Below are 114606 nucleotides of genomic sequence, written 5' to 3'. Positions count from 1 at the left end.
GGCCTTGGTGACGCCCTCAATCTCCAGTACCGGAGAATCAGCGCCAACGCTTGCCTGAGCCATGCGCTGCCAAGACTACGACAAAAAACAATTGCCGACCGCGAAAGGCGGCGGCTGATGCCAGACCAGCCGCCGCCCCTCGTCGAGCTATCCCGAGATCGGTCAGTCGCAGGCGGAGCCCTCGCCCAAGAACAGGCCGTCGATGCCGCACACCCCGGTGGTGATGCTGCCTTCGGCCAGTCCGGCCCGCACCTGCTCCACGGCGGCCGCGGCCTCAGCACTCACCATGGCGTCGTGGAACGGGGCGTAGGTGATGCCCAGGTTCTCGGCGGTCAGTACGAACACCCCACCGGCGAACGTGCCTTCGATCGCTGCTCCGATGTTGCGCAACACCGACAAGTCCACCCGCTTGATGGCCGAACTGGCCAGGTACTCCGAGCCGGGGGCGGTGCCGCCGTTGAAGGTGGTGTAGTACTCGTCTTGGTCCACGCCGATGCCCCAGGCCCCGGCCTCGGCGGCGGCCTTCACCCCGCCGGAGCCGGTGGGACCGCCCGCGCCGAAGATCACGTCGGCGCCATCGCCGATGAACTGCTGGGCGTCGGATGCGCCCTTGGCCGGATCGGTGAAGCTCTCGTTGTACACCGACAGCACCTGGATGTCGGGGTTGATGTACTTGGCGCCGGCCTCATAGCCGTTGGCGAACTTAACCACGGGAGGAACGTCCTCTCGTCCGGCCACCACGCCGACCACGCCCGACTCGCTGAGCGAGGCAGCCAGCGCGCCGGCGATGAAGCCGCCCTCGTGCTCGTTGAACAGCACACCCACATAATTGGCGGGGTAATCCATCTGGAACTGGTCGATGCCGATGTAGTTGATATCCGGGTTTTCCTCGGCTGCGGCCAGTGTGTCGGTGCCGAGCAAAAAGCCCACAGTGATGAGCACGTCGGGGTTCTCGCTGGCCGAGGTGTTCAGGTTGGCGTCGTAGTCGGCTTCCGAGGCGGTCTCGATGACGCTGGTGCCCTCGATGCCGAAGCACTCGGCGGCGGCAACCATGCCCTCATAGGCGAACTGGTTGAAGGTGCCATCGTCCACCTTGCCGATATCGGTGACCATGTTCACCTGGAAGCCATCGGGGGCCTGGATCCCGCCCCACGCCTCGCATTCCTCTTCCAATGTGATCAGAGCCCCTGAGGGCGCCTCTGTCGCTGGGGCCTCGGTGGGCTCGGGGGCCGGTGCCTCGGTGGGCGCTGGGGCCTCGGTGGGCTCGGGGGCCGGTGCCTCGGTGGGCGCTGGGGCCTCAGTGGCCGCTGGGGCTGAATCCGAATCGTCGTCGTTGCCACAGCCTGCGGCCACTAGAGCCACCGAAAGCAGCGCCGCCAGCAATAGCCAGAATTTCTTGTGCATCTGAACCCCTCCGTCTGATGCCGGTTGGTAGGACCACTGAGGCTAGCCCAGCGCGCTGACATCCGCTGTATCAGCTAGTGAGATTGAGATGCCGAGGAGTGTCTAGGGTGGGGCCATGTCAAGACTTGCAGGAAAGACGGCCATCGTTACCGGAGCGGCGCGGGGCACCGGAGCGGTCATCGCCCAGATGTTCCGGGATGAAGGAGCAGTGGTGGTGGCCACCGACATTGCCGACGGGGAGGGAATCGTCAAGCTAGACGTGACCAGCGAGGCCCACTGGGACGAGGTGGTGAGCGGCATGGACCAATTGGACGTGCTGGTCAACAATGCCGCCATCTTGCACTTGGGGGCCATCGAACGCACCCCGGCCGATGTCTACCGCCAGGTGCTGGAGGTGAACCTGGTCGGGCCGTTCCTGGGCCTGCGGTCGGTGGTCGGGCCGATGCGGGCTGCCGGGGGCGGCTCGATCGTCAATATCAGCTCTATTGACGGACTCATCGGCATGAACGGGATTTCCGCCTACGGCGCCAGCAAGTTCGGCCTAGGGGGGCTGATGCGCTGCGCCGCCCTGGAGTTGGGCCGGTCCGGCATTCGGGTCAACAACGTGTGTCCTGCCGGCGGCAACCCGGCCATGTACGCCCAGTGGTTCGACCAGATGATGTCGTTTATGGATCAGACCGCGGCCTACTCGGACAATCGGGGCATCCCCGGCGAGGTCCCCCTAGAGTGCATTGCCGCCGCCGCCCTGTTTCTGGCTTCCGACGAAGCGTCCCACATCACCGGTGTCGATTTGCCGGTGGACGGGGGAGCGGCCGCCGGTGTGGTCATCGAGGGCATCAACAGTCTGGAGTGACCATGAACTTGCGAGTGGTGGGGAGTATCCTTCCCGGCAGCCGCGCTACCGCCGGTCCCCGAGGAGGAACGCATGGCTCTTGCCACTCGCACCGATGAGGAAATTCTCGGTCGCTCAGACGTCAACGACATCGACACCATCATCGACATATCCCGTACCAACAGCGATGTGACCTCGGTGATCCACGCTGTTCAGGACAACAGCGATGCCCTGTTCACCTGGGACTACGCCAAGGGAGCGCGGCCCCAACTGGAGCGCCTCTACGAGAAGGCCAAGACGTCGCAGTGGAATGCCCAGACCGATTTGGACTGGTCGATCGAGGTTGATCCCTACGAGGTGTTCAGCGTGTTCACCGAATCTGACTTCAGCCCCGAGTTCGAGAACGACCGCAGCCTGCCCACCGACAGCTGGGGCGATGCGGAGTGGCGGGAGTTCTCTTTTGAGTCGCTCAAGTGGAGGATGAGCCAGTTCCTCCACGGCGAGCAGGGTGCTCTGTTGTGTACGGCCAAGATCGTCGAGACCGTGCCTTGGATCGACGCCAAGTACTACGCCGCCACCCAGGTGGTGGACGAGGCCCGCCATGTGGAGGTGTTCGGCAAGTACATCGACACCAAGCTGGGCGACTCCTATCCCATCAACGTACACCTCAAGATGCTGCTCGACGACATCATCAACGACAGCCGCTGGGACATGACCTACCTGGGCATGCAGATCATGGTGGAGGGTTTGGCCCTGGCCGCGTTCGGCTTCATGCGCCAGCTCACTCCTGAGCCCCTGCTCAAAGAGCTCCTCCGCTATGTGATGGCCGACGAGGCCCGCCATGTGGCCTTCGGGGTGCTCAGCCTCCAGGAGTTCTACCGCGAGCTGACCGCGGCCGAACTGCGAGAGCGCCAGGAATTCGCCTTCGAGGCTGCGGTGCGGATGCGCGATCGGTTCGTGTCCCAAGAGGTGTGGGAGCGCATGGGCGTGCCGGTTAGGCCCATGGTGGAGAACTTCCTGTCGCTTCCCGCCGAACAGAAGCCGTTCCAGAACATCCTGTTCTCCAAGATCGTGCCCAACTGCAAGAAGCTGGGCCTGCTGGATGCAGGCGACGGCTGGCTCCGCCGTCGATTCGAGGATATCCACGTCATCGAGTACGAAGACTGGGCCGACACCGGCGAGGAATATGAGGACTTCCAAATCGAAGAGGAGGTCGCCGCGGTCTGAGTTGTCGCGGCGATGGCTACCTATCGCATCTTCTGGGGTTGCCGAATCGGGGCAGGCGGTAGCGGTTCGCCGCGATCATTCGGTATGTCCAGCCGGCCAATGGGTTTATCGGCCCCAGGGTGAGCAGCCGGCCCACCGCGGGCCACGGCCTGCTCATAGCCCGCAAGGCGCCTGCAATGCTGCGGTGCTCGTCGGAGCGGGTGCCATCGGGGTCAATCCACCATGCTGAACGGGCCACGTCCTCGTCGGTGAGGCCGATGGTGCCTAAGTCGACCTGCTGAGAGGGGACCACCAGGTAGTCGTCGCTGATGCGGCGCTCGACCCAGCGGGCGATCGAGGTGCAGAACCCGCAGTCGCCGTCGTAGATCAGCGTGCCCGCGGGCAGGGGGCGAGAAAGAGGGTGGGGTTCCGCTGTTGCGTCCGTTGGTGGCGACGAGGACGGGTGGGGCTCAGCTGTTGCGTCCGGCATTGGGCTTTCGCCCATGGTTGGCCTTCTTGCGCCGCGCTCGGGCTTTGCGTTTTTGGGTGCGCTTCGACATTGGAACCTCCGCGTCTGCTGAAAGACTACCGGCTGCCGCTAGCCTCAACGACCCGTGGAGCGCTTCGGATTCGTCGGGCTGCCCAACTCCGGCAAGTCCTCTCTCTACAACGCCTTGATCGGTTCGGACGTGCTGGCCGCGCCGTATGCGTTCGCCACCACCTCCTCCAACGTCGGCGTGGCCAAGGTTGTTGATCCCCGACTGGCCGCCATTGCCGAGCTCAGCGGTTCTCGCACGGTGACGCCGGCCAGCGTGCAGTTCACCGATATAGGGGGTCTGGTGGAGGGGGCCAGCCGGGGCGAGGGGCTGGGCAATCGCTTCTTGGCCGGCATCCGCGAGGTGGACGCGGTGGTGTTCGTCCTCCGGTCATTCGTCGATCCCGATGTGCCCGGCCCCACCGATCCGCTGGAACACCTGCGGGTGCTGGAGATCGAGCTGACCCTGGCCGACTTGGAGTCGGTGGAGAACCGGTTGGCCAAACGGCGCAAGTCCGCGGTCCAAGACCGTTCGCTGGCCGGGGAGGTGGCCGCTCTGGAAGCCGCCAACCACGTTTTGGGCGAGGGCATTCCGCTCTACCGCGGCGACTTGGCGGCCGAGCATCGGGCTGACCTCCGGGAGAGCTCCCTTTTGACCAACCGCCCGGTGCTGGCGGTGGTCAACATCGGCGAAGACCAGCTCGAGGACGCCGACGCGGTGATCCAACCGGTGGCTGATGAACTGGACGGCCGGGCCGGGGTTATGGCGGTGTGTGTGCAGCTCGAGGCCGAGGCGGCCCAACTCTCCGCTGAAGAGCGGGGCGAGATGCTCGATGGGCTGGGGTTGGGGGAGGGGGCGCTGGGCCGGTTCACCCATGCCGCCTACGACCTTTTGGGTCTGCGGACCTTTTTCACCACCGGCGACAAGGAGACCCGGGCCTGGACCTTCCGCGTGGGTGCCACCGCCCCCGAGGCCGCGGGGCGGATCCACACCGACTTCCAACGGGGCTTCATCCGAGCCGAGGTGATCGGCTGGCAGGAGCTGCTTGATGCTGGCGGCTGGACCAAGGCCAAAGAACAGGGCCTCATGCGCACCGAGGGCCGCGACTACCCGGTGGCCGACGGCGATGTGATGGAGATTCGCTTCAACGTCTGAGAATTGCGCGATTCCCCCTTGAACATGGCCCGCCGGAGTTGGAAAATCAACATATGGCGTGGCTCGTCTGCGACGACCGGGTGCTGGCCACTGTGGAGATCGCCACTGGTTGGCGCGAGCGGGCCCTAGGGCTGTTGGGCCGCGACGAGTTCGACAACGCGCTGCTGCTGCGGCCGGCATTCTCGGTCCACACCTTGGGAATGCGCTTTCCCATCGACGTGGCCCACCTCGACCGCGATCTAGTCGTGTTGAAGATGGCCACGATGGGTCGCCATCGGATCGGCATTCCGGTTTGGCGGGCTCGAGCGGTACTGGAGGCCGAAGCCGGATCGTTCACCCGGTGGGGCCTAATGCCGGGAGACCGCCTGGAAGTGAGGCAGACTGCTGGGGAGAGGGGATAGACGAGCTCCTGCGTCTGGGGAGGAAGCATGGCTGGAAGGCTGGTTTTGGTCGCCACCCCGATTGGGAATCTGGGCGACCTGTCTCCGCGAGCTGTCGAGGCGCTGGCTGGCGCCGATGTGGTGGCCTGCGAAGACACTCGCCGCACCGGGAAATTGCTGGCCTATGCCGGGGTGAGCGCTCCTCGCCTTCTGGTGGTGAACGAGCGCACCGAGGCCGCCGGCGCGGTTGAGATCGCCAGATTGGCGGTCGACGGCAAAACCGTGGTGTTGGTCAGCGATGCCGGCACCCCGTCGGTGTCCGATCCGGGGGCCAGAGTGGTCAAAGCGGTGCTTGACGAAGGCGGCGAGGTGGAGGCCGTGCCCGGGCCTTCGGCGGCGCTGGCCGCGTTGGTGGTGAGCGGTCTTCCCACTGGGCGCTTCTGCTTCGAGGGATTCCTGCCTCGCAAGGGCCGCCACCGGGCCGACCGCATCGCCGTGCTCGCCCGGGAATCCCGCACCATGGTGCTGTTCGAAGCCCCCCACCGTCTCGCTCGCACACTGGAAGACCTGGCCGCGGCGCTGGGCGGCGACCGGGCGGTGGCCATTGTGCGGGAGCAGACCAAGCTGCACGAGGAGGTCTGGCGGGGCACTCTGGACGATGCCGCAGTCCGGGCCAATAGTGCTGAACCCAGAGGCGAGCATGTGTTGGTGCTGGCCGGTTGCGGTGACCAGACGCCGCCCTCTGAGTCGCAGATCAGAGCGGCCCTAGACGAGAGGCTGGCCGACGGCCTGTCCCGCCGGGATGCGGCCGCCGCGGTGGCCGCCGACCTCGGCGTGTCCCGACGGGTGGTGTACCAGATCAGCCTGGCAGACTGACCCCGCTGGCGTTTCCCAACCCCAAGAGGAGTCCCATGAGCGATGTCAAACCCATTCCCGACGGCTACCCCCGCGTCATCCCCTATCTGTGCGTGGACGGCGCGGCAGCGGCCATCGACTTCATGGTCGAGGTGTTCGACGCCACCGAGCGCATGAGGATGGCAATGCCCGACGGGAAGGTCGGCCACGCCGAGGTGGCCATCGGCGACGGGCTCATCATGGTGTCGGACGAATATCCCGAGATGGATGTGGTGGGCCCCCAGGCTTTCGGCGGCACCGCGGTCACCATCAGCGTGTACGTGGAAGACGTGGATGCCACTTACGCCAAGGCAGTGGCTGCCGGCGCCATTGCGGAGCGCCCGGTGGAGACTCATTTCTACGGCGACCGCAGCGGGATGTTCGTCGATCCGTTCGGCCACCGCTGGAACGTGTCCTCCCATGTTGAAGAAGTGCCCCCCGACGAGATGGCCCGGCGCTCGGCCGAGATGTTCGGGGAGGGCGCCCAGCGCGAGGAGGCAGCCCAATCGGGGTGAGTCGGCCTTGGGCAGTAGTGTGACCCGGTGTCGCGCTATTACCTGACGACCCCGATCTTCTACGTCAACGACGCTCCCCACATCGGCCACGCCTATACCGTGCTCAACGGCGACGCCGTCACCCGCTGGCACCGGCTGTTGGGCGATGACGTCTTCTATCTGACCGGCACCGACGAGCACGGCCTCAAAGTGCAGCGGGCCGCAGAGGCCAACGGCCTGTCTGCCTTGGAGCAGGCCGACCGCACCAGCCGCCGCTTCCGGGAGGCGTGGGCGCAGCTCGGGGTGGCCAACGACGAGTTCATCCGCACCACCGAGCCCCGCCACCATCGCTCGGTTCAGACCCTCATGCAGCGGGCCTACGACAACGGCCACATCTACTCATCGGTCTACGACGGCTGGTACTCGGTGTCCGATGAGGCCTATGTGTCTGTGGACGAGGTGTCCGAGGAGGACATCGAGTCGGGCCGGGTGGAGCGGATGACCGAGGAGAACTACTTCTTCCGGCTATCCGCATTCGAAGACCGGCTGCTGGAATGGTTCGAGGCGACCCCCGACAACATCACCCCCGAGGGCTACCGCAACGAGGCCCTGGGCATCATCCGGGGCGGCCTGCGGGACATCTCCATCACCCGCACCTCCATCGACTGGGGCATCCCGGTGCCCTGGGCCGAGGGCCACGTGTTCTACGTGTGGTATGACGCCCTCACCAACTACGCCACTGCGGCGGGCTACGGGCACGACGAGGAGCGGTTCGCCACATGGTGGCCGTCGGTTCGCCACCTCATCGGCAAGGACATAATCCGCTTTCACTGCGTCTATTGGCCGGCCATGCTACTAGCCGCCGGAGTTGAGGATCTGCCCCGCTACCACGTTCACGGCTGGCTGCTGGTGGGTGGGGCGAAGATGTCGAAGTCGGCGTTCAACCAGATCGCCCCGGCTGATCTGATCGAAGACTTCGGGGTGGACGGCTTCCGCTACTCCCTGTTGCGCGACACGCCGTTCGGCCCCGACAGCGAGGTTAGCCACGAGGCCCTCCAGCACCGCTACAACACCGATCTGGCCAACAACTTCGGCAACCTGTTGCAGCGGGCCTCCACGCTGGTCCACCGCAAATGCGGCGGGACCGGCCCCGCACCCGACCCCGACCACCCCTTGGCCGACGTTGCTGCTGAGGTTTACGCCGATGCCGCCGCGGCCTGGGACCGATTCCAACCCTCGGTGGCGCTGGAGGCCACCTGGCGGCTCATCCGCGAAACCAACGAATACCTCCAGGCCACCGAGCCGTGGAAGATGGAAGCCGGCCCCCTGGTCGACACGGTGCTGGGCAACGCCCTCGAGGCCCTCCGCATCGTGTGCCTATTGGCCAGTCCGGCCATTCCCTCCTCGTGTGAGGCAGCCTGGGCCCGTTTGGGCCTAAGCGGCACCCCCCTCGAACAACGACTGCCCGCCGCGGCTGTTTGGGGGCAGTATCCCGGCGGGCTGCCAGTGGCTGAGGGCGATCCCTTGTTTCCTCGCCTCAAAGGCTGAAGGTGCGCTGGATCGACAACCACTGCCACCTGGAGTTGGAAACCCTCGAGGCCACGGTCGCCCAGGCATCCAATGCCGGGGTGGAGCGCATGATCGACGTGGGTACCGATGCGGCCACATCGGTCGCCGCGGTGTCCAAGGCCGCGGCCTGCGACCAGGTGTGGGCCACGGTTGGAGTTCACCCCCACGAAGCCCGTCACGGGATCGACGGGATTGAGGATCTGCTGGGATCCGACCGGGTGGTGGCGGTGGGGGAGTGCGGGCTCGACTACCACTACAACCACTCGCCGCCCGAAGACCAGCAGGTGGTGTTCGCCGCCCAGATCGAGATGGCCCACCGGCACCGGATGCCGATGGTGATCCACACCCGGGAGGCATGGGACGACACCTTCGCCATCCTCGACGAGTGCGGGGTGCCCGAGCGCACCGTGTTCCACTGCTTCACCGGAGGTGGGGTCGAAGCTCGGGCCGCGTTGGACCGGGGGGCGTACTTGTCGTTCAGCGGCATCGTGAGCTTCCCCTCAGCCGGCGACGTGCGGACCGCAGCCGAGCTGTGCCCGCTCAACCGACTGCTGGTGGAAACCGACTCTCCTTACCTGGCACCGGTGCCCCGGCGGGGCAAGCCCAACGCTCCGGCCAACCTCCCCCTGGTGGGCGAAGCCCTGGCGCGGGCCCGCAGCGCAGCCATAGGACAGGTCGCCGAGCACACCTGGGACAACGCATCGATGTTCTACCGGCTCGGCTAATGACCTGGCCGCTATCCCCAGCCTGAACCGCCGACCATCCACGATTAGGATGCAGGCCCACTCACATGGACGACGAGCATCAGAAGATCCAGCAGTCGAAGCCGCAGCCAGATCCTGATCTGGCATCGGATGAACGTGGCCTGGAATCTAGTGGCCTCGATCTAGAGTCGAATGCGCCGGATGTGCTTTACCGCCAACGGGCCTATGAGCAACGCGGTCGTGTCGCTCCCATCGACGGCGTGCTGCGTATCAGCTTGCCGCATGAGTGGCTGCTGCTGGTGGTGCTCGCGGCCGCGGTGATCGCGGTGCTGGTCTGGAGCGTCGTTGGCCGTTTGGAGTCGGGCGTCAGCGGGCCGTGTGCCTTGCAGGCGAGCGGTGCCCGGCACCTCGTCGCGGCCCCGGTGGCGGGCGTTGTCGTCGAGGTGCTGGCCGAGCCGGCCGACGAGGTGGCCGCTGGCGATCCGTTGGCTCGGCTCGCGGCCCCCGAGTTGAGTTTGGCGGCCGAGTTGGCCGCGGCTCGGGCGGCTGCATTGGAGGCGCAGCATCCCGGCGCTCCCGAGACCGTCGCTGCCGCCGCCGAAGCCGAAGCCCTCGCCGACATGGATACGGCGGGCACCTTGGTCCTCAGTCCCGCCTCCGGCCTGCTGTCGACATCCCGACTGCTCGCCGGCGTGTCCGTGGAGGCCGGAGAAGTGGTGGCCGAGGTGCAGCAGGCCGATGCAGGACCGCCGACGGTCGTGGTGAACTTGGGCCGCGAATCGTCACGCGTCCGCGCCGGCATGAAGACCAGTGTCGCCTTGACAATCGCCGGCGCCCCCGACGCGGTGATCGCCGATGCCTTAGTGGTCGCCGTGGGCGCCTCGCAGCAGGCGTTCGCCCCGCTTAATGGTTCTGCCGCCGCCGATGGCACCGTGTCGGCTGTGGCCCCTTACGAGGCCTCTGGGGCGGCGACCCTTAGCGTGGCCACCGCGGCGGCAGAATTCGCCTCCGCCCCTCCCCCTGAGTTCGCTGCCGCCACTGCACTGTCCCGTTCAGCCTACGAATGCTCGGCCCGCATCGTTACCGGCTCGTACCGGCCGATCGACCGGCTCGTCGGGCGCAGTTGAAGTAGGACCGATGGCGCGCACCGTCTTCGTACCTCGACGCGTTCGTTCCACGCCGGTCATGCCCCAGATGCATGCGACCGAGTGCGGCGCGGCCTGCTTGGGAATCGTTCTCGCCCATTATGGGCGCAGCGTCCCCATAGAGCATCTGCGGACGACGTGCCGGGTCACCCGCGACGGATCGAGCGCAGCCGACATCGTGGCCGCCGGTCGCGCCTACGGGTTGAAACTCACGGGATGGAGCATGGACACAGACGGCTTGGCGAACCTCGACGCTCCGGCCATCCTGTTCTGGGAGTTCAATCACTTCGTCGTGCTCGAGGGCGTTCGCCGTGGCCGGTACTACCTGAACGATCCCGCTAACGGCCGTCACAGCGTGAGCCCCGAGACCGTCGACCGGGCGTTCACGGGCATCGTCCTCAAGGCCGAGCCGGAAGGCGACTTCCCGGCCAGCGGACGGCCCCCGGGGCTGGTGCGCAAGCTGTGGCCATGGCTCGCCCCCGCCAGAGGCGCGCTGGTGTTCTCGGTGCTCGTCGGGCTGCTGGCCACTGTCCCGGTTGCCGCGCTGCCGATCCTGCTGGGCCTATTCGTGGACAGCGTGCTGGGTGGTGCCGCGCCCGGCTGGGGCACACCTCTGAGCTGGGCTCTGGTTGCGGCCGGCGCGCTGATGTATCTGCTGGTGTGGCTCCAGCAGTACATGTTTCGCAAGATGGCCGTTCGGCTGGCGGTGAGCGGGGCGGAGGGCTTCTTGGGCCGACTGTTCCGCTTGCCTCCGCAGTACTTCGATCATCGCTTCGCCGGGGATCTCACCTCGCGGGTGCATCTGGTGGACGCCGTCGCCGTCGGTGCCGCCACCGGGGCGGCGTGGATCGCCATCGAACTGGTCTCAAGCCTCGTGCTCGTCGCGGTGATGTTCGCATTCGATCCGGTGCTCGCCGCGCTCGTCAGCGCGGTCGCGCTGACGAACGTGGCGCTCACCTGGGCGCTCAGCCGGCTGCGAACCGACACCGAGAGGCAGCTCCGCCACGAGCAGGCGACCATGGCGGGCATCGAGGCGGCTGGGCTGCGCGACATGGAGATGATCCGGGCGACGGCATCGGAGGACGACTTCTTCGTGCGCTGGAGCGGTCAGCAGGCGCGCGAGCTGGCGGCTCGCCAGCGGTTCGCCGAGCTGGGCTACGTCATCGGCGCGATGCCGAGGCTGTTCTCGATGGCCGGCGCGATCGTAGTGCTGGGCATCGGCGGATGGCAGGTGGCGACCGGCGAGCTCAGCGCCGGGTCGCTCATCGCCTTCTACACCTTGGCCGCGGCGTTCATGGCGCCGATCGCGCGCTTTGTGCTGTTCGCCGACGCCTTCATGATGCTCGACGCCGACCTCCAGCGCGTGCAAGACGTGCTCGACGCGCCCGAGGATCCCCTGGCGCCCGGCGCCGAGTCCGAGCCCTCGAACGGCCGCAGCCGCCCGGTAGCCACGTTTGCCGGCCGGCTGCGCCTCGCCGGCGGGGTCGAGCTGCGAGAGGTCACCTTCGGCTTCGACCCGCAACGCTCCCCGCTGATCGAGAAGCTGAGCCTCACCATCGAACCCGGCCAGCGGGTGGCTCTCGTCGGTCCCACCGGCTCGGGCAAGTCCACGCTGCTGCGCCTGATCGGCGGGCAGTTCGAGCCCGACAGTGGCGAGATTCTCTTCGACGGAGCGCCCCGCCGCGCCATCCCCCGCGAGGTGCTTGCCGCCTCGGTGGCGTCGGTAGATCAGCAGATTCACCTCTTTGCCGCGTCGGTGCGCGACAACCTCTCGATGTGGAACACGGCCGTCGCCGACGACCAGCTCATTGCGGCCGCCCGCGACGCGCGCATCTACGACGTGATCATGGAACGTGTCGGAGGCTTCGACGCGATGGTGGCCGAGGGGGGGAAGAACTTCAGCGGCGGGCAGCGCCAACGGCTTGAGATCGCCCGGGCGCTGGCGCTCAACCCCTCGGTGCTGCTGGCTGACGAGGCCACCAGCACGCTCGACGTGGTTGTCGAACACCAGATCGATGATGCGCTGCGGCGACGGGGAATGACCTGCATCATCGCCGCCCACCGGCTCGCCACGATCCGCGACTGCGATGAGATCGTGGTTCTCGACCGGGGTCGCCCCATCCAGCGGGGAACCCATGGCGAACTGGTCGCCGACCGCGAGGGCCTCTATTTCTCATTGGTTGCCGGGCAATGACACGCGGCTGCGCGACGATCGCCGACGGCTTGGCCTCTCGCACAACAAGCAGCGCACCGGGTGCAGCACCATGAGCAACCCACCGTCACAGGGGCTCGCCGCCTTTGCCGCCCGCGTGGGAGCGCCGACCGCCTCGGCGGCCAATACCCCGATCCGGCTCGACGGCGAGGCAGCGGCCTGGTTCGTGGAACAGGGAGCGCTCGACGTCTTCTGCTACGAGCAAGAAGGCGGAGACATCGCGGCGGCTGCCAAGCATCTGCTGCGCGCCGAGGAGGGTCGGCTGGTGTTCGGCGCTCCGCCGCTCGACGGCCCGGTCATGCTCGTGGCCAAAGGGCTGGCCGACACCCGGTTGTTGCGGATCGAAGCGGCCCGTCTGCATGAACTGGCCAATGGCGCTGGTGCCGCGGAGTCCGGGATCAGCACGGGCGGCACAGTACGCGGGGAACTATCCGAGCTGGCCCGCCAAGCCGACCAGTGGATCACTGATTTTGCCGACGCCATCACCGCCGACTTCGAGTACCGCCCGCTCTCTACCGCGCTGATCGATACTCAAGACGCGGTCACCGTGACGCTGGACAGCGTGATCTCGGCGCGGCGACCCGATGTTATGTGGGCTTGCAGTCCTACCGCCGAAACGGGGTTCGATCTCGCCTATCTCGGCACCGAGACCCTTCCTGTTGACGACGAACACCGTCTGCGCGCGATGGCGCTCACCGCCGACAGCTGGGCCACCGTCATTGCGGGCGCGCACTCAGAGCGCTTCGCTAGCTCCGCACCCGAAGACGTCATCAGGCTGCACATCGCCACTTCGGTGCATCTGGCGGACGAAGGACGACTGCTCGGGTCGCTCGACGACTTTGCTCGGCTAGCGATGCGCGCCGAAGTGCTCAACCGGCGCCTGCGGTTGGCCGATGAGGTGAACGCGCAAACCGCCCGGGCTGCTCACCGGCGCATGGCTCGCGAGCGCGCCCGAACCATGCTGGATTCTGTCTCAGCGCCTCGGCGGCGGAGCGCTGTGACTCCCACGCCCGGGTCGGCTCTGATGGCGGCACTCGAACGGATCGGCCACCACAGCGGCATCGAATTCACTGAGCCCCGTCGCCCGGCGACGGCACCGCCGCTGACGCTGGAGGAGGTGGTCGAGGCATCAGGCCTGCGGGCCCGGCGCGTGCGCCTGGCCCCCGAAGACCGGTGGTGGAGCTCCGACAGCGGCGCGCTTTTGGGGTATCGACAAGACACCGGCGAATCCGTCGCCTTGCTGCCCGGCTTGCGTGGCTACCGGGCCGTCGGCGCCGATGGCCGAGCCCAGCGGGTGAGCGCCGATTCTGCGGGGCAATGGTCCGACACCGCCTGGGCCATCTACCCGAAGCTGCGCGACGACCGGCCTATCGCTGCGCGCGACCTGCTGCGTGTTGCACGCCGAGGCGCGGGCGTCGACCTGACCAGGTTCGCCGTGGCCGGACTGCTCACGGCCTTGTTGGCCCAAGCCCCCGCCATCGCGTTGGCCTCGCTGACCGATTGGGCGCTGCCGTTCGCTCGCGCCGATGCCGTCGCCGCGATTCTATTGACGTTGGGTGTGCTCGGCGTCGCCGGGACGGTGCTGGCGGTGTTCGGGGGCGCTATGACAATGCGCGTCGAGGCCCGCGTCGGCGCTCGCCTCAGCGCGGCGGCGTGGGATCGACTGCTGGCGCTTCCTCTGCCGTTCTTCCGCGACACGATCGCGGGCGAGCTGGCCGTGCGCATGGCGACCTTCCAGCATTTGCGCGACCTGGTGTCTGGTGCCGTCGCCAGCGTGGTGGCGTCGACAGTGTTCCTTCTGCCCACGTTGGGCGTGCTGTACCTCTACGACACCGTGCTCGCCACCACCGCAGTGGCGATGACGGCGCTAGCCTTGGCGGTAACGGTCGGGTTGGGGCTGGCGCAGATCCCTCATCAGCGCCGCTGGCATGCCGAGGTGCGCACGCTGTCGGGACGCCTGTTCCAGTTCATCGGAGGGATCGCCAAGATCCGTGCTTGCGGTGCGGAATCGGCGGTTTTTGCCTCGTGGGCCGAGGCGTACCGCAACAAGCAGCTTGCCGAAGTCCGCGGTTCGCGCATCAACGAGCATCTCGCGGCGTTCGGCGCCGCATTCCCCTTCGGGTTCGCGGCCTTGCTGTGCGCCGTGGCCATCAGCCGGGGTGACGGCATCTCCGCAGGCGACTTCGTGGTGGTGCTGACCGCGTCGTTCACCCTGTACGCCGCAGTGGCCGGTCTGGGCCGGGCGATCGACTCGCTAGCCGAGGCCTTCACCTCTTATGAGCAGATAGCCCCGGTGCTCGCCGCGGTGCCCGAGCGGGGCGACGCGACCCTTCTCCCTGTTCGCATCGAGGGCGACGTGGTCGTGGATCAAGTGAGCTTCCGCTACGCCCCCGATGCGCCGCTTGTGCTCGACAAGGTGACCGTGTCTGCTCGTCGCGGCGAGTTTGTGGCCATCGTGGGTGCGTCGGGTTCGGGCAAGAGCACGCTGGTGCGACTGTTACTGGGCCTCGAAATGCCTGAGCTGGGCGCGGTGTACTTCGACGACCGCGACTTGCGCCATCTGGACGTGGGTTCGGTGCGCCGTCAGATCGGCGTCGTGCCCCAGGAGTGCGCGCTCCAACCGGGAAGCTTGGCGGAGAACATCATCGGCATGGCCGAGGATCTAACCCTCGACGACGCGTGGACGGCCGCCCGGTTGGCCGCGCTGGAAACCGACATAGCCGAGATGCCGATGCAGATGATGACCCAGGTGGGCGACCGGGCCAGCATCTTCTCGGGTGGCCAGGTCCAGCGCATCCGCATTGCGGCCGCACTGGTGCGCAATCCGCGCATCCTGATCTTCGACGAGGCAACAAGCTGGCTCGATGCCCCTAGCCAAGCAAAGGTGATGGGCGGCATCGAGAGGCTGGACATCACCCGCATTGTGATCGCGCACCGCCTGTCGACGATCCGGCAAGCGGGGCGGATATATGTGCTTGACTCAGGTCAGGTGGCTCAAGTCGGCGGCTTCGACGAGCTGCTGGCCGCTCCTGGACCGTTCCGAGAGCTGGTGCAGCGCCAACTGCTGTAAGACTCTCCGGTGTGGCCCAACCACGGCGTTTGCTGCCGCGGCTAAACTCGCTCTAACATTTTCATAGCGACATGGAGGTACGACATGAGCAAGACGAAGAAGCCTGAATCTGGACCTGTCAACGACGCGGGGGCTCCCGAGCGCGAGCTGAGCGACGACGAACTAGAAGCGGTCCGGGGAGGCAAGGGAGGGGGAAGTGGGTCCACGGTGGGTCCTACCCATGACTCCAGCTTTGTTGAAAGCGGTAGCCCTGCTATCACCGGAAACTATGTAACCCCTTCCGGTCCAAGTGGTGGCTCATCGTCTTCTTCCCCGCGAGGCTGAAGAAGTACAAGCAGCAGAACATAGATTCCGCAAGGCTTCCTATCCCCAATAACCGGCGATTCTGAGGTCGCCCGGTTTGCTTGCAGCACGACTTCGGATGTGTGTCCCATCTGCGGGCGATGCCGATAGGGATGCCGGCTATTCCTGACCGGGTGTGGATTGGCGGGGCGGGCGGAGCAATAGCCGATCAGTCGGTGCTGTGACCCCTAGCCGAAGCGATCTGCGGAATCTGCTGGCCCGCCACGACATTGTTCCCAGTCGGGCTCTGGGGCAGAACTTTGTCTTCGACCAGAACACCATCGGGGCCATGGTCCGGGCCGCGGAGCTGTTTCGGGGATGCTCGGTGGTGGAGATCGGACCGGGTTTGGGGTCGCTCACTGTGGCGTTGGCCGCCGAGGCAGAACGGGTGCTGGCTGTTGAGGCCGACCGCCACCTGCTAGCGCCGTTGCGGGAGGTTGTGAGTGCACCGAACGTGGAGATAGTCCACGCCGATGCCACAACCCGAGAGTGGCGAGCCAAACTCGGCGCCGCCGACCAGCGGTGGGCGCTGGTGGCCAACCTGCCCTACAACATCGCCATCCCGCTGCTGTTGGACCTGCTCGATACTGAGCCCCGCATCGAGACCTTCACCTTCATGGTCCAACAGGAGGTGGCCGAGCGGCTGACCGCCTCGGTGGGCACCAAGGCCTACGGGATTCCCACCCTCAAGGTGGCCTACTGGTGCGAGGCCCGGATCGTCCGCCCGGTTCCCCCCACCGTGTTCCACCCCCGGCCCCGAGTGTCATCGGCGGTGGTGCGGATGGAACGCCGGCCTGAACCAGCCGTCGAAGTCGACCCCGACCGCCTGTTCTTCCTCATCCGCACCGCCTTCGGCCAGCGCCGCAAGATGCTGCGCCGCTCCCTCGCCGCCCACCTCACCCCCGACTGCTTCGACAAGGCCAACATTCCCGCCACCGCCCGCCCCGAACAGCTCACCCTGGCCGACTGGTCCAAGCTGGCCGCCGTAGCCTCGCGGTGATGGTTGCCCTCACAGCGCCGGCCAAGCTCACGCTGTCTTTGCGAATTGCCGGGGTGCGCGACGACGGATACCACCTGATTGATGCGGAGATGGTGTCGCTGGATCTGGCCGACGCCCTGGAGGTAGAGCCGGGGCGCGGAGTGGTTGTGATCGGCAGAAACGACATCGATCCGGGCGACAACCTCATCACTGGGGCGCTGGCCCTGGCTGGGGTGAATGCCCGTGTAACGGTGACCAAGCGGATTCCGCCGGGAGCTGGATTGGGAGGAGGGTCGGCCGACGCTGCTGCCATTCTCCGCTGGGCGGGCTACGCCGATGTCCGAGGAGCAGCTCAACTGGGCGCCGATGTCCCCTTCTGCCTGGTGGGCGGGCGGGCCCGGGTGCAGGGGATAGGCGAATTGGTGCAGCCCCTGGAGCACATTCCCCGAACCCTTACCCTGCTCATTCCCCCATTCGGCTGCTCCACCCCGGCGGTGTACCGCCGCTGGGATGAGATGGGCGGACCAAAGGGAGCGAACGGCAACGACTTGGAACCGGCCGCTCTAGAGGTCGAACCCCGCCTTGGCGACTATCGCCGGGCTCTGGAGCAGGCCACCGGGCAGGTGGCGCGGCTGGCGGGCAGCGGCTCGACCTGGTTTGTGGAGGGTGCCTACCCCGGCGAAGGCCGCATCGTGGTTGGCACCGTTCCGGCTCAGCCCCAACCGAGCTGAAATGAGGGGAGCTACTTCCCGCGGGCTCGCCGCTGAAAGCGAGTGCGCTTCAGCATCTTCTTGTGCTTCTTCTTGCGCATCCGCTTGCGGCGCTTTTTGATCAACGATCCCATGGTGCGAACACGCTAGCCCGACGAGCGCCCCCAGCAATAACCCGAAGGCTCACTCAGTGGCAATGGAGTAGCCTGAAAATGGTGCCTGACAGCTACGCAGCAGGGGCCCAGTGGCGAGTAGTTCAAGTGGCAGAACGCCTGGCTTTGGACCAGGAGGTTGCAGGTTCGAGTCCTGCCTCGCCAGCCGATGGCTTGAACCACCACACAGCCCCGTCAGCCGCGCTAGAAAGAGTGGGTGTTGTCGATGGGCGTTCGCACTGCGGGTTTGTCCGCTGATCCGACAAGGGCGTGATGTCTGATTCACTGCCCTTGTCCGCGGTGGTCTTGGCTGCGGGCCGGGGCGCTCGCATGCGGTCGGGGCGGCCCAAGCCCCTCCACGACCTGTGCGGCCGGGCCATGCTCCTGCATGTGCTCGACGCCCTGGCCGAGTTGAATCCCCGCCAGGTCGCCGTGGTGGTGGGCTTCGGCGCCGAGGAAGTGGCCAAGCACGTCACTCAGGAGGCTTTCGACTTGCCCATCGACTTCGTGGAGCAGCCCGTGCAGCGGGGCACCGCTGATGCTGCCTCCTTGGGCCTGTCCGCTTTGGACAGCGATGTCGACGACGAAGACGTGCTGGTGGTCTCAGCCGACATGCCCCTCATCCAGGGCCAGACACTGCGGGGGCTGATTGCCCGGCATCGAGCCTCTGGGGCGGCCGCCACCGCGGCCACCGCGGCGGAGGAGGCCGCGGAAATCTGCTGCTTTCGCCGCAGCCTGCTGTCTCCGGCGTTGCGCCGGTTGGCGGCCAGCGACTCCGGCCTTGAGTACAGCCTGTCCGACGCGGTGTCCGTGCTCACCTCGGCTGGCCACGAAGCGGGGTCGTTTGCCATCGACGGGGTGGAGGCCAAGGGGGTGGACGACCGGGAGCAGCTGGCCTTCGCCGAGGCGGAGATGCGCCAGCGGATCAACCGGAACTGGATGGTCGCCGGCGTGCGCATCATGGCGCCGCACAGCGCCTACATCGACGTGAGCGTGAAGCTGGCCCCCGATGTGGTTATCCACCCCGGTGTGGTGCTGAGAGGTCAGACTGTGATCGGCGAAGGTGCGATCATCGGCCCCCACACCCACTTGATCGATTGCGTGGTCGGTCCCCGAGCGGTGGTGGAGGCGGTCTCGGCCACCGATGCCGAGATCGGCGCCGATGCCAATGTCGGGGCCTACATCACACTCGAGCCCGGCGCCCAGATTCCGTCCGATTCGACAGAAGGAAACTGAGACCATGGAACTGGTTACCAAAAAGAAGCTGGCCATAATCTCGGGTCGGGCCAACCACGAGTTGGCCGCTGAGATCGCCGAGGCGCTCGGCGAGGAGTTGGTGGAGCCCAACATCGCCGACTTCGCCAACGGGGAGATTCACTGCCGGTTCGAGGAGTCGGTGAGGGGCACCGACGTCTTCATCGTCCAAAGCCACACCGCCCACGGCGACGCCTCCATCAACGACGCGGTAATGGAGCATCTCATCATGGTGGACGCTGCCCGGCGAGCCTCGGCCAAGCGGATCACCGCGGTGTGCCCCTTTTATGGATATGGCCGCCAGGATCGCAAAGCCGCGGGCCGCGAGCCCATCACCGCCAAGCTGATGGCCAACTCCTTCCGCACCGCCGGGGCCAATCGGATGCTGAGCGTCGATCTCCACTCCGGGCAGATCCAGGGATTCTTCGACGGCCCCTGGGACCACTTGACCGCCATGCCGGTGCTGGTCGACTATCTCAAGGACATCGACGGCGACCTGGTGATCGTGTCGCCCGACGCCGGTCGGGTGAAGGTGGCCGAGCGCTACACCAACGAACTGGACGCCGACCTGGCCATCGTCCACAAGCGCCGGGCCATGGACGTCAAGCACGCGGTGGAGGTCATAGAGGTGGTGGGCGACGTGGAAGGCCGCACCTGCGTGCTCATCGACGACATGATCGACACCGGCGGCACCATCGTGGCCGCGGCCGACGCGCTGGCGGCCCGGGGCGCGGCCACCATCTATGCCGCCACTACCCACGGTGTGTTCTCCGGCCCGGCCATCGACCGGCTCAAGAACTCGGTGATCTCCACGGTGGTCATCACCAACACCCTGCCTCTGTCGCCCAGCAAGCAGATCGACAAGATCGAGGTGCTGTCGGTGGCCAGAATCATCGCCGACGCCATCGACGCCGTGTTCGAGGACACCTCCGTCTCCGAGATCTTCGGCGGCAAGAACCTCTCGTAGCTCTTAGCCCTAGTCGTTTCCACCCGGCGGCGGGTAAGATTCCAGACTGCGCTATGGCTGAGCTGATCTTGAATACCGACACCCAGCGCGAGCTGGGCACCCGTCCGTCCCGCCGCCTGCGGCGCGAGGGGCGGATACCCGGCGTGGTGTACGGGATGGGCGGGGATTCGGTTCCCGTCGCGGTGGACGCACGCGAGCTGCGGTCGGCCCTGACCTCCGACGCCGGCCTCAACGCCCTGCTCACCTTGGATGTGGACGGCGACCGCCAACTGGGCCTGGTCAAGGACTTGCAACACCACCCGGTGCGCAACGAGGTCATCCATGTGGACTTCATCCGGGTGGACGCCGATGTGGCCGTGGAGGTTGAGGTGCGGCTGGCGCTGGTGGGCGAGGCCACCTTGGTCAACAATGAAGACGGTGTAGTAGACCAAGCGGCGTTCAGCGTCAGGGTGCTGGCCAAGCCCGAGGCCATTCCCAACGAGCTGTCGATCGACATCAGCGAGATGACGATGGGCGACACGCTGAGAACCGGCGACATCGAGCTCCCCGACGGGGTCCAACTGGCCGGCGATCCCGAAGAACTGGTGGCCAGCACCTCGATGGCGGTTATCGAAGAGGCTGTGGTCGAGGAAGAGGTCGAAGTCGAGCTGGATGAAGACGGTCAGCCGATTGTCTCCGAAGAGGGCGAAGCTGCCGGCGAAGACGCCGACTCCGAAGACTCCGCAGACTGAGTCTGCGGCGCCTGCCGCCGTGCATCCCCGCTGGCGAACCCGCAAGAACCACACCAACACCCCCGCCGACCTTGTGGTGGTGGGGATGGGCAACCCCGGCGATCAGTACGCCGGAAGTCGTCACAACGTGGGCGCCGAGGTGGTGCAGTTCTTGGCCGATGGCCAGGGCGAGCAGTTGCGCAAGAGCCGGGAGGCCGCATTGGTTGCCGAGATTCGGGTGGGCGGCCGTCGGGTGGTGCTGGCCTTCCCCCAGACCTACATGAACAGATCCGGTGAGGCCGCTCGGTCGCTCGTGCGCCGCTGGAGTATGGCCGATCGCCTGGACCGCTTCGTGGTGGTCCACGACGAGTTGGACCTGCCCCCCGGGCGGATCAAAGTGAAGCACGGCGGAGGGCTGGCCGGGCACAACGGTCTGTCGTCCATCAAAGCCCACCTGCGCACCGCCGATTTCACCCGCATCCGCATCGGCGTGGGCAAGCCCCCGAGCGCTCAAGCAGGCGCCGACTATGTGCTCAAGCGGCCAGGGCGGGCTGATCGCCAAGTGCTGGACGATGCGGTGGAGAGGGCAGCCGAAGCCGCGCTGGCCCTGCTCGACCATCCTGTCGATGTGGTAATGAACAGATTCAACTGATGGTGTGCGAGCCCGCCGATGATGAGCAGATGCCACTGATTGCCCGCAGGCTCGGCTGATGGTCGCGACCGCGGTATCTGCTGCTGCCTCGGGGCTGGCCGGTCTCGGTCGCGCGCTGGCGTCGGAGCCTGCGGTGGTGGGTGTGCTCGGTCGCCGCGACGCCTCGCTGGCGGTGGCTGAATCGGGCCAGGCTGCGGTGCTGGCCGCCATCGCCGAGCTGAACGGGCGCCGCCCGGTAGTGGTGGCCACCCCAACCACCGCGGACGCCGAGCGCTTGGCCGGCGATCTGTCGGCGATGCTCGACGGTGCCGCTGCGCTGTTCCCGGCGTGGGAGACCCTGCCATTCGAGCGGGTCAGCCCCGGTGTGGAGACGATGGGGCGCCGCTGCCAAGCCGTCTGGCAGCTCGGCGACCCGCGGGGTTGCCCTCCGGTGGTGGTGGCCCCGGTGCGGGCTTTGCTCCAGCGCTTGGTTCCAGATTCCGGCGACACCGCCCCGGTGACGGTGGCACAGGGTGACCGCATCGACCTGGGTGAGCTGGCCGCCGAGCTGGCTGCTCGGGGCTATCGCCGCGACGTGCAGGTGGAGCATCGGGGCGTGTTCGCGGTGCGGGGCTCCATCGTGGACGTATTCCCGTCCACGGCCGACAGCCCGGTTCGCATCGACCTGTGGGGCGACGAAGTGGACCGGCTCACCGAGTTCTCAGTGGCCGACCAGCGTTCCACCGGCCCGGTGGGCGAGGTTGTCGTCTTTCCCGCCCGGGAGGTACGGCCCACCCCCGCCGTTCGGGCGGCCGCGGAGCGGCTGATCGCCTCTCGCCCCTGGGGTCGGGAGCAGTGGGAGCGGCTGGTAGAGGGCCAGTTCTTCGATGGGATGGAGTCGTGGCTGCCGTGGCTGGCCGGCGACGACCAGATCGTCACCGACCGTCTCGGCGCCGACGCCTTGGTGGTGCTCCTGGAGCCGGGCCGGCTGCGGGACCGGGCGGCCGACATCGCCGCTGAAGAGGCCGACCTAGCCGGTGTGCTGGCCCAGACCTGGGGGGCGGCCGGCGAGGAGTTCCCCCGTCTGCACGTCGAATACGACCGGCTGTTGGCGGCCTGCCCGTCGCCGGTGTGGACCATGACCGCGGTGCCCGCCGGGCCATCGATGCCGTCGGTAGCCGTTGGGGGATGGGCCTCGGCCATCGGCGATCCGGCCGCCCCGGTACGCCAGGCATCCCGGCTGCTGGCCGAGGGGTACCAGTTGCGGGTGGCGGCCGACGGGGTCGGATCGGCTAGCCGAGCCGCCGCGCTGCTGCGCGAGCACGGGGTGGACCTTCCGGTAATGGTTGGGGCCGCTGGGGAGGGATCGCCAGGCTTCGGAGGCGCAGCCCGCGGCGCGAGCGGCGTGGTGGTGGCCCCCATTCAGCGGGGTTTCGTGCTGCCCGAGTGCCGCCTCGCCGTGTTGGGCGAGGCCGATCTGACCGGCCGCCGCCGGGCCCACCGGCGCAGCCGCCCCCGCCAGTCGGCGGCCCGGGAGCTGGACGACCTGGCCGCGGGCGACCACGTCGTCCACCGCCACCACGGCGTGGGCCGCTACTGCGGCATGGTCACCCGGGCCATCGGCGGGGTCAGCCGCGACTACCTGCTGGTGGAGTACCGGGGCGGCGACAAGCTGTATGTGCCCACCGACCAAGTGGACGCCGTGCGCCGCTACTCCGGGGGCGAGACCCCCAACCTGAGCAAGATGGGGGGCGCCGACTGGCAGCGGACCAAGAGCGGGGTGCGCTCCGCGGTCAGCGAGGTCGCCAAGGAGCTGGTGGTGCTCTATCAGCGCCGGATAACCACGCCTGGACGGGCCTTCTCCGGTGACACCCCGTGGCAGGCGGAGATGGAGTCGGCTTTCGGCTATCAGCTCACCCCCGATCAGCACAAGGCCATAGTCGAGGTCAAAGCCGACATGGAGCAGCCCGTGCCCATGGATCGCCTGATCTGCGGCGATGTGGGTTTCGGCAAAACGGAGGTGGCCATTCGGGCGGTGTTCAAGGCCGCCCAGGACGGTGCCCAGGCCGCGGTGCTGGTGCCCACCACCCTTTTGGCCCAGCAGCACTACCAGACGTTCAGCGAGCGGTTCGCCGGCTACCCCATTCGAGTGGAGGTGCTGAGCCGGTTTCTGTCTCCTCGCCAGGCCCGCCAGGTGGTGGCCGGGTTGGCCGACGGCTCGGTGGATGTGGTTATCGGCACCCACCGCCTGTTGTCGGGCGACATCTCCTTTAGAAATCTGGGACTGTTGGTGGTGGACGAGGAACAGCGCTTCGGCGTCACCCACAAGGAGGCCATCAAGTCGATCCGGGCGGATGTGGATGTGATCACCCTTACCGCGACGCCCATCCCCAGGACTCTGGAGATGAGCCTGACCGGCGTCCGCGACCTCACCCTGCTGCACACCCCCCCCGCCGACCGCCAGCCCATCTTGACCTACGTGGGCGCCTACGACGAGCGCCCGGTGGCCGAGGCCATCCGCCGGGAGCTCCTGCGGGAGGGCCAGGTGTTCTTCGTTCACAATCGGGTGGCCGACATCGACCATGTGGCCGCTGATCTGCGGGGGCTGGTGCCCGAGGCCCGCATTGCGGTGGCCCACGGGCAGATGGACGAAGGCACTCTGGAGCAGGTGGTGATCGATTTCTGGGAGCATGCCTACGACGTGCTGGTTTGCACCACCATTATCGAGTCGGGAATCGACATGCCCACCGTGAACACGCTGGTGGTGGACCGGGCCGATCTTCTGGGGCTGGGCCAGCTCCACCAGCTTCGGGGCCGGGTGGGCCGGGCTGGGGCCCGGGCCTATGCCTACTTGTTCGCCCCCGAGGGACGGGTGCTCACCGAGGAGGCCTATGAGCGGCTCAAGACCATCGGTGAGGCCACCGAGTTGGGCGCGGGGTTCAAGATCGCCATGCGCGACCTGGAGATTCGGGGCGCGGGCAACATGCTGGGCACCGGCCAGTCGGGCCACATCGCCGCGGTGGGCTACGACCTCTACTGCCAGCTGGTTACCGAGGCAGTGGCCGAGTTGAAGGGCGAGATCCCGCCCGAACCGGTGGAGATCAGCATCGACCTGCCGGTGGCGGCGGCCATTCCCGCCGACTACATGCCCAAAGAGGAGTTGCGGCTGGAGGCCTACCGGCGGCTGGCCGCGGCCCAGAGTCCCGACGAGGTAGAAGACGTGGCAGCCGAGTGGGTCGACCGCTACGGCCCTGTACCCGACATCGCCCAGACGCTGTTGGACGCGGCCCGACTGCGGTGTGAGTGCCTTCGCACCGGGGTCAGCGAGGTGACGGTGGCCAAGGGTCCCGGTTTCGGGGGTCCCAAGTGGGTGGCCCGGCTCAGCCCGGTGGAGCTTCGGGCCAGCCGACGGGTCCGCTTGGAGCGCCTCTACCCCAAAGCCACCTTTCAGGAGACCGCTGGGTTGCTGGTATTGCCCATAGAATCGGCTGCTGCCGCCGCGGGGGCCATCATCGCGGCCCTGCGCGACTTGGCGCCCGAGGAACAGCCCGCAAAAGCGGCGGCATCGTGACCGGGGAGGCGATATGGCCAAGGTGATCGTCGTTGGGCTGGGACCGGCTGGCTCTGAGCTGATCACTGGGGAGGTGCGCGACGCTGTCGAGCGGGCCAGTCGCCGCTTCGTCCGCACCCGCCGCCACCCCGCAACGAAGGCGGTAGAGCCTGCGGAGTCGTTCGACGGCCTCTATGACCGGGCTTCGTCGTTCGAAGAGGTGTACCAGGCCATCGTGGACCGGTTGGCGGCCGAGGCCCGGGCCGGCGCCGGGGATGTGCTCTATGCCGTGCCCGGCTCACCCCTGGTGGCCGAGCGCACCGTGGAGTTGCTGCGGGCGGTGCCCAGCTTGGATCTGGAGGTGTTGGTCGGTATGTCGTTTGCCGATCTGGCCTGGGACCGTGTCGGCATCGATCCCCTGGCTGCCGGGGTGCGGTTGGTGGACGGGCGCCGTTTTGCAGTGGACGCCGCCGGAGAGCGGGGACCGCTGCTGGTGGCCCAGTGCGACGCCGTCCATGTGCTGAGCGACATCAAGCTGGCCGCGCTGGACGCTTTCGACCGCTCGCCCGCTGGTGGGGCCGATGAGAAGGTGATCGTCTTGCAGCGCTTGGGCCTGCCCGACGAAGCGGTGTTCGAAGTGGCATGGGCCGATCTGGACCAAACGGTGGTACCCGACCACCTCACGTCGCTTTACGTGGCCGAGATGGGTGCGCCCATCGCCCGGGAGGTGGTCCGGTTCGCCGATCTAGCCGGCGAACTGCGCCGCCGCTGCCCCTGGGACCGAGAGCAGACCCACCAGTCGCTGCGGGGACATCTGCTGGAGGAGACCTACGAGGTGCTGGAAGCGCTCGACGCGGTGGATCCCGACGGTATGTCGGGCTACGAGGAGTTGGAGGAGGAGTTGGGCGATCTGCTCTATCAGATCGTGTTCCACTCGGTGCTGGCCGCCGAGGCCGGCCAGTTCACCTTGGCCGACGTGGCCCGGGGCATCCACGACAAGCTCAAGTCCCGACACCCCCATGTGTTCGGTTCCTCGGATTCGGATCAAGGCGATCCCGGCGATGCCAGCCAACTGCTGGTCAACTGGGAGGCCATCAAGCGGGAGCAGAAGGGGCGGGCCTCGGTGATGGACGGCATTCCGCCGGGTTTGCCTGCGCTGTTGTTCGCCGACAAGGTGATCCACAAGGCCCGTTCGGTGGGGGTGGTTCCCGATGTGGACACCGCTACGGTGGCCGGTCGCCTCTACGCGGCTGTGCAGGCGGCCCAAGCAGCCGGTTTGGATGCTGAATCAGAGCTCCGGGTGTTGGCCGGCACCATCGGCGGGCAAATTCGAGCCCGTGAAATTTCTTCGATGTAATTTGCTGCCAATCCTGGTCAACACAGATTTCATCGTCTACTTTTGTAACTCCAACCACACAAGCAACACAAGACAGGCTTGGAAGTTTCCGAAAGTCCCGGGTTTTGAGCGCGATTACACGCATAGTCGGACGAGAGGTGCTCGACTCCAGAGGCAACCCCACGGTTGAGGTTGTGGTTGCGGTTGGCTCTGGCGTATCGGGCCGGGCCATGGTGCCCTCGGGGGCGTCCACCGGCCGCCATGAGGCAGTGGAACGGCGCGACGGCGGCGAACGGTACCTTGGCCGGGGCGTGGCCGGAGCGGTGGCCTCGGTCAATGGGGAGATCGCCGACGCGGTCGTCGGGATCGACGCGGCCGACCAGCGGAGCCTCGACCAGGCGATGATCGACTTGGACGGCACCGACGGGCTCGGCCGTCTAGGGGCCAATGCGGTGCTGGGGGTCTCTTTGGCCGCAGCTCATGCCGCGGCCTCCTACAGCGGCCTGTCGCTGTACCGCTACATCGGCGGGGCCAACGCCCATGTATTGCCCACGCCCATGATGAACGTGCTCAACGGCGGGGCCCATGCCGCCAACAACATCGACCTCCAAGAGTTCATGGTGATACCGGTGGGGGCAGCCTCGTTCCGCGAGGCCCTGCGCTGGGGCGCCGAGACTTACCACTGTCTGCACCGCCTCTTGGTGGAGCGGGGGCTGTCGGCGGGGATCGGCGACGAGGGGGGATTTGCTCCCGATCTGGACTCCAACGAGGCCGCGGCGGCGGTGCTGGTGGATGCTGTTGAAGCCGCCGGGCTGATACCGGGCGACGACATGGCTCTGGCGCTGGATGCAGCCTCCACCGAGTTCTACCAGGGGGGGGAGTATTGCCTGGCCGGGGAGGGCCGGTTGCTGAACTCTGCTGAGATGGCCGCATATCTGACGGAGCTTTGCGATGCCTACCCCATCGTTTCCATTGAGGACGGGATGGCCGAAGACGACTGGGACGGTTGGGCGCTGCTCACCGAGGCCCTGGGGGAGCGGGTCCAGTTGGTGGGCGACGACCTGTTCGCCACCAACACCGAGCGGCTGAGCCGGGGCATTGAGTTGGGCGTGGCCAACTCCATTCTGGTCAAGGCCAACCAGGTGGGCACGCTCACCCAGACCTTGGAAGCGGTGGAGTTGGCCAGTGCCTCGGGCTATACCTCGGTGATATCGCACCGCTCGGGCGAGACCGAGGATGCCACCATCGCCGATTTGGCCGTGGCCACCAACTGCGGCCAGATAAAGACTGGCGCCCCGGCCCGCAGCGACCGGGTGGCCAAGTACAACCAGCTCCTGCGCATTGAAGAGGAGCTGGGAGAGGTCGCCGCCTACCGGGGTGGTGCGATTCTGGCTTCGTCCTCGGGGGCAGAGCTGTGATCGCGCTGCGCCGCTCCGTCATCCCGCTGGTGCTGGTGCTGATCGTTTTGGTGGTGCTGTTCTACGCCGTGCTGCCCACCCGGACCTACCTAGACCAGAGGTCGGAGACCGCTGACGCCCGGGCCGAGTTGGCTGCCCTCTTGGAGGAGAACGATGCCTTCCGCTTCCGGCTCACGGCGCTGTCGCAGCCGGAGGAGGTTGAGCGCTTGGCCCGCTCGGAATACAACCTGGTTTATCCCGGGGAGGAGGCCTACGCCATTTTGCCCCCAGCCCCTCAGCCGGTGGAGATTCCCGACCTCTGGCCGCTCAACGCCCTGGTGACTTCCCTGGCCGAGTAGCCGGATAGCGTCGGGACATGACCATCTCCGACAACTCGCCGCTCCCGCACTGTCCCGATCTGCTCCGCCTCGACGACTGACCGGCGCACCATGCCAGAGCGATCGCACTACGACGTTCTGGGCGTCTCCCCGACTGCCGAAATCGCCACCGTCCGCCGGGCCTACCTTCGCCAGGCCCGCCGCTGGCATCCCGACCGGCCGTCGGGCGATCCCGAGCAGATGCGAGCGGTCAACCAGGCTTGGCAGACCCTGGGTGATCCCCGATCACGAGCGGCCTACGACCGGAGGCTGGCCGGGATGGTTCCTCGCCCGACTGGCGGTGCCCGCTCCTCCGGCGGCTCCTCTTCGGATGGCAGCCACCGTCCGGCTGAGACCCCGTCCAAACCGTCGGCTGCATCTCCGGCGCCCATCGAGATGGTCGGTTTCCGGTGGCGGTGGATCAGCCTGGCAGCCACCGTGGTGGTGGCGGTGGCGGTTGTGCTGATCTTTATGGCTGCTTCGGCCGTTGATGATTCCAGCCCAGACAGCCCGGTCACCGCGTCGGCCCCGGTGTCGCAGTCGCGCCCCGAACCCGGCGACTGCTTTCTCATCGGCACCACCTCCCTTGTCTCGGCGGACTGTGAGCAGCCCCACGACGGCCTGCTGGTTTCCTGGGTGCCGCTGGGCGCCCCCTGTCCTGTCGACACCGAACTCCGCTGGGTGAGGTCGGCCCAGCAGGCCGTCTGCTACCACCCTCCCTCCGGTTGACGTACTCTTTTCGGGGCTCCGGAATGGGCGCCAGCAACAAGAGGAGAACCAGCAATGCGGCACGGGTACAAAGTCTTCGACGCCGACGGGCACGTGGTGGAGCCCAGGAATCTGTGGGAACGATTCTTGGATCAGAAGTTCCAGCACAGGGTGGGCTGGAAAGAGGTCCCCGGCCGGGAGACGTTCCGCCCCGCCACTGTCGACGGCCGCTACACCCAGAGCCGGGTCACCATCTATGGCGACTTCATGGAGGCGGTGAACTGGACCTACGACCACATGCGGGCCAAGTACGGCCAGGCGGTGGTGGACAACGGCTTTCCCGGCGACGCGGTGGCCCAGGCCATGCCGCTCGACGGCATGGACTTCATGGTGATCTACGGCCCCGGTTACGACCTGTGGTCCGACGGCATGGACCCCGAGCTCCAGGCCGCCATGTGCCGGGCCTACAACCGCTGGGGCCAGGAGATGCGGGAGATGTCCGGCGGGCGAGTAATCGCCTCGGGGCCGGTGGTGATGAACGATGTGTACCGGGCGGTGGAGGAGATCCAGTACGCCTACGACAACCTGGGCACCAGGTGCTTCTTCGCCCGGCCCAACATGTTCAACCGGCGGATGCTGGGCGACCCCTACTACGACCCCATGTACGAGCTGCTCCAAGACCTGGACTGTGCGTTCGCCACCCACGATTTCATGGGCCACAACGGGGCGTCGGCCGGCGCCGACCGGTTCGAGACCTTCACCGAGTGGCACACCGTCTGCCATCCCCACGAGGCCCAGATGGCCATGCTGTCGATGATCTGCAACGGCGTCTTCGAGCGGTTCCCCCGGCTGCGGGTGGCCTACATGGAGGCCAACTGCGCCTGGCTGCCGTGGTGGCTGTGGCGCATGGAGGAGCACATCGAGCTGTCGGGCGACTACGAGAAGCCGGGGCTCACCAAGTCGCCCCAGGAGTACTACCGGGACAACTGCTTCATCTCGGTGGAGCCCGACGAGTACCTGGTGTACCACGTGATCGAGGAACTGGGCAACGACAAGATCGTGTGGGAGAGCGACTACCCCCACCCCGACTCCAAGTATCCGCTGGCGGTGCAGTCGTTCTTGGACCTGCCCAAGGTCTCAGACGAGTCCAAGCGCAAGATCCTGTGGGACAACTCGCTCGATCTGTACCGGTTCCCCGAGGGCTACCTGCCCAGCGAGTTCATCGAGGCCACCACCTATACCTACGACCCCTCGGACTACGTGCCCAAAGTTCCCGCCGGGGTGAGCTGAGCGATGGCGTCGCCCCATGAGGTTCCCGGCCTGGCGCCCATCTTCCGCCACCTAAACGACGAGGACCTGAAGACCCAGCAGGTACGCACCCAGATGCACCCCGACGGGCAGAAGTCGGTGTGGGAGAAGTGGTTCACGTTCGGCAGCGCTGGCCAGCAGTACCTGTCGATGTGGGCCCGCTGGGACCCGGGCATGATCGTCCACCGCCACGGCCACCATTCCCCCCAGGTGATGTACGTGCTGAGCGGCGACCTGATGTGCGGCGACGTCCACTGCCCAACCGGCACCCACATTGAGCTGCCCCACGGCGCCGCCTTAGGCCCGCTCGTCGCTGGCCCCGAAGGCGTAGAGCTGTTTGAGGTAATGATGGGCGACGCCGCCTCCTGGGCCGCCGATCCCGAAGGCTTCGAATCCCTCCTCGCTAGCCGCAACATCACCAAACTCCCCGACCCCCCCATAGACCTCCCCGAAGACTTCGAAGACCGCCGCCACCAATAAGCTGGGTGGCAGGCAAGAGCAGCCCTAGCGAGGGCCGCGGGTGGTTAGTTGTACTTGTAGACGCGGGCGGCGTTGGCGTAGAGGACTTTTTGGGTGTCGGACTCGGTCATGCCGTCGACGAGTTCTGCGATGATTTTGCGGCTGTCGGGCCAGAGCGTCACCGAGTGGGGGTAGTCGGACGACCACATGGACATGTCCACCAGGGTCTGGTTGCCGCTTCGCATCTGCATGTGGCCGTTGTGGTCGTCGAGGCCGGTGACGAACACGTTGGTGCCCAGGTAGCTGCTGGGGGCCCGCTCCATGGGGGAGTCCGACCAGGCGGCCTGGGTGTGGAATTCGTCGTCCATGGTCTGGTACCAGAACGGCACCCAGCCGTAGTTCACCTCGGCGGCCACCACCTTGAGGTTGGGGTGCCGGTCGAAGATGCCGGCGAAGATCATGTAGGTGAGGGGGCGCACCGCGCTGAAGAAACGGTTCACGATGCCCGGTACCGACACGTTCTGTTCCACCAGCTCGTCCCAGTCGGAGTCGGGCGGCTTGCCGCCGAAGGTGCGGTGGAAGGTGACCGGCACGTCCAGCTCTGAACACGCCTTCCACAGCGGCTCGTAGTAGGGGTCGTTGTAGGGCCGGGTGGGCATGCCGGGGACGAACAACCCCTTGGCCCCCTTCTCCACTACCCGGTCGACCTCGGCCAAGGTGATGTCCATGCCGTCCTCGGTGGGCAGCATGGGCAGACCCCGCAGCCGGTCGGGCGCTGCACCCTGAAACTCATCGAGCACCCAGTCGTTGTACGAGCGCATACAGGCCACGGCCAGGCCCCGGTCGGGCTCCAGATAGGTGAAGATGGAGTTGGCCGGGTACACCACCGACCCCCACACGCCGTCGAGGTCCATGTCGGCGCAGTGGGCGGTGCCGTCGTAGTTGCCCGGCATTATCTCCTCGAACTTCATGCCCGAGAGCTTGTAGTCCTCCTTGGCCACCCCGGCCATGGCCTCGATGCCGAAGCTGCGCTTGGGCGGCCCGCCGTCGAACGACCAGCCGTCGCCCCCGTCGGGAGCGGGCATCATGCGGGGAATGCGGTCTTTGTACTCCTCGGGCACCCGCTCGAACACGTGGGGCGGCTCGTTGATGTGGCAATCGGCCGAGATGACTTTCACGCTCGAAACGCTAGTGGCCGACTGTGGGGTGGTGCAGCGGCGGTGCGGCCGGTCTGTCACCGCCATCGCCGTCGCGGGTACCGTGGCAGTTCTATGAGCACGGGGGATGGGTTCGTCGGCGCGGGGATGCGTCTATGAGCACTGGGATGCGCCGCCCGCACGAGCTGGACTACGGGGCCATCTGCCGCCTGTTCCCGCCCCCGCCGGAGTACTTCGAGACCGCATTCTTCGAAGATCCCGACACCATCGCCCGCAAGCAGCTCCTGCGCCTCCAAGACCGGGCGCAGCGGGCCTGGCAGGTGCCGTTCTTCCGCAAGCGGTGGGAGGCGGCCGGGTTCCACCCCGACCAGCTCCGCACCCTCGATGACCTGTGGCGGGCGCCGGCCTACACCGTGGACGACATCCGGGCGTCGATCAACGAGAACCCCCCGCTGGGCGACTACCAGAGCATCGGGCTGGAAGACGCCCGCAACGAGCCCATGCGGCTGTATGTGTCGGGCGGGACCACCGGACGCTCTCGGCCCACCCTCTACACCGCCTGGGACCGGGAAGTGGGAGCCATCACCATGGCCCGGGCACTGTATGCCGAGGGGATTCGCCCCGGCGACGTGGTGGTCAACGCCTGGGCCTACTCCACCCATAACGGGGCCCACGCCTTCGACGAGGCGCTGTACCGCTGGCTCAACTGCGTGGTCCTCACCACCGGCACCGGCAACGTGACCTCCACCCGCAAGCAGGTGGAGCTGGCCCATGAGTACGGGGCGGCGGCCATCTTGACCACCGGCGACTACATGCTGAAGATGGCCGAGACCGCGGTCGAGATGGGACTCGACCCCAAAGCCGACTTCAACATCCGGGCCCTGCCCGGCGGCCACATCGGCGACGCCGAGCGGGTCAAGGAGGTGTGGGGGGTGACCCCGGCCCAGCCCTATGGGTTCCACGAGGTGCAGAACGTGTCCATCGAGTGCCCGCTGCGCAACGGCCAACTCCACATATTCGAGGACTGCTTCGCGGTGCAGATCGTGGACCCCGAGACCGGCGAGCCGGTGCCCGACGGCACCCAGGGGGCGCTGGTTATCACCGAGATCTGCAAGACCGGCTCGCCCCAATTCCGCTACAACATCATGGACCTGTCGTTCTTGTACCCGCCGGGCCAGTGCGAGTGCGGCTCGTGGCTGAGGCGCATGGGGCCGTTCGCCGGGCGGGGCGACAACATGGTCAAGCTGCGGGGGGTGAACGTGTGGCCCGAGGCCATCGGCGAGGTGATCAGCGACGTGGCCGGGGTGACCGAGGATTTCTTCTGCCGGGCGGTTCGGGCCGGCAACCGCGACGAGATGATCGTGATGGTGGCCAGCGACGCCCCCGCCGACGAGTTCGGTGCGGTGGCCGAGCGGGTGGAAGACCGGATCAAAGAGATCATGAGTGTGCGGATGACCGCCGAGGTTGTGCGCCCCGGCGAGTTGGACGGGCTCACCGGCATGGGCACCGCGGCCAAGCTGGTGCGGTTCAAGGACGAGCGGCCATGACCGACTCTGCGCTGGCTGGCAGCGCCATCGACTACTGGTGCAACCGATTCTTCGCCGAACAGGCCGACGTGTGGAACGCGGCCCTGGAGGCCACCGGCATCGCAGTGAAGGTCCGCACCGACGACACCGACTCCTTCTGCGCCGCCGACACCATGGCAGCCCGCATGGACGAACTGGGCATTGCCGCGGTGATCCTGCCAGTAACCCATCGGCCCGCCCATCCCGCGGCCACCGACTTTGAGCTGGTAGCCGCACAGCCCGACGATCTGGAGCGGCTGGCCGCCGACCACCCTGGCCGGTTCCTGGGCCAGTGGTCCATCGACCCCCGCACCGGGATGGCCGGGGTTGCCGAGGCCGCCGCCATGTTGGAGCAGCCGTGGTGCGTGGGCCTGCACACCCACACCCACAGTTTCGACCGCCGCTTCGACCACGCCGACTACTACCCCTACTACGCCCTGTGCGCCACCTATGACGTACCCTTCGTCATGCAGGCCGGCACCTCCGGCGGGCTCATGGGTAGCGAGTGCGGTGTGCCCATAGGCATCGACCGGCCCGCCCTCTATTTCCCCTGTGTGCGTTTTGTGCTGTCGCACACCGGTTGGCCGTGGGTGGCCGAGTGCATCGCCATGGCCCTCAAGTTCCCCAACGTATACCTGGGCACCTCGGTGTATCCGCCCCGGCACTGGTCGGCCGAGTTGGTGGCGTTCATGAACGGTGCTGGGCGGCGCAAGTGCCTGTGGGGCACCGGCTTTCCCACCGTGGGCCACCGCCACGCCCTGGGTCAGCTTTCTGAGGTGGAACTGGGCGACGAGGCCCGGGCCAACCTGCTCGGCGGCACCGCCCGCCGGGTGTTCACCCGCCTGGGATGACCATTCCCGAGCCCGAGGTCAAGGAGCAGTTGGCGGCGGCGGGGGTAGCGGTTCCGATGGGTGTGAGTGTGGCCGTCGACGAGGTTATTGCCAACCCGTCGGTGCTCGCTGACCTGGTCGTTGGCCATGGACTGACTGAGCCGCTGGTGCTGAAGGGATATGGCGAAGGTTTGGCCCACAAGTCGGATGTGGGCGCGGTGCGCCTGGGAGTGGCGGGCTATGAGCTGAACTTTGAGGCAGCGGAGATGGCGGTGGCGGTGACCGAGGCCGGAGGTCGGCTCGACGGTTTCCTGGTGGAAGAGCAGGCCGACGCCGGGGTCGAGCTGCTGGTCGGGGTGGTGGACCGGCCCCCGTTCGGACCGGTGGCCGCCCTCGGGCTGGGCGGCACCCTCACCGAAGTGTTGGACGAGGTGGTGCTGCGGCTGGCCCCTATCTCCAGAGCCGATGCCGAGGAAATGGTGACCGGCTTCAAAGGGGCCGAGCTGCTGACGGGGTTTCGGGGCCAGCCTGCCGTCGACATCGGCGCACTCATCGAGTTGCTGCTGGCCGTGGCCGGACCCGACGGGGTAGCCGCCCAGATAGGCGAGTACCTGGCCGAGCTGGAGTGCAACCCGGTGATCGCCTCCCCCGACGGCGCAATCGCGGTGGACGCCCGGCTCATCACCCGGAAAGCACCCACCGGAGTGCCCCCCGAGCGGCCGAAAACCGACTTTGGCCCCCTGTTCGCCCCCCGGGGCATCGCGGTGGCCGGGGCTTCCACCAGCCGACCCGGTTTCGGCAACACCTTTCTGACCGCCTACAAGGAGTTGGGCTGGGGGCCGGGCACGCTTTGGGCCGTCCACCCCAAAGCATCCGAGGTCGACGGCATCCCCGCCGTGCCGTCGGTGGCCGACATCGACGGCGAAGTGGACTATGTGGTCGGTGCAGTCCCCGCGGCGGCCTGTGCTGATCTGGTGCGAGGGGCGGCGGGCAAGGCCCAGTTCGTCCACGTCATCAGCGGCGGGTTCCGAGAGGCCAGCGCTGAGGGGGCCGATCTGGAAGACGATCTGGCCGCCGCGGCCCGAGAGTCGGGGGTGCGGGTGCTCGGCCCCAACTGCCTGGGGGCCTACGCCCCGGCCGGCCGGCAAACCTTCCTGCGCAACGCCCCCACCGAGGCGGGGCGGGTGTCCATGATCTCCCAGAGCGGCGGGCTGGCCGGCGACATGGTCAAAGCCGGAGCCATCCGGGGCATCCGTCTGTCCAAGCTGTGTACCGTCGGCAACAGCATCGACGTCACCCCCGGCGAGCTGCTGGAGTGGCTGGTAGACGATCCCGACACCGGCATCATCGGCATGTACTTGGAGGATCCCCGCGACGGCCGCCGCCTCTACAATGCCCTACAAGAGGCCAAGGGCCACAAGCCGGTGGTGATGTTGGTAGGAGGCCGCACCGCCCAGGGAAGGGGAGCGGCGGTTTCGCACACCGGGGCCTTGGTGGCCGACCACCGGATCTGGGACGCCATCAGCGCGTCGGCCGGGATAAGCATCGTGGGCACCATGGAGGAACTGCTGTCGGCCATCGCCTATCTCCAGCGCTGGGCCGACGCCGACATCGGCGGCGACCCCGACACCCTGGTGCTGGGTGTCGGCGGAGGTGCCTCGGTGCTGGGCACCGATGCCGCCGACCGGGCCGGGTTGGTCACCACCCCGGTGAGCGAGCAGGGCCAGCAGGCCCTCAAGGATCTGGGTTACGGCGTGGGGGCCAGCGTCCGCAACCCCATCGAGATCGGCTTCGGCCCGGTGTCGGTGCCCGATGTGCTGGTGCAAGCCCTAGACCCCATCTTGCAGACCCAGCCCTATCCCGACGTTGTGGTCCACACCAACGTCCAGGCCTTCTTCAGCTACGCCGGCGACGGCATAGAGCGCCTCTTCCCCATCATCGAAACCACCGCTGCCGCCACCAAACAGTGGCCCCAAACCCGCCTATCTCTAGTCCTCCGCAACATCGACTGCGCCCCGCCCGACATCGCTGCCCGCATCCAGCAAACCTGCCTAGATGCCAACCTCCCCACCTTCACCCGCTTCACCGAAGCCATGACCGCCGTAGCCGCCACCAAACGCCACGCCCGCAACCGCGCCCTCGCTGGATAGCTACCATCCCTTCATGCCTGCGGAGAATGAGTTTGGGGGGCGGGTGGCGCTGGTGACCGGGGCGGCGGGGGCAGCCATCGGGTCCACCACCTGTCGGACGCTGGCCTCCTTTGGGGCGGGCATCGTGGTGCTGGACAACCACCAGCGCCGCACCAACGAGACGGCCGAGGCCCTGCGGGAGGTCTACGACGTGCCGGTGACGGCCGCGGTGGCCGACATCGGCGACCGGGATTTGATGGTCAAAACCATGGACCGGGTGTATGCCGAGATGGGGTCGGTGGACATCTTGGTGAACAGCGCGGCGATCAACGTGCAGGGCAGCATCTTCGACTACGACCCCGGCGACTGGGACGACGTCATCGCCGTGGACCTCACCGCCTGCTGGTGGCTGATCTGGCGGACCATCGGAGCGATGCGGGATCGCCAGTGGGGGCGCATCGTGAACGTGAGCTCGGTGGCGGCCTATCTGGGGGGCAACGGTCGGGAGGGGCCGTACGCCGCGGCCAAGGCCGCCCTCAATGAGGTCACCCGAGGAGCTGCCATCGAGGGTGGACCGCACAACATCAGGGTCAACGCGGTGGCTCCCGGCCTGGTGCGCTCGAAGTGGGTGGACGCCCAGGCCGAGTACTACGAGTCGTTTAGGGAGGAGACCCCGCTGCGCCGCCATGCCGAGCCCGAGGACGTGGCCAACTCCATCGCCTTTTTGTGCAGCGACGAGTCGGCCCACATCACCGGCCAGGTGATCAACATCTCCGGCGGGTGGTACCTAACCCCGTGAGCCTGGCTTCCCGGCGATGAGCGGGATCGGCGACCGGATACGGGCCGCGGCTCCCGCACAGGGGGAGGTGGACCGCAACGCGGTGGTGCTGATTCTGCTGGCCATCGGCACCGTCATCGCCATCCGCTACGGCGGTCTGTCATCCACCACCGACTGGCTCACCGCCATCCTCGACGGCGTGGCCCTCGACGGGCTGTCCGACCGGTTCGAGCGGGCTCTGGGCCAATCCGAACACGCCGGGTTCAACCGCCGCATGTACTGGGGGCTGTTCCGCTGGGTGGTGTACGTGGTGCCCGCCGTGCTGGTGGCCCGCTTCGTGCTGCGCACCCGCCTGCGCGACCTGGGCCTGAGAGCCGGCCCCGAACTCCGCCGCCACGCGCCCCTCTATCTGGGCCTCTACTTGGTGCTGGTGCCGTTCGTGGTGGCGGCCAGCTTCAACGGCGAATTCCAGGACACCTACCCGTTCTACGAGCCGCCCCCCGGCATCGGCTACAGGCCCCGCTTCTACATCTGGCAAGTGGTGTACGCCGGGCAGTTCTTGGCCCTGGAGTTCTTCTTTCGCGGCGTGCTGGTCCACGGCCTGGCCCGCCGCTTCGGTGCCATGGCCGTGTTCATCGCCCTCATCCCCTACGTGATGATCCATCTCACCAAGCCCCTGGCCGAAGCCCTCGGCTCCATCGTGGCCGGCACCGTCCTCGGCTTCCTCAGCCTCCGCACCGGCTCGGTGTACTTGGGCGCCGCCCTCCACTTCGCCGTCGCGCTGACGATTGACTTGCTCGTCTTGGCCGTCCAGTAGCCGCTGGGCTGCCCACCACACCCAGAACCTAAGCTGAACCCCATGGCCGACCTCGGCTACCGCACGTTCGATTCCGACAACCACTACTACGAGGCCCCCGACTGCTTCAGCCGTCATATTGAGTCCCGCTACCGCGACAAGGCCATTACCGCTAGCCAAAGGGCCGACGGGGAGTGGGAGGTGATGGTGGGGGACCGGCCTTACAACTTCATGCACGTGAAGTTCGACAAGACCAACGCACCCGGCTCCATGTACGAGATGTTCAAGGCCAAGCGGGACAACCCCGACCTGAGCTGGGGCGACGCCTACACCGCCGAGAACATGCTCCCCGCTTACAAGCAGCCCGACGCCCGCCTCGACCTGCTCGACAGCCAGGGCGTGGAGTGGGCCATCTTGCTGCCCACCTTTGGGGTGTCGGTGGAGGAGTACATGGTGGGCGATGTGGAGCAGACCTACGCCAACCTGAGGGCCTTCAACCGGTGGCTGGAGGACGACTGGGGCTATGTGTACAAAGGCCGCCTGTTCACCCCGCCGCTGCTGTCGCTGCTCGAACGGGAGCGGGCTATCGAAGAACTCGACCGGGTGCTGGAGGCCGGGGCCCGCATCGTGCATCTGCGGCCCTGTCCGTGGGGCGGCGAGGGCCGCTCGATAGCCGACCCCTACTACGACCCGTTCTGGGCCCGCCTCAACGAGGCCCAGATCCCGGTGGCTTTCCACATCTCCGATCTGCGCTACGGCGACCTGGCCGTTCGCATGGGCGACGACCCGGTGGCCAACGTGCGGGAGATGTCGGCCTTCCAGTGGGCCTTCCTCCACGGCGACCGCCCCATCATGGAGACGTTCGGAGCGCTTTTGTACGGCAACATGCACGCCCGCTTCCCCAACCTCAACTTCCTGAGCATCGAGAACGGTTCCGACTGGGTCCACTACCTGCTCACCCTGATGGACAAGAAGAAGGGCATGGCCCGCTTCGGCCCCTGGCCCGCCGGGCGCCCGGCAGGGCGCATCAGCGAGATATTCAAGCAGTGCTGCTTGGTGTCCCCCTACCCCGAAGACGACGTTGAGGCTCTAGCCGACCGCATCGGCGCCACCCAGGTCCTATTCGGCTCCGACCACCCCCACCCCGAAGGCATCGCCGACCCAAACTCCTTCGCCACCCTCATCGAAAACCGTCCCCAAGATGAGCAGCGCCAAATCATGCGCGAAAACGCCGCCGCCTTATTCAACGTCGCCTGAGGTTCTGAGCTTCCCCCTCTGCGCAGGGGTTTTGGGGTTGGTCTAAGGTGTTTGCGGTGAGGGGTATGCGGGGCCTCGGGTCTGTTTTGGCGTTGCGGTTGGGGGCTGGGGGTTTGGTGTTGGCGCTCTTGGGTGGGGCGCTGCACAGCGCGCCTGCCGTGGGCGAGCCCGCGCAGTCCTCGTCATCGGCGAAGCTTGAGTTGGCGTTTGCCGCCGGAGCTGAGGTGCCGTCGCCGGAGGGCGGGGCGCTCGGTGCTGAGGACGGGTTGGCTCCTGGGGACGGGTTGGGCGGTCCGGAGCTGGGCGAGGCTGTCTCTGAGTTGGGGGTTTTGGATTTGGTGGGCCCCGACGGTGTTTGGACGATGAACGACGGTGGTCGTGAGGTTCCGTTGCGGTTGTTGGACGAGGCGGAGGTGGCGGAGCTGGGCGATGCCCTGTCGTTGGCGGCTTCGTCGGCGGCGAGCGCGTATGCGCCGGGGGCGGTTGGGAACGCGTCGGGGGCTTCGGCCTCGGGAGCGGGAGCGGCGGCGAAGCCGGACACCTGGTTCGTGTCTGGCACCGGGCAGCCGCATTTGTTGGTGGGCGGTGTGGTTGTGCTGTTCGTTTCGCATGCGGACGGGCCGGCCATCGAAGGGGTGTGGGGCCGTCACAACATCGCGTCGGGGCGGGTGTCGCCGCTGGGCGAGTTGCCCAACGGGTTCTTGGTGAAGACGGTGTCGGATGCTGAGTCGCTGCGTTTGGCGGATGCGTTGTCGGCCGAACCGGACGTTGACACCGCGGTTCCCAACACGTTCACCCCGTTCGAGCGTGGTCAGCAGGACCCGTCGGACGCCTCGCAAGACTGTTCGGTCGTCTACCACGGCTGTATCTGGCACACGGCGGATGCGAGGAGCCGATGCAACGCATACACCGATCCCTGGCCCGACGAGCTGTCGAGCTGCCAGTGGCACCTGGACGCGTCTGGCGACTACCGGTTTTCCCCGTATTGGGTGCCGGTGCAAGTCAGCGATCCGAGGATCGATATCAACATCGGCGATGTGTGGTCCACGACGATGGGGGCCGGGGTCACGGTGGCGGTGGTGGACATGACCTGGAACCCGAACCACGAAGACCTCGTCGACAACGTGGACAACGCGAGAAGCGGGCTTTGCCGCAGAACCTACAGAGAGAGCATCACCCACGGCACTGCGGTTGCCGGGGTTGTGGGCGCCCGCGACAACGCGGTGGGCGGGCGCGGCGTCGCGCCCCGGGCCACTCTGGTGAACTACAACCTGTTGGACTGCTATTCCTCGGCGAGGAAGGTCGAGGCGCTGACGCTCAACAAGGCAACGGTGGCGGTGGCCAACCACAGCTACGGCGAACGCCCTACCCGGGGGCTCGCTCCGGCGGACTCGATATATCAGCGGGCTTTGGAGACCAGCCTCGGAGATGGTTTCGGAGGCAAGGGGACTTCCCATGTGACGTCAGCCGGCAACGGCCGCGAAAGCGCGCATCCGGGACGCTACTGGTCGGCCTTGGATGCCGCTAACAACTTGCGCGGCGTGGTCACGGTGTGCGCGGTGAACTCTGCGGGGACATTGGCAGGATTCTCCGAAGAAGGCCCCAGTCTTTGGGTGTGCGGGCTGGCAAGGGAGCGGGGCCAAGCCGGGATCTTGGCGCCGGTGAGCCAGAATCACTACACCACCCATTTCGGCGGGACCAGCGCGGCCGCGCCGATGGTGTCGGGGGTGATCGCGTTGATGCGCAGCGTGAACGCCGAGTTGACGTGGCGGGATGTGAAGGTGATCTTGGCCGACACCGCTCAGAAGGTCGACCCGCAGCACTCGAGTTGGCTCAGCGGCGTTCAGAAGTACAGCTCGACGGCCGAGACCTACTCGTTCAGCCACCGGTACGGCTTCGGTTTGGTGGACGCCGAGGCCGCAGTTGATGCCGCGGCCGCATGGACGCTGTTGCCCCCGATGCAGACCTTCGCGGCTTCGCACACCGGCGATGTGTCGCTGCCGGGGCGCGGAGCGGAGATCGAGCTGACGTTGGATTTGCAGACGGGCATCGATTTCACCGAGCACGTCAAGGTCACCGTGGCCGGCGACATATCGGACTTCCGCGACTACCGGTGGACGCTGGTGTCTCCTTCGGGCGCCGAATCCCTCCTGGCGCCCGAAGACAGTGGTTGCTTGGCGGGCAGGTGCTCGTTGCGGGGCTCGTTCGATTTCGGGTCGTCGCGCCATCTGGGCGAGAACCCGAGGGGAACCTGGAAGCTGAGAATCCAGCACATACCGACCTGGCCGAACTGCGGTAGCCAATACGTGCAACGCAAGTATTGCGGCACGGGCTTCGGGGAGGTCGTCAGCTCGTGGGAAATCGAGGTGACGGGGCACTCCAGTGTGCCGACGGAGCCGGTTTCTCTGTCGGTTTCGGCGGCGAACGTTGCGGAGGGCGGGAGCGTGGATGTGGCGGTGTCGGTGGGCGGCCCGGCGCCGACCGAAGATCTGGTGGTGCCGCTGGCGTTCGCCGGTGTGACCGCAGAGGCGGGCGCCGATTACTCGGCGCCCGCGTCGGTGACGGTTCCTGCGGGGTCGTCTTCGGCGACCGCCCATATCTCGATCGCCCAGGACACCGTCCACGAGGGCCTCGAGACGTTCGGGGTCAGGCTGGGCACTTTGCCGTTGGGGTACCACCCTGAGTCGGGGCTGGTGGTGGTGGCGATCGCCGATGACGATCCGCTGCCGGTTCTGTCGTTACATGCTGCCTCGTCGGTGGCCGAGGGCGGCTCGGTGGCGGTCACTGCGCGGCTCAGCGGCTTGTCGTCTGAGGATGTGACCGCGACTCTGGCCGCGGCTGCGGTGGCGCCGGCCCAGCCGTCGGACGGGTGGCTGGGCTCGCCGGCGGTGTTGAGGGTCCCGGCGGGCTCGACGGAGAGTTCGGGGTCGGTGGTGTTCGCGGCGTCGCAGAACGATGTGTACGAGTTGTCGGGGTCGGCGGCGAAGACGTTCGAGGTGTCCGCGACCGCCGGCGGCAACGGCGTGGCCGACCCCGACGCGATCACAGTGAGGATCGACGACGACGACCCTGTCCCGAGTATCTCCATCGCCGCGGGCCCCGCCGTGGCGGAGGGCGCCGCGGCGAAATTCACCCTGACCGCCAGTCCGACGCCTTCTGCCGATCTGGCGGTGAGCGTGACGGTGGCCCAGCAGGGCGCCTTCGGCGTCACAACCGGCGTGCGGATGGTGACCATTCCCGCCTCGGGCCGCGCGGTGCTGGTTGTGGGGACGACCGGCGACTCGGCCGCAGAGCCCGACGGGTCGGTCACCGTCACGGTCGCCGCGGGCGCCGATTACACGCCGCCGCCGGGATCGGCGAGCGTGGCGGTGTTCGACGACGACAGTCCGAGGCCGCGGGTTTCGGTCGCCGGCGGGCCCGCCGTGGTCGAGGGCGCGGCGGCGGAGTTCACCCTCACCGCGTTCCCGAGGCCGTCGGCCGATCTGGCGGTGAGCGTGACGGTGGCCCAGCGGGGCGCGTTCGGCGTCGTCACAGGTTCGCGGTCGGTGACGGTCCCCGTTTCGGGCCGAGTTGTGCTGTCGGTGGCGACGGCCGGCGACTCGTTCGGCGAGCCCGACGGTTCGGTCACCGTCGCTCTGGTCGACGGTCTCGACTACGACCTTGCCGCGGCCGCTACGGCGACCGTTGTCGTCGCCGACGATGACGGCGGTGCGGTGCCGGTGGCGGTGTCGTTGTCGGCGGGGGACGCCTCGGTGTCTGAGAACGGGGGCGCCACCGATTTCGAGATCTCTTTGAGCCGGGCGCTGGTAGCCGGCGAGACGGTGAGCGTGCCGATCACGGTGACAGGCACGTCGGGTAGCGACTGGTTGTTGGGCGACCCGGCGGGGCCGGGCGTGACGCGCACCGGGTACGGCAGCACCACCGCGGTGGAGTTTACCGCCGGCGGGCGCACCGCGGTGATGCGCTTCGAGGCGATAGACGACGACGCGGAATTCGACCGGCCCATAACCTTCGCGTTCGGCACCGGCGACCGCGCGCCGACCCATTCCGGCGTCGCCGGCGTCCTTGAGTTGGGTGGGCCGGTCACCGTCACCATCGCCGACAACGACCTCCCGCCGGTGTGCGACGGCAGGCCGACGGTGTCGGTGGCCGACGCCACCGCGCTGCGGGGCGAGGACCTCGAGTTCCGCGTCACGCTCAGCTGCCGATTCAGCCGTGCCTTGGTGGCCCACTACTACATCGGTCGCGGCAGCGATATCGACGGGTCGACCCGGAGCGTCACGTTCGGGCCCGGCGACACATCCGCGATGGTGCGCGTGCCCACCAAGGACTCCGACAAGGTGAAATTTCAGGTGGCATACGCGCCGGGCGCCGCGAACGCCCTCAGTGTGCCCGCGGCCACCGGCGCCGTCACCGAAGCCCTGCCGGTGGTCAGCATCGCCGCCGACGGCGGAAACATCACCGAGGGCGCCGCCGCGAGGTTCATCATCACCGTGGTTCCCGCGCCGGCGAGCCCGATCGCCGTCACCATGGACATCGCCCAAAGCGGCGACTACGCCTACCGGCCGGGGCAGCGAACCCTCGTCATGAGCAACGGCACCGCGGTCTACTCAGTTGCGACCCGAGACGACGCGGTCGACGAGCCGGACGGGTCGGTCACCGCCACGCTGGTCGACGGCGCCGGCTACGACGTGGGCACCAGCAGCGCCGCGACGGTGATTGTCGCCGACGACGACGACCCGGCGCCGCAGGTGGACATCACAGCCGGCTCGGGCGGGACCGAGGGCACCGATGTGGTGTTCACCATCACCGCGACGCCGCAACCGGCCGCCAACCTCGATGTGGCCGTGGCGATCACCGCATCAGGCGATTACGGCGTCGCAACCGGAACGCGCACCGCGACGATCTCGTCGGGCACCACCCAGGCGACCCTCACCATCGCCACGACAGACGACGGCGACGACGAGCCCGACGGGTCGATCACCGCGGCTTTGGTTGCGGGCAGCGGCTATACCGTCGGCCCGTCGTCGTCGAAGACCGCGCCAATCGCCGACGACGACGACCCGGCCCCGGTGATCCCCGAGATCTCCGTTACCGCTGGCGGGGACGTGATCGAGGGCTCTGGTGCGGTGTTCACGGTGACCGCGAGCCCGCCGAAGTCTGCGGCTTTCGAGGTGAGCGTGACGGTTTCCGCGTCGGGCGAGTGGGGTGTGGCTGCGGGTTCGCGGACGGTGAGCTTCGCGGCGGACGCGGCGACGGCGACGCTCACCGTCCCCACGGTCGGCGACAGCGTCGATGAGGCCGATGGCTCTGTCACCGCCACGTTGGACGCGCCGGGCGCGGACGCTGGTTATGAGGTTTCGTCCGCCCAGGGAGAGGCCACCGTGGCGGTGTCTGATGATGATGTGGATCCGTTGACGGTGTACATGATTTTCTTTTCGAGGTCGATCGCCGAGGACGGCACCGGCTATGACAATCAGGCGCAGTTGAACATCGCCCCGACGCGCGTCTTGCGGTCTTGGGAGACGCTCACGGTGCCGTTGAGCGTGACCGGCGGCGATGAGGGCACGCATTGGACGATGCGCGACCTCAACGATCCCGATGCGGTGTTCGCGAATGAGTTCGAGGTGACGTTCGGGCCGGGTGTTGACGGTGTTGTGCTGGAGCCGGGTGATCAGCGTGTCGAGTTGGTGTTGACGGCTGTGGATGACAGCGACTGGGACGATCAGGAGATCACTGTGTGGTACGGCACCGGCAGTCGGGCGCCGTCGCTGAACGGCAGCACCGAGGGGGTGACTTTGGGCATCTCGTGGGGGCCCGACGGAGTTGAGCGCGCTGACGGTTCGACCACGGTGGTGATCATCGACAGCGACGAGCCGCCGCCCGAGGTCACCATCACCGCCGCCACAGGCGGGACAGAGGGAACAGACGCCACCTTCACGATCACCGCGTCCGCGCCGGTCGCGACCGACCTCGACGTGAGCGTGGACATCGCCTCATCAGGCGACTGGGGCGCAACCACGGGTTCGCGCACCGCGACGATCCCCAAAGGCGCCACCCAGGCCACCCTCACCGTCGCCACGGTCGACGACAGCGCCGACGAGGCCGACGGGTCGATCACCGCCACGCTGAGAGCAGGCAGCGGCTATGAGATCGGCCGGCAAGCAGCACAGACCGCACAGATCCTCGACGACGACGACCCGCCCCCCGAGCCCGCCATCGCGGCCTGCACTGGCAAGCCGACCGTCACCGTCGCCGACGCCGCCGCCCGGCAGGGCGAAGACCTCCAGTTCGAGATCAGCCTGAGTTGCCGCTCGACGGGCGACGTCACCGTCTACTACGCCGTCGCCCACGACCGCCGCCTCGGCAACGTCATCACCATCACCATCAAAGGCGGCGAAACCGGCGCAACCGTCAACGTCCCCACCGCGGGCATCGACGCCGACATCGAGTTCCACATCGTGTACCTCATAGGCGCCGCCAACAACACCGCCAAAGCCACAGCCACCATCACCCCCTGACCCCGTGACAGCCGCCGAGGAGATCACCCGCGGGGATAAAGCCAGCGTTTCAGTTCCCGAAGGACCGGTATGCGTGTCGGCGGTGAGCCACCCGCAGCACCACGATCTCTCTGCGACCTTCGTCGATCCGGAACACAACTCGAAACGTGCCACGACGCGCGGCCCACAATCCCTCAAGATCGCCTCGTAGTGGCGTTGCGACTCTACGGGGCGTCTCAGCCAAAGGGCCTGAAATCAACTCGATTGCAGCTGAAGCGACAGATTCTGGAAGCTGCTCGGCGATCGCGGTGGCCGCGGAGCGAGAGACCGTTATCCGGTACCGTTCCGCATTCACAGCGACCGAAGCGCTCTGAGGGCCTCCTCGCCGCGAACAACGTCGCCCTTAAGAACCTCACGCTCGGCCTGAGCGATCCCTTCCAATGCGTCTGGGTCGGCCAGGATTGCCAGCGTTTCCTCCAGCGATTCGAGGTCTTCCGGACTCATTAGCACCGCGGCAGGCATTCCATTGCGGGTTATGACAATGCGTTCATGTTGGCCATGAACCCTCTCAACGAAATCAGAGAAGCGATCCCGCACGGTCCGCAGCGATTCAGTCGACATGGCCACTATTGTGCCACACTTTTGAGCTGGGACAACCCCCACTTCCGTTAAAAGTCGCACTCTCTTCAGATCTGCACAAATTGAAGGTAGTACTTGCAAATTGTCACGTTAGCTCTACCTCGCGGGGTGAAGCCGCCGTCGGCGAATATGCGTTAGTCGGTGATCGTGCCGTACGCCCAGATTCCAGATGGGTTCGTGACTTCGGTGACCCAGACCAAGTACAGGCCCACATCGCTGGCGCCGATGGTCGGGGCCCGCACTGTTGCGGTGGTGTCGCCGCTGCTGATCGTCACTGTGCCTCCGTCGGCGTAGGTGAGGCCATGTGCAATGGTGTAGTACACGTCGACATCGCTGCTGTATGTGCAGTCGAGGCTGATGACGAACTCGAGGTCGTCGCCTCGCTGGGCGGTCGCGTCGGCTGCGGACACGGTCGGCTTGCCGGTGCACGCATCGCCGTCCGCTGGCGCCCCACATCAGCGAGCGCACGATCAGCTTCCACTACGGCAAGCACCACGCCGCCTACGTCGAGACGGCGAACGAGCTGACGGCCGACACTGCGCACGCCGATGTCTCGCTGGAAGCGCTCGTGCGCTCATTGGGCCCCGGCGACCGTGGCAGCAAGCTGTTCAACGCCGCGGCGCAGGCCTGGAACCACGACTTCTACTGGCGCTCGATGTCGCCGGGCGGCGGCGGCGAGCCAGACGGCGACCTCGCAGCCGCACTGGCAGCGAGCTTCGGCAGCGTGGACGCCCTCCGCGACGAGTTCGCGGCCGCAGCGGTGGGCAATTTCGCCTCAGGTTGGGGCTGGCTGGTGTTCGACACGGCTGCGGCCGGCGCCGGGCCCGGCGCGCTTCGCATCGTCCAGACCGATGTCGAGCACCTGGCCAACTGGGAATTCGCCTCGGCCAACTACGCAGCCGCCCTGCACGCCCACGCGTAGCCCACCGAACCCGTCAAGTGCCGGCCAGCTTGCTCGGCTGTGCGAATGCGCGGAATTGCAGCATAAATATAGTGGTAATTGTATCATTAGTGCCGTAGTAATTGTAGTATTACGACTCATGGCCGAGTATCTCCATCGGGTCGTCGACGTCGAACTCGACGAGCTGTCGGCCGCGTCCGCCATGTCGATCGAAGGCCCGCGTGCGGTCGGCAAGACCGAAACGGCACTGCGCCGTGCGGTGACGGTTCACCGACTCGACGACCCCGATCAGCTCGCTGTGCTGCGATCAGCCCCGAGACGCGTCGTCGAAGGCACACCTCCTGTGCTCATTGACGAATGGCAGCGACTCCCCGGTGCCTGGGACTTGGTGCGACGAGCCGTGGACACAAATGCGTCGGAGTCCCGATACTTGCTTACCGGCTCGGCGGCACCGGCGGAGATGCCCACCCATACCGGCGCCGGCAGGATCATCACGGTGCGGATGCGGCCGATGTCACTGGCGGAGCGCGGCATCGAGACACCGACGGTCAGCCTCGAGGCACTGCTCACCGGCGATCGGCAGGAGCTTGGGGGCAGCACCTTGATTGGGGTGGAGCAGTACGCACACGAGATCACCGCCTCAGGATTCCCCGGTATCCGTACCCAGGGACCTCGCGTCAGGCGCGGCCTCCTCGATGGCTACATCGACCGCATCATCGAGCACGACATTCACGGTTTCGGCAGGACGTTTCGCGACCGGGGCCAGCTTCGCGGCTGGATGACCGCCTATGCCGCAGCGACCTCTACCACCGCATCGTTCGAGAAGATTCGCGACGCTGCCACGCTCGGCGAGAACGACAAACCGGCACGCACCACTGTCGGCCCGTACCGGGCCGCTCTCGAGAACCTCTGGATGATCGAACCGGTCCCGGCGTGGATGCCCACTCGCAACCGCCTGCGGGCCTTGGGTTCAGCACCGGTGCACCAGATGGCCGATCCCGCGCTCGCGGCACGTCTCGTCGGCGTCGACGTCGACGGCCTGCTCGCAGCTCGCCGTTCTTGGAGCGGCGACGGGCCGTTCCTCGGAGCGCTCTTCGAATCCCTCGTCACGCTCTCGGCCCGCACCTACGCTCAAGCGGCAGGGGCCCGGGTTTCCCACATGCGCACACAAGGCGGCCAGCATGAGGTCGACGTGATCATCGAACGCGATGATGGTGCCATCGTGGCGCTCGAAGTCAAGCTGACCTCATCGGTCGATGATCACGACATCGGGCACCTGACGTGGCTCCGCGATCGAATCGGCGCGAGGCTGCTCGACGCGGCCGTTATCACCACCGGACCGCACGCATACCGCCGACCTGACGGCATCGGCGTCATTCCCGCTGCACTCCTAGGTCCCTGAAAGGAATGGCATCCCCACACGCTCGTGCCGTGGAGCCGGGGCGAGGATTTCGGGCCCGACTACGAGTGGTCGCCCGAAGAGGCGAGCCTGACCGCCGAAGCTCGCAGCGCCCTGTTCGTGAACGTGCTGACCGAGGAGAGCCTTCGGCACGCACCACAGGAGCACGTGCTGTTGGCCGTCAGCCGGTGATGGTGCCGTACGCCCAGATTCCCCAGGGGTTGGTGACTTCGGTGACGTAGGCGAGGTATATGCCGACCTCGTTGGTGGCGCCGGTGGTGGGCATGGTGACGGTGGTTGTGGTGTGGCCGCTGTTGATGGTCGCTGTGCCTGCGCCTTCTATGTAGAGGCGGCCGTCGTGTGTTACCGAGTAGTGGACGACGACGTCGCTGGTGTGGGCGCAGTCGAGGCTGATGACGAACTCGAGGTCGTCGCCGCGTGGGGCGGTCGCGTCGGCCGCGGCCACGGTCGGCTTGCCGGTACACGCATCGCTGTCCGCGGGCACCTGGTCGGTGTCCGCGATGTCGTCGGTGTCGGGCACGTCCTGCACCGGCGGCGGGTCGTCGTCGTCGGCGACGCTGACCGTCGCCGAAGCAGTGCCCACGTCGTAATCGGCGCCGTCGGCCACCGTCACTGACACCGACCCGTCGGCCTCGTCGACCGAGTCGTCGGATGTCGCGACGCTGACCGTCGCAGAACCGCCGCTGCCGATGCTGATCGTCCGCGAACCCGTCACCGCTCCGAAATCGCCCGACGCGGCGACCGTCACACTGACCGAGATCGGACTCGCCGGCGGCGGCGCCGCCGCGAGCGTGAACGACGCAGAACCGCCCTCAGTAACACCAGCCCCAGCGGTGACGCTGACCACCGGCGGGGGCGGGTCGTCGTCGTCGGCGACGCTGACCGTCGCCGACGCGGTGCCGACGTCGTAATCGGCGCCGTCAGCAACCGTCACCGACACCGAGCCGTCAGCCTCGTCGACCGAGTCATCAGACGTCGCCACCGACAGGACCTTGCTGGTCGTGCCCGCGGCGATCGTCACCGTCTGTGAGCCCGTCACGACGCCGTAATCGCCCGACGCCCCAACCGTGACGCTCACCGGCAGGTCCGCAGCCGGCGCAGCATCGGCGCTCACCGTGAACGACGCAGAACCGCCCTCAACCACACCGGCGCCGGCGCTGACGCTCACCACCGGCGCGGCCACCAGCGGCGCGTCGTCATCGTCGAGCACCTGCACCGACTGCGACGAGCTCGAACCCACCGTGTAACCGCCGCTGCTGTCGCTGTTGAGCGTCAGCGTCACCGAGCCGTCGGCCTCGTCGACCGAGTCGTCCAGCGTGGTAAGCGTCAGCGTCTTGGAAGACTGCCCTGCGGGGATCGTCACCGTATGCGCACCCGTCTGTACGCCGAAGTCGCCCAAAGCCGACACCGCCGCGCTCACCGCCAGATCGGCAGCAGGCGGCGGAACCGCGCTCACCGTGAACGACACACCAGAACCCTCCGTGCCGCCAACAGAACCGGTGATATTCACCTCCGGCACACTCACCGGCTGCGGGGCCGCCAAAAACGCCTGCACCTTCGGCAGCGTCGTGACGCCGTCCTGCCAGCCATGTCTGACCGACCTCTCAAGCCACACCGCGATATCCGCGTCGCTCATCCCCGTCCGGCCCTCAAGCCGATCCAAAATCAGATTCCAATCACGGATCCCGTTCGCATGATTCCGGTTCGTGAAATCGGTGATGTGCGCGTTGACTTCCGCGATCAGGGCCGCTTCGTCAAGCGGAGCATCGTTCGAGTCGCCCATCGGCGCATCGTCGGAGTCAAGGATCGGCCCATCGTCGGAGTCGGGCCCGATGCGCGCCACGGTTGACCGCTGGTAGTGACGGTTCCACTGAGTGCTCGGCTCGGCTGCTCGGCTCCAGAACCCGGGCGGCGTGTACTCGTCGAACACCACGTTGCCCGCCGCAGCGTCGGCTGCGACATGCACGCGAACCGTGTACACCCGATTGCGTTTGGAGCTGGTCTTGAAGTCCAAACGCTGGAACCACTGGGCGTCCTCAGCCCCGTTGTTCCAAATCAGCGACATCTTCACATCCCGCCAATGCGACTCGGAACGCAGAGTGAGGATGTGCGTTTGATCGGCCGGAAGGGTTCGATCCTTCAGCCGCACGCGAAACGAATACGTCTCACCCGGAACGAGCTCGTCAGGCAGCGCTGTATCCACTCCTCCGCCGTCGTTCATGTTTATCCAGGTCGAGCCGTTGGGGCCAGCGGAGAACTGCACGTCTTGGTCCGGGGCGTCGTCATCGGTAATGGTGATCGCCACCGGCCACTGCTCGCCGGAGGGGTCCTGGAAGAAGTGGCCCTGATGGGGATGGCCGGTAATCCTGGCCAGTATCTGGTGCCTCACCGTCCTGCGGTGGTCCGAGGTGTCAGAATCGTGGCCGGCTTGGAAGGTCACCGTCTGCCACGTTTCGAGTTCGTCCCAGCTCACGACGTTCCTCAGATGGGGACAGTAGCTCGGAGAGTCAGAGCCGAACACTGCAAACGTCGTGGACCCCGAGGGGAATCGCGCGTGATCGGCGCTGGTCACACAAGTGAGCCGGTCACGGTCAGCGTTCCCCTCGAAGAACCGCCCACCGCTGCGAGCAAGCACTTCCAACTCGTGGTATCGAGTGTCCGGCCGAGTGAACTTGTACTGATACGACTGCGCACTGCCGCCCTCGGTCAGGGTCAACGACGGGGTCGTGGTCGCGACCCAGCCGGTGTCGCCGTCCACCGGGCACGCATTGTTCGCGGCCGTGCACACTCGGAACATCATGCGGCCGAGGTCGGAATGGTCGCTGGGCCGGATCCAGAAGTACAAAGACCGACTGCCGAGGTTCTGGCTGGGCAGGGCCTTATAGACGTCACGCGGCAATTGGCCCATTTCGATGATGCCCCGTTCGAACTCCTCCCGAGCGGCGTCGTCGACGATCGTGACAGAGACTAAGCCGGTTTTCGCACCGTTCGCAATGCTGATGGACGACGGCATATTCAGATCGTCGGCCGACACCGACCAGCCTGCCGACACACCGTCTGCTGGGACATGACGGATCGGGATGCTCAGCGCCTTCCCCGTGTTGTTCGCCTTCTTCAGTTTGGCGGTGACCGTGATCGTCGTTCCCTCACTCACCAGTGCGTTGCGGCCAACGTTCAACCACAACCCCACCCGCTGAATGTCACTCTCCGATATCTGGGCCGCGGCCGGCTGAACTGCGACCGCCGCCGCCAACGCCACTGTCAATAACGCGACGAGAACGCCGAACACAGCGCGCCGTCGGGTTCTCACGCCTGCATCCAAGGGGGAATCAACTCGATTCTGCATTTCACACCAACACTTTCTAGACGGCCATGCCGACCCGCCGCCGGCTTGTTGTGGCCTGTGCCCAAATCTTACTAGTCATGTACGGAAGCCCGGCAAATGCGCGCCGTCAGAACCGGAAAGCGCTCCGTCCAGCCATGGCCGAGCCTCGTGATGACGAGGAGCGTCCTCATTCACCGCATAGGGCAGCACATTGGCGTCAACCAACTTCACGACCTGGTTTGCATCGTGGGGAAGACGCAGGAGCGTTAGTCGGTGATGGTGCCATATGCCCAGATTCCAGATGGGTTCGTGACCTCGGTGACCCAGACCAAGTACAGGCCCACATCGCTGGCGCCGATGGTCGGGGCCAGCACTGTTGCGGTGGTGTCGCCGCTGCTGATCGTCACTGAGCCTCCGTCGGCGTAGGTGAGGCCATGGGCAATGGTGTAGTACACGTCGACATCGCTGCTGTATGTGCAGTCGAGGCTGATGACGAACTCGAGGTCGTCGCCGCGTGGGGCGGTCGCGTCGGCCGCGGCCACGGTCGGCTTGCCGGTACACGCATCGCTGTCCGCGGGCACCTGGTTGGTGTCGGGCACCTCCACCGGTTGATTGGGGTCGACGGAGTTCTGATCGGGGACATCATCGGTGTCGGGCACGTTCTCCGGTGGCGGGTCGTCGTCGTCGACGCTGACCGTCGCCGTGGCGGTGCCCACGTCGTAGTCGGCGCCGTCGGCCACCGTCACCGTCACCGAGCCGTCAGCCTCGTCGACCGAGTCATCGGACGTCGCCACCGAGATGGCCTTGCTGGTCGTGCCCGCGGCGATCGTCACCGTTCGAGAGCCCGTGGTGACGCCGTAATCGCCCGACGCCGCGACCGTGACGCTCACGGGCAGGTCCGCAGCCGGCGCAGCATCGGCGCTCACCGTGAACGACGCAGAACCGCCCTCAGCCACACCGGCGCCAGCGGTGACGCTCACCACCGGCGCGGCCACCTGCTGCGGGTCGTCGTCGTCGAGCACCTGCACCGACTGCGACGACAACGAACCAACGGTGTAACCGCCGCCGCTGTTCAACGTCAACGTCACCGAACCGTCAGGCTCGTCAACCGAGTCATCAGAGGTCGACAGCGTCAGCGTCGCAGACGACTGCCCCGCCGGGATCGTCACCGTATGCGCACCAGACGACACCCCGAAGTCGCCCAAAGCCGACACTGTCACGCTCACCGCCAGATCGGCAGTCGGCGGCGGAACCGCGCTCGCCGTGAACGACACGTCAGAACCCTCCGTGCCGCCGACAGAACCGGTGATGTTCACCTCCGGCACAACGACCGGCTGCGGCGCCGCCAACATCGCCTGCACCTTCGGCAACGTCGTGACGCCGTCCTGCCAGCCATGGCGGACCGCCCGCTCGAGCCACACAGCGATGTCCGCGTCGCTCATACCCGTGCGGCCCTCGAGCCGATCCAAAATCAGATTCCAATCACGGACACCGTTCGCATGATTCCGGCTCGTGAAATCCGCAATATGCGCATTCACCTCCGCAATCAGAGCCGCCTCGTCTAGCCGAACATCGTTGGAGTCACCCATTGGCGCATCGTTCGAGTCGCTGATCGGCGCATCGTCGGAGTCAAGGATCGGCCCATCGTCGGAGTCGCTGACCGGCTGTTCGGCCGCGGCCAACGCCGTCTGCACCTTCGGCAGCGTCGTGATGGCGTCCTGCCAGTTATGGAAGCGCGCCCTGTTGTACCACAGCTGGATGTCACTGTCGCGCATGCCTGGCCGGCCTTCGAGCCGATCCAGGATCAGATTCCAGTCGCGGACGGCAACCGTATTACCCGAACTCGTGAAATTGGTGATGTGCCCGTTGACTTCCGCTATCAGCGGAGCATTGTCGACCGGTGCGTTGTGGGCCCTATGGCGGTCCGCAGCGTGGGGCTCGATGCGCGCCACGGCCCCGTAGAAGTGGTGACGGTGATTCTGACTGCCAAGATCGGCTGCTCGGCTCCAGAAACCGGGATCGGTGTATTCCTCGAACATCACGTTGCCCGCCGCAGCGTCGGCCGCGACATGCACGCGAACCGTGTACGTCCGCAACCAAGTCGAGTTGAAGCGGAAGTCCAAACGCTGGTACCACTGGGCGTCCTCGGCCCCGGTATCCCAAACCATCGACATTGTCACATCTCTGGGATGCGAATGGGAACGCAGCTTGATGAAGTGCGTCCCATCCCGCTGGGCGCTTGAGGTTCGGTCCCGCAGCCGCACCTGAAATGAATACGTCTGGCCCGGGACGAGCACGTCAGGCAGCGCTGAATCCACTCCTCCGCCGTCGTTCATCGCAATCCAACCGCTGCCGTTGCCGTTGAACTCCACATCCTGGTCCGGGCGGTCGTCATCGATAATGTTGAGCCGCACCGGCCACCTCTCGCCGGAGGGGTCCTGGTAGTAGTGGCCCGCATATGGATGGCCAGTAATCCGGGCCAGCGTCCGGTGCCGCACCGTCACGCTGTGGTCCGAGGAGTCCGCGTCCGAGCCGGCGCGATAGGTCACCGTGCGCCATGTGTCGATCTGATCCCCGCCGTAGGACCTCGGCCGATGCGGGCACTGCGACGGTACGTCGCCGGGCAGCACAGTGAGAGTGCTCAGGGGAGGTACTGAGTGATCGGCGGTGCCCACGCAGATCAGCCGATCGCGGTCGACAGAAATTCCATTCGTAGGGATTTTCGAATGGCCGGGTGACACTTCAACCTCACGGAACGCAGTGAGCGCCGGGGTCAGCCGGTACTGGTACGACTTCGGAGGACCGCCTTCTTGCAGGGTCAGCGATGGGGTCGTGGTCTCGACCCAGCCGTCGTCGCCGCCCACCGGACAACTGTTGTCCGCCCTCTCACACACCCGGAACCGCAGGCGGCCGATGTCGGCAACGTCGCTGGGCGCGATGTCGAAGTACACACCTGGGCTGCCGGGATCGTCTGGGTCAGGGTTGCGGGTGGGTGGAAGTCGATGCGGCGCCGGATGCCACCCGCTCGGCAGGTGCCCGAGCACGATCGCGGCCCGCTCGAACTCTTCCGCGATGTTGTCGTCGACAACCTGAACGGTGACCGAGGCGGTCGTCGCACCGGCGGGAATGGTGATGGACGCCGGAAACATCAGGTCGGCAGCCGACGCCGAACGGCCCGCCGCTACGCCTCCCGCTGGGCTGAACTGGATCGGAACGATCAGCGCGGTCCCCGTGTGCGAGCTGTGGTTACCGCCTCTGGTGCGCTCGGCCGTGACGGTGAACGAGCTGCCCTCGCTCACCAATCTGTTGGAGCCGCCGCTCATGTACAACCCCACCCGCTGGGGGGAAGTGTCATGTGCCGCGGCCGGCTGCACCGCGACCGCCGCCGACGCCGCGGTCAGCAGCGCGAGGAGGGCACCGAACACCGCCCGACGGCTCCGAGGGCAGGGGAGGGCATTAACCCGGTTCTGCATTTCACACCACTCGTTGCTAGATGGCCATGCCGACCCACCGTCAGCGTATTTTGGCCTGTGCCTGAACCGTACTAGTCATGCACGGAGCCCGGCTAATTCGCGCCGTCGGATCGCAGGACGCAATCTCGGGCCTCGCTCAGGCCGGCGTTTCCCATCGCACGTCGGGGAAGCGCGAAAAGTCGTGGTCATAGGACACGATTTGGGAGTGGTGTTCGATCGCCAGCGCGGCGAGATGGGCATCGTTGACAAGATTGCCTCCACCGCCGAAGGGAACTAACAGTTCACGCACCAGTACGAGGTGACGTGCGGTGGGCTCAACTATGGCGGCAGACGGCTGAGACAGCCAGGCCTCTACTTGGTCTAGCGCGTCGGCTAGGGATAAGGGAGAGGGGAAGAGGTTTGCCTGGGTAGACAAGCGAGCGAAGGCCAGCAGAACTATCCAGGAGAACGCCACTGTTGCCCCACCGGAAAGCGCTCCGTCCAGCCATGCCCGAGCCTCGTGATGACGAGGCGCGTCCTCGTTCACCGCATAGAGCAGCACATTGGCGTCAACCAATTTCACGACCTGGTTTGCATCCTTCGCGCTAGCTCGTCGTCCTCAAGTTCGCCGACTAGCTGTAGCGCCTTGTCGAGGTTGACCGTGGGTTGGCCCATTGCCGATGTCGAAGTTTGAAACTCCTGTGACCCTCGGATGCTGTTCCTTCCCTCCCTGATGAGGTCGTTGAGCGCCTGCTTGAATGAGATCCGACGATCCTTCATTCGTCGGCGCACAATTTGCTCCGTGTCAGAGTCAAGCGTCACCGTCGTCCTCATTGTGACAGCATAGCACAATAAATATTGATGCTTAGCTGTCATACTGGCGACGTGCTCCTACCTCGCGGGGATGAAGCCGCCGTCGATGATGATGCATTGGCCGGTGATGTAGCTGCCGGCGTCGGATGCGAGCAGGAGGGCGGCGCCGACTAGCTCGTCGGGGTGGCCTATGCGGCCGATTTGGCTGAGGTCGGACATGCGGGCCATGGCCTCGGGGCCGGTGTTGCGGGTCATGGTGGTGTCTACCGTGCCGGGGGCGATGGCGTTCACCCGGATCCCCTGAGGCGAGTACACCCCGGCCATTGACCTTGTGAACGACAACAAGCCGGCCTTGGCTGCGCTGTACATGGAGGTGTCGGCCGCCGGGATGTAGGCCCCCACCGAGATCACGTTGATGACCGAGGCGTGGTCGGATTCCAGCAGCGCCGGCAGGCAGCGCTGGAACAAGAAGAACGGCCCCCGCAGGTTCACGGTGAACGACTTTTCCCATGCTTCAGGGGTGATGTGCTCCATGGGCAGGCCCAGCGGGTTGGCCGCGTTGTTCACCACGATGTCGATCTGACCGTAGTGCTCCACGGTGGCGTCAACCAGGCGGTTAACGCTGTCGAGGTCGCCCATGTGGGTAGGCACCGCTAGGGCCTTGCCGCCGGCCTCGGCGATCTCGGCCACCGCTAACTCGCAGGCGTCGGCCTTGCGGCTGGCCACCACCACCGTGGCCCCCTGGGCGGCGAAGCCGTGGGCGAAAGACAGTCCGATGCCCCGGCTGCCCCCGGTGACGATGGCCACCCGGTCCGACAGGTCGAACATTTGGGCGGCGTCGAGCGAAGTGGAGTCGGGACGGGGGGCGAACTTTGGGTCGGTGGAGGGATCGGCAGCGGGGGAGTCGGCCATGGCCGCACCCTAACCAGGCCTCGAGCCAGAACCGGAACTAGAAGTGGTACGGGAACTTCGAAAAGTCAGCGTCGCGCTTCTCAAGGAAAGAGTCCCGGCCCTCGGCGGCCTCGTCGGTGCCGTAGGCCAGCCGGGTGGCCTCTCCGGCGAACACCTGCTGGCCCACCAGGCCGTCGTCGATCAGGTTGAAGGCGAACTTCAGCATGCGCTGGGCGGTGGGGCTCTTGGCGTTCACCGCTGCGGCCCACTCCAGGGCGGTCTGCTCCAGCTCGGCGTGGGGCACTACCGCGTTGACCATGCCCATCTCGTAGGCCTCGGCCGCGGTGTAGGCCTTGCCCACGAAGAACACCTCCCTAGCCCGCTTCTGGCCCACCTGGCGGGCCAGGTAGGCCGAGCCGAAGCCGCCGTCGAAGCTGGCCACGTCGGCGTCGGTCTGCTTGAAGCGGGCGTGCTCGGCCGACGCCAGCGTCATGTCGCTGATCACGTGCAGGCTGTGGCCGCCTCCGGCCGCCCAGCCCGGCACCACCGCGATCACCACCTTGGGCATGAACCGGATGAGCCGCTGCACCTCCAATATGTGCAGGCGCCCGGTGCGGGCGCCGTCCACCGTGTCGGCGGTGTCGCCGCTGGCGTACTGGTAGCCGTCGGCGCCTCGGATGCGCTGGTCGCCGCCCGAGCTGAACGCCCAGCCGCCGTCGGTCGGCGAAGGCCCGTTGCCGGTGAGCAGCACTGTGCCCACGTCGGGGGTCATGCGGGCGTGGTCCAGGGTGCGATACAGCTCGTCCACCGTGTGGGGCCTAAAGGCGTTGCGCACCTCGGGGCGGTCGAAGGCGATCCGCACCGTGGCCTGGTCGACGGCCCGGTGGTAGGTCACGTCGGTCAACTCGAACCCCTCCACCGGCTTCCACCGCTCGGCGTCGAACAGCTCCGAGACCATGGGACAAGACTACGAGTGCGGTCTCGGGGTGAGGTATTCGAAGCCGGCGGGCGCGTCTTCTCGCCAGTCGTCATAGGCCTCCTTGGCCTTGCCGGCGGTCTTGTTCCGCACGGTCTTGCTCACCTTCTTGCGGGCCTTCTGCGCCGAGTGGCTGATGGTGTAGTACTGCATCTCCTTGAAGGCACGGCGGCGCCCCATCTCCGTCAAAGCACGGGCCGCGGACAGGGTCTTGCCCGTCCCCAGGGGCATGGCCACTCTGGCGGCGAACATCAGAGCCGATTTCCAATCTCCCTGAGAGAGCGCATACAGCGCCCGGGTGGTGTCCACGATCTCGCCCACCACCGGCAATACTCCGGCCGCCTCCATGGCCCAGAACCCAACATCGTCCCAACCGAAGCCGTCTTTGCGGTGGTAGGCGCCGTGGGCGATCACCGCGGCAGCGGCTTGCCTTACCTCTGGGGGCAGGCTCTCGTCGGCGGCGATGGCCTCAAAGTCGGCCTTGGACAAGAACTGGTCGGCCTTGGCCGGGTCGCCCTCAGCCGCGGTGTCGATAGCGGCCAAGTAGGGCAAAAGGGTGGTGTAGGCCGACATCTTGGCCTCGAAGGCGTCGAGATCGTCGAGACTGATCCGGCCGTCGCCGCCGCTGGCCTGGAATCCCTCGATGGGATCAGACAGGTAGTCGCGGTTGTTCTTGGCCGTGTCCAGCATGGCGAGCAGGCTGCCGTTGGTGAGCAGAATGCGGGCGGCCTCCCCCAGGTCGTCGGTCCGGGTGGCGAACGACTCCAAGTCGCCCCGCGACACGATGTCGTCGCCGCCCCACGCCTCGGGAATGTCCCGCAGCACCTCGATGGCCCACAGCGCCAGGTTCAGTCCCTCGGGGCCCAGCAGGATCATCTGAGCACGCTGGGAGATGTCTTCGGAGTCGACCCTGAGCTGCTGGCTGATCCCTCCCAACGACTGGCCCACTGGATATTGCTCTCCCCCTAGCCAGTAGTCCACCTCATCGACCACCGCGGTCCACCGCTGGCGCCGAAAGTCGATCTCATCGGCGGCAGCCAGATAATCAATGGCCAGATCAAAGGACGCCTCAGCATCCATCGCAACAGTGGACATACATGTAGTATATCTAAAGTTACAGAGAGTAGCTATATATGGGGGCAGAGTCGAGGGACGAGTTACGGTCGCCCGTTTTTCCTGAGGGGTATCGGCGGGCGGCGCAGCAAGTTCACGGCCATAGCCGACGCCCGCGTGGGCCACGGCAGGCATTCGCCCTGCTCCGAAATCGGGACGCCGTCTCGGGCCGCGATCCGCCACCCGGTATAGGCCACGATCACCGCGTGGGCCCCCACCAGCACCAGGAAGAAGGTCCATGGAGCGGTCAAAGACATGACCACCCCGCCGGCCACCGGTCCGATTATCGACCCCACCCCGGCCGTTCTCACCAACGCGGCGCTGGCGCCGTTCAACTGCGACGAAGGCACCCAGTCGCCAGTAAGGGCAATGGCCAGTGAATAGAGCGGGAAAGTGGTGCCGCCGAAGCAGAAAACGAGCACCAGAGACGACGCCGATCCCGGCTCGACCAACGGCAGGGTCCCGGCGATGGCCGCAGCCGCGGCGGCGGCAGCGAAGATCACTGCTCGACGCGACACCCGATCGGAGAGCGACCCTATGGGCCACTGGAAGGCGATGGCCCCGGCGGTGGCCGCCACCAGGAACAGCGCGATCCTGCTCGTGGGCAGTCCCTCGTAAGCGGCGTACACCGCGCCCACCCCCAGCAGCGCGCCGTGGCTGATGCCGGCGCAGAAGGCGGTGACCACCCCGGTGGGGGCCAGGGTGATGAGCTGGCGCAGCGACAGCGGCTCGGGCACGGTCAGCGGGGGAGCACTGGTAGCCGACAGCGTGATGGGAACCAGCGCGGCGGAGATGAGCACCGAGGAGATCACGAACAACTCGAAACCCTCGGGGTCGCCTCCGTTGAGCAACAACTGGCCGAGCGTGAGCCCGCCCATCGACGACACCATGTACATCGACAAAAGGCGCCCCCGTGTGGTGTTGGTGGCCATGTCGTTGAGCCACGACTCCACCACCACCAACACACCGGCGATGCACAGCCCGAACAGCATCCGCAGCAAAGCCCAGGCGGCGGGATTGATCCACAGCAGATGCAGAATCGACACGCCGGAGGCCATCGAGGCCAACGCGGCGAACACCCGGATGTGGCCCACCGCGGCCAGAAAGTGCTCGGCCAGGCGCGTCCCGATCAAGAACCCGAAGAAGAAGCTGGCCATGACGATGCCGCTGACCGCGAGGCCGAATCCCTCCGACTCGGTTCGCACGCCGAGCAGCACTCCCTGGAGGCCGCCGCCCACCTGGATGAACAGCATTCCCACCAGCAGGGCTCGGGCTGCGCCCAGGCCGTGTCCCGTGGGACCAGCCTCGATTAGGGGACCGCCTACGACTCCACCGTCGTCCTTCTCAAGCCACCCGACGGCGTTCTCGGCCACTGCGTGTCAGCCTACCGACGCGCTCCCGATTTCCAACCGGAAAACGCGGTGGATTTCAGTCGTTCAGCGCTGCCGGGTGGGCGATGATCTCCGCTAGGTCCTCATCGAGCGGGTGACCACCCCCCACTGCCACATACCCTTCAACGCCGACCTGGAGAAGCAGCTATTGCCCACCGCCGACAAGATCGTCTCCGAGACCCGTGCCCTGATGGAGTAGAAGGCTGGTTGCTGAACGTATTGCCGGTCGTTCCTGCCTTCCCAGCCACCTAGACTTCAACATTCAAACCACTGCGGGCAAAGATGCTCGCTGACACTGCCCACGTAGCTCAGCCAGGACAGAGCAGGGACCTCCTAAGTCCAAGGTCGCAGGTTCGAATCCTGCCGTGGGCGCTTCCGGGTGTTCTCAGCAGTTGCTCGATGGTCCCAGTTGGTCCCTGTTTTCCCAGTGTAGCGACCGTTTCAGTCAGTTTGGAGTGGTAGGCTGTTCTCAGCAATTACCGGGCTATCCCCGAAAAAGTGGGGGATGGGAATGTCGCTTTTGACCGCTGTGGAAGTGAAAAATGCCGGTGTGGGAAAGCACCACGACGGGCGCGGATTATTCTTGCGGGTGTACAAATCGGGGTCGAGGTGCTGGGTTCTGCGCCTGACGGTGGACGGGCGCCGCCGCGAGATCGGCTTGGGCGGCTGGCCCGCGGTGGGCCTGGCCGACGCCCGCCGCAAAGCGCACGAGCACCGCGCGGCCGCCGCCGACGGGCGCGACCCGCTCGCCGACAGGCGCCGCTGCGACGTGCCGACGTTTCGCGAGGCGGCGAGGATCGTGTGGGAGGCGAACAGGGCAAGGTGGCGCAACGAGCGGACCGCTACTTTGTGGTGGGCGTCGCTGGAGAACCACGCTTTTGCGGCCATCGGCGACATGGCCGTGGACCGCATCACCCAGTCCGACGTCTTGGGGTGCGTGGAGCCGATCTGGACGACCCGCACCGAGACGGCACGCAAGGTCCGCCAGAGGATCCGCACCGTGTTGCGCTGGTGCCAGGCCCACGGCTATGTCGCCGTGAACGCGGCCGGCGAGGCCATCGACGGCGCACTGCCGCCCATGCCGCGGGTCAAGGCCCACTTCCGCTCCCTGCCCTATGGCGAGGTGGCCGACGCGCTCGGCGTGGTGGACCGCACCGGCGCGTCGGCGTCGGCCAAGCTGTGCCTGCGCTTCGCGGTGTTGACCGCGGCCCGCTCCGGCGAGGCCCGCAACGCCTCATGGTCCGAGATCGACTTCGCCGCCCGCGAGTGGCGCATCCCCGCCGACAAGATGAAGGCCGCGACCGAGCACCGGGTGCCCCTCAGCGACGCCGCCCTCGACGTGTTGGACCGTGCCAAGGACAACCACGACGGCTCCGATTTGGTGTTCCCCTCCCCCCTCAGGCCGGGCCGCCCCCTGTCGGACATGACGCTCACGAAAATCCTTCGCGACGCAGGCCTGGCCGAGCGGGCCACCGTCCACGGATTCAGAGCCAGCTTCAGAACATGGGCACTGGAGCAGACCGACACCCCCTGGGCAGTCGCCGAAGCCGCACTCGCCCACACCCTCGGAGACTCAACCCAACAGGCTTACATCCGAGGCGACGCCTACACCAAACGCCGCAACCTCATGGGCCAATGGGCCGCGTACCTGCAGACAACCTGAGCCCAGCTGGCCATCAGCTGCCGCTAGCAGAGCCATCCCCGCCGGTGCTGCCACCCAAACGATGACACGCATGTAGTGCCCACGGAGGTTGTTAGCTCCGCCAGGCGGCCTCTCCTGCTCCATCAGTGACATATTCTTACCTCCTGATCGAGGTGACCGGCCCAAGGAGGACACTCAGCCGCCCCTTCGGAAGGGCGGTGAGGTCTTATCCAATATCGGCAGAGGCCGATGCCAGAGACCCATTTCGACGCAGGTAGATGGAAGATGGTTTTCGCCAAGGTGTCGCGAGGTTGGAAGTCTACGAAGTAGCTTACGGCAGCTTGCCATCTTTGGATATAAGCCCCAAGTCCCTCTATAGCAATGCTTAAAGGCACACTTTCCTATCTCGCAATGGTCTCAAGGAATGATGAGGCAGCATCTGGATCGTTGAATTTGCCTGTAAGCGAATCGCCATTTGAATATATTACTTCGACTTCAATTCGAGCCAGACTGCCAGGAATATTGAATTTGCTTGAATCCATCAGAAAGTGTTGTGCCTCATCAATAAGCAAAAAGTCAATTGAAGATCCAAATAACGGCAAAATTCTGATCTGCTGAATCGCCCTTCCAAACGATAGCCTCATAGCCACTATAAATTCCGCAACCTTGTCTGAGCATATGTCAAACAGATTCTCCGATACGGAGTCCTTCTCATCTTCAGTAAGACCCTGCCAAGCATCAATTTTTTCTCGTAGTTCCGGAACTGGGGTGCTTTCTTCTGTTCTAGCGTCAATTCCCACACTCTCAAAAGCTGCCAGCACCGATTCGTAGTCAAAGTACAGAATGTGAAATCCCAACGAGGACAACTGTTCCAATGCACCTTCAGTAAACTCTCCTGAGATCACTGCTCCAAGAAAAGGTCTGTGAACTGCGTATGTCTCAGCGAGGGGTAGAACTGCTCCTTGGATCTCTTGAGCTTTATTGCGAGAGTGCTTTGTGTAGCGTCTCCATGCCACCTCAATGAAGCCAGCAGGGTCTCCTCTAGAATGATCAGTGCCTCTTCGCTCAAGAACAAAATCTAGATCATGAGTGTTGCCATATTTGTCGGTCCACGTTACTTTCTTACCCTTACGAGCTGCCCTCGGCCCTTTCTGGTCAAGGTACAAAGAATATTCGTTGGCCACGGACTGAAGAAGTGGCTCAACACCTCTCTCTATGACGTTGCCGATAGCTTGGCCCCATGTATGTGCCGGGGATTGTGCCACTAACCCTGTACCTCCAAGACGCCTTCCTTCAAGGGCACTCGATGCTTACGGTTTTTCCACTTAATGTTTCTATCTCTCGTTTTTGTGAACCTATATGACTCAAAACCGGCAGCCACTGCTAACTCTCCATGAAGTTCGTCTACGGGAGTATGAACCCCATAGGGTGCTGAATCCCCCACTACAAATAATGCCTTTCCTCCCGGCCTAACTGCCGCCCTTAAGTATTGCCAAACTCTGGCCATGTCGAGAAAATAGGCAACTACCATCGCGTGATACGCCTTCTTGCCACCGCGTGTGCTCCGAACAGAAGATAATTCTTCGTATATTGGCCCTAGTCTGTCAACTATTGGAGTAAGAAGAGGATCTTCGATAGCTGCAGATGCATCGTAGCCAACCATATGTTGGCTGCAAGCGTGGATAAGGGGTTCTCTCACTCTCTTTAAATCTGAGTAAGCGGCTACCTCGCCCAAGAATGTCATTTCCAAGCGCGTGGCATCCGCATAGTCATAATTATTTGCATATGGTGGAGATGTAACCACTATATCTATTGAGTCTTTAGGCACCTTAGATGGTTGCCGAGCGTCATGTTGCAAGATGCTCATATTGCCGCTCAGCTTGCTCCTAATGACCGAAATGTCCCCAGCGATCATTCTGGCCTTCTGCATGAAGCCTTCTGAGGGGCCTACAGTGTTGATTTTCTTCTTGTTGGGAAGAACATACTGCCATTGTGCTGTACCGACATGACTTGCTGGTCGAAGTGTACTGACCAACGCCAACCATAAGAGCTTCCAAGTGGAATCATCCATATCTATGGTGGCTCCATTGAGTGCCTCCTGGAGTCCCCGTAATTCGGCCAGCGTTTCTTCGGAATAGCATTTCTGTAACAGTTTTGGTTCCTGATCATTACACCTGTTCGCCCCGGTATTCTTAGATGCTTCGATTACAGAGTGTGCGGACTGCAAGATCATTTCTGGATCGGCATCACTACACTGGACCTTGGCGTCTGCAACTCGAAATATGAAATCTTGTGCCTCCCACCCAAAGCTGTCACAACCAAGAGCCGAGGATGCAAGTAAAGTAGTCCCACTGCCTGCAAATGGGTCGAGAATAACAGCTTTACTCTGCCCTGCGCAGGTCAAGAAGTCGCTAATAGAGTTCACAACCCATTCCGCAGAATAGCCGGCACTAAATCGGAACCATCTGTGAACAGGAAGCGTCATATTGTTCACGAAAGTCGGGGCGTTGCTCCGAAGAGGCCCACTTGGAGATGCTGATTCGAAGAGTCGAGGCTGTGTCATCGACATATGGGACATTCTAAGCACCTGGGTGACACTTGGATATGCATACCCATTTCGAAGCTGGGCGAACTCCTCGTTCTCAGGGTCGCGGTCGATGACCGGGTCGATAATAGCTAGGCCGCCATCCGGGTGCTCCACCACTACCTCGTGGAGCACGCTCAGAGCCTGATGCTCAGACCCTTGTCGGAGTGGAATATCACCCCGGCAGTGCGGCCGCTTCTGGATGCGGCGGCAGTGTCGAGGGCGTCGACGACCTGCCGGACCGCCATGTTGACGGCCATCGAGTACCCGACCGCCCTCCTGGATCCGACGTCTGACACGACGGCGAGGTGCAGCCTTCCCTGGGCGGTGGGGATGTCGCCGGCCCGCACCGCGTCGGGTCGCCCGGGGCGGAAGCCGCGGCGCACCAGGTCCCTAGGAGCCCGTTCGACGCCTCGTGGCCCCTTCCAGCGGGGCTTGCGCCGTTTATGGATGCCGCAGATGCCGTGGTGTCTCATGAGCCCACAGACCCGCTTGGGGTTCACCCGCCGGCCGCGGCGGCCCAACTCCGCGGTCACCCGCCGGCCGCGGCGGCCCAACTCCGCGGTCACCCCGGGCGAGCCGTGGGCCCCTCCGGAGTCGGCGTGGACACGGCGTATCTCGGCGACCACCTCGGCCTCGGCCAGCTCGGCTGGGGGAGGGCCCCGCCTCCTGGCGAGCGGCCCAGTCGTAGAACGCCTGGCGGCTCACGCCGGCTGCCCGGCACGCGGCTGTGGTCGAGAACCCATCGGCCCTCCGGGCAGCGACCCACCTATAGCGGGCCGGTGGCCCGACTCGTGCACCCAATAGGCCGTCGCTCGCATGGCAGTTCACGCCCCCGTTCGCAGCTTCGAGTTCTCCCGGCGCAACCGCACCAGTTCAGATCGCTCCTCCGTCGTCAACTCCGGTTTCTCCCCGCGGTCGATCCGGGCCTGGCGGACCCAGTTCCCTAGACTCGTCGCCCCGATGCACAGATCATGGGCCACACGGGCGCTCGGCCGGTCCCCGTCCAACACCAACGCCACCGAATCAGCCTCGAACTCCTTGGTGAAACGCCGCCTAGACCTGCCCGGCGGCCCCTCCTTTTCCACCAATGACATAGATACCTCCTAATCAAGGTGACCGGCCAAAGGGAGGATGCTCAATAGCCCCCGCTCATGCCAGCCATCATGCAACACCACACCGGTCGCAACCGGTCGCAAGCCCTCGAAACCAGTCGCCAGACCGGTCGCGGGCCGCCAAAACCGGTCGCGACCAGCCCTCCACAGCGGCCGCAACCCGCCCGCAACTCGACAAGGCCTGCCGCCTGGCCCCGAACCACTCCAGCCCAGACCATGTGTTGCGTCTGATTTCGCGCGACGGTTTCCCGGTTTTTTCAGGCCGCATGTGGCAGGGTTGTTGGCCTTGATTTTGGAGGCTATCAGCGATGAGTGCAGTTCCGAGGAAACCGAAGCGGGTTTTGTCTGCGGAGCAGAAGTACGACTTGTGGGTGAGGATGCTGTCGGGGCAGCTCACCCAGTCCGACGCGGCGGCGGAGGCGGGGGTGGACCGGTCGGTGATCGCCCGGTTGCGGGCGGTGGCCCGCGACGGGGCTGTTGCCGCGTTGCAGTCGTCGAAGCCCGGGCGGGCTCGCAAAACGCCCGCGGAGGCGTCGGAGGCCGCCGCGCTGCGCGCCGAGGTGGAGCGGCTGCAGGCCACGGTCGTCGAGCAGGCGGTCGAGCTGGCGGCGCTGCGGGGAAAATCGCGTTGGGGATGAGCGGCCCGATCCCCGCCCGCGTCGACGGGGCCGCTAAAGCGGCCCTGTTGGGCCTGGTCGACGACGCGGTGTCGGCGGGGTGGACGCTGGGCCGGGTCTGCGGCGTGCTGGAGATCGACCGGTCCCGGGTGTGGCGCTGGAACCGGCGCCGGGCCGGCGGCCGCCTCGACGACCGCGCTCCCGGGGGCAGTCCGGTGCACGGGATCTTGGACTGGGAGCAAGACGAGATCGTGGCGCTGTTCGACGAGTGGGGCGACACAGACCGCTCGCACCGCAAGCTCGCCCACCGGGGCTCCTACCAACAGCGGGTGTGGGTGTCGCCGTCGACTGTGGACCGCGTTCTGGCACGCCGCGGCCTCGCCCTCAAAGGAGAGCCCCGTCCCGCTCCCAGGCCCAAAGCGCCCTGGCCCCAGTGGTGCCAATGGCGCCCGAACCAGCTTTGGTGCTGGGACGCCTCCCAGTTCCAGCGCTGCACCGCCGCCAAGCACGCCTACGCGATCGTCGATGTAGTCAGCCGCAAATGGATCGCTGTGCACCTCACCGCCGCCCCCGACTCCGTCGCCGCCCGGATCCTGTTCACCCGAGCGCTGCAAAACGAGGGGCTCCTCACCGAGGAGCTGGCGGCCCGCCTCGGCGACCCCCAAGCAGCGCTCCCCGACGACGACCAGGTCCCGCTGCTGCTGGCGATCTCGGACAACGGGACAGAGATGCACGCCAACGACACCCGCAAGTTCATGGCCCTGTGCTCCATCGCCCAGCAGTTCGGACGCCCCTCGACGCCGACCGACCAAGCCTGGATCGAGTCGCTGTGGGGCCACGCCAAACACGAGCACCCCCACCTCAACGACATAGACGAACCCGAAGTGCTCAGAGCCGAACTCGAGCGGATCCGAGCCCACTACAACGAAGTCCGCCTCCACGAAGCCATCGGCTACGTCACCCCCAACGACGAACACCAGGGCCGAGGCGAAACCATCCGAGCCGCCCGCCGACAAGGAATGCGAGACGCCGACCAAAAACGCCGAACATGGCACCGGAGCCACAAATGACCCCGACCGCTACACTAACCAACAACCACCCGCCAACCACCCGCCAAAGCGACTTGAAAAACACGCCCAACAGTCGCGAAGAATCAGAAACACCTCACCTGCCGGCCCCACACTCGACGCGACACGTCTGACAACAGGCACAAGGCCAACATTCTGTGGAGTCAACGCCGAGCGCAGGACCGGACCGTAACCCCCCGGCTGAGGGCCCCGGCAGCGGTCTGTCAGTTTTTTTGTGTAACAGGTCGTGATGGTTTTCATTTGATGTGGTCGGCGATCCGGTCGCCGTAGTGGATGGTCAGTGTGTTCAGTATGGCTTTCCAGCCGTTGGTCTTGCCGGTGAGGTTGCTGCGGTTCTTTCGTTTGGTGGTGGCGACAAGGTAGAGGATTTTCATGGCGGCCTGCTCGTTGGGGAAGTGCCCTCGGTGGCGTACCGCTCGTCGGAACCTGGCGTTGAGGCTCTCTACGGCGTTGGTATCGGGTATGAAATCTGCGGCGTCTCGGGCGCTTGCTGCTTTGGCCGGTAGGGTCTGGGTTGCCGGGTTCGGGGTGCTGAGGAGGAACAGCTAGGGCAGGCCGTCCTTACACAGTGAGCTGCGAGCTCGTGTTAGTACTTGGCCGCCCCTGCGACTGGCCCGGCTGCGCTGTGAGCGCGAATCCGTTTTTGTCGTGTCCGCCCGGCGGTTCCTCATTGATGTCTGAGAGGAGCTGTCATATGCGGTGGATTGGGATGGACGTGCATCGTTCGTTTGCGCAGATCGCCGTCGTCGAAGCGGGGGTGTGCCGCGACGAGGGGAGGATCGGTGTGCGTCCGGAGGACCTGCGGGCTTGGGCGGAGGAGTTCTTGGAGCCTGGCGACGAGGTGGCTTTGGAGGCGACGACGAACTCGGACGCGATCGCGGTGATGCTGCGCGGGGTCGTGGCCCGGGTGGTGGTGTCGAACCCGCGCAAGACTCGGGCGATAGCGGAGGCGAAAGTCAAGACCGACAAGGTGGATGCCCGCATCCTTGCGCAGCTGTTGGCGGCGGATTTCTTGCCGGAGACGTGGGTGGCCGACGACCGGACCCGCCGCCGCCGGCGTCTGGTCGCCCAGCGGACAAATCTGGTGAAGCAGCGGACCAGGCTGAAGAACAGGGTGCATGCGATCCTGTCGCGGAACCTGGTGGCGACGTGCCCGCACTCTGATCTGTTCGGAAGCGCCGGCCGCCGCTGGCTCGCCGGCCAGGACCTGCCGGGCGACGAGCGGCGCAGCGTCGAGGCGCTCTTGCGCCAGATCGACTTCCATGGCGCAGAGCTCACCGAGGTTGAGCAGGACATCGCCGCCGACGCCCTGGATGATCCGGTGATCGCCCGGCTGATGACGGTGCCGGGGATCAACGTGACCGCGGCGATGTCGATTGTTGCCGCGGTCGGCGACTTCTCACGGTTCGAGTCGCCGGACCGCCTGGTGTCCTACCTCGGGTTGAACCCGAGGGTGTCCCAGTCGGGAAACAGCCCGGCCGCCCACGGGCGGATCACCAAAGCCGGACGCGGCCAGGCCCGAGGCATGCTGGTCGAGGCAGCGTTCTCCGCGGCGCGAGCCCCCGGGCCGCTGCGGGCGTTCCACCGGCGCATCCATCAGCGCCGCGGCTTCCAAATCGCCACCGTCGCCACCGCCCGAAAAATGGCGGTGCTGTGCTGGCACCTGGTCACCAAAGGCGAGGACTACGCGTTCGCCCGCCCCAGCCTGGTCGCGCACAAGCGCCGCGGCCTCGAGCTCGCCGCCGGATCCGAATCCCGCCGCGGGCCGACCGCCGGGCCGTCGCGGGACTACCACATCAAAGAGCTGCGAGACGCCGAGAAAGCCCTCGTCGAGCAACAAGAGCGGGCCTACGAGGTCCTCGTCTCCCACTGGCAGCCCCAAAAACCCGCACCCCCTGCTTGACAATTGCATCCGTGGTGTAGACCACCCGGCGCAGCTCGGCGGGGAACTCCAGGAACGGTGTGAACTCGTCCCAGCTGTTGCGCCAGGCTCGGATCATGGCCGGGTAGGTGCCTTCCCAGTCTTCGGCGAACGCCCCGAAGCGGGCCTCGGCGACCCCGACGGTGGGAGCGGTGTAGATCTCGCGCATGGACTTGGTTCTCTGGCCCCAGTGCTTCTTGGAGGCGTATCTGAGGCTGTTGCGCACCATGTGCACCACGCAGGTCTGCACCGTCGCCTCGGGCCAGGTCATGCGGATCGACTCCGGCAGGCCCCTCAGCCCGTCGCAGCACACGATCAACGCGTCGGCCAGGCCCCGGTTGCGGAGCTCGCCCAGCATCGCCGCCCACTGTTTGGCGCCCTCGCCTCCCGATGGGCCCAGCCACAGGCCCAAAACGTCTCGCTCGCCGCCCAGATCCACGCCGATGGCGACATAGACGGGCCGGTTCGCGACCTGCGAGTCGCGGACCTTGACCACTATCGCGTCGATCAGCAGAACCGGGTACACCGCGTCGAGGGGCCGGTTCTGCCAAACGGCCATGTCGGAGACGATCTCGTCGGTGATCTTGGAGATCGTCTCCCGGCTCACCGACGTGTCGTAGATCTCTTCGAGGTGCGCCTGGATCTCGCCGGTGGTGAGCCCCTTCGCGTAGAGGCTGATCACGTTGCCCGACAGGCCGTCCAAGCGGCGCTTGTGCTTGGGCACCGTCCCAGCGGGGAGAAGTCTCGGTGGGCGAGTACAGCCACCGCGACCATTCGGGCCGGACGATGACCACGCCCTCGGCCGCCCCCTCGGCTCCGGCCTGCGACTCCCAGTGGGGCCCGTAGTACCGCTCGTAGTCCTCGAGAAACCGGTTCGGGAAGGTCCAGGCGACCCGCACAAGCCCTCTTCGAGGTCGTGGTAGCCGCCCTCGTACCCGTTCATGAACACCGGCAGGTCCTGGTCAAGAGATAAGAGATGATCGACGAGCTCTGAGACTCTCACAGCAGGGGGGCCTCCTCGCTGGTCGGACAGCCCCGAAGCGGGCTGAGGTAGGGCCCTACAGTCTCTCACGAGCGCTCGTGGGCGCCCACGGGGTTTTCCGGCGGGGAACCGGGCATCTCAGCAGCCGATAAGAACCCTGCGCCGAGGTCAGCTGCTTCGGCGGGCCAGTTCGGCTGCGGCTGCTCGGCGGACGTCCGGTTGGCTGTCGCGGGCCAAGGCGTCGAGCACACTGTCCGGGACCGTCGGCGACGACGCTACGGTCGCCCGGATGACCTCGCTCGGCGAGGCGGCCAACTCCTCGAGCACCTCGGCCGGAGTTTCGGGGTGGAAGGCCACCATGGCGACCAGCGCCTGTTGCCAGCGGCCTGAGAGTACCGTCTCTGCGATCCGGGCCATGGCCGTGTCGGTGAGGTAGCCGTAGTGGGCGGCGAGCCCGGCCGTGTCGCTTTGCAGCCAGACCTCGAACCGGACGCCCTCGGGGATGGACAGGTTGGCGGCGACGATGCCGCTCAGGCCCACGTCTTGGGCTAGCAGCTCGAGTGCGGGGTGTTAGCCAATTTATCTTAGGGGACTTGAACTGGGGATTTGTGGGGGGCCTTCGCAACCTCCATATCCCCGGAATTGCACCTCCATATGGCGGGGGTGTCGGCATATGACTTTCTCTGCGAATTCCCAGGTCAGGGCTGTTCCTTTTGTCGGCCCGTCCCGCTTCAAGCTTAACTTCCACTACCAGGTGCGTGGAGGTATCGAAACCAGTCTTCGCTGCTCGGTGGAGCCGCCCGCGGGAGGCGAAAACTGCCGTTCCGTCTCTTTAGGCCGCCATATGCAAGCTGGGCAGCGGCGCGTTATAACTGCGTACTCAGCCTGAACTGGAGACTGCTCTCGATCGCCGCGGCCGAAGTGCGTTGAACAGTTGGCTCTTAAGTCGCTAGTGGGATACGCGTGGACGGGCCACTTCACGGCTGGGAGGGGCAGCAGGGAGCCTGCGAAGTCGATTTGTGTATTGAGAGCGGGCCGGGCAGCCTCCGTTTCCTCCTGGCTAGCTCCACTGGTTCGTCGGATGCCACACTGCCAAATACCGGTGCCTCGCTGTTGATACTGGGCACTGGCCGCAGTTGCCTGTTGAAGCACATGGCCTGTTGGGGGGGAAGGCCCATGGCTCAGGGAGGTTCTATCTCGGCTTGGCCGCGAGGATTGGGGGCGCATGAAACTGACCCGAATTCAGATCAAGAACTACCGGTCGATCTTCGCTGGGGAGGGCAGCGGCGACTTCGATCTGGAATTGGGCGACGGCATGAACGTCCTGGTCGGGCCCAACAACTGCGGCAAGTCCAACGTGCTGAGAGCGTTGTCGCTGGCTCTCGATCCCGACTTTCCCTACAACCGGGCCCATGACAGGCCCGCAGTGCAATCGGTGTCGATGCCGGTCATCACACTCACCTTCCACAGCGAAGGCCAGGGCCGGGAGGACACGCTGCTGCGTCGCCTCGCTGATTATGAGCGGAAGGTCAAACAAGACGGCCGGCCCATCTATGCCGACGATGGGATCATCAAGCTGCGGGTGTCCATCGAGGGCGGTGAGAGCTCCAAAGGCATACGGCGGTCGGTGTTCGGCGCCCGCGGCGTCGGCGCCCGATCGCTGGCCTCCGACGATAAGACCGCGTGCCGGGCCTATGACCAGTTCCGCAAGTGTGTGCGCTTCGTGATGATCGAGAGCGGCCAGAGTCTGGAGAGCGTGTTGGAAGGGAGGTTCCGCGAGATCCTCCGCACCGTGGTCGCCGACCATCTCAAGGGCCAAGTCGCAGCAGCCGAAGGACTCCGCTCGACATACATCAACGACTTGCAGAGCGAACTGCTCGCTCCTCTGACTCAGCGCATCGCCGACATGTCATCCCAGATATTCCCGGAGATCTCCGGTGTGGTACTAGACCCGGCGGTGCGGCCCCTGGACGAAACCATCGCGGGCATGCGGTTGCTCCTGGAAGATGCGGCCCTCACCGAGCTGGCTGACAAGGGCACCGGTATGAGGGGCGGCGTGCTCACGGCCATGCTCAGCTATTTGGCCGACAACGGGAAGCAATCAATGATCTTCGCCGTCGAGGAACCCGAGGCCTTTCTCCACCCGTCCGCCCAAGAGTGCCAGAGGGAAGACCTCGAAGCTCTTGCCGAGCGCAACGACGTTTCTCTTCTAGTCACCACCCACTCTCCGTTCCTTGTGTCCCGCCACCAGGAGGCCCGCATCTACGCCTTGGCCAAAGACGGAGAAGGACGAACCTCAGTGGAATCCACAGCACAGGGATCAGAGCCCCAAGCAACGCTCCTAGGAGGCCTGTTCCGGGACCGCATCTATGCCCACCTACTTGAACAGGCTGCCGCATTCCCTGAGAAAACGGCCGGAGTCGTCATTGTCGAAGGGGGGACTGATGCCAGCTATTTCAACACCGCGGTTCGAGTCGCCGATAGAGAGGATCTGCTGGTCGGCATCCACGTGGTCGCCGCCGAGGGCGCCAACGACGCAGTGTTGCGAGCAATCATCTTGCGGGAGACCTCAGGGGTGCCAGTGGTAGTACTGCTCGACAACGATGTACACGGCAAAGAAGCGAAAAAGAAACTGACCAAGAACTTCAATTTCAAGAACAGGCTGGAGGTAGTCCGCTACAACCAATTCTTCGAGCACGAGGACTTTGCGTACGAGGCCGAGGACTTATGGCCGGACCAGCTGATAGGAGGCTTTGTAAGCGGCAGAGGCGAACAGGTGCTGAAAGATTCGACAGTTCGGCCTGACGGTCAGGCCCACTACGACATCCGGTTCGAATTCAAGGGCGAGCTGGCCCGGTACGTGGACGAACAGGCCAAACCGGCCCATTGCGGGCGCTGGATTGACCTGTTGGAGCATCTCCGCTCCGAGACGAATCTGCCGCCTACGACCGGCGAAGGGCCGTAGCGCTGTTTGTCTAGGACCGGGGCGCAATGGGGCGCAACCACTATGGCCGGTCACCGCAATCTGGCCCGGCGAGCAGCGGCAGGATCGGATTCGACTCCCCAATGGGGGTGCTGGGCGCCAAGCAGCTGCGGCCTTGCTGTTGCGACGTTTGAACTCGAGTTGGCTGAAACGGGCGCTATGCCGAATGTGGTTTCAGCCTCCGTTTGGGCTGGCTTGGCCACGGTCGAGGCAGCGGGCGGATCCCAGCTGCTGGATGAATTCTGCATGGTCTCCTCGTCCCGGTTCAATCAGGGGCTCGCCCTCTGATTCGAGGCGAATGCGGATGGTACCGGCGCAGTTTTGGCCACCGTTGTCGGGATCGCATTTCCTGGTTGCCTGGGTGCAGATGAGTGGGCTGTCGTGTTGTGCCGCTGATGCGAAGAAATCTTCGCTGGGATGGTTGTAGCTGTTGTTCGCGCCGACGCTCACAAGGACCGCCGACGGGTCCAGGAGGCGGAACAACGTCTCGTGACTGCCGGCGATGCTCCCACCGTGGTGGGGCCATCGCACGATCGGCTTATCCGGCAGGTTCTCGTACAGCGATTCCCAAGCTTCGAGCTGCGCGTCGCTGCCGATGATCACGCTACGGTCTTCCGACTCGATCAGCACGATGACGCTGGCCAGGTTGGGATTGCGGGCGACGATCGCCTTTGACAGCTGGTTGTGCGAGGGGGCGAGCACTGACCACGTCATGGACCCGAGCGATTGAGGCCCGATGTCCGGCTGGGCCCTGCTTCCTTCTTCGTCGAGCTGGGTGGCGCGTCGCAATAGACCGGAGATGCGGGATTCGCTGTCCTTTGTGCCGCCTTGGCGTCGATGCTCGGCGATGAGGGCATCGTGGTTGTAGTACAGCCTGCCTTTGAAGCGTGGGCCTAGTTGGTCGATTGCGTTGAGCAGGCCGCCGAAGTGGTCAAGGTGGGAGTGGGTGATCACTGCGGCGCTGAGCTCTGAATAGCCCAACTCCTCGAGCTCGGCGACGGCGATATCTTGGCAGTCCATGTTGCAGTCGATCAGGAGAGCCTGCTTGGTCTGGCCGTCTACTGCGATTGTGCAGTCGCCTTGGCCGACATCGACGATAACGACAGTCCCGGGCATGGATGGGCTTCAGGCCTGCCTACCGGTCGCCGGCGGGGCCGTCAAGGTCGAAAGTCCGCCAAGCCATCGGCTGGAACTCGAATATCGCGTTGCCGATGTCGTCTTGAGCTTCAATTCCTCTGGCCTCGAATGTCGCTCCTGGCCGCAAGAGCCATCCGGGCATGCGCGGCGGCACTTCCAGGAGGACTCCGTCGTCTGGTGTGACCCCGTTGATCCAGATGCGCACGAGTTCGCCTTCGACGTCGAGCACGGCCCCGACCCGGCGCATTGCCGCCTTGTCCGGCACCGCCGGGTGGGCGCCCACTCGGTATCGGACAGACCCGTCGGGCGCGGGGTGTCCCGACAACAGTCGGGCCGCCTTGTCCCGGAAATCCCCGCTGACGGCGTAGGCCTCCCAAACCGCCCTTTCGATTTTGCTTAGGACGGCGTTCAGCGAGGACACGTCCCCTGCGAGGTTGGATGCCTGTCGGCCCAGCTCGCCCAGGACACGGATCGAGCGTCTGGACATTGGCACGGGGAGGTCCCTCATCAGGCCAGCCGGGATGTTCCGGTCGATTCCCGCGCATGCCGCGTATGCGCTTGCGAAGCCGGAGCCCAAAATGGCGAGAAGGGCATACAGCAGAACAGTGTCTTGCTGGTCGATGGGGGCTACACAGCGGATGCCGTTGGTGCAGGCTACGCCGTGACGGTCGAGCGCCACCCGAAAGCGCCAGGGGTTGTTGGCGTTTCGCGCGGCTGACACGAGAACCTTTTGTTTGTCCTTGACGCTGGCTCCCCTGGCCGACTGGAAGTCTTCAGGGAAGCGAAGGCGCCAAAGGGCGGCTTCCTCCACCGCCCCGTAGGGAGCAACCCTGGAGAACTCGGCTAGGTAGAGGTCTCCTTCACCCCGGTCGCTGATGTTGGGGAGCCGCTGCTGGCCGCTGAGCACTATCGCTACATCTTGGAGTCGGCACACGCTGTTTCCCGGTTCGAGCTGGGGCAGAGTCCGAGACAGTGCGGCCGTCGAATTGCCGACCACAAAGCTGGCGAGGGGCGGCTGCCCGGCGAAGAAAGGCTTGAGCTCGGGTTTCCAGACCTGTCTCACTATTCGCTTTCCGGCCGCGTCGGCCGCCTCTTTCTTGCGCGCGAGTAGCACGGACGAGGGTTGGCTGGACGTGGAGAAAGTGCCGCCGGGAAGCCGCCAGACCTCGAAGACCTCGAACTCGCTGCAGATCCGCTCGCGAGTGGCTTTGCTGTTGCCTGCCGAAAGCCAAGAAGTGGGGACGATCGCCCCCAGAAGCCCGCCCGGGGCCAGTTCGTCTGCGGCCCATCGCATGAAGTCGTCGGCCTTCTGTTGCCTCTTGTGTTCCTCTGTGGTGAGCTTCCAGGGCGGGTTCATCACGATGATCCGAGGGGTGACCGGCAGGTTGTCGGAGTCGAGGGTGTTGCCCGCGTCTATCGACCACCCGTTGCCTGCCGGCTGGGCTTTGAGCAGCAGCGCAAGCCGGGCGATCCCGGCTGCGAAATGGTCTATGTCCTGCCCACGTAGGTGGACTCTCAGATCTCGGTGCTGTTCGTCGAGCGACCAGTTAGGGGGTTGCAGCTTGTGCAGGCGATCGTGGGCAGCGACAAGGAGGGAGCCGGACCCGCAGGCAGGGTCGAACACGAATCGGTCCTTGGGGTCGATGGTCTCGACGGGCAGGCTGTCCAGCAGACGTGCCGCGAGCTCGGGTGGCGTGTAGTGGATTCCGAGTCTGCGCCGGTCATCTTCGGCGACCAGGGCCTGTTCGTAGACCAGGCTGAGAATCGCCGGGTCCATGCTGCGATAGTCGATGCCCCGCCCGAGTTGGTCGACAAGACGAATTAGAACCTGTTTTTCTGTGGCGGTCGAAGTACGGAACCAGTCGAACGTCTCGGGGTGCCTTTGGACCGCTCTCGCGACGACTTCGCTTGCTGATGGTAGCAACCTCGCCGTTGTGCCACCGCTAGGCGACTCCGTGTCACGAATGACCAGGGCGGTCAATGCGCCGATGACGAGGCGAGCAGCCCCGTAGTGGGCTCTTGTCGGCGTTGCCTGGGTCCTCAGGTCCGCGTCCGTCAACGCTTCAGACGCAGAGCGGAGCGCTTCGCCCACAATGGGACCGAGCCGTTCCGAGCCTTTAGCCTTCGCGTTCGCGAGAAAGTCGACCGGAACGTCAAACAGGGGGAGCTGCCGCAAGCCGGCCTTCACCTGCGTCGCCACCTCCGGTCGCAGCCATCGCTCGACTCGGTGGAACGACTCTGAGTCGACTTCTTCCCAAAACCGAAGCCGGTCTGAATCCGCTATCGACAAGTAGAAGCCGCTGCTGTTCGGGGTGAAGACGTAGGGCACTCCAAGTGTGCAGGCGATCCGATGGGCATGGTCTGTCCCGGAGAGTTGGACCACGACCAGCGCCGTGGACATGTCCATCGGAACCGGCCGCTCGAACGCCACTAAGTTGGCCGACACAACCTCCGAGGGGTCTGACACCCATACGGGAAACTCCCTCAAGAACAGGTTGTTGTCGTAGCCAGCCTTGCCTAGAAGCTGTTCGGCGTCGGCCAGGGTCGCATCTCCGCCCATCTCTAGCCAGTCCCAGACATCAGAAGGAATGAAGAACGGAGCGACGGAATCGCTCCGGCTGGCAGGCGGCGACTCCGAGAGTGGTCGACGCTCGGCTCTGGTTCGTTAGGTGTGTATTCGGCGGTGCCGGGGGGAGCCATCTCAAGCAGACAAGGAACGATAAGACAGTATCGCTCCAATACAAGCATGGATTCTGGCTTTTGCGCCTAGTCAACGGGTCTGCTCCCAGGGGGGCTGGCGCGAATTGGGTGTTCACGTCATCTGACCTGGGCATTTCGATAGGCGGAAGAGAGGCGTCAAGAAGCGTTTGACCCAGATTCGGAAATGATTATGACGGTTTCGTTGCGATCTTGGGGTGTGCTCGGGCTTTCCCCAGGTCAGGAGGCTTTGGAATTGTTGGGAAGCACGGTTGGATTGCCTCGGTGGAAATCCGGTGCCGCTGCTGCAGGGAGGCCATCTTCACTCATTGTGCCGCTGCTGTAGCGATGTTCCTGGCATGCCGTTGGCCATTTGGTTTCTCGCTGCTGGCCCCCCCTGTGGGGTGAAGACCAAGCGCCGTCACCTTTGCTTGTAGAGCGGTTCTTCGGTGTAGAAGTTTCAGGGACACGGTGCAGAGGTTCCAGCGGTGCTGGGAGGCCCTTTGTCGGCAAGGGGGGGTGTTCGCCAGTTGCATTTTAGGCTTGTGACCAGGGCTTTTGCCGGACTTCTTCTCAGGGCGCAGAGGCGTTCCACAGAAAAAGCGTGGGCGTTCCACATTCGTAGGGCAGTGTAGCTTTGCCTCGTTCGGGTGTATGCGGGGATTCCCCCAGGTTAGAGGCTTACTGGTGGGGCTGGTCAGAAGCGCTATTGGCTGTCAGGCTCCGGGGCGAGCGAGACCGAAACGACAGGGCCGTTGACGCTGGCTTCGACCTCGACTTTGAGGGGGATTCCCATGCCCATAAGTAACGACACCTCGTCGTGGTCTGCGAGCCGGACGGTACCTGCCACGCCGTCTGAGGTTACAACTTGGATTGGGGCTGGGTCGGGGGCGTCGTGTTGTGGTTCCAATCTCGCCGGTAGGGACGTTGTCACGGGACCCTCCGAGGGGTTGATTCTGAGCTCGCGGATCGAGCCTTCAAGTATTGGGCCCACGACTTGCGCCCCAGGTGCTCGGGCAAAAGACAAGAGGTCTGCGACTTCGGTGGGGGACGCCTCGAAGAGTTGCCGCCACTCGGCAATCGTCTGGTCGCCGAGCCAATCGCGAAGCGTTGAGCCTTCATCGGCCTCGTTGGTGCGTCCACCGGCGTGTTCTGCGACGGTGTTGGCGAGGCGACGGGATCGGACCCTGCCGGTCATGAGGTCTAGGGCCGTCTTGGTGCTGACTCCGTAGTGGACAGCGACGGGGAGCATGTCAGGTACGCGACGGTCACTCCCGCTCGTCTCCAATCGGGCGTTGACCCACTGGATGATGATGCCGAGGGTCCATGGGAGGTGATGCTCGAACACACTGGCGGTGAAATCAGCCAGCGCTTCGGATCGGTAGCCCTCGTCGTCGATCTGGTCCAAGTGGCGATCAGCGAGTTCTTGGATCTCCACGCCGCTGACCCAGTCCAGCACCAGTGCTCGGATGTCGACTGGGATGAATTTGTCGCTAGGTGCTGATCGGAAGGCCTTGAACCCGCGGCGGTTGTTCTCTCCGAGAGCGAGGAGCGTATCGAGGGTCTCAGCGTCGAGAATGAACGCCAGGACAGCAACGAGGTCGCCAAGATCCAGTTCGTGGTCGGTCTCAAACCGGGCCAGGACTTGCTGCGCCAAATTGTCGAGGGCTTGAGCGGTTGGCAGGGATGTCCCCGACCGAGCCCAACGGGCTCGCTGCTCGGCTGGCTGTATCTCGAAGGCAGAAACGGCGGCTTGAATCGATCGGATGAGGCTCTCTTGCTGTTCAGGATCTATCTGCTGCCAGGCCAAGGTGTTCTCGACCACTGAGAGAACTTGGGCGAGCAGCGCTGGAGCCTGGTTCAGGTCTTCCAGCGCCTGGGCGACAAACCAGATGAAGCTGAGGAAGCCGTCGGCGGTAGGTGAGTAGTGCTGGAAGATTGCGTCTTGGGCTGCGCTAGCAACCTCTTCGAAGGTGGCGAGCCCGGCTAGAGCTTCTTCGGTGGTGAGGGCCGAGCGAATCTCAAGGTCGTCGCCGGTTCGCTGAAGCGGTTCAAACATATCTTCGGAGTACTTGGCCGATTGCTCGGCCAAGATCATCCATCCTTCGGTCTCGCGGCCGGCCCGTCCGGCCCGCCCGACAGCGTTCAGCAGCCCTGGTGCGCCGATCAATTCGACCATCTCTCCGTCCTGGTTCGTGTAACCCCGGCGGCCGACGATCACCGTCTTGAACGGCAGGTTGACGCCCTCGATTAGGGTTGAAGTGGCGATGAGGATTGGGATCTGGCCCGCCCGGACAGCGTCCTCGATCTCGGCCTGGATGTCGACCGGGAGTGCGGCATGGTGGAAGGCCACCCCCTTGCCAACCATCGTGGTCAATGGATGGGCATCGGCTAGCCGGGTTCGGGCGAGATCAACGAGCGCGGTGGGTTTGGCGCTTTCGTCATTGATTGTCTCCGCGACTTCTTGGGCCAATTTCTGCGCATCGCGCCTTGTTGGTTGGACGACCAGTACTGGTCCTGATGCCGCCACGTGCAATATGAGCGGCACGAGACACTTTCGTTGTGTCGTTGTTGCGCTGTCTTTGGCCCAATTTCCGTCTCTCTTCTTGCGTAGAACCAGGGTGCCCACGGGCTCGGTGAACCGGCGTCCCACCGTGCTGGCACCGGTGCGGAGGCGGATCACGCCGTTGAGCGGCGCCTGTCGTCGGGCCAGCCTTCTGCCCTTGGCTGGGATGAGTTCTTCTTCGGCCCGGTCGGCCTCGTTGCTGTAGATAGCGTGGAGGCGGCGAGGTCCTCGCCAATCAGTATGGCATTGGACGGTCTCTGCGCCGGCAGCCGTCATCCACTGGATGAAGTGGCTTTGGCTGCCAAGGGCTGCCGACAGGACGAGAATGCGGTGGTTCGAGTCGAGGGTGAGGTAGTGAAGGAACGACAGTGTTTCCTCAAGCCGCCATCCTCGGCCCGGATCGGCCACCAAGTGGGCTTCGTCGATCACGAACATGGCGTACTGGGCTAGAAGTTCGGCCGGGTCTGATCGGAGCAGGGCGGCCAGCTTTTCGGGCGTCATGACGGTGACCCGAGCGGCTGCCGGTTTCATGCGGTTTAGTCCCAGCGGCCCTTCTACGTGGAGCTCGCGGCCGAGGATTCGTAGGCGCCGATCGAGGCTCTTACCGAGTTCTCGACAGAGGCTGTGTGTGGGAGCGACCACGCACACGTCGCCGGCAGTCGATCCCGCGACGTGTGCTGCGATGAGGATCTGCGCGAGCAGGGTTTTGCCGGCGCTGGTCGGGAACGACAGCACGAGGCGGCGGGTTTCGGGATCGAGCGGCGATGGTCCTTCCTGGGTGCCGGCGAGAAAGGAGAGCTGCGGTGGCCACAAGCTCAAGACTGGCGGGTCGCCCAGCGTCATGGCTCGGGCCGCACTCGGGAGATCAGGCGGGAGGACAGCCCAAACCGACGTCGAGGCCAGGTCGCCGCTTATGCGGAGCAGGTGGGCGGCAACCCAGCGGGAGTCGATGTCGGACTCCGCGCTTTCGGCGGTTAGCGCAGCATCAAAGAACTGTACGGCTTGGTCGAGGTGATGCGAGCGGCCATTGGTCAGGTAGTTGATGAGGGCCAGGGCGCCGCGGATCACGCCATCGACTGCCCCATAGGGTGTGGTCGAGAGGTCGCCGAGGTCATTTCGGCGTTGGTTGAGCTGGCCTCGGCGAGCTTCGAGCAAGGGGTACAGGGCTGGTCGGTCAAGGGCGAGGACGAGGACTCCGGCCTCGAGCGACATGCGGCCGGGCTCGCTCCACTCGTAGGGGTCTGAGGGGAGTTGGGCTTGCCGAGCCAACGCGGCGGCGTTCGGGGTGAGCTCGCCACCGAGGTAGCCGACTTGGGCTGCCAGAGTGAGACGGAGATGCTCGGTCGGGGTCAGATCGGTGCCAGCAGATTGTAGGGCCAGATCGAAGATGTGGCCGGACACCTGGTGGGCCAGTCGCTGGCGGGGGAGGTCGTAGAGGCCGAAGTCAGCTCGCGCCGTGGCCACCGCTTGGAGGTACCAGCCGGTATCAAGGACGCGCTCGTCGATGTCGGCCTGCTGGGTGAACAGCCTGATCTCGGTTTCGGCCAAGAGCTGGCGCAGTTCGGCCGGCTCGGGGAGGCGGACGTGAGTGCCGACCGCGGCGGTGAGGGTCTCGAGGTCTAGGGCTCGGTCCATAGACCACACCCTTTCCAAAGCTGGACTCTGACGCGGCGGGCCAACTCGCCGAATTCGCCCATCAGATGTAACTGGGCTTGATGCTGGCTGGGATCGAAGTCGAAGTAGTCGGTGACTCTGTCAAAGCAGTCATCGGCATCAACGTCACTGCCTGTGCCGACGCTGATTCCAACACCAGCGGCGGGATCCCGGTCCACCCAGAGATCGGCCAGAGAGCCGTAGAAACGGGCAAGGGCTTTGTCGTCGTCTCTCCGCTGGGCAACGAGCGAAAAGCGGGCCAGATAGCTCAACGATTGCGACTTCACCTGTTGGCAGGCCCGGTTGACCGTTTCTCTTACCGGGTTGCCGGTGCCGTGGTGTTTTGATTCCCACAGCCGGAAGCAGTAGCCGCGAGCAGCGATTTCGTAGACTGTCAGCCCGTCGCCGCCGGGGTCGGTGACTGACCAGGCATGGCCTTCGACTCGTAACGGGTAGCCGAGGCCGGCATCGATGTTTGACACGACTTCGTGCCAGATCGCTTCGGCCACCAGTCCATGGAGGTGGTTGTCCTGAGCTGGCTGGTCAGGAGTTCCAACATTCTGCAGGAGGCCAGCCTTGAGGATCTGCAGGTCGCTCTCCTCTATAGGGGTTTCACTAGGGTTGAGTCGCCGGGATCGCCAAAGTTGGTGCCGTCGCCGGTTCACGCCGATCCGTTGGTAAGCAATCGCATCGGCCAGGGCGCCCGCTGCTGCGTCGAGATTGGCGGGATCGAGCCGACATCGGAGCTGTGGAAAGCCGTCGGTGTCGGAGAGGTCGAAGTCAAGGAGGTCGGAGAGGTTGCTCACTAGGGTTATCGCTGCGCGACGGTACTCGCTTCTTCCTTGCAGTCCACCGGCGATGGGATTCGATCCTGGAGGGTCGAAGGGGGATCTGTACCCCAAGCTACCCAAGGTGGCGGGCAACTGTCACGCCCAGGCGTGTTCTCCACCAAAAGGCTTTGCAGAGCGTTACAACGTCGCTCCAATATGACATGTCCGCTGTCGCACGCTGACGGGCAGTGCCGACGAGGTGCTCGTGGGAGGGTAGGGGTGGTTGGCCATCTCAGCGATGTTGCGTGATCTGTTTTGGGGTTTGGGAGATGTGGGTGTCAGCGCGGGTATGAGGGATTCCAAAACGCAGCGATAGTACGGCGTGTGCGCGAAATTGCGTAAGGCCTGGTCTAGGGAATACGTAAATTGAACCGCCCTGGTATGACCGGAGGGTCTGGTGGTCCATGGGTTTGGTGGAGGGCTGATGTAGGATTCTGCTGTCATGAACTTGGGAGGTTCACTCACGGCCAACTAGCGGCATCGGCCAACCCGGCACCTCCTGGAGCGGTTCTCAACAGGCACAGAGACATCGCCAGGACAGCATGGTCTGAGCAGGTGGGCAGGCATGAGCAGGTTGCGGGCCTACGTCGACTGTGGTGTTGGGTTTGCGAGAAAACGCGTGGGGGGTCCCACGAAATGGTGGGGTTTGGGGTAGCCGTGGGGGTTCGCCACAAGGGGGGCCTGCGGTGTGAGCCTCGATGGGAGGCCTCACATACCCATCGAGTTGGAACCCTTATGGCGCTGGCCGCTGGAGATTAGAACGTGCCGATCGATTCCCGTTTGCCCCAAATGCCGGCCCGTTGCCGCGTCACGCCTATGCCCAGAGTCCCCCGCCTCCTCAACCACCGCGGCACAGAAGGGGGATAAATTGGGGGATACGAACAAATCTCGTGCAACTAGAACGTATCTACCAGGGAATTCAATAGATTTTCGAATCCTGCCGTGGGCGCTTCCGGTTCAACGATCGCGAGTGGCGCATCCCCGCCGACAAGATGAAAGCCGCGACCGAGCACTGGGAGCCTCTCAGCGACGCCGCCCTCGAAGTGCTCGACCGCGCCAAAGACAACCACGACGGCTCCGATCTGGTGTTCCCCTCCCCCTCAGGCCGGGCCGCCCCCTGTCGGACATGACGCTCACGAAAATCCTGCGCGACGCCGGCCTGGCAGAGCGGGTCACCGTCCACGGATTCAGAGCCAGCTTCCGCACCTGGGCGCTGGAGCAGACTGAAACCCCCTGGGCAGTCGCAGAAGCAGCACTCGCCCACAGCCTCGGCGACTCAACCCAGCAGGCCTACATCCGAGGTGACGCCTACACCAAGCGCCGCCAACTCATGGACCGGTGGGCTGACTACCTGCAGCGGCCATAGACAGGCGGCGACAGGCTGGCCGCCCTAGTAGCGGCAAGAGGGGCGCCTGGGAACCACGCGGCCGGACTCGGGCAATTGCGAGCAGGGGGCCTAGCGGTTGGAGGCCCTTCGCAGAGCGGGTTTCGGGGCTGTCGACTGGCGGCAGCCCCGTTGGCGGTGCTCAGTCGCCGATAGCGAGCACGTCGACGCCGGCGGCGGGGTCCATGCCTAAGGCTTGCGGCCGGCCCATGTCGCACACCCCGGTCGGAGCGAATGCCACGGCCCGTTCGACTCTGATGTAGTTGTAGTTCCCCGGCCAGTTGCGAGCGAAGCCGGCTCCGTCGAGCCCGGTTGTGACCACGAGCATGTCGTTAAAGGACTGATCCAAGATCGCCCGGAGCCGGCCGATAGTCAACGCTGGCCCCCACGAGGCGTCGACGCCCGCTTGAAGGCCGACCCTGTTCTCGCCTACGAAATCTCCGCTCAAACTCCGACAGCCTCCCAGCCGCCGAAGCAACGACAGATTGAAACCGCCCACAGGAAATCCGACAGTCCCGAAGCACGTTCGACTCAAGTGAGTTGATCCTACGATTCACTCTTGATCCGCGCGAACCAATCGTAAACCGGCCTTTTGGCTGTTTTGTCGCGTGTCAAGGTTCTTGGGACAGGTCATGGTTTGGTGCTGACTTGAAGGAGGTCTTGATGGGCCGTAAGCCCACGAAGTCTGTGGAGGACAAGGCGAAGATCGTTTTGGCTGTGTTGCGGGGCGAGGTCACGACCGCTGTTCAGTCGAAGAAGTCCAGGCTAGGTCGGCCAGCGGTCCTTGGGGGAGGTTCGGAGAGCTCGGCTGTGGGCGTGCGGAGGCCACCTGTCGCTTCTTCGAACACGCCTCTGGAGAAATACTCCACCGACATGGAGATGTTGGTGTGGCCCCATGCCTGGTCTATGAGGTCGAGCACCTGGTCCACGTCGCGGTAGCCGATCTCTTGTATGAGGCGAACTGCGTCGTCGAAGTCCACATCTCGGCAGGCGGCGAGCTTCATAGCCAGTATGAAGTGGGGACCGGGGCTCAGCACGCTCAGTCTGCGGCCGCTGTAGAGGGTCTCGAACCTGGGGGTGAGCCTGGGTATGGATATCTTCGCCGCGTCGTTGATCCACTCGTCTCGCAGGCCGTGGCGCTCGCCGACCGTTTGGGCGGCGCTCCTCAGCTCGCCGGGAAACGGCTCGGATATGACGTCGACGTCGTTGGTTCGGCGGATGTCGTATTTCAATAGCATCACCGCCCCGCCGCACGCCACGATCCTGATGGGCTCCCCGTCGTCCAGCTCGCGGTCTACCTCGCCCAATAACGCCCTGAGCGCCGCCGAGTCGAACAGGGGGGCGCCTGGCCGGCTCATCGAAGCCCAAGGGTGTCGGCCTCGTAGTACACGCCGTGCTGCGAGCACACCGCAGGTGCCTGCGATGCCACCCAACGGCCCCAGGCGCTGTCTACAGGGCGCCCGGACATTGTGATTGGATCGGCCAGCCGATGAGAGGCCACCCACTCGGGGATAGCGAAGCCGTCGCGGGCGCACAGTCCGTGCACAACCGCTGCCACAAGGGCCAAGTCTGCGGCACGCCCGCCGGTCGGGGCACGCCCGCCGCAGAGCATCTCCTGGCGCTGGGCCGGGGCCGCGTTCCAGTCCTTGATGAACTGCACGACCGGGCGGTACCGCTCGGGCTGGCACTTGGGATGGCTCATCTCCCTAGGAAGCTCCAACACAGTGATGACCCTCACAGCCCTCATACACCCCATTCTACAACTGGCCGCCCGCCGGCCGACACGGCCGTTGCCGGCTCGGTCGCCTCGCCGGCCAACACCAGCTCGACACTCACGGGCCACCGTCCGCTCGACACCCACCGGCCACCTACCCGCCCCTCACGCCAAGCTCCAACAGTTGCAATCACGCCCGCTATCGTGCCAGACCACACCGGTCGCGACCGGTCGAACCCCCCTGCCACACCGGCCGCAACTCGCAGAACCCGGCATTGACCAGCAGAAACGACCCGGAAACGGTCGCATAACGATCGCAACTGCCAAAACCGCCTCAGAGCCAAGTCCCTACATACCACAGCCCACAAGCCCCCGCGACGACCTGTGGGTCTGTCAGGAATCTCGTGGTTGGGCTCATGCGTTCATCGCACTGAGCCGTCTCCGGCGACGAGATGTTCGCTTTGTTCGACCTCGGTGACAAATTGGCAGTAAATCAACACAGGAGTGGCAAAGAGCCGGGTTGAGGGCAAATCCCCAGATCAGCGCCGAATGGCGTCAGAGGCATTGGATGCCGCAACTCGGAATCCGATGCTCCCCGGCGATTCAGTCGAATCCCCTCCGGGGAGAGAACGACGGGCGGTTCGCACGCCGGTGGCCGACATCCCCCTTGTCCCGCCGCAGTCAAAGTGGAACAAGTGGGAGCCACATACGGCTACCAATCAGAAACGGCACTGGCCCGCACCTGGCGGCCACAGTGCATTGACGGTCAGCGAGCGATGTACGCCGTGGAGCAGAATTCGGCTCTTCCGACCGCCCACACGCCGTTGCTGAATTGCTCGCCGTGCAGAGTAAGTTGGGCGGTGAAGTGTTTGTAGCCGAAGTCAACTCTTTTGCCGTCTATGGGGGACCGGGTAAGCGGCGCTTCGGGGCTAATCCAGGCGAAGTTGTTTTTCGAGCCGTTAGCGTGGTCCGGGATGATGCCCGAGAATCTCCCCAGCCTGTTGGACGAAACGGCCAGTGAAGCGTTGAGAGCTGTTGTCGATGAGGCTCAAACCCAAGGTTTGATCGGACCTGACTGGGACCACCTGCATCTCGGGCGCAACACGGCCATGCGCTTGGCTGAGGACGGGTCTCTTGTCGGGTGCGAAGCAAACTGGCAGATAACCGTCTGTCCCCCTTGGGAGTGCGGCGAGCCAGATGATGGAGGCATTCAGTCCTGGAGCCGATGGAGGCACAACAAGCGCTTGGGCGGATCGCAGAACATCAAGGTCACGCCCCGCGGGCAACTGAGGTCCGACGAGGAGTTGGCGGCGTTCTCGATTTTGGCGCTCCATCCCCAAGCGCAGATCGCGAAGCTGCCCGAACAAGGCAATCCCGACTTCGAGGTGACGCTGCCCGATGGGCAACGGGCGTTAGCTGAGGTGACGATGCACACCGACGGGGACAGGCGGGCGCTGGTAAGGAGTTCGGAGCTTCATCCTTGTCCAAAGCTGGCGAATGTCTGGCACGTCGTCCTCGTCGACAATCGGTTTGTTGAGAACTATCGCGACGGCAACGCCTTTTCGGTCAGGAGTGTTCAGAAGACCTTGGCCGCCGCACTGGCCCGGACCGAGGCTGAGGGGTCGCAACTTGACGACTACCGGCAGGTGGCAAAGCTGTGCGAAGACGAGATCAACTGGGCCTGGCAATGGGAGAGAGGCAGCTACCAATCAATTGACCCGCCGCTTTCGGTAACTGTCGTCCACCGAGAGCCGGTGGACGGGGACGGAGGAGTTGTCTTGTCGACAGCTCTGGTCGCCTTCAACTTCAGTCAAGTGGTCGATGCCAAGGGGCTGGTCTCGGCAATCCAACAGGAGACCGCAAACAAGCTAGATAGGAACCAGTGGGGCGACACCACCGACTGGAAGTGGCTGCTAATCGTGTTGGACGACAGCAAAGCCGCAGACGACCTGCTGGGAGCGTTCGAGTTCGACGACCACCAGCACGACTTCACTGACATAGCGTTCCCCGGTCTCGAAGAGGTGTGGGCAATCGCCTTTGAAGACGGGAACCTCACAATCCTGCGATTCACAAACTCAGTCCACGAATGCCACCAGAACCTTCCAGTCCCGGCGGCTCCAAAACAGAGACCGAGAGTTGCCCGATGGTCGCAGTCATGGCCAAAACCCGCGTCGTCTCAACCGACAACAACTGCGTCAAAGACCAGTTGAGCTTGTTGGCGCCCCATTTCGTGTCGGACTCGGTTCCATAGGCCCTCGACGCTCGTTTGAGGACTGGGTAGAAGTAGTCGTGTATGGCCTGTTTGCTGTGTTCGGTGTGGATCTAGTCGAAGTCCAGGTCCTCTGAGAACCGCCAGTCGTGGCGGTAGCAGATCCGAAGCAGGGTGCCGCCCTTGAACACCACCCGCGGGGCGCCTTGTTGGCGGGCGGCGATTGCGGAGACGATCTGGTGCTGGACCAGGTCGGCCGGGTTCCATCGGCTGTGCCGGCCCGTGGGGGGTCTCATGTCGACACCGCGGCGGCCACGGCGCCGGGGTCCGCCGCCCAGTTGACCATGCGGGCCGTGTCCTGGTGGGCCACACGGGTCGGGCCGCCGGTGCGGCGCAGCGGTGCGAGGTGAATCCAGTCGTCCCCGCGAGCAGCGGCGGAGCCCAGCTCGGCCCACTGCCAGTCGACGTCGAACCCTAAGGCTTGGCCCGCCGGGGACTCGGCCAGGCCCTGCGCCAAAGACGAGATCCGCCGCAGCCCGGCGCGCCAGCCCAAAGCGCCCGCCGCGTCGGCGACCTCATCGGGCGAGCACACCTCGAGGCGGTAGGCCAGCATGCGGCCCACATACTCCTCCCAGCGGTGCGAGCGATGCGGCCACTGCGCGCACTCCAACACCGCCCGAGCGGGCATCGACACCCACGTGTGCTCCGTCAACTGCGCCGCGCCCACCAAAAGCGACTCCCGGCTCTCCCGCCACGACGCGAACCCGAACGCACCGGTGTCGAACGCGATCTCGCCAGCCACGCTGACCTCCGGCCGGCAGATCAAAGCCGCTCCCGCCATCCCCAAAGCGGTCAGACCGCAGATTCGGCGAACCGCGCCGCCGTAGGCCGCCTCCAGCTCCGCCTCCCACTGCGGCGTCCAATGGTGCGACACAGGGCCAATTGCGACCAGCAGATCCGACGCCGAGGGCCACGCCACACACCAGTTGCGCCACGTCCCCCGGCGGATCTTCTCCACCCGGCCCGCCGCGGCCAACTCCCCCAGAGCCCGCGACGCCGAAGACGGACGCACCCCAGCCGCCAGCACGAACTCCCGCGTCGAGAACACCGGTCCCAGACCGCCCAGAACCTCGACAGAGCCCATGTGAGAAATATACCAGAGCCGATGAGAGAAACATACAGCTGACGCGGTCCGCATCCCGGCTTCCACAACACCTGCAGAACCGCTGCTCACCGTCGCGGCCCGTCGATGCCCAACAGCTTCACCCATGCCCGCCATCACGCAACACCCCGACGGCCGCGACCGGTCGCAAACCCCCGCCCCCACCGGTCGCAACCCGACAAAGCGACTTGGAAAACACCCCCACCAGTCGTGAAGAGTCAGAAACACCTCAGTCGGCGATTGAGTGGACGGAGGCAACGTGGAATCCGACCACGGGGTGTGACCGCGTATCGCCGGGGTGCGATCATTGCTATGCGCTCACGCTGTCGAAGCGGCTCAAGGCGATGGGCTCGCCGAAGTACCAGCTCGATGGTGACCCGAGAACGAGTGGACCGGGTTTCAGGCTGGCGCTGCATCCCTCATCGTTGGATGTGCCTCGGCCGTTGCCGAGCGCCTCGGTCAGCGGTGGTCGCTCCATGCCATCTCAGCGGACCTGCGAGCCCAGGGCCTGAGGGTGTGCGCGGAGACCGTCTGCCGGGCCTGCTGCGCCAACTCGGCCGAGACCGGCCTGGAGCCGCGGTCGTGGGGCAAGCTGCCCCGACAGCGCCGCCGCGGAAAGCCCAGAGGCCGCTGCGAACAGGCCAAACGCTCAGCGTTGGGCGAGTTCCGGCCCATAGCCGAGAGCCGGGCCGAGCCCGGCCACTGGGAAGGCGATCTGGGCGGATCAGCGGCTGGTGCAACCAGCACCGGCTCCACTCCGCAATCGGAATGGTCCCGCCCATAGAATACGAACAAGCCCACACCCCCGATCCCCAAAACAAGCTCTCCACGATTAGGGGGGAACCTCACAAGGTTCTTGGATGGCGCTTGTGTATCGTCTTGAGCGCCCGTGTCTGGTAGGCCGTCCGCTTTCGCGTCAGACCGGCACGACTTTCGCCGTTGAGTTCAGAACCGCGAGCAGCGCGCTGATGTCTTTGGGACCTGAGGTTAGGACCGATGCTTCGCCGTGTCTCAGGGCACTGCGGGCAACAGCCGCGACGACGGCGTCTATCACATCGGAGATGCCGGTGCGCCTGCACAGATAGCCGGCCAGGCGTGCCGTGTCCTCGTTCAGCGGTATTAGCTTGCATTGCTTGAGCGCCTGATTGAGCCGTGCCTGTTGGGGAGTGCCGCGCCAGACTTGCCCGATCACCCCGGTCGGGACAATGAGACCATCGGAATTCCTGCGCACCGCATGGAGCCTCGCCCAAGCCGCTCGGCTGTCGTTGTCGAGTCCGATCAGCTCACCGGCGTCCAATACGAAGACTGTCATCCAAAGAGCTGGGCTCGCGCCGCGTCAAGCTCCTCGGCAGTAATCGCGCCGTGCTCAGCCTCCCAGTCGGAGACCACGTCTCCCAGCCTCTGTGAGGCAAGCTCCCTGCCGTCGGCATCGGCAAGCCAAGCCGACAGCTCACAAGACAGCGCGTCCCCCGCCTTTTCGACCAAACCGCCCATATCTTGGATGTTATTGGAATCCGCGAAGTCGCCGAGGCCGGAAGTCGCTGCCCCAAGCAAGCCAACCTCGTGAACAGGAGCGGCCGCAGCCTGGTTGCTGCCCCTGGTTCCAGTGCCCACGCCGAACTCGGCGCACCAGTCCCGCACAGTGCCGGGCTTGACGCCAGCCTGCTCGGCCACCGCTTCAACGCCGCGCTTCTTTGCCTTCAACGCCAAGCGCTTCCGCTGCGCCGATGAATGCCTCACGCCCATATCCGACTGTCTCCCTATTGGCGGCTGCCTGCCCACGCCAGCCCAGCCCGCAGCCGCATCCTGCGGTACTAGCGATGGGATTCGACACGGGTGGCCGGTTGCCTATGAGGCGGGGCGGTCGCCAGTGGCGCGGGGGCGGGTGGCGGGCCACTCACCAATCTCCTCCGCATGCCAGCCCACTGCCCGCCGGCCGATGCGGATTGGCTCGGGGAACAGGCCCTCTCGCATAAGCCGGTAGATCGAGCTGGTAGACAGTCCACAGCGCGCCGCGACCTGAAGGCGGGTCAACAGGATTTCATGGCTTTCACGAGTATCGGCTTCCATGCCCGCCAATCTGCAATACCGCACGGGTCGCAAGCGGTCGCAACACGCCAAAGGCCGGTCGCAAGCCACCCGACCCGTCTCAACAGCCGACGATGCGTAGAAATACAAATGGACCAGACCGCCCAGCACGCGGGTAGAGCACACAAGCCCCCGCCAATCGCGGCCTGCACGTGGTCCGGCATCGTATGCCGACGCTCGTGTAGGACAGATCGTGGGACGAAATGTCGGATTCGAGTGTTCTGAGACGGCCACCAGGGCATATGCCAACCCTTCGAATCCTGCCGTGGGCGCTTTGCGATGTTGCCGGGGTATCCCGGCTGCTCCTGTTAGTGCCCGAAGTCGGACGCAACACACTAGCGGCAACCGGCCGCTGGCTTTGCCGCGCCAAGAACCAAACCGAACACGCCCCTGCGGGCAGGGCTGCACCTCGTTTTCGGGAGCGCTGGCCGGCGCAGGGGCGGGTTACGTTGATGGGCGTGGGTCGCCGCGACGATGTGTTGGTGAAGTACGGGGCCGCGATCCGGGCCGCAGCCGAGCGCAACCATGCCCGCGCCATCGCGCTGGTGGGGTCGGTGGCTCGCGGCGAAGACTCCCCCAACAGCGACTACGACTTCTTGGTGGACTTCGAAAAAGGCGTCACCTTGTTCGAAATCGGCGGCTTGGAGGCGGACCTCGAAGACCTTCTGGGGGCCCGAGTCGACGTTGTGCCCCGTTCATGTATGCGAGAGAGCTGCCGCGGGATGCTCGACGACGCCATCCCGCTGTGACCCGAAGGGACGACGAGCGGATACACGACATCCTCGGGGCTTGTGGCTGGCTCGCCGAGATTGCGGCCCGGGGCCGGTCCGAATACGACGGCGACTGGGTTGTCAGAGACGCCGCGAGCTGCAACCTCGGGGCGACGCTAGAGCGGGAAGGCCGCGTCGGGTCCCCCCGCCTGGCTAGAGGTCGCCGGATGCGAGCATGTCGGCGGGGACCTTCATGTCTAGGGCGCCGAGGTAGCCGCCGCCGTCGTTGACGGCGTCGTGGACGTCGTAACCGAGCAGCTCCTGGGCCCGGCGGGGGAGGGTGCGGGCGATGTCGGGCGGGGTGGCCAGGCAGTTGTTCTCCTCCGAGCGCAGCCAGCCCAGCATGTAGCTGAGGTGGAAGGCCGGCCGGTACTGGCCGTCAGAGGAATTGGCGCCGGCGCCGTGGATGGTCGACCCGAGGTAGATCACCCTGGCGCCGGCGGGCATCTCGGCGTCGGCGAATTCGTGGAACTCGGGCTGGCGGTCCAACTCCCAGCGATGGCTGCCCGGCACCACTCGGGTGGCGCCGATTTCCCGGGTGAAGTCGCACAACGCGGTCACCGACGACAGCTCCATCTCGGGGCTGGGACGGGGCATGTGTACCCAGACGTCCTCGTCGCGATGGGGCATCTGTACTTCAGCACCAGGGCCCACCACCAGCATGTGGGCCACGTTCACCTGGAAGTCGGCGCAGTTGGGGCCCAGCACGGCGTCGGCGATGTCGAGCATCAGCGGGTGCAGCAGCACCTCGGCCACGAAGGTGGGCGACTTGGAGGCCAGTCCGGTCACATGGCGAGTGTGCTCGCCGAAGAATGCCGCGATCATCGGGTTGATGAAAGTCCGGTTGGAGTCGGGCTTGTCCGCATAGGGCATCAGCTCGGCGAGGATCTGGTTGATCACCTCGCTGCTGAAGCACTCCTCCACGATCACTGCCCCGTCGGTGTCGAGCACTTCCAGCACATGATCGAGGGGTTCGTCGCTCTTCAGGTGGGCCAATTCGGCTTGTGCTGCCATACCCCACTTTATTCCGAGATTGTGGGCCGCGGCGGTGCTCGCTCAGGCCTTCTGGAGAAGCCAGAGGCCGACCACGCTGTAGAAGACCATGACAACCAGCATGGGGCGTTGGGCCCAAGTGGCCTCGCTGACCTCGCTGGTCTCCACGGCGCGGTCGTGGGCCACCAGCACCGCGGCGATATGGCCGATGACGATGGCCAAGAACTGCACCCATGCGATGGCGTCGGTGGATACCAGCAGGAAATTCACCGACCAGTCGGCGGTTCCAAACCAGTTGGACCCGCGGTCGAAGGGGTTGGACAGCAGGCGGAGGAAATTCTGCCCGCCGTCGAGCACCAGAAGAGAGAAGTAGTGGGCCACGGTGTAGCCCAAAACGATGGGCACCAGTGAGTGGGCGAAGCGGCGGGCCACCTCGGCTGCCGTCTGGTCGGTGAACCATCCCACGGCCAGCGATCCCAGGCTGTATAGCGCCGCCATGATGGCGATGACGATGAGCATCCCCGCGGTGTTGATCCCGGTGGCGGTCCAACCCCGGTGGTTGCCCACCAAATCGGGCCACAGGGTGCTGCCGGCCAGCGAGTCGAAGGTGGTGCCGCCCAGCACCAACAGCAGTACGGCCAGAAGGTCGATGCGGGGGGCAAGGGTCGCCAGCCCCGAGAGCGGAGCCCGCAATCGCACCGCCCCGGTGTCTTCCCGGTACAGCGGTGACATCAGGGCCAGCAGCGAGAACAGAACCCCGAAGCCGTCGGCTTGGCGCAGCCAGCGTCGCCCGTACACCGCCGAACCGCCCACCATGCCCACCGTGTAGGCGATCATGGCCCCGCCGACCGCTGAGTTGGTGGTGCCGTCGTGGTAGCAGAGCTCGAACAACAAGAACCATCCCAGCGCCACCACTGCTGGCCAGTAGCCGCCGGGAATCTCGCCGGTGTCCTCGAGCTGGGGAAGGCCCAGCTTTCCCGCGGCCCACTCGATGGCTGCGGCGATGGTCTCGAACGGGCTGAGCACCCGCCACACGTCGCCGAACAGCGCGGAGACGATGGCCATCCCCACCCACAGGGCCACATACACGGTGAGCGGTCCGAACCGCTGGCTGCCCACTTCAGAGCCGCTGATGCTGCTCGCCAGGGCCAGCACGAACAATCCCAGCGACGCCAGCCGGGCGGGCACCGCCACCAGGTCGACCACCCGGCCGAAGGCCATGCCCAGATTCCGGCCCGAGGCGGCCGTCGGCAACCAGGCCCGGTGCCAGAAGAAGCCCAGGCTGACAAAGGTGGCCATCAGGGCGACGGCAGCACCAACGGCGAACAGATAGAACGGCAGGGGCAGGTCGCCCCGGGATCCAACCCCGTGGGCCAGGACAGTGCTCAGCGTTCCCACGAAGGGATCATCCCACTTGGAGTTCCATCACCAGATCACCGTGATGATGGGTCTCCACCTCGAAGATGCCGGGGATGTCGGCCTCAAAGGTGATGGTCCCGGGCTGGCCGGGGGCGAAACCCACAACCAGGTCATAGCCATGGATGTGGAGCTCGTCGGCAGTATCGCCGCTCACGGTGATGGTTACGGGATCACGGACGTCGATCCGGTGGCGCTGCACACCGCCCACTGGCTTGCCCCCGGCCACCTCAACCGCGATGGCGGTGCCCAAATCTGGGGTGGGCGTGGGTTCAGGGGTGGGCTCTGGCGTCGGGTCGGGGGTGGGGACAGCAGTAGCTGAGGGTGCTTGAGTCGGCTCAGGAGGCGTCGGCTCGAGCGTCGGTGCTTCCGTGGGCTGAGACGTGGTTGCGGCAGTGGGCGCCGTGGTGGGCGAGGCGGTGATCGGTGTCGTTGCCATTGGGGTGGCCTCGACCGTGGCGACGATTGCCGCCTCAGCGGTCGGAGGGGCCGAGACCCCAGTGTCGTCGTTGCCGCAAGCGGCGGCCAGCAGGCAAAGCGCAGCGAGAGAGCCGACCAGGAAGGCCGCGCCGCGTCGAGGAATTGTCATCAAGGAGAACTCGCGCTCACCGCCGGGCAAGCTCGCCCCGGCTGGCTGTCAGGCTGTAGCGGCCATACATCTTGTTCCCATTATTGGCCCGAAGAGGGCGAACAACCAATCCCCAGACCGGACGCCGATGCTGCCCTCCCGCCGGAAACGAGCCGGGAGATCCACCCTTGTAGGGCATTCCTCCGCGCAAAGGGGGGAACCTCGGTCTCGGCGAGTAGTCTTCGGCGTGCTTCATCGCGCGTTGGTGTTGGACAACTGCCTCGTTGACCTGAATCTGCCTCCCATCGACATCGAGTGCGGTTGACGGTGCCCGTGGTTCAGAGGCGATTGTCCACAGCGCTGCTGGCAGTCGCCATTTTTGTCGGGACTGGGGGCTGCGGCGGGGGCACGGAGGTGACCCTGGTGGTGAGCGATGAAGCGACCGGGGCAGATGTCGGAGCTGCGCCCACTCCTGCGGCGCCCTCTCCAGCGCAGGAGCCAACCCCCGCCTCGTCTCCCACCACAGACCCGACGCCCGAGATGATGCCGCCAGCCACCCCCGAAGCGACGGCTCGGGTCCCCGCCGCTCCCGATCCCGGCGGCGAGGAGTTCGTGGCCGCTCTGCCCCAGGACTTCGAGACCGCGCTGGCTGAGGAGTTGGAGCGTTTGGCTGAGATCTCCGAAGAGTGGAATCCCGATGCCCAGGTCTCGATTGCGGTGGTGCTGCCCGACGAGTCGATCCACGGATACCGCGCCCGTGAGACCCGGATCTCGGCCAGCGCAGTCAAGCCCTTGTGGACGGCAGCCGCTCTGCAAGCAGCAGGAGTAGAGGCGGTGGCGCCGTTGGCCAATGACGTGGTGATTCTGTCGGACAACTCCGCCGGCGGACGGATGATCGACCTGGCCGGCGGAGTGGATGCGGTGAACGCCTGGACATGGGATGTGGCTGAGCTGTCCGACACTCGGTTGGAGGCATGGCGTTTCGACGATCCCGACCGAGTGGCCCGGGATTTCCGGCCCGAAAACCCTCTGGGCAACCGCACCACCGCGGCCGATCTGGCCCACTTCTACGCCCGGCTCCATCAAGGGGAGCTGCTGGGGCCCGACGAGACGGCTGTTCTCCAAGGATGGCTGCTGGACACCTCGCACACAGTGGGTTCCCCGAGAGACCTCGACGGGGTTCTGGTCGATCGGCTGCCTTCTGAAGTGGCTGCATCAGCGCTGCACAAGGCGGGGTGGCTGCGGCCCAACTGCTGTCCGGCGGACTATCGGCAGATGATCGATGCCGGGCTGGTGGTGCTTCCCGATGGCGGCTGGTATGCCGTGGCTATCGTGACCGCTCGGGGGGAGTTCTTCGACCTGTCGAACCAGTGGGTGTCGTTGGCATCCTGTCGGATCTACTCCCTGGTGGCCGACGACCCCGACCTGGTTTGCGAGGGGGAGGAGGACGGAGTCCACGACCCCGAGATTTGGCCCGAACCGGCATCTGACGCTCAGTCATAGGAGGCTCCGCTCCGGCATCTGCGGCTGAGTCGTGCCAGCATGGGGTCATGCAGGACTTTGGCGACAAGGTGGCGGTGATAACCGGGGCAGCCGGCGGAATCGGAGCGGCATTGGCAGCCGGATTCAGCTCCGAGGGCGCCAAGGTGGTTGTCGCAGACATCGATATCGAGGGAGCAACCGCCACCGCCGGGGCCATTGGGGGAAGTGCTGTGGCGGTCGGGGTGGACGTCGCCGATCGGGATTCGGTGGAGGCGCTGGCCGATGCGGCCTGGGATGCCTTCGGCCAGGTGGACTTGCTGTTCAACAACGCCGGGGTGTTCCAGGCTGGGCTTATGTGGGAGCGCACCCAGGCTGACTGGGATTGGGTGCTCGGTGTGAACGTGTACGGAATCATCAACGGTGTCGCTGCGTTTGTGCCCCGGATGATCGCCCAAGACACCGAGGGCCGCGTCGTGAACACCGCTTCGGTGGCCGCGTTCGTGGCCGGTGGGTTTACCAGCCCTTACGTGGTGTCGAAGTGCGCCGCCTTCTCGCTCACCGAGTGCTTGGCGCTGGACTTGGCCGCGGTGGGGGCCAAGATCGGCGCATCGGTGCTCACCCCCAGCGCCATCGACACCGCCATCGCCCACACTGCTCGGGTGCGAGACAACCGCTACGGCACCGACGAGAGCGAGGACAACGCCTTCGTGGTGGAGTCGCTCTCGAATATGACCGCAGACGGAATCTCCCCGACCGAAGTTGTAAGCCCGGTCATGGCCGGGATCCGGGCGGGTGATTTCCTCATTCCCACCAAGCCCAGCTACGCCAACCAGATCCAGGTTCGCTACGACGCCCTGCTGGAGCGAAGGATCCCCCCGACCGCCGTAGTCGACTAGTTAACTGGTTGCATGATCCGGTGTGCAGCTATTGCCTTCTCTGTGGTCGTGCTCCTCGCAGGGTGCGGCCAAAGCACCTCCTCCTCACTTAGTTCTCTGTCGCCGGCACCCTCTTCATCAAGTGCGCCGTTAGAGCCTGCCCCGGCGACTCCGGTGCCAACCGGGCGGGAAACCGCGCCGCAACCCGATTCGCCGACTCCGGTGCCGGCCGCGCCGCGACCTGATTCGCCGACTCCGGTGCCGGCCGCGCCGCGACCTGATTCGCCGACTCCGGTGCCGGCCGCGCCGCAACCCGATTCGCCGACTCCGGTGCCGGCCGCCCCGCAACCCGAGCCGGAATCCGAGCTGGCCACCACTCCGGAAGCCGAGCCGACACCTGTGCCGACCGCGGCGCCATCTCTGGTCGATGGCGGATCATCCGGTCTCGAACCGGTGCCGGTTCCCGACGAGTCTGCCCCGGTTATGTACCTCACGTTCGACGACGGCCCCCACCCCGTCTACACGCCACAAGTGCTCGATGTGCTGGCCCGCTATGGGGCTAGGTCCACGTTCTTCGTTGTCGGGTCGCTGGCCGAGGCTTATCCCGGCACCACCCAGCGGATCGTCGACGAGGGGCACACCCTTGGCAACCACACCTGGAATCATGAGGCTCTCGGGGGCCTCACCCGCGAGGCGTTCGATGAAACGGTCGGAAGGACCCAGGCATTGCTAGGTCAACGGGGCAGCGCCTGTTTGAGACCCCCCTATGCATCGATGGATTCGTCCACCCGGGGTTGGGCAGCCGAGCATGGTTTGACCGTGGTCACATGGGACACCAGCCCCAAAGACTGGCTCCAGGTCTCGGCCCAGGATGTCGCCCAACACCTCGTGGACTACGCCCGAGACGGCGTGATCATGCTGCTTCACGACGGCGGCGGCGACCGGTCGCAGACGGTCCTCGGCCTCGATATCGCCCTCGGCGAATTATCCCGCCGGGGCTACCGCTTCGAACCGCTCTGCACCTGAGGCAGGTGCCGCAGGCGTAGCATAAATGCATGGCTGAAGAGGCAACAGAGGCGTGGATGGAGCAGACCTGGGTGCAGGTCAAGAACTGGGGGCGATGGGGTGAAGACGACGAGCGGGGGGCTCTGAACCTCATAACCCCGGAGCGCCGGGCTGCGGCCGCGGCGCTCATCGAAAGCGGGCAAGCGGTGAGCTGCGCCTTCGACCTGTCGTCGGAGCCGGGGCCCGACAATCCCTTTCCCGCCCAACACCACATGCTGCTGGCCGGCGACGCCGCCCATCACAATCCGCTGCCCGGCTTCGAGCAGACCACCGACTGGTTGGGGATCGCCTGCCACGGTTTCGCGGTATCGCACCTCGACGCCCTGTGCCATGTGTTCGTCCGGGGACAGATGTACAACGGCTTTCCCGCGTCCGCGGTGAAGAGCAGCGTGGGCGGGGAGCGCAACTCGGTCATGGCCGGCGCCGGGGGCATCAGCGGAAGAGGGGTTCTGCTGGACATCCCCCGGTTGCGGGGCGTGGACTGGATCGAGTCGTCCGAGCCGGTCATGCCCGCAGAGCTCGACGAGGCCGAGGCGGCTGCTGGGATGGCAGTCGGCCCCGGCGACATCTGCCTCATCGCCACTGGCCGGGCCCGCCGAAGGCTCATGGAGGGTCCCCAGCCGATGACAGCCGGCATCGCTGGCCTGCACGTCACCACCCTCCCGTGGATTCGGGAGCGGGATGTGGCCGTGCTGGGCAGCGACGGGGTGTCGGACAACTTCGGCCCCGGCTCGCCGATGATCGAAGGGTGGCCCAGTCCCATCCATCAGCAGTGCCTGGCCGGCATGGGAGTCCATCTGCTGGACAACCTGGACTTGGTCGGACTGGCCGATGTGTGCGCCGCTCACAACCGCTGGGAGTTCTTCTTGACCGTGGCCCCCTTGCGACTCCCCGGGGGAACGGGATGCGCGGTCAATCCAATTGCCGTGTTTTGAAGAGGCCAGCCCTTGTGCACCTGACGCCGCTCCAAAGGGCAGTCTCATGCTGTATGCTATGATGTATGTCAGCAGTGCGCACGCAGGTGTATTTGAGGCAGGAGCAGCGGAAGCGGATTGATGCGCTGGCCCAGGCTGAAGGAGTCACAATGGCCGAGGTGATACGCAACGCGGTTGATGCCTATCTGGAGTCCGAGGTGCCAGAGTCCGGCGCTGCTCTGAATGCCACGTTTGGTGCTCTCCCCGGTGCATCGGCTCCGGGAAGGGAAGAGTGGACTCGTGGCTGACGTCTTAGTCGACACCGATATCTTCATCGACCATCTCCGAGGTGCCTCGGAACTCCACCCCGGCCGTCACCGCCTCAACTACTCAGTGATCACTCGGGCCGAGTTGTACGCCGGAAACTCCGCCACTGAGATGGTCAACCGACTGTTGTCGCCATTTCGGGAACTCCCTGTAGACCGAGCCATCGCTGAGAGAGCCGGTCGGATCCGGCGGGAGACCGGAACCAAGCTGCCCGATGCTCTGATTGCCGCTACCGCAATCGAACACGGCCTCAGCGTCGCCACCCGCAACCGCAGCGATTTCGAGAAAGTCCGCGGCCTCCGCATCCGCGACCTCGTCTAACGCTGGGCCCAACCAGTTGCGCGCCTTTGGGGCGCGCGTAGTGTGAGGCGCATGGGAAAGAGAGCGGCGGCGATTGTGGGGCTCACGGAGTGGGCGCCGAAGCGGGTGTGGGACGAGCCCATGTTCACCATGGAGGCTTGTGCCCGGCTGGCGGCTGAAGTGCTGGCCGATGCCGAGGTGGAAAAGGGCGAGGTGGACGGGCTGGTTATCAACGGCCTGCGGGAGTCGCCCATGTTCGCCCCCTCGGCGCTGGCCGAGTTCTTGGGGGTACGCAGCAACTTCAACGAGGTGGTCGACCTGGGCGGGGCCACCCCGGCGGGCATGGTGTGGCGGGCCGCCGCCGCCATCGAGGTGGGGATTTGCGAGACGGTGTTGGTGTTCACGCCGTCGGTGCCCGCCCCGCCCCAGCCGGGCGCCAACGGCGGCCCGATGAAGATGAAGATGGGGGCCTACATGGGCGGCGAAGTCTGGGGCTCGCCCCAGGGGCAGTTCGAGATACCCGCCGGGCTGGTGGCCGCCACCCCCAGCTTCGCCATGGCCGCCAGCCGGTACATGGCCGAATACGGCGTCAGCGAGGAGACGCTGGCCAAGGTGGCGGTGGACTCCCGCTACAACGCCCAGGCCAACCCCATGGCGGTGTTCTACGGCAAGCCCATCACCGTCGACGACGTGATGAGCTCTCGCTACGTGGCCGACCCGCTGAAGCTGCTGGAGATCGTCATGCCGTGCTACGGCGGCTCGGCGGTGCTGGTTACCACCGCGGAGCGGGCCGCCCGGTGCCCGCATCGCCCGGTGTATGTGAGCGGCTACGGCGAGCACCTCACCCACAAGAGCATCACCTACGCCCCCGACATCGTGGACACCCCCATCCGACTGGCCGCCGATCGGGCGTTCGCCATGGCCGGGGTGTCACGGGATGCGGTGGACATGGCCTCCATGTACGACTGCTACACCATCACCGTGCTGTTGACCATCGAAGACGCCGGGTTCTGCCCCAAGGGCCAGGGCGGGCGGTTCATCGACGAGCACAGCCTGCGCTACGACGGCGACTGGCCCCTCAACACCCACGGCGGGCAGCTGGGCATGGGCCAGGCCGGGTTGGGCGGGGGCATGAGCCACATCACCGAGGCCGTGCGCCAGGTGCAGGGCCGGGCCGGCGAGCGCCAGGTGCCCGACTGCAACATCGCCTACGCCAACGGCACCGGTGGGATGCTGGCCGAGCAGGTGGCCCTCATCTTGGAGGGGGCCTGATGGTTCACTTCTCCAGCGACGGCCGGCCCCTGCCCACCCCCACACCGATAACTGCCCCCTACTTCGACGGCCTCCGAGAGCGGCGGCTGGTACTTCAGCGCTGCCCCCGAGACGGGTACTTCTTCTATCCCCGGGGCCGATGCCCCGATTGCCTGGGCGACGACTGGGAATGGGGAGAGCTGAGCGGTCGGGGCACGGTGTACTCCTTCACCGTGGACCGGGCCGGCCACGACCCGGCTCTGGCCAGCCGCATCCCGTTTGCCATCGCCCTGGTGGACTTGGACGAGGGCCCCCGCCTGGTGGGCAACATGGTTGACTGCAACGTCGCTGACATCTCAGTGGGGATGGCGGTAGAGGCCGCCTACGACGACGTTGACGACACCACTCTTCTGGGCTTTCGCCCTATGGCTTAAGCAAGATTCATGTTGACTGTTGCCGGTAGTATGAGCGGGCGAATTCAGCTGTCATACGAGGCACTCCGACTGTATGCGCGGCAAGACCAGCGCCAGGAAGTAGTACGCAAATAACGCAATGTCACAGTGATCAATGGTCTGCCGCTTGAGGAAGAGTGTGGCGAGTTCGCAGAACTCACTAGAGAGTTCTGCGAACTCCCACCCGACAAGGTGGACAGAGGTGATTTGGAGTACGGCTAGAGGACTCGGGTCAAGTGTCAGTTCTCGTGGGATAGGAAACTGGCCGCAGTTCCGAATTCCGCGATCATCAGGACGGCCCTCGAAACATTGCTCCGTGTAATTGCCGATATCAATTATGTCCCGACTGTTGTCGAGAACAGCAGTCACCGCATGATCACCCTTCACGTCCCCGAATGCCTGCCGCGACGTGTAGGGGCTTTGCGGGACAGGGGAAACGGGCGAACCACAGTTGATCGTCTCGCCCAAGTCCTCTTCTCGCTCGTCGGGGTAGTGCGTGTGCTTCTTGCCAGCGTGCTCGCGGGTCTCAGGGCAGACCCTCTTGATCGCCCGCTGACCACAGAAGAAGTCCTGCGCCTCGTACTGGGAGAGCTGGCGGGAGTCGTAGTCGTATTCGAGTTCGGTATTCTCCCTGGTATCCGGGCAAAGTGCCTCCACCATAATCTGAACTGGAGTCAGCTCGGGGGTGGCCACAGCAGTCGGCTCGGGAGTGCTGGCGGCGGTCGGCTCCATAGTGGGAGTCGCAGTCACGACAGGTTTGGGCTGTGAGAAGGGAGCATCTCCAGGGCCGGAGCAGGCAGAGATGCCCAGTACTACGCATAGGACAGCAGCAGGACGGAGCAAGGTGGCCCCCTTCGGTCGGTGAGTCTGCTTTCTGTCGAGATAGCGAGCACAGCTAGGCCGAAGGGGACCGTGCAAAGCGGGCCACCGTTCGATACCTGGCTGTGGTGGTATTGTCGCACCGCTATCTCGACGGTCGGCTCCCTACCGGCTCTGAGGCGGTCAGGCAATTCTTCCTTTAGTGAGATTCGGGCCATGTAACTGGGCGGAAGCTGCCATATTCATCGGCGGACGAGATCAATATGCAGACAGCTAAAATAAAAGGAGAGGCAGGGATAGAGCATGACATTGTCGGGAACGAAGACAATGGCAGAAGTAGCGCTGGGGGACATGATCGAGATCTCCGACGGGCATCGGTGCCGTTTGACATCGGAGCCCTTACCCTGGGGCTGGGCTGGACTGGACTGGAACAAAAGGAGCCCGTGCTCGAGTAAAAGACCTGGAGACCGACAAGACCCGCTATATCAAATGCGAGTTCAACCAGGAATTCCCTGTATACCGCTGGTTGCCCTTTTGCATACTCTGGTTCGGCTCATAGCTGATTCGCTATGGCCCAGACACTTGTTGAACTACCACGAGGCAGTATTCGACGAAGCAGGGTTCATGCTCGGCCTGCTTGCGGTCAACCAGTCATGGTGGCTAATACTGCTGATTTTGTCCATGTATATCATCATGAAGATGATACGCCGCCATCTGGAAAGACGGTTTTAAGAAGCAAGGAGGCTCTCCTATTGAGTGGGAAGGTCTTTCTAAGATCAGATAACGTATCGATAGGTAGGAGCGTATAGATCCCTTCCCTTCTCTAAGATAATCTGATAGTATTGCTGTTTCAGGCTGACTGGAATAAAGCTCTTGGACTGGGGCTGCTTCGCCACTCTCGTGTATAAGTCCTAGATGTCTTGTAATGTAGAAGGGTAATGTCTCGGATAACATGACAACCTTTGCATAGTGTAGAAGAGGGGCAGTCAGTAGGATGCTTGTTTGTCATGCCCAAGAGAAGGCCAGCCACGAATGAGTAGAGATATCCGGAAGCTCCAGGACGATTGACAAAAAGAGTAGGTAATGCAAGATTGTATCTTTGCAGTCATGCTAATATTGTGCGGTAAGTGATCGTTAGTAGGGGAGTTCTAAAATGAGTTCAAGGAAACGTGAGCTGCAACAAACTTACGCAAGAGTTGCTGCAGCCATTAGCATCGCGAGTAGCTTGTCCATCGGATTTGCTGAGTCAAATAAGTATCCTGGCGAATGGATGAAACTCATTACGTTTGCGTTGTTTGGCCTCGTTATTATAGTTTTTTCGTTATTTAGTATCTGGGCTACAAAGAAAATACGGGCGGGCACTGTAGGCGAGTACAGGGGTCGAATTGGGAAGCTGTTGGAGAAGATTCAATCAATTGATCCTGAACTTGAATTGGCCTTCTTTCGATCGCTAGGCATTCCTTTGGGTGTGGGATTCATGGTGGCTGCGGTATCAAGTCGGTGGTCTCCTTCTGACACCCTTTATGCGGTGTATGGAATTGTCTGGATATTCGCGATGGCTGTGTTGATTTGTGAATTCTTGAAGATGCGGAAGCTGCACAGAAATATCCGCGAGTCGGGTGATGTGCATGTGACGGGCGACGCTCGCGAGTCGGGTGATGTGCATGTGACGGGCGACGCTCGCGAGTCGGGTGATGTGCATGTGACGGGCGACGTCCGAGTGACCGGCAAAATCCCCGAAGGGGATGAATTGGTTTAGGCACTGCCAACGTTTGAGGAACAATTGCAGAGTTGTCTGCTTTCAGGAAGGAGACTGTCTCACTGTGGATGAGCGCGGAGCAGTGTGAAAGGTCTGCCAGGTGGGGTCATCGTAGGGGAGGGTGCCGAGGCCGTCGGGGTTCTCGGGCCAGTTGGCCGGCGGCAGGCCCAGCGGGTTCACCCCCACCTCGGCACCGTAGAACAGCTTGTGGAGGCGGCGGACGATGTACCAGCGGCCGTCGCGGCGCTCGTAGGTGTCGTCGTAGCGGATGGCCTGGTGGATCCACCGGTCGCCTTCTGCGACTTCGCATTTGCAATAGACGTGGCCGGTGGCGTGGTGGTCGTCGATCAAATCAATCTGATGGGTGCCGATGTTCAAGATTGATGGCCCGATGGCCGATAGCTGCTCCTCGAAATTGGCCCTCAAAGCGTCGCGGCCGAAGGCATCCCGCCCCACTCGTACATCTTCGATGAACAGCTCGACTAGGGCGTCTATGTCCCGGCGGTCGACCGCCACCGCGTACCGAGCCGCCAACTGTCGTATCTCCTCATAGGCCAACAGGCGGGTCACATCGTCCATCGTGTGATCATGGTACTCAGCGGCTGACTCACCCGTGGCGAGCCAATCGTTGGTAGGTGCCGGTAGACCGCAGTCGCGGTACCATTAGTAGCTAGATACAAGCGGCTCGGAGGCGTGAACATGGGTTTTGAGCGCCGTCAGGCTGACAATTGGCGCCGCGACGTTCCCGGGGCACGCTGGTTCAAGGCCGACCTGCACATCCACACCATCGACGATGCTCCAGGCGGGCGCGCCAAAGTTCCTGCCGGCATTGAAGGTCCAATCAGCGACCCCGAGCAGCTCGTTGCCTATGCACGTGTATTCCTTCAGGGGGCAATCGACAATGGCGTGCAAGTTCTCGGCTTGACGCCGCATAGGCCGCGCATGGGCGACAATGGAGATCTCAGCGCCACCTGGCAGATCGTGGAGGAGTGGAACAACGGTTGTGATGACGAGGGAGTGCCGTTCCGTGACCGGATCTTCGCCGTGTTCCCAGGGTTTGAGCCGAGTCTGAACCGTGGAAAAGACGGCTTGCATTTGATCTTCTTGTTCGACCCTGAGATCGGTAAGGACCGATACTTGCAGCTCTTCGACCTGGTGATGAACGGAGTTCCACCGTGGTCGGGACAAACGCTTCAGATGACGAAAAAGCGCCCCGACGAGGTCTTCGAGCTTGTGCGCAGCTATTGGGAGGAAAATTCTGGTACCGCCGCAAACCAGGAGTTCATTTCGTGGAATTGTCTCGTGTTGGCTCCCCATATCGATAGTGATAAGGGGCTCTTCGAAACTCAGAAAGCCCAAGTCTTGGCAGACTTTGATGAGAGCCAGATCTCCGGTCTCGAACTTGGCGACAATCGTCTGGAAGAAGATGCCCTCAGGGGTCGTGAATGGCTTCGCAAATCCATGCTGGAACATCGGCACGCGTTTTTCCACAGCAGCGATGCCTATGCCGTCGAAGAGACCGGGAATCGCCATGTGTGGTTGAAGATGGCCTCCCCGACAATCGAAGCACTGCGCCAGTCTTTCGTTGCGTCGGGATCGCGGCTGCGCATTGGGCATGTGCGCGATGAGGGCGGCGATCTTCGTGAATTGGCGCAAGCCCCAGATGCGACTCGGCACGAACGGCCCTGGCTGCGGTCGGTCGTTGTGGATGGCAAGGCTTCTTTCTTCGGCCAGCCCAAGGGCAGCGATGCTCCGACCAGATTTGAGTTCAGCCCTGATCTCACCTGCGTAATTGGTGCCAGCATGACCGGCAAGAGCACCCTTCTCGATGGGCTCCGAGTACATGTAGGGGCTCCTCTGCCAGATGACAGACGAGCGAAAGAGGATGTTACCCAGCGCGCCGCAGAGCGGTTTCTTGCAGGATCGGCTTCGGTTGAACTGGATTGTCCAGGGAGCGATCCCTTAACAGCAGGACATGAACAGTGGCCAGCGGTCTTCTACACCCAAGGTGAATTACAACGATTGGCGCAGGAGCCCGGTGCTGTTGAGGAAATTTTGGCTCGATTGGACGCATCGGAGTCCAGCGGCATTGAAGAGCGCGCCGCCCTGCTCGCTGAGAGCGACCGAGAACTCGGCCGGACCGCTAGAAAACTCAACGATCTCGAGGAGGGTCTCGCGGAGGCACAACAAGCCCTTGGCCACAGCAAAGATGCTGCTGAAAGGCTCGAAGATTTTGCCAGTGCTGGAGTCGGCGACCTGAATCGTGCTTCGGGTGCGGCTGCTGCTTGGAGCAGCCACGCTGCTGCAATTGAAGACGTCGCCGCCAAAGCTGAGGGCCTTGCCTCATCGGTCGAATCCCTGGAATCGCCCCCAGTGGATGAGGACGCGAGGACCCTCAATGAACAGCTGGAGGGCCAGTGGGAGCGCGCCATCGGTTATGCGAAGAGCCTCGCCGCTGAGCTTGCGGTAGCCAAAGGCACAGCTGAGGCTATCAGCACAAGACAGGGGCAGAATCGGGACGAATTGCGCCAGAAAGTGGACAGGGTGCTGGCCGATCAAGGAATCGACGCCTCGAGCATCAGCGAACTTCAGGCGCTGAATTCCCGGGCAGCGTTGCGTGACAGCTATCAGGCGAACCTTGACTCAGTCCAAGCCGAGTTCAATCAACTGAACGTCTTGTTCGAGCGATCGCTGGAGGGGCGGCAGCAGCTTGTGCAGAAGCAGCGAGATGCATTCGATCGAGTCTCGCAAAGCATTGACCGTCAGTTCGAGGGACGAATTGCGGCACGGCGCATCGACAGCGGCCGCTCAGAGTCCTTGGAGGAATTCATCACCAATCTGGCTCAGAGAGGGATCACGCGTTGGTGGAACGAATGCGAAGATTCACAGCGGCCATCACCGGCGGAATTGCTGAGCCTGCTGGAGTCCGCTCGCCTGGCAGAGGTCGGCATGAGCGAAGCGGTCCAGGATACGTTCCGCGTGCAGATGACTCCTTCGAAGCGCCGTGAACTCGCCTCGTTGCGTTGTCCCGACCGCTACCTGCTTGAGTTCCGGCCGGATGGTGATGACTACCGCCCCCTTGATGAGCTTTCTGGGGGTCAGAGAGTCAATATTCTGCTCTCGCTGCTGCTGGAAGCAGCAGACGAGCGCCCACTTGTCATCGATCAGCCAGAAGACGAGTTGGACAACCGATTCTTGTTCGACACACTGCTGCCAACGCTTGGGCGTCTCAAAGGCCGCCGCCAAGTGATCTTGGCAACCCACAACGCCAACATCGTGGTCAACGGCGATGCCGACCAGGTGGTCCAACTCGAAGCCGGTGCCGACCGAGGGTTTGTGGCAGCCTCAGGTGCTATTGAAGATGCGTCCGTGCGTGATGCGATTGTTCGTACTGTGGACGGCGGCGACGAGGCGTTCCGCCTTCGCCGGCTCAAGTACGGGTTCTGAGTGCGGGCATGGAGTGGATCGAAGTCTTAAACCGGATTGCCGCCGGGGAAGACGAATACACCGAGTTCAAACTGCACTTTCGAGACCACGGCAAAGTTGGTAGGGCAATTTGCGCGTTTGCCAACACGGGAGGCGGGTTGGTCTTGCTGGGCGTCAGCGACAGCCAGCAGATAATCGGCGTAGCTGAAGACAGCGATCAAGTTCAGGAACGGCTGACGTCGTTCCTGCAATCCGGGTGCAGCTCGCCCGTCAGTGCTCGCTTGGGCCGGCACGAGGACCCGCAGGGTTGGGTGCATTGGGTTGAGGTGCCTGGTCAGCGCGGCTTCGAGCCGATGCGCTACGACGGTCGAGTATGGGTACGTCGCGGCCGCAGCAGCGTCGAGCCGTCGCCGACCGAATTGCAAGACCTCTATAACACTTTCGGTTACGTCTTGACAGAGGAGCGGACCATCAGTGCGGCGACCGCATCAGACCTCGATATGCAGGTCTTCAGGTCTTACCTGGCCTCACTGGGCATCGACACCGCCAGCGACCCGCAACCCAACGCCGACGACGACTTGCGCAACCGCGGCGCTATCGCCGAGATCGGTGGGGAACTGCAACCGACGCTATATGGTGTGCTCGCATTCGGCAGGACACCGCAGGACTATCCGCAGACGCAGAGCTTCTACATTGAATGCGTTGCCTACGACGGCGACGGGCGGGCCGATGAGATTCTTCAGACTTCCGAGGCCAAAGGTCGCCTCAGCGAGCAGGTCGAGCGTGCCGTGGGATGGTTTTCGGGTCTGGGGAAGTTCGAGGTTTACCGCGGACTCCGGCGGCACGACCGACGCCTGCTGCCTTTGGAGGCACTTCGGGAGGCTTTGGTCAACGCTGTGGTGCATCGCGATTATGCGATCACTGGCTCGAAGATCCTGTTTGAGGTCTTCGCCGGGCGCGTTGAGGTGACGAGTCCGGGTACGCTGCCCAATCACATGACCGCTGACAGCGTGCGTGCCGGGGGTCGCGCCCGGTCTCGCAACGAGTACATGGCGAACTGCATGCTTGCACTTGGCTTCATGGAGCGACGCGGCCGGGGATGGCCGATCATGCACAAGGCGATGTTTGAGTTCAATGGCACTGAGCCTGAGATCGAACAAGACCGGGACGGCGGCTTCGTGCGGGTGCGGTTCCTTCTCGATTGAATCCGCCTAGACATGACTCCTCCATGTGGAGCATGTCTCCATTGAAAGGGGGCTGATGGCAGTGTGCAGGTTGCGGGTGTTTGGCAGGCTGTTGGGGTGACAGGGCCGGTTCGCAACCTGGTTGATCCCGCGGGGCTGTCGGAGGACGACGTGGTTGAGGCTCTCTCGCGTGTCGCGGCCCGGGATGAGGGGCTGGCGCGCTCGGCTGAACATGCTTACGAAGCGCTGACCTGGGGAGAGGGGCCGGGTGTACTGCGGCAGGCCGGGTTGCAGTACTGGCTTTGGCATGCAGTGCCCACCAAGTACATCACCGACGAGGCGGGGTACATGGGCCGGTTCGGGCATGGGGCTGCTGCGCTGTTCGACGAGCTGGGTTTGCATGCGTACGCGGCCATCTGCCGTTCGTCCATCACCGCGGAGGTGCATGCCGCGTTCGACCGCAGCGACGCCGACGGGCACCGGGCGATGGGCCGGGCAATGGAGAAATCCGGCATCGACCCTCCCGATTTGGCCGACTTCGCTTGGAGCGACTTCATGGGCGGCGAGGAGGCGGCGGCCCACTCGGCGGTCGAGGATGTGCTGGAGATGGCGATTGCCGCCGGCGATGTGGTGGTGGGCAGTAGCGGCTGGCGAGTCGCGCAGGCTGCGGTGGCGGAGGCCGCCTTGGAAAGCGATCACCCGGAGCTGCCGGGCCAATCGTGGCGCACCGCGGTGCTCACCGAGCGGCTGGAGCAATGGGTTGGTGCGGCCCGGCGCCGAAGCCACCGGCTGGGATCGGCCCGTGCGGGGGTGGCGAACCGGCTGCTGCACCCCGTAGGGCCTCCTAGCGGAGCCTCGGCTGCGGTTGCTCCGCTGGTGTGGCTGCTTGATCGCCACGGCGACGAGCAGCCGCTGACCCAAGCCGGCTATCTGGCGCCCTCATTCGTGAGGTCGCTGCAAGCTGAGCGTCCGTGGGATCTCGTGCTCCCGATGGATCGCCAGATGCGCACCGAAGCCGACGATGACAAGCTGTTGGCCCTGCGGGAATGGCTGCAACTCGCTGGGGCGTTGCGCAAGCGCAAGTCGAAGCTGGTGCGGACCGCCGCAGGGGCGGCAATGGCATCCGACCCGGTACAAGCGTGGATTGCCCTTACCCGACACATGGCACCGCAGGGGTGGGACGGCTTCGCAGCAGAGACAGCGCTGCTGCACCTGCTCGCCTCCTCAGACCGCGATACGGAAGCGTCCTACGACTCTGTGCTCACGTTCGTGGCCGAGGTTGCCGAGGACATGGGATGGACAACTTCAGATGGAGGAGAACGGCGAGCGCCCTCTGACAGCGACGTGGCATGGTCGCTTTACGACATCCGCCAAGTGTGGGAGGCATGCGACCTCGTCGCCTTCCAGCGAAGCTGGGGAGACCGGCGCTTCACGCTGACCGAGGTAGGTGAGGCGGCAGCACTCAGCTACCTGCGCCACGTCGCCGCCGGACCCCGCACCTCCCTGGAATAGCCGACGCCCAAAATGCATCTAGGTGGTGATCGCCAACGGCCTATAGGCCGGTGAGCAGGCATTTCAGATTTCATCAATCAATTCGTAGCCGATTACATCGACCTGGCGGAATTCGGTGTTGATGGTAAAACCTGCACCGATGTGCCACATCTCCCCCTGATGGACGACGGTGTAGAACTCGCCGACTAGATCCCTCTTCGCGGGGGTGCCAAAAGGGTCGGCTCTCAACTGCTTGATGAATCTGAGCGCGTCTGCTTCCGCCTCTTGAGGAAGAAAGCGCGAGCGACTGAATTCTCTCCAGCGCGACAGGGCGTTGGTCTCCCAAGGATCGTTGTTGCTCATGGCGGGGTTTCGTACTGAGCGGTAAGGATCTTTTCCTCAGCTGGGATCAGCTACAAAAGTGCGGTCCCGTGGATGATCCTTTAGCGCCTCGCGTATTGGCACCAGTTCCTTTGGCAACCGCTGGGCATACTCCCGCATCGCCTCATGGGTGATGATCTGATTCTCTACAACAGTTCCACCCTCTGTGACATCCACCCAGGGTCCCTCCTCGTGGACGAGCGCAACTAGGTCTTTACCGCTCTTCCCACGAAATCTGGCGGCCACAGACCTCATCACATCATCGAGGCTTTGGGGAATGCTGCGAGACCTAGCACCCCTGCTGGCCATGTCGTGCCATACATCTGCAACTACAGGCCCGTTCTTCCATGCCTCGATGCTCTCCGGGAACGCCGGATGACTGTACCAGGCAAGATGCTCTGCCTGGATGAAGAAGAGAAGTTTGTGGAGCTTCAGCTTCGAGAGCCGCGGGTTGCGGTTTAACAGCTCATTTGCAATGGCAAAGGCGCTTGATGCCGCACTTGTGCTGCTGGTCATTCTGGGCTCCCAGGCTTCATGGGTCCAAAAGTATACCCGGTGGGTGTGACAGCACCTCTGCCTCGGCTGGTGGGCTCGATCTTGGTCTCATCGTCCTCCTCCAAGAGGATGCCGCAACTGCGCTGGACATCCCCAGAGCGATCGAGTCCGGAAAGCTGCGCGTCTCGTCGCTTGAGCTCAGGCGTCTCGGTCGTCTGTACCGCCGACCCGTGGCGTTGCCGGGCCAATCGTGGCGCACCGCGGTGCTCACCGAGCGGCTGGAGCACTGGGTTGGTGCGGCCCGGCTTCGCAGCAGAGACAGCGCTGCTGAACCTGCTCGCCTTCTCAGACCGCGATACGGAAGCGTCCTACGACTCTGTGCTCGCGTTCGTGGCCGAGGTTGCCGAAGACATGGGATGGACAACCACAGACGGCGGAGAACGGCGAGCGCCCTCCGACAGCGACGTGGCATGGTCGCTGTTCGATATCCGCCAGGTATGGGAGGCATGCGACCTCGTCGCCTTCCAGCGAAGCTGGAGAGACCGGCGCTTCACGCTGACCGAGGTAGGAAAGGCGGCAGCACTCAGCTACCTGCGACGGGTCATCCGTGTTGTTGACGCTGGGCATTCTCGATAATGCGATTACGGAAGACTTTTGGGAGATCGTTGAGATCCCTGACGGTTCGCTCGCGGAATGCGGCGACCCGCTCGTTGGGAGTCATCGCCTCAAGTTCTTCAATAGAGATGAACGGTGGCAGGTGTGCCATTGCTCCCACTGTACCCAGTGGCGGAGACAAGGGCCCGTCAGACGCTCCCTAGCACTCGCCGCTTGACAAGGGAGCGTCCGACAGACCACTAGACATTGGCCCTGCATGTGGAGCATGTCTCGATGAAACTGGGGAACGCCACAATCCATTTGGCAGAAGTGGCGGTGGGGCGATTCCGCTGCTCACGAATGGGATGGTGAGCCGCAGCCCGTTGTGGCTACTGTGACCAGTGGTGTCTCCCGCTGGCCGCACTTTTGAGAACTGTCGAGTCCCGCTGGAGGGGAGTTGGAAGGTCGAGCTCGGCGGGCGTCGGGTGCGGGTGACTGAGGTGTTCTGGTCGTATTGGCGATTGGCGGCCGAGCGGCAGGCGATCTTCTTTCGCCGTGTGTCCGGAGAGGCTGGCCCTTGGACGGAAGATCCCGTTCTGGGCCGCTATAGGTTTACGAATGCGTATCGCGCGTCGGATCGGGTGAGCCAGTACCTGCTCCATCATGTGATCTATGACCAGGAGCGCGACGCACTCGACACGATTCTGCGGGTTCTGCTTTTCAAGATTTTCAACCGGGTCGACACCTGGGAGTACCTGGTTGACCGCGTCGGGCAGCCGACAGCGGTCGGCTTTAGCGCTGAGGGGTACGCAGAGGCATTAGACGAGCTCTTCGACCATGACCGACGCGTGTATTCGGCAGCGTACATAATGCCGAATCCGCGGCTGGGTGGAGATCGCAAGCATCGCAACCACCTGTCTTTGGTCGAGATGCTGCTTCAGAACGGTTTGCTGTCTGACCTCGAGAAGGCCCGTTCGCTGAGGACCCTGTATGAGCGGCTCTGCGAGGTGCCGTCGTTCGGGCCGTTTTTGGCGTTTCAGTACGCCATTGACCTGAACTATTCGCCGCACTTCGACTTTGACGAGATGGAGTTCGTTGTGGCGGGCCCGGGCGCTCTTCGCGGTATTGGCAAGTGCTTCGAGGACACTGGCGGGCTCGATGCGGCCGGTGTGATCGCGGCGATGGCTGTCTCGGCGACCGGCTTCTTTGAGACGACTCAGATGCCGACGCCGTTTCAGGATCTGTGGGGTCGTTCTCTTCAGCTCGTTGACTGTCAGAATTTGTTCTGCGAGGTCGACAAGTATGCCCGGGTTGCTCATCCCGAGCACTCGGTGGGCGGGCCGGGCCGCATAAAGCAGGTGTATCGGGTCGACCATCGGCCCTTGACGCTGGGCTACCCGCCAAAGTGGGGCTTGCCGTTGTCCGCGCAGGCCCCGTCCTGCTTCGGGGCCGCTAGCTAGCTCTGAATGGCTGAAGCGGATCCGGCGTGCTTGACAGTGGATGTCAGATAATCTAACATTTATGTCATGACAGATGACATCGACACGGGGAGCATTTCCCCGCCTCAGCGTCAGGCTGAGAGCACAGTCGATGTCCGCGGACTCAGCGAGACCGAGCTTGAGGTCCACGTAAATGCGTTGCTCACAAGCGTCGGTGAGGCCCCGAGTGGCCCCAGCGCTGGCGTGGCCAGCCTCACTGCGGTGTGGGTGATCAGCCAGGTCGAAGAGTCTTGCGGAATTGGACGGCTCGTCAATCCTCAAGACCTGACCAAAGACGATCTCGCTACTCCAGCAGCTTTGAGCCAAATGCTGCATCGGGAAATCCGCAAGCAAGATGCACCACTAGTTGAGTCATGAGCGAGCTACTCGAAGCCACCAAGACTTTAAGCGAGGCATGGCTCCAAGCCCTGACACATACGGCCAGTCAGCGGAAAGGCCGCTGCGTTCACTTGGTGATGACGGTCGAGAATCCCGGCTCTGAGGACGAAGCCGTCCGCGACGTGCTCGATCTTGCGCTCAATGAGGTGGGTGGCCAGAGCGTGGAGACGGTCGCAGGGACCATTTTCCCGAACTCGCTCTACCAGAGCCCCGGATTCTCATGGTCGCCCGACCTCGATGAGCAGGCTGTCCGAGAGCTAGATGCTGCGGCACACAACCTCTACGAGCGGTACGTCGGCATGCTGCCCGTGTTGCGTAGGGTCCGAGCGAACAACCGAGGAACCTATTTCTCACGAATGATCACATGGCCAGGGAAGGAGGCCGGCGGAACCAACCAGCTCGACTTGAGGATCTCCCGCATTCGCAATGAGTTCGCAAGAAGTCTTCGAACCAACAACACGCTCGACATCGATGTCGGAGCCGATGCCCTCATTTCCGAACCAGTCGCTGGAGTGCAAGTCTATGCGCCTAGTGACCAGCGTACGCGGGGCTTTCCCTGCCTGGTGCATATCGATCTCACCTTGGTCAACGGGACGCTTCACTGTCTGGCCGTGTACCGCCACCAATACCTAATTACAAAGGCATACGGAAACTTGGTCGGCCTCAGCCGACTAATGCACTTCTTGTGTGAACAAACGGGTGCTGACTGCGGTGAGCTAGTGGTCCATGCAACGCTGGCTGACGCGGAGCCGAAACATCGTGCGCGACCACAAGAACTCGTCCGGTCTTTGGGAGCACTGTTGTGAAGGACGTCGATGCTCTACTGGCATCGCCATCTGCGGCACTCGCGTCTGCACTCGGAGCATCGGCGTTAGCCGAAGATCGCAACGGTGTCGTGGGCGTTGGGATTGATGTCGTATCTGTCCCGAGATTAGATCTACTTGTTACTGAAGGCGGCCCGGCGTTTCTTGACCGGGGCTGGACATCAGTCGAATGTGCCGAAGCCGATGGGGACCCGGAGCGTCTTGCGACGCGGTGGGCGGCGAAGGAGGCGGTGATGAAGTGCCTCGGTCTGGGGATAAGCGACTTCGACCCGCGAGAAATCGAAATCGCATCGTCGGAATCAGGAGTTCCAAGCATCGTGTTACGGGGTTCGGCTGCCGAGCATGCCCGATCGCTCGGCATCTCGAAGTTCCACGTCTCTGCCTCCCATGAGAGTGGATGGGCTGTGGCAATCGCTGTTGCCTCCGCATGGGCGAGACAAAAGGACCTTGAAGTGCCACACCAACGAAAGGACAGATCATGAGTACGGATGAGCCCGAATCCGACACAAGCGAACAGAAGGCGCTCGCACAGCGGCTACGGGAAGCGCGCGAGTACA

The 114606-nt window shown here is 64.8% G+C and carries 101 protein-coding genes, 2 tRNA genes and 5 pseudogenes (2 of these 108 running past the window's edge); 64 read left to right on the top strand and 44 right to left on the bottom strand.

Annotated features, from left to right (window positions below):
* Positions 1 to 63 carry the beginning of an ABC transporter ATP-binding protein gene (locus tag ACOGXA_RS10445; protein WP_419923812.1) on the bottom strand. Its footprint begins 1482 nt before the window's first position, so the window shows 63 of its 1545 coding nt (coding positions 1–63); it begins with the start codon at positions 61 to 63; the stop codon falls past the left edge of the window.
* A 99-nt stretch (positions 64 to 162) separates the two neighbouring features.
* Positions 163 to 1404 (bottom strand): BMP family ABC transporter substrate-binding protein, encoded by a 1242-nt coding sequence (locus ACOGXA_RS10440; RefSeq protein ID WP_419923811.1) that lies wholly within the window; start codon positions 1402 to 1404, stop codon positions 163 to 165.
* A 115-nt stretch (positions 1405 to 1519) separates the two neighbouring features.
* Here ACOGXA_RS10440 and ACOGXA_RS10435 point away from each other — a divergent pair, with 115 nt between their 5' ends.
* Entirely contained in the window at positions 1520 to 2257 is a 738-nt protein-coding gene (locus ACOGXA_RS10435; protein ID WP_419923810.1) for an SDR family NAD(P)-dependent oxidoreductase, read from the top strand.
* A gap of 72 nt (positions 2258 to 2329) precedes the next feature.
* The gene (locus tag ACOGXA_RS10430) at positions 2330 to 3463 is read left to right on the top strand and encodes a ferritin-like domain-containing protein (protein WP_419923809.1); all 1134 of its coding nucleotides are present in this window, start codon (positions 2330 to 2332) and stop codon (positions 3461 to 3463) included.
* A 16-nt stretch (positions 3464 to 3479) separates the two neighbouring features.
* Here the strand turns inward: ACOGXA_RS10430 and ACOGXA_RS10425 are convergent, their stop codons facing one another.
* Positions 3480 to 3932, bottom strand: a complete 453-nt coding sequence (locus tag ACOGXA_RS10425; protein WP_419923808.1) for a thiol-disulfide oxidoreductase DCC family protein — start codon at positions 3930 to 3932, stop codon at positions 3480 to 3482.
* Positions 3933 to 4056: 124 nt separating this feature from the next.
* Between ACOGXA_RS10425 and ychF the strand changes: the two genes are divergently transcribed.
* The 11 genes from ychF (at position 4057) to ACOGXA_RS10370 (ending at position 17653) form a co-directional block, all read left to right on the top strand.
* Positions 4057 to 5133: a redox-regulated ATPase YchF gene (gene ychF / locus ACOGXA_RS10420; RefSeq protein WP_419923807.1), complete on the top strand. Its 1077-nt coding sequence runs from the start codon at positions 4057 to 4059 to the stop codon at positions 5131 to 5133.
* A 53-nt stretch (positions 5134 to 5186) separates the two neighbouring features.
* Positions 5187 to 5534: a DUF192 domain-containing protein gene (locus tag ACOGXA_RS10415; protein ID WP_419923806.1), complete on the top strand. Its 348-nt coding sequence runs from the start codon at positions 5187 to 5189 to the stop codon at positions 5532 to 5534.
* Positions 5535 to 5561: 27 nt separating this feature from the next.
* A complete protein-coding gene (rsmI, locus tag ACOGXA_RS10410; RefSeq protein WP_419923805.1) occupies positions 5562 to 6389 on the top strand; it encodes a 16S rRNA (cytidine(1402)-2'-O)-methyltransferase in 828 nt (275 codons plus the stop codon).
* A 35-nt stretch (positions 6390 to 6424) separates the two neighbouring features.
* The gene (locus tag ACOGXA_RS10405) at positions 6425 to 6922 is read left to right on the top strand and encodes a VOC family protein (protein ID WP_419923804.1); all 498 of its coding nucleotides are present in this window, start codon (positions 6425 to 6427) and stop codon (positions 6920 to 6922) included.
* A 27-nt stretch (positions 6923 to 6949) separates the two neighbouring features.
* Entirely contained in the window at positions 6950 to 8449 is a 1500-nt protein-coding gene (locus tag ACOGXA_RS10400) for a class I tRNA ligase family protein (protein ID WP_419923803.1), read from the top strand.
* 2 nt (positions 8450 to 8451) lie between these two features.
* Entirely contained in the window at positions 8452 to 9195 is a 744-nt protein-coding gene (locus tag ACOGXA_RS10395; RefSeq protein WP_419923802.1) for a TatD family hydrolase, read from the top strand.
* Between the two features lie 65 nt (positions 9196 to 9260).
* Positions 9261 to 10301 (top strand): hypothetical protein, encoded by a 1041-nt coding sequence (locus ACOGXA_RS10390; protein ID WP_419923801.1) that lies wholly within the window; start codon positions 9261 to 9263, stop codon positions 10299 to 10301.
* Between the two features lie 58 nt (positions 10302 to 10359).
* Positions 10360 to 12513 carry an ATP-binding cassette domain-containing protein gene (locus ACOGXA_RS10385; RefSeq protein WP_419923800.1) on the top strand — a complete coding sequence of 718 codons (2154 nt, stop codon included), beginning with the start codon at positions 10360 to 10362 and terminating at the stop codon, positions 12511 to 12513.
* Positions 12514 to 12583: 70 nt separating this feature from the next.
* A complete protein-coding gene (locus tag ACOGXA_RS10380; RefSeq protein WP_419923799.1) occupies positions 12584 to 15601 on the top strand; it encodes an ATP-binding cassette domain-containing protein in 3018 nt (1005 codons plus the stop codon).
* A 523-nt stretch (positions 15602 to 16124) separates the two neighbouring features.
* Positions 16125 to 16943: a 16S rRNA (adenine(1518)-N(6)/adenine(1519)-N(6))-dimethyltransferase RsmA gene (gene rsmA, locus ACOGXA_RS10375; protein ID WP_419923798.1), complete on the top strand. Its 819-nt coding sequence runs from the start codon at positions 16125 to 16127 to the stop codon at positions 16941 to 16943.
* A complete protein-coding gene (locus ACOGXA_RS10370) occupies positions 16943 to 17653 on the top strand; it encodes a 4-(cytidine 5'-diphospho)-2-C-methyl-D-erythritol kinase (protein ID WP_419923797.1) in 711 nt (236 codons plus the stop codon). The genes rsmA and ACOGXA_RS10370 overlap by 1 nt, the downstream gene beginning before the upstream one ends.
* Positions 17654 to 17664: 11 nt before the next feature.
* Here the strand turns inward: ACOGXA_RS10370 and ACOGXA_RS10365 are convergent, their stop codons facing one another.
* Positions 17665 to 17766, bottom strand: a complete 102-nt coding sequence (locus ACOGXA_RS10365; RefSeq protein ID WP_419847603.1) for a 30S ribosomal protein bS22 — start codon at positions 17764 to 17766, stop codon at positions 17665 to 17667.
* Between the two features lie 111 nt (positions 17767 to 17877).
* Here ACOGXA_RS10365 and ACOGXA_RS10360 point away from each other — a divergent pair.
* From ACOGXA_RS10360 to ACOGXA_RS10305, 12 genes are all read left to right on the top strand, one after another.
* Positions 17878 to 17950 (top strand) — tRNA-Gln (locus ACOGXA_RS10360).
* Positions 17951 to 18057: 107 nt separating this feature from the next.
* Positions 18058 to 19020, top strand: coding sequence for an NTP transferase domain-containing protein (locus ACOGXA_RS10355; RefSeq protein ID WP_419923796.1), 963 nt, complete (start codon positions 18058 to 18060; stop codon positions 19018 to 19020).
* Positions 19021 to 19024: 4 nt separating this feature from the next.
* Complete coding sequence (locus tag ACOGXA_RS10350) at positions 19025 to 20005, top strand: ribose-phosphate diphosphokinase (RefSeq protein ID WP_419923795.1); 981 nt, start codon at positions 19025 to 19027, stop codon at positions 20003 to 20005.
* A gap of 53 nt (positions 20006 to 20058) precedes the next feature.
* On the top strand, positions 20059 to 20736 hold the full coding sequence (locus tag ACOGXA_RS10345; RefSeq protein ID WP_419923794.1) for a 50S ribosomal protein L25: 678 nt from the start codon (positions 20059 to 20061) through the stop codon (positions 20734 to 20736).
* Positions 20737 to 20755: 19 nt separating this feature from the next.
* Positions 20756 to 21367, top strand: coding sequence for an aminoacyl-tRNA hydrolase (gene pth / locus ACOGXA_RS10340; protein ID WP_419923793.1), 612 nt, complete (start codon positions 20756 to 20758; stop codon positions 21365 to 21367).
* A 58-nt stretch (positions 21368 to 21425) separates the two neighbouring features.
* Positions 21426 to 24917 (top strand): transcription-repair coupling factor, encoded by a 3492-nt coding sequence (gene mfd / locus ACOGXA_RS10335; protein ID WP_419923792.1) that lies wholly within the window; start codon positions 21426 to 21428, stop codon positions 24915 to 24917.
* Positions 24918 to 24930: 13 nt separating this feature from the next.
* Positions 24931 to 26253: a MazG nucleotide pyrophosphohydrolase domain-containing protein gene (locus ACOGXA_RS10330; protein ID WP_419923791.1), complete on the top strand. Its 1323-nt coding sequence runs from the start codon at positions 24931 to 24933 to the stop codon at positions 26251 to 26253.
* 104 nt (positions 26254 to 26357) lie between these two features.
* Entirely contained in the window at positions 26358 to 27650 is a 1293-nt protein-coding gene (gene eno / locus ACOGXA_RS10325) for a phosphopyruvate hydratase (RefSeq protein ID WP_419923790.1), read from the top strand.
* Positions 27647 to 27988 carry an FtsB family cell division protein gene (locus tag ACOGXA_RS10320; RefSeq protein ID WP_419923789.1) on the top strand — a complete coding sequence of 114 codons (342 nt, stop codon included), beginning with the start codon at positions 27647 to 27649 and terminating at the stop codon, positions 27986 to 27988. The genes eno and ACOGXA_RS10320 overlap by 4 nt, the downstream gene beginning before the upstream one ends.
* Before the next feature lie 90 nt (positions 27989 to 28078).
* Entirely contained in the window at positions 28079 to 28735 is a 657-nt protein-coding gene (locus ACOGXA_RS10315) for a J domain-containing protein (RefSeq protein ID WP_419923788.1), read from the top strand.
* Between the two features lie 54 nt (positions 28736 to 28789).
* On the top strand, positions 28790 to 30004 hold the full coding sequence (locus tag ACOGXA_RS10310) for an amidohydrolase family protein (RefSeq protein ID WP_419923787.1): 1215 nt from the start codon (positions 28790 to 28792) through the stop codon (positions 30002 to 30004).
* Positions 30005 to 30007: 3 nt separating this feature from the next.
* The gene (locus ACOGXA_RS10305; RefSeq protein WP_419923786.1) at positions 30008 to 30502 is read left to right on the top strand and encodes a hypothetical protein; all 495 of its coding nucleotides are present in this window, start codon (positions 30008 to 30010) and stop codon (positions 30500 to 30502) included.
* Positions 30503 to 30546: 44 nt separating this feature from the next.
* Here the strand turns inward: ACOGXA_RS10305 and ACOGXA_RS10300 are convergent, their stop codons facing one another.
* Positions 30547 to 31659, bottom strand: coding sequence for an amidohydrolase family protein (locus ACOGXA_RS10300; RefSeq protein WP_419923785.1), 1113 nt, complete (start codon positions 31657 to 31659; stop codon positions 30547 to 30549).
* A 134-nt stretch (positions 31660 to 31793) separates the two neighbouring features.
* On the opposite strand from ACOGXA_RS10300, the gene ACOGXA_RS10295 reads away from it, so the two are divergent.
* The 7 genes from ACOGXA_RS10295 to ACOGXA_RS10265 all read left to right on the top strand — a co-directional run bounded on the left by ACOGXA_RS10295 (position 31794) and on the right by ACOGXA_RS10265 (position 45514).
* Positions 31794 to 33185, top strand: coding sequence for a phenylacetate--CoA ligase family protein (locus tag ACOGXA_RS10295; protein ID WP_419923784.1), 1392 nt, complete (start codon positions 31794 to 31796; stop codon positions 33183 to 33185).
* Positions 33182 to 34054, top strand: a complete 873-nt coding sequence (locus tag ACOGXA_RS10290) for an amidohydrolase family protein (protein ID WP_419923783.1) — start codon at positions 33182 to 33184, stop codon at positions 34052 to 34054. The genes ACOGXA_RS10295 and ACOGXA_RS10290 overlap by 4 nt, the downstream gene beginning before the upstream one ends.
* The gene (locus ACOGXA_RS10285; RefSeq protein WP_419923782.1) at positions 34051 to 36183 is read left to right on the top strand and encodes an acetate--CoA ligase family protein; all 2133 of its coding nucleotides are present in this window, start codon (positions 34051 to 34053) and stop codon (positions 36181 to 36183) included. Before ACOGXA_RS10290 ends, ACOGXA_RS10285 begins: the two co-directional genes overlap by 4 nt.
* A 13-nt stretch (positions 36184 to 36196) precedes the next feature.
* Positions 36197 to 36961, top strand: a complete 765-nt coding sequence (locus ACOGXA_RS10280) for an SDR family NAD(P)-dependent oxidoreductase (protein WP_419923781.1) — start codon at positions 36197 to 36199, stop codon at positions 36959 to 36961.
* 16 nt (positions 36962 to 36977) lie between these two features.
* Positions 36978 to 37757: a CPBP family intramembrane glutamic endopeptidase gene (locus ACOGXA_RS10275; protein ID WP_419923780.1), complete on the top strand. Its 780-nt coding sequence runs from the start codon at positions 36978 to 36980 to the stop codon at positions 37755 to 37757.
* Between the two features lie 42 nt (positions 37758 to 37799).
* Positions 37800 to 38993 (top strand): amidohydrolase family protein, encoded by a 1194-nt coding sequence (locus tag ACOGXA_RS10270; protein ID WP_419923779.1) that lies wholly within the window; start codon positions 37800 to 37802, stop codon positions 38991 to 38993.
* Positions 38994 to 39109: 116 nt separating this feature from the next.
* Positions 39110 to 45514 carry a S8 family serine peptidase gene (locus ACOGXA_RS10265; protein ID WP_419923778.1) on the top strand — a complete coding sequence of 2135 codons (6405 nt, stop codon included), beginning with the start codon at positions 39110 to 39112 and terminating at the stop codon, positions 45512 to 45514.
* Between the two features lie 49 nt (positions 45515 to 45563).
* Here the strand turns inward: ACOGXA_RS10265 and ACOGXA_RS10260 are convergent, their stop codons facing one another.
* The 3 genes from ACOGXA_RS10260 to ACOGXA_RS10250 all read right to left on the bottom strand — a co-directional run bounded on the left by ACOGXA_RS10260 (position 45564) and on the right by ACOGXA_RS10250 (position 46542).
* The gene (locus ACOGXA_RS10260; RefSeq protein ID WP_419923777.1) at positions 45564 to 45848 is read right to left on the bottom strand and encodes a type II toxin-antitoxin system RelE family toxin; all 285 of its coding nucleotides are present in this window, start codon (positions 45846 to 45848) and stop codon (positions 45564 to 45566) included.
* On the bottom strand, positions 45845 to 46114 hold the full coding sequence (locus ACOGXA_RS10255) for a type II toxin-antitoxin system Phd/YefM family antitoxin (protein ID WP_419923776.1): 270 nt from the start codon (positions 46112 to 46114) through the stop codon (positions 45845 to 45847). The genes ACOGXA_RS10260 and ACOGXA_RS10255 overlap by 4 nt, the downstream gene beginning before the upstream one ends.
* Before the next feature lie 152 nt (positions 46115 to 46266).
* Complete coding sequence (locus tag ACOGXA_RS10250) at positions 46267 to 46542, bottom strand: hypothetical protein (RefSeq protein WP_419923775.1); 276 nt, start codon at positions 46540 to 46542, stop codon at positions 46267 to 46269.
* Between ACOGXA_RS10250 and ACOGXA_RS10245 the strand changes: the two genes are divergently transcribed.
* The 3 genes from ACOGXA_RS10245 to ACOGXA_RS10235 all read left to right on the top strand — a co-directional run bounded on the left by ACOGXA_RS10245 (position 46533) and on the right by ACOGXA_RS10235 (position 48624).
* A complete protein-coding gene (locus ACOGXA_RS10245; RefSeq protein WP_419926970.1) occupies positions 46533 to 47054 on the top strand; it encodes a superoxide dismutase in 522 nt (173 codons plus the stop codon). The two genes, ACOGXA_RS10250 and ACOGXA_RS10245, sit on opposite strands and share 10 nt — an antisense overlap.
* 118 nt (positions 47055 to 47172) lie before the next feature.
* Positions 47173 to 48435: an ATP-binding protein gene (locus ACOGXA_RS10240; RefSeq protein ID WP_419923774.1), complete on the top strand. Its 1263-nt coding sequence runs from the start codon at positions 47173 to 47175 to the stop codon at positions 48433 to 48435.
* Between the two features lie 24 nt (positions 48436 to 48459).
* Positions 48460 to 48624, top strand: a complete 165-nt coding sequence (locus tag ACOGXA_RS10235; protein WP_419923773.1) for a hypothetical protein — start codon at positions 48460 to 48462, stop codon at positions 48622 to 48624.
* Here the strand turns inward: ACOGXA_RS10235 and ACOGXA_RS10230 are convergent.
* From ACOGXA_RS10230 to ACOGXA_RS10190, 9 genes and pseudogenes are all read right to left on the bottom strand, one after another.
* Complete coding sequence (locus ACOGXA_RS10230) at positions 48614 to 51763, bottom strand: Calx-beta domain-containing protein (protein WP_419923772.1); 3150 nt, start codon at positions 51761 to 51763, stop codon at positions 48614 to 48616. The two genes, ACOGXA_RS10235 and ACOGXA_RS10230, sit on opposite strands and share 11 nt — an antisense overlap.
* Before the next feature lie 141 nt (positions 51764 to 51904).
* Positions 51905 to 52009, bottom strand: a pseudogene (locus ACOGXA_RS10225) (type II toxin-antitoxin system VapC family toxin); the annotation flags it as partial.
* A 35-nt stretch (positions 52010 to 52044) separates the two neighbouring features.
* Positions 52045 to 55251, bottom strand: coding sequence for a hypothetical protein (locus tag ACOGXA_RS10220; RefSeq protein ID WP_419923771.1), 3207 nt, complete (start codon positions 55249 to 55251; stop codon positions 52045 to 52047).
* 136 nt (positions 55252 to 55387) lie between these two features.
* Positions 55388 to 55813 (bottom strand): type II toxin-antitoxin system VapC family toxin, encoded by a 426-nt coding sequence (locus ACOGXA_RS10215; RefSeq protein ID WP_419923770.1) that lies wholly within the window; start codon positions 55811 to 55813, stop codon positions 55388 to 55390.
* On the bottom strand, positions 55810 to 56064 hold the full coding sequence (locus tag ACOGXA_RS10210; protein ID WP_419923769.1) for an antitoxin: 255 nt from the start codon (positions 56062 to 56064) through the stop codon (positions 55810 to 55812). Before ACOGXA_RS10210 ends, ACOGXA_RS10215 begins: the two co-directional genes overlap by 4 nt.
* Positions 56065 to 56121: 57 nt before the next feature.
* A complete protein-coding gene (locus ACOGXA_RS10205; RefSeq protein WP_419926969.1) occupies positions 56122 to 56871 on the bottom strand; it encodes an SDR family NAD(P)-dependent oxidoreductase in 750 nt (249 codons plus the stop codon).
* A 121-nt stretch (positions 56872 to 56992) separates the two neighbouring features.
* A complete protein-coding gene (locus ACOGXA_RS10200) occupies positions 56993 to 57892 on the bottom strand; it encodes a 1,4-dihydroxy-2-naphthoyl-CoA synthase (protein WP_419923768.1) in 900 nt (299 codons plus the stop codon).
* Between the two features lie 9 nt (positions 57893 to 57901).
* A complete protein-coding gene (locus ACOGXA_RS10195) occupies positions 57902 to 59005 on the bottom strand; it encodes a hypothetical protein (RefSeq protein ID WP_419923767.1) in 1104 nt (367 codons plus the stop codon).
* Between the two features lie 62 nt (positions 59006 to 59067).
* Positions 59068 to 60396 (bottom strand): MFS transporter, encoded by a 1329-nt coding sequence (locus ACOGXA_RS10190; RefSeq protein WP_419923766.1) that lies wholly within the window; start codon positions 60394 to 60396, stop codon positions 59068 to 59070.
* Positions 60397 to 60711: 315 nt separating this feature from the next.
* On the opposite strand from ACOGXA_RS10190, the gene ACOGXA_RS10185 reads away from it, so the two are divergent.
* Positions 60712 to 60786: transfer RNA gene (locus ACOGXA_RS10185), tRNA-Arg, on the top strand.
* A 139-nt stretch (positions 60787 to 60925) separates the two neighbouring features.
* On the top strand, positions 60926 to 62077 hold the full coding sequence (locus tag ACOGXA_RS10180) for a tyrosine-type recombinase/integrase (protein ID WP_419923765.1): 1152 nt from the start codon (positions 60926 to 60928) through the stop codon (positions 62075 to 62077).
* A 380-nt stretch (positions 62078 to 62457) separates the two neighbouring features.
* Here ACOGXA_RS10180 and ACOGXA_RS10175 read toward each other — a convergent pair whose 3' ends face one another.
* The 5 genes and pseudogenes from ACOGXA_RS10175 to ACOGXA_RS10155 form a co-directional block, all read right to left on the bottom strand.
* Complete coding sequence (locus ACOGXA_RS10175; RefSeq protein ID WP_419923764.1) at positions 62458 to 63321, bottom strand: DNA methylase; 864 nt, start codon at positions 63319 to 63321, stop codon at positions 62458 to 62460.
* Positions 63321 to 64775: a DNA methyltransferase gene (locus ACOGXA_RS10170; protein ID WP_419923763.1), complete on the bottom strand. Its 1455-nt coding sequence runs from the start codon at positions 64773 to 64775 to the stop codon at positions 63321 to 63323. The genes ACOGXA_RS10175 and ACOGXA_RS10170 overlap by 1 nt, the downstream gene beginning before the upstream one ends.
* Positions 64776 to 64777: 2 nt before the next feature.
* Positions 64778 to 65026: a DDE-type integrase/transposase/recombinase gene (locus tag ACOGXA_RS10165; protein ID WP_419926968.1), complete on the bottom strand. Its 249-nt coding sequence runs from the start codon at positions 65024 to 65026 to the stop codon at positions 64778 to 64780.
* A 60-nt stretch (positions 65027 to 65086) separates the two neighbouring features.
* Positions 65087 to 65176 (bottom strand): annotated as a pseudogene (locus ACOGXA_RS10160) (IS3 family transposase); the annotation flags it as partial.
* Positions 65177 to 65467: 291 nt separating this feature from the next.
* Complete coding sequence (locus ACOGXA_RS10155) at positions 65468 to 65737, bottom strand: transposase (RefSeq protein ID WP_419923762.1); 270 nt, start codon at positions 65735 to 65737, stop codon at positions 65468 to 65470.
* Between the two features lie 326 nt (positions 65738 to 66063).
* Between ACOGXA_RS10155 and ACOGXA_RS10150 the strand changes: the two genes are divergently transcribed.
* Complete coding sequence (locus ACOGXA_RS10150; RefSeq protein ID WP_419923761.1) at positions 66064 to 66393, top strand: helix-turn-helix domain-containing protein; 330 nt, start codon at positions 66064 to 66066, stop codon at positions 66391 to 66393.
* Positions 66390 to 67442, top strand: a complete 1053-nt coding sequence (locus ACOGXA_RS10145) for an integrase core domain-containing protein (protein WP_419923760.1) — start codon at positions 66390 to 66392, stop codon at positions 67440 to 67442. Before ACOGXA_RS10150 ends, ACOGXA_RS10145 begins: the two co-directional genes overlap by 4 nt.
* A gap of 254 nt (positions 67443 to 67696) precedes the next feature.
* On the opposite strand, the pseudogene ACOGXA_RS10140 reads toward ACOGXA_RS10145, so the two are convergent.
* Positions 67697 to 67915 (bottom strand): annotated as a pseudogene (locus ACOGXA_RS10140) (transposase); the annotation flags it as partial.
* 254 nt (positions 67916 to 68169) lie between these two features.
* Between ACOGXA_RS10140 and ACOGXA_RS10135 the strand changes: the two are divergent.
* Positions 68170 to 69363, top strand: a complete 1194-nt coding sequence (locus ACOGXA_RS10135) for an IS110 family transposase (RefSeq protein ID WP_419926946.1) — start codon at positions 68170 to 68172, stop codon at positions 69361 to 69363.
* Here ACOGXA_RS10135 and ACOGXA_RS10130 read toward each other — a convergent pair.
* Together ACOGXA_RS10130 and ACOGXA_RS10125 are read right to left on the bottom strand one after the other, a co-directional pair.
* A pseudogene (locus ACOGXA_RS10130) lies at positions 69317 to 70105 on the bottom strand (IS256 family transposase); the annotation flags it as partial. The gene ACOGXA_RS10135 and the pseudogene ACOGXA_RS10130 sit on opposite strands and share 47 nt — an antisense overlap.
* 426 nt (positions 70106 to 70531) lie before the next feature.
* A complete protein-coding gene (locus ACOGXA_RS10125) occupies positions 70532 to 70903 on the bottom strand; it encodes a hypothetical protein (RefSeq protein WP_419923759.1) in 372 nt (123 codons plus the stop codon).
* Positions 70904 to 71588: 685 nt separating this feature from the next.
* Between ACOGXA_RS10125 and ACOGXA_RS10120 the strand changes: the two genes are divergently transcribed.
* The gene (locus tag ACOGXA_RS10120; protein WP_419923758.1) at positions 71589 to 73328 is read left to right on the top strand and encodes an ATP-dependent nuclease; all 1740 of its coding nucleotides are present in this window, start codon (positions 71589 to 71591) and stop codon (positions 73326 to 73328) included.
* 192 nt (positions 73329 to 73520) lie between these two features.
* Here ACOGXA_RS10120 and ACOGXA_RS10115 read toward each other — a convergent pair whose 3' ends face one another.
* The 4 genes from ACOGXA_RS10115 to ACOGXA_RS10100 all read right to left on the bottom strand — a co-directional run bounded on the left by ACOGXA_RS10115 (position 73521) and on the right by ACOGXA_RS10100 (position 82205).
* Positions 73521 to 74462, bottom strand: coding sequence for a ComEC/Rec2 family competence protein (locus tag ACOGXA_RS10115; RefSeq protein WP_419923757.1), 942 nt, complete (start codon positions 74460 to 74462; stop codon positions 73521 to 73523).
* A 19-nt stretch (positions 74463 to 74481) separates the two neighbouring features.
* Entirely contained in the window at positions 74482 to 77043 is a 2562-nt protein-coding gene (locus tag ACOGXA_RS10110) for an HsdM family class I SAM-dependent methyltransferase (RefSeq protein WP_419923756.1), read from the bottom strand.
* 843 nt (positions 77044 to 77886) lie between these two features.
* Entirely contained in the window at positions 77887 to 81381 is a 3495-nt protein-coding gene (locus ACOGXA_RS10105) for a DEAD/DEAH box helicase (protein ID WP_419923755.1), read from the bottom strand.
* On the bottom strand, positions 81366 to 82205 hold the full coding sequence (locus ACOGXA_RS10100; RefSeq protein WP_419923754.1) for a hypothetical protein: 840 nt from the start codon (positions 82203 to 82205) through the stop codon (positions 81366 to 81368). Before ACOGXA_RS10100 ends, ACOGXA_RS10105 begins: the two co-directional genes overlap by 16 nt.
* Positions 82206 to 83221: 1016 nt before the next feature.
* On the opposite strand from ACOGXA_RS10100, the gene ACOGXA_RS10095 reads away from it, so the two are divergent.
* Entirely contained in the window at positions 83222 to 83359 is a 138-nt protein-coding gene (locus ACOGXA_RS10095) for a hypothetical protein (protein WP_419923753.1), read from the top strand.
* Complete coding sequence (locus ACOGXA_RS10090) at positions 83356 to 83595, top strand: hypothetical protein (RefSeq protein ID WP_419923752.1); 240 nt, start codon at positions 83356 to 83358, stop codon at positions 83593 to 83595. Before ACOGXA_RS10095 ends, ACOGXA_RS10090 begins: the two co-directional genes overlap by 4 nt.
* 160 nt (positions 83596 to 83755) lie before the next feature.
* Here the strand turns inward: ACOGXA_RS10090 and ACOGXA_RS10085 are convergent, their stop codons facing one another.
* The 3 genes from ACOGXA_RS10085 to ACOGXA_RS10075 form a co-directional block, all read right to left on the bottom strand.
* Positions 83756 to 84061: a hypothetical protein gene (locus tag ACOGXA_RS10085; protein ID WP_419923751.1), complete on the bottom strand. Its 306-nt coding sequence runs from the start codon at positions 84059 to 84061 to the stop codon at positions 83756 to 83758.
* 298 nt (positions 84062 to 84359) lie between these two features.
* A complete protein-coding gene (locus ACOGXA_RS10080) occupies positions 84360 to 84971 on the bottom strand; it encodes a DUF6036 family nucleotidyltransferase (RefSeq protein WP_419923750.1) in 612 nt (203 codons plus the stop codon).
* Complete coding sequence (locus tag ACOGXA_RS10075) at positions 84968 to 85360, bottom strand: hypothetical protein (RefSeq protein ID WP_419923749.1); 393 nt, start codon at positions 85358 to 85360, stop codon at positions 84968 to 84970. Before ACOGXA_RS10075 ends, ACOGXA_RS10080 begins: the two co-directional genes overlap by 4 nt.
* A 1082-nt stretch (positions 85361 to 86442) precedes the next feature.
* Here ACOGXA_RS10075 and ACOGXA_RS10070 point away from each other — a divergent pair.
* Positions 86443 to 87537 carry a hypothetical protein gene (locus tag ACOGXA_RS10070; protein ID WP_419923748.1) on the top strand — a complete coding sequence of 365 codons (1095 nt, stop codon included), beginning with the start codon at positions 86443 to 86445 and terminating at the stop codon, positions 87535 to 87537.
* Positions 87538 to 87649: 112 nt separating this feature from the next.
* Here ACOGXA_RS10070 and ACOGXA_RS10065 read toward each other — a convergent pair whose 3' ends face one another.
* Together ACOGXA_RS10065 and ACOGXA_RS10060 are read right to left on the bottom strand one after the other, a co-directional pair.
* The gene (locus ACOGXA_RS10065) at positions 87650 to 87832 is read right to left on the bottom strand and encodes a nucleotidyl transferase AbiEii/AbiGii toxin family protein (RefSeq protein ID WP_419923747.1); all 183 of its coding nucleotides are present in this window, start codon (positions 87830 to 87832) and stop codon (positions 87650 to 87652) included.
* Positions 87829 to 88680, bottom strand: a complete 852-nt coding sequence (locus ACOGXA_RS10060) for a hypothetical protein (protein WP_419923746.1) — start codon at positions 88678 to 88680, stop codon at positions 87829 to 87831. The genes ACOGXA_RS10065 and ACOGXA_RS10060 overlap by 4 nt, the downstream gene beginning before the upstream one ends.
* 206 nt (positions 88681 to 88886) lie before the next feature.
* On the opposite strand from ACOGXA_RS10060, the pseudogene ACOGXA_RS10055 reads away from it, so the two are divergent.
* Positions 88887 to 89135 (top strand): annotated as a pseudogene (locus ACOGXA_RS10055) (DUF5131 family protein); the annotation flags it as partial.
* Between the two features lie 479 nt (positions 89136 to 89614).
* On the opposite strand, the gene ACOGXA_RS10050 reads toward ACOGXA_RS10055, so the two are convergent.
* The 3 genes from ACOGXA_RS10050 to ACOGXA_RS10040 form a co-directional block, all read right to left on the bottom strand.
* On the bottom strand, positions 89615 to 90010 hold the full coding sequence (locus tag ACOGXA_RS10050) for a twitching motility protein PilT (RefSeq protein WP_419923745.1): 396 nt from the start codon (positions 90008 to 90010) through the stop codon (positions 89615 to 89617).
* On the bottom strand, positions 90007 to 90438 hold the full coding sequence (locus tag ACOGXA_RS10045) for a hypothetical protein (RefSeq protein ID WP_419923744.1): 432 nt from the start codon (positions 90436 to 90438) through the stop codon (positions 90007 to 90009). Before ACOGXA_RS10045 ends, ACOGXA_RS10050 begins: the two co-directional genes overlap by 4 nt.
* A gap of 108 nt (positions 90439 to 90546) precedes the next feature.
* The gene (locus ACOGXA_RS10040) at positions 90547 to 90768 is read right to left on the bottom strand and encodes a helix-turn-helix transcriptional regulator (protein ID WP_419923743.1); all 222 of its coding nucleotides are present in this window, start codon (positions 90766 to 90768) and stop codon (positions 90547 to 90549) included.
* A gap of 260 nt (positions 90769 to 91028) precedes the next feature.
* Here ACOGXA_RS10040 and ACOGXA_RS10035 point away from each other — a divergent pair, with 260 nt between their 5' ends.
* Entirely contained in the window at positions 91029 to 91535 is a 507-nt protein-coding gene (locus tag ACOGXA_RS10035) for a nucleotidyltransferase family protein (RefSeq protein WP_419923742.1), read from the top strand.
* A 174-nt stretch (positions 91536 to 91709) separates the two neighbouring features.
* On the opposite strand, the gene ACOGXA_RS10030 is transcribed toward ACOGXA_RS10035, so the two are convergent.
* From ACOGXA_RS10030 to ACOGXA_RS10020, 3 genes are read right to left on the bottom strand one after another with little or no spacing between them, the layout of a single operon-like run.
* Complete coding sequence (locus tag ACOGXA_RS10030) at positions 91710 to 92570, bottom strand: phytanoyl-CoA dioxygenase family protein (protein WP_419923741.1); 861 nt, start codon at positions 92568 to 92570, stop codon at positions 91710 to 91712.
* A gap of 42 nt (positions 92571 to 92612) precedes the next feature.
* Entirely contained in the window at positions 92613 to 93947 is a 1335-nt protein-coding gene (locus ACOGXA_RS10025; protein ID WP_419923740.1) for a hypothetical protein, read from the bottom strand.
* A gap of 7 nt (positions 93948 to 93954) precedes the next feature.
* The gene (locus ACOGXA_RS10020; RefSeq protein WP_419923739.1) at positions 93955 to 94554 is read right to left on the bottom strand and encodes a hypothetical protein; all 600 of its coding nucleotides are present in this window, start codon (positions 94552 to 94554) and stop codon (positions 93955 to 93957) included.
* A 405-nt stretch (positions 94555 to 94959) separates the two neighbouring features.
* Between ACOGXA_RS10020 and ACOGXA_RS10015 the strand changes: the two genes are divergently transcribed.
* The 8 genes from ACOGXA_RS10015 to ACOGXA_RS09980 all read left to right on the top strand — a co-directional run bounded on the left by ACOGXA_RS10015 (position 94960) and on the right by ACOGXA_RS09980 (position 101181).
* Positions 94960 to 96036, top strand: a complete 1077-nt coding sequence (locus ACOGXA_RS10015; RefSeq protein ID WP_419923738.1) for a serine hydrolase — start codon at positions 94960 to 94962, stop codon at positions 96034 to 96036.
* Positions 96037 to 96083: 47 nt separating this feature from the next.
* A complete protein-coding gene (locus ACOGXA_RS10010; protein ID WP_419923737.1) occupies positions 96084 to 96911 on the top strand; it encodes an SDR family NAD(P)-dependent oxidoreductase in 828 nt (275 codons plus the stop codon).
* Between the two features lie 309 nt (positions 96912 to 97220).
* Positions 97221 to 97916, top strand: a complete 696-nt coding sequence (locus ACOGXA_RS10005) for a polysaccharide deacetylase family protein (RefSeq protein ID WP_419923736.1) — start codon at positions 97221 to 97223, stop codon at positions 97914 to 97916.
* A gap of 29 nt (positions 97917 to 97945) precedes the next feature.
* Positions 97946 to 98890 (top strand): cyclase family protein, encoded by a 945-nt coding sequence (locus tag ACOGXA_RS10000; protein ID WP_419923735.1) that lies wholly within the window; start codon positions 97946 to 97948, stop codon positions 98888 to 98890.
* 65 nt (positions 98891 to 98955) lie between these two features.
* Positions 98956 to 99177 (top strand): CopG family transcriptional regulator, encoded by a 222-nt coding sequence (locus tag ACOGXA_RS09995; protein ID WP_419923734.1) that lies wholly within the window; start codon positions 98956 to 98958, stop codon positions 99175 to 99177.
* Positions 99170 to 99517, top strand: coding sequence for a type II toxin-antitoxin system VapC family toxin (locus ACOGXA_RS09990; protein ID WP_419923733.1), 348 nt, complete (start codon positions 99170 to 99172; stop codon positions 99515 to 99517). The genes ACOGXA_RS09995 and ACOGXA_RS09990 overlap by 8 nt, the downstream gene beginning before the upstream one ends.
* A 51-nt stretch (positions 99518 to 99568) precedes the next feature.
* Positions 99569 to 100768 carry a thiolase family protein gene (locus ACOGXA_RS09985; protein ID WP_419923732.1) on the top strand — a complete coding sequence of 400 codons (1200 nt, stop codon included), beginning with the start codon at positions 99569 to 99571 and terminating at the stop codon, positions 100766 to 100768.
* The gene (locus ACOGXA_RS09980) at positions 100768 to 101181 is read left to right on the top strand and encodes a Zn-ribbon domain-containing OB-fold protein (RefSeq protein WP_419923731.1); all 414 of its coding nucleotides are present in this window, start codon (positions 100768 to 100770) and stop codon (positions 101179 to 101181) included. Before ACOGXA_RS09985 ends, ACOGXA_RS09980 begins: the two co-directional genes overlap by 1 nt.
* Positions 101182 to 101232: 51 nt before the next feature.
* Here ACOGXA_RS09980 and ACOGXA_RS09975 read toward each other — a convergent pair whose 3' ends face one another.
* A complete protein-coding gene (locus ACOGXA_RS09975) occupies positions 101233 to 101931 on the bottom strand; it encodes a hypothetical protein (protein ID WP_419923730.1) in 699 nt (232 codons plus the stop codon).
* 1240 nt (positions 101932 to 103171) lie between these two features.
* On the opposite strand from ACOGXA_RS09975, the gene ACOGXA_RS09970 reads away from it, so the two are divergent.
* On the top strand, positions 103172 to 103777 hold the full coding sequence (locus ACOGXA_RS09970) for a hypothetical protein (RefSeq protein ID WP_419923729.1): 606 nt from the start codon (positions 103172 to 103174) through the stop codon (positions 103775 to 103777).
* 42 nt (positions 103778 to 103819) lie between these two features.
* Here ACOGXA_RS09970 and ACOGXA_RS09965 read toward each other — a convergent pair whose 3' ends face one another.
* Positions 103820 to 104356 (bottom strand): nuclear transport factor 2 family protein, encoded by a 537-nt coding sequence (locus ACOGXA_RS09965; protein ID WP_419923728.1) that lies wholly within the window; start codon positions 104354 to 104356, stop codon positions 103820 to 103822.
* A gap of 120 nt (positions 104357 to 104476) precedes the next feature.
* On the opposite strand from ACOGXA_RS09965, the gene ACOGXA_RS09960 reads away from it, so the two are divergent.
* From ACOGXA_RS09960 to ACOGXA_RS09950, 3 genes are all read left to right on the top strand, one after another.
* Positions 104477 to 107224, top strand: coding sequence for an AAA family ATPase (locus ACOGXA_RS09960; RefSeq protein ID WP_419923727.1), 2748 nt, complete (start codon positions 104477 to 104479; stop codon positions 107222 to 107224).
* An 8-nt stretch (positions 107225 to 107232) separates the two neighbouring features.
* Positions 107233 to 108408 carry an RNA-binding domain-containing protein gene (locus tag ACOGXA_RS09955; RefSeq protein WP_419923726.1) on the top strand — a complete coding sequence of 392 codons (1176 nt, stop codon included), beginning with the start codon at positions 107233 to 107235 and terminating at the stop codon, positions 108406 to 108408.
* Between the two features lie 96 nt (positions 108409 to 108504).
* The gene (locus tag ACOGXA_RS09950; protein WP_419923725.1) at positions 108505 to 109899 is read left to right on the top strand and encodes a hypothetical protein; all 1395 of its coding nucleotides are present in this window, start codon (positions 108505 to 108507) and stop codon (positions 109897 to 109899) included.
* A gap of 63 nt (positions 109900 to 109962) precedes the next feature.
* Here ACOGXA_RS09950 and ACOGXA_RS09945 read toward each other — a convergent pair whose 3' ends face one another.
* Both ACOGXA_RS09945 and ACOGXA_RS09940 read right to left on the bottom strand, forming a co-directional pair.
* Positions 109963 to 110241 (bottom strand): hypothetical protein, encoded by a 279-nt coding sequence (locus tag ACOGXA_RS09945; RefSeq protein ID WP_419923724.1) that lies wholly within the window; start codon positions 110239 to 110241, stop codon positions 109963 to 109965.
* Positions 110242 to 110277: 36 nt separating this feature from the next.
* Positions 110278 to 110775: a Panacea domain-containing protein gene (locus ACOGXA_RS09940; protein WP_419923723.1), complete on the bottom strand. Its 498-nt coding sequence runs from the start codon at positions 110773 to 110775 to the stop codon at positions 110278 to 110280.
* Between the two features lie 273 nt (positions 110776 to 111048).
* Between ACOGXA_RS09940 and ACOGXA_RS09935 the strand changes: the two genes are divergently transcribed.
* The 6 genes from ACOGXA_RS09935 to ACOGXA_RS09910 all read left to right on the top strand — a co-directional run.
* Positions 111049 to 111390 (top strand): hypothetical protein, encoded by a 342-nt coding sequence (locus tag ACOGXA_RS09935; RefSeq protein ID WP_419923722.1) that lies wholly within the window; start codon positions 111049 to 111051, stop codon positions 111388 to 111390.
* A 449-nt stretch (positions 111391 to 111839) separates the two neighbouring features.
* Positions 111840 to 112808 carry a nucleotide kinase domain-containing protein gene (locus tag ACOGXA_RS09930; protein WP_419923721.1) on the top strand — a complete coding sequence of 323 codons (969 nt, stop codon included), beginning with the start codon at positions 111840 to 111842 and terminating at the stop codon, positions 112806 to 112808.
* Between the two features lie 66 nt (positions 112809 to 112874).
* Positions 112875 to 113204, top strand: coding sequence for a hypothetical protein (locus tag ACOGXA_RS09925; protein ID WP_419923720.1), 330 nt, complete (start codon positions 112875 to 112877; stop codon positions 113202 to 113204).
* The gene (locus tag ACOGXA_RS09920; protein WP_419923719.1) at positions 113201 to 114031 is read left to right on the top strand and encodes a hypothetical protein; all 831 of its coding nucleotides are present in this window, start codon (positions 113201 to 113203) and stop codon (positions 114029 to 114031) included. Before ACOGXA_RS09925 ends, ACOGXA_RS09920 begins: the two co-directional genes overlap by 4 nt.
* Entirely contained in the window at positions 114028 to 114531 is a 504-nt protein-coding gene (locus ACOGXA_RS09915) for a holo-ACP synthase (RefSeq protein ID WP_419923718.1), read from the top strand. The genes ACOGXA_RS09920 and ACOGXA_RS09915 overlap by 4 nt, the downstream gene beginning before the upstream one ends.
* Positions 114528 to 114606: the beginning of a helix-turn-helix transcriptional regulator gene (locus tag ACOGXA_RS09910; protein WP_419923717.1), read on the top strand. It continues 299 nt past the right edge of the window; the window shows 79 of its 378 coding nt (coding positions 1–79); its start codon is at positions 114528 to 114530; its stop codon lies off the right edge, out of view. The genes ACOGXA_RS09915 and ACOGXA_RS09910 overlap by 4 nt, the downstream gene beginning before the upstream one ends.

The organism is Candidatus Poriferisocius sp., from assembly GCF_965208475.1.
GTDB lineage: Bacteria > Actinomycetota > Acidimicrobiia > Acidimicrobiales > Bin134 > Poriferisocius.
This window is presented reverse-complemented; position numbering and strand designations above follow the sequence as displayed.

What these genes read in the sequence shown, in the direction of transcription:
- ACOGXA_RS10440 (WP_419923811.1), bottom strand. Translation starts at nt 1,404, where the DNA reads ATGCACAAGAAATTCTGGCTATTGCTGGCGGCGCTGCTTTCGGTGGCT.
- ACOGXA_RS10435 (WP_419923810.1), top strand. Translation starts at nt 1,520, where the DNA reads ATGTCAAGACTTGCAGGAAAGACGGCCATCGTTACCGGAGCGGCGCGG.
- ACOGXA_RS10430 (WP_419923809.1), top strand. Translation starts at nt 2,330, where the DNA reads ATGGCTCTTGCCACTCGCACCGATGAGGAAATTCTCGGTCGCTCAGAC.
- ACOGXA_RS10425 (WP_419923808.1), bottom strand. Translation starts at nt 3,932, where the DNA reads ATGCCGGACGCAACAGCTGAGCCCCACCCGTCCTCGTCGCCACCAACG.
- ACOGXA_RS10415 (WP_419923806.1), top strand. Translation starts at nt 5,187, where the DNA reads ATGGCGTGGCTCGTCTGCGACGACCGGGTGCTGGCCACTGTGGAGATC.
- rsmI (WP_419923805.1), top strand. Translation starts at nt 5,562, where the DNA reads ATGGCTGGAAGGCTGGTTTTGGTCGCCACCCCGATTGGGAATCTGGGC.
- ACOGXA_RS10405 (WP_419923804.1), top strand. Translation starts at nt 6,425, where the DNA reads ATGAGCGATGTCAAACCCATTCCCGACGGCTACCCCCGCGTCATCCCC.
- ACOGXA_RS10390 (WP_419923801.1), top strand. Translation starts at nt 9,261, where the DNA reads ATGGACGACGAGCATCAGAAGATCCAGCAGTCGAAGCCGCAGCCAGAT.
- ACOGXA_RS10385 (WP_419923800.1), top strand. Translation starts at nt 10,360, where the DNA reads ATGCCCCAGATGCATGCGACCGAGTGCGGCGCGGCCTGCTTGGGAATC.
- ACOGXA_RS10380 (WP_419923799.1), top strand. Translation starts at nt 12,584, where the DNA reads ATGAGCAACCCACCGTCACAGGGGCTCGCCGCCTTTGCCGCCCGCGTG.
- ACOGXA_RS10370 (WP_419923797.1), top strand. Translation starts at nt 16,943, where the DNA reads ATGGTTGCCCTCACAGCGCCGGCCAAGCTCACGCTGTCTTTGCGAATT.
- ACOGXA_RS10365 (WP_419847603.1), bottom strand. Translation starts at nt 17,766, where the DNA reads ATGGGATCGTTGATCAAAAAGCGCCGCAAGCGGATGCGCAAGAAGAAG.
- ACOGXA_RS10355 (WP_419923796.1), top strand. Translation starts at nt 18,058, where the DNA reads ATGTCTGATTCACTGCCCTTGTCCGCGGTGGTCTTGGCTGCGGGCCGG.
- ACOGXA_RS10350 (WP_419923795.1), top strand. Translation starts at nt 19,025, where the DNA reads ATGGAACTGGTTACCAAAAAGAAGCTGGCCATAATCTCGGGTCGGGCC.
- ACOGXA_RS10345 (WP_419923794.1), top strand. Translation starts at nt 20,059, where the DNA reads ATGGCTGAGCTGATCTTGAATACCGACACCCAGCGCGAGCTGGGCACC.
- mfd (WP_419923792.1), top strand. Translation starts at nt 21,426, where the DNA reads ATGGTCGCGACCGCGGTATCTGCTGCTGCCTCGGGGCTGGCCGGTCTC.
- ACOGXA_RS10330 (WP_419923791.1), top strand. Translation starts at nt 24,931, where the DNA reads ATGGCCAAGGTGATCGTCGTTGGGCTGGGACCGGCTGGCTCTGAGCTG.
- ACOGXA_RS10315 (WP_419923788.1), top strand. Translation starts at nt 28,079, where the DNA reads ATGCCAGAGCGATCGCACTACGACGTTCTGGGCGTCTCCCCGACTGCC.
- ACOGXA_RS10310 (WP_419923787.1), top strand. Translation starts at nt 28,790, where the DNA reads ATGCGGCACGGGTACAAAGTCTTCGACGCCGACGGGCACGTGGTGGAG.
- ACOGXA_RS10305 (WP_419923786.1), top strand. Translation starts at nt 30,008, where the DNA reads ATGGCGTCGCCCCATGAGGTTCCCGGCCTGGCGCCCATCTTCCGCCAC.
- ACOGXA_RS10295 (WP_419923784.1), top strand. Translation starts at nt 31,794, where the DNA reads ATGAGCACTGGGATGCGCCGCCCGCACGAGCTGGACTACGGGGCCATC.
- ACOGXA_RS10290 (WP_419923783.1), top strand. Translation starts at nt 33,182, where the DNA reads ATGACCGACTCTGCGCTGGCTGGCAGCGCCATCGACTACTGGTGCAAC.
- ACOGXA_RS10285 (WP_419923782.1), top strand. Translation starts at nt 34,051, where the DNA reads ATGACCATTCCCGAGCCCGAGGTCAAGGAGCAGTTGGCGGCGGCGGGG.
- ACOGXA_RS10280 (WP_419923781.1), top strand. Translation starts at nt 36,197, where the DNA reads ATGCCTGCGGAGAATGAGTTTGGGGGGCGGGTGGCGCTGGTGACCGGG.
- ACOGXA_RS10275 (WP_419923780.1), top strand. Translation starts at nt 36,978, where the DNA reads ATGAGCGGGATCGGCGACCGGATACGGGCCGCGGCTCCCGCACAGGGG.
- ACOGXA_RS10270 (WP_419923779.1), top strand. Translation starts at nt 37,800, where the DNA reads ATGGCCGACCTCGGCTACCGCACGTTCGATTCCGACAACCACTACTAC.
- ACOGXA_RS10255 (WP_419923776.1), bottom strand. Translation starts at nt 46,114, where the DNA reads ATGTCGACTGAATCGCTGCGGACCGTGCGGGATCGCTTCTCTGATTTC.
- ACOGXA_RS10240 (WP_419923774.1), top strand. Translation starts at nt 47,173, where the DNA reads ATGGCCGAGTATCTCCATCGGGTCGTCGACGTCGAACTCGACGAGCTG.
- ACOGXA_RS10220 (WP_419923771.1), bottom strand. Translation starts at nt 55,251, where the DNA reads ATGCAGAACCGGGTTAATGCCCTCCCCTGCCCTCGGAGCCGTCGGGCG.
- ACOGXA_RS10210 (WP_419923769.1), bottom strand. Translation starts at nt 56,064, where the DNA reads ATGAGGACGACGGTGACGCTTGACTCTGACACGGAGCAAATTGTGCGC.
- ACOGXA_RS10205 (WP_419926969.1), bottom strand. Translation starts at nt 56,871, where the DNA reads ATGTTCGACCTGTCGGACCGGGTGGCCATCGTCACCGGGGGCAGCCGG.
- ACOGXA_RS10200 (WP_419923768.1), bottom strand. Translation starts at nt 57,892, where the DNA reads ATGGTCTCGGAGCTGTTCGACGCCGAGCGGTGGAAGCCGGTGGAGGGG.
- ACOGXA_RS10195 (WP_419923767.1), bottom strand. Translation starts at nt 59,005, where the DNA reads ATGTCCACTGTTGCGATGGATGCTGAGGCGTCCTTTGATCTGGCCATT.
- ACOGXA_RS10180 (WP_419923765.1), top strand. Translation starts at nt 60,926, where the DNA reads ATGTCGCTTTTGACCGCTGTGGAAGTGAAAAATGCCGGTGTGGGAAAG.
- ACOGXA_RS10155 (WP_419923762.1), bottom strand. Translation starts at nt 65,737, where the DNA reads ATGTCATTGGTGGAAAAGGAGGGGCCGCCGGGCAGGTCTAGGCGGCGT.
- ACOGXA_RS10150 (WP_419923761.1), top strand. Translation starts at nt 66,064, where the DNA reads ATGAGTGCAGTTCCGAGGAAACCGAAGCGGGTTTTGTCTGCGGAGCAG.
- ACOGXA_RS10145 (WP_419923760.1), top strand. Translation starts at nt 66,390, where the DNA reads ATGAGCGGCCCGATCCCCGCCCGCGTCGACGGGGCCGCTAAAGCGGCC.
- ACOGXA_RS10135 (WP_419926946.1), top strand. Translation starts at nt 68,170, where the DNA reads ATGGACGTGCATCGTTCGTTTGCGCAGATCGCCGTCGTCGAAGCGGGG.
- ACOGXA_RS10120 (WP_419923758.1), top strand. Translation starts at nt 71,589, where the DNA reads ATGAAACTGACCCGAATTCAGATCAAGAACTACCGGTCGATCTTCGCT.
- ACOGXA_RS10115 (WP_419923757.1), bottom strand. Translation starts at nt 74,462, where the DNA reads ATGCCCGGGACTGTCGTTATCGTCGATGTCGGCCAAGGCGACTGCACA.
- ACOGXA_RS10110 (WP_419923756.1), bottom strand. Translation starts at nt 77,043, where the DNA reads ATGGGCGGAGATGCGACCCTGGCCGACGCCGAACAGCTTCTAGGCAAG.
- ACOGXA_RS10105 (WP_419923755.1), bottom strand. Translation starts at nt 81,381, where the DNA reads ATGGACCGAGCCCTAGACCTCGAGACCCTCACCGCCGCGGTCGGCACT.
- ACOGXA_RS10095 (WP_419923753.1), top strand. Translation starts at nt 83,222, where the DNA reads ATGAAAGCCGCGACCGAGCACTGGGAGCCTCTCAGCGACGCCGCCCTC.
- ACOGXA_RS10090 (WP_419923752.1), top strand. Translation starts at nt 83,356, where the DNA reads ATGACGCTCACGAAAATCCTGCGCGACGCCGGCCTGGCAGAGCGGGTC.
- ACOGXA_RS10080 (WP_419923750.1), bottom strand. Translation starts at nt 84,971, where the DNA reads ATGAGCCGGCCAGGCGCCCCCCTGTTCGACTCGGCGGCGCTCAGGGCG.
- ACOGXA_RS10075 (WP_419923749.1), bottom strand. Translation starts at nt 85,360, where the DNA reads ATGAGGGCTGTGAGGGTCATCACTGTGTTGGAGCTTCCTAGGGAGATG.
- ACOGXA_RS10065 (WP_419923747.1), bottom strand. Translation starts at nt 87,832, where the DNA reads ATGAGACCCCCCACGGGCCGGCACAGCCGATGGAACCCGGCCGACCTG.
- ACOGXA_RS10060 (WP_419923746.1), bottom strand. Translation starts at nt 88,680, where the DNA reads ATGGGCTCTGTCGAGGTTCTGGGCGGTCTGGGACCGGTGTTCTCGACG.
- ACOGXA_RS10050 (WP_419923745.1), bottom strand. Translation starts at nt 90,010, where the DNA reads ATGACAGTCTTCGTATTGGACGCCGGTGAGCTGATCGGACTCGACAAC.
- ACOGXA_RS10040 (WP_419923743.1), bottom strand. Translation starts at nt 90,768, where the DNA reads ATGGAAGCCGATACTCGTGAAAGCCATGAAATCCTGTTGACCCGCCTT.
- ACOGXA_RS10035 (WP_419923742.1), top strand. Translation starts at nt 91,029, where the DNA reads ATGCCAACCCTTCGAATCCTGCCGTGGGCGCTTTGCGATGTTGCCGGG.
- ACOGXA_RS10030 (WP_419923741.1), bottom strand. Translation starts at nt 92,570, where the DNA reads ATGGCAGCACAAGCCGAATTGGCCCACCTGAAGAGCGACGAACCCCTC.
- ACOGXA_RS10020 (WP_419923739.1), bottom strand. Translation starts at nt 94,554, where the DNA reads ATGACAATTCCTCGACGCGGCGCGGCCTTCCTGGTCGGCTCTCTCGCT.
- ACOGXA_RS10010 (WP_419923737.1), top strand. Translation starts at nt 96,084, where the DNA reads ATGCAGGACTTTGGCGACAAGGTGGCGGTGATAACCGGGGCAGCCGGC.
- ACOGXA_RS10000 (WP_419923735.1), top strand. Translation starts at nt 97,946, where the DNA reads ATGGCTGAAGAGGCAACAGAGGCGTGGATGGAGCAGACCTGGGTGCAG.
- ACOGXA_RS09995 (WP_419923734.1), top strand. Translation starts at nt 98,956, where the DNA reads ATGTCAGCAGTGCGCACGCAGGTGTATTTGAGGCAGGAGCAGCGGAAG.
- ACOGXA_RS09985 (WP_419923732.1), top strand. Translation starts at nt 99,569, where the DNA reads ATGGGAAAGAGAGCGGCGGCGATTGTGGGGCTCACGGAGTGGGCGCCG.
- ACOGXA_RS09980 (WP_419923731.1), top strand. Translation starts at nt 100,768, where the DNA reads ATGGTTCACTTCTCCAGCGACGGCCGGCCCCTGCCCACCCCCACACCG.
- ACOGXA_RS09975 (WP_419923730.1), bottom strand. Translation starts at nt 101,931, where the DNA reads ATGGAGCCGACCGCCGCCAGCACTCCCGAGCCGACTGCTGTGGCCACC.
- ACOGXA_RS09970 (WP_419923729.1), top strand. Translation starts at nt 103,172, where the DNA reads ATGAGTTCAAGGAAACGTGAGCTGCAACAAACTTACGCAAGAGTTGCT.
- ACOGXA_RS09965 (WP_419923728.1), bottom strand. Translation starts at nt 104,356, where the DNA reads ATGGACGATGTGACCCGCCTGTTGGCCTATGAGGAGATACGACAGTTG.
- ACOGXA_RS09960 (WP_419923727.1), top strand. Translation starts at nt 104,477, where the DNA reads ATGGGTTTTGAGCGCCGTCAGGCTGACAATTGGCGCCGCGACGTTCCC.
- ACOGXA_RS09955 (WP_419923726.1), top strand. Translation starts at nt 107,233, where the DNA reads ATGGAGTGGATCGAAGTCTTAAACCGGATTGCCGCCGGGGAAGACGAA.
- ACOGXA_RS09945 (WP_419923724.1), bottom strand. Translation starts at nt 110,241, where the DNA reads ATGAGCAACAACGATCCTTGGGAGACCAACGCCCTGTCGCGCTGGAGA.
- ACOGXA_RS09940 (WP_419923723.1), bottom strand. Translation starts at nt 110,775, where the DNA reads ATGACCAGCAGCACAAGTGCGGCATCAAGCGCCTTTGCCATTGCAAAT.
- ACOGXA_RS09925 (WP_419923720.1), top strand. Translation starts at nt 112,875, where the DNA reads ATGACAGATGACATCGACACGGGGAGCATTTCCCCGCCTCAGCGTCAG.
- ACOGXA_RS09920 (WP_419923719.1), top strand. Translation starts at nt 113,201, where the DNA reads ATGAGCGAGCTACTCGAAGCCACCAAGACTTTAAGCGAGGCATGGCTC.